This is a genomic window from Bradyrhizobium sp. USDA 4541 (assembly GCF_024171085.1).
Taxonomy (GTDB): Bacteria; Pseudomonadota; Alphaproteobacteria; order Rhizobiales; family Xanthobacteraceae; genus Bradyrhizobium; species Bradyrhizobium australafricanum.
Genome location: NZ_JALJZF010000001.1, coordinates 9,060,270 through 9,153,973, shown reverse-complemented (window position 1 = coordinate 9,153,973; position 93,704 = coordinate 9,060,270). Strand labels below are relative to the sequence as shown.

The 93,704-nt window shown below is 65.2% G+C and carries 94 protein-coding genes and 1 pseudogene (1 of these 95 only partly in view); 40 read left to right on the top strand and 55 right to left on the bottom strand.

What is annotated here, in order from left to right; all coding sequences use genetic code 11:
• Positions 1–882, top strand: a pseudogene (locus J2R80_RS43205) (hypothetical protein); the annotation flags it as partial.
• Positions 883–961: 79 nt separating this feature from the next.
• Here J2R80_RS43205 and J2R80_RS43200 read toward each other — a convergent pair.
• Positions 962–2,125, bottom strand: a complete 1,164-nt coding sequence (locus J2R80_RS43200; protein ID WP_229193596.1) for an IS4 family transposase — start codon at positions 2,123–2,125, stop codon at positions 962–964.
• Positions 2,126–2,621: 496 nt separating this feature from the next.
• Between J2R80_RS43200 and J2R80_RS43195 the strand changes: the two genes are divergently transcribed.
• A complete protein-coding gene (locus J2R80_RS43195; RefSeq protein ID WP_168856520.1) occupies positions 2,622–3,611 on the top strand; it encodes a tripartite tricarboxylate transporter substrate binding protein in 990 nt (329 codons plus the stop codon).
• 141 nt (positions 3,612–3,752) lie between these two features.
• Positions 3,753–4,133 (top strand): hypothetical protein, encoded by a 381-nt coding sequence (locus J2R80_RS43190; RefSeq protein WP_168856521.1) that lies wholly within the window; start codon positions 3,753–3,755, stop codon positions 4,131–4,133.
• Here J2R80_RS43190 and J2R80_RS43185 read toward each other — a convergent pair.
• From J2R80_RS43185 to J2R80_RS43170, 4 genes are read right to left on the bottom strand one after another with little or no spacing between them, the layout of a single operon-like run.
• Positions 4,130–4,603: a YbaK/EbsC family protein gene (locus J2R80_RS43185; RefSeq protein ID WP_050384246.1), complete on the bottom strand. Its 474-nt coding sequence runs from the start codon at positions 4,601–4,603 to the stop codon at positions 4,130–4,132. The genes J2R80_RS43190 and J2R80_RS43185 overlap by 4 nt on opposite strands.
• A 5-nt stretch (positions 4,604–4,608) precedes the next feature.
• Positions 4,609–5,352, bottom strand: coding sequence for a haloacid dehalogenase type II (locus tag J2R80_RS43180; protein ID WP_168856522.1), 744 nt, complete (start codon positions 5,350–5,352; stop codon positions 4,609–4,611).
• Positions 5,349–6,188 (bottom strand): dienelactone hydrolase family protein, encoded by an 840-nt coding sequence (locus J2R80_RS43175; protein ID WP_253640922.1) that lies wholly within the window; start codon positions 6,186–6,188, stop codon positions 5,349–5,351. The genes J2R80_RS43180 and J2R80_RS43175 overlap by 4 nt, the downstream gene beginning before the upstream one ends.
• 36 nt (positions 6,189–6,224) lie before the next feature.
• Positions 6,225–7,109 (bottom strand): amidohydrolase family protein, encoded by an 885-nt coding sequence (locus J2R80_RS43170; RefSeq protein WP_229193054.1) that lies wholly within the window; start codon positions 7,107–7,109, stop codon positions 6,225–6,227.
• Positions 7,110–7,574: 465 nt separating this feature from the next.
• Between J2R80_RS43170 and ykgO the strand changes: the two genes are divergently transcribed.
• Positions 7,575–7,700, top strand: a complete 126-nt coding sequence (gene ykgO / locus J2R80_RS43165; protein WP_002718645.1) for a type B 50S ribosomal protein L36 — start codon at positions 7,575–7,577, stop codon at positions 7,698–7,700.
• A gap of 123 nt (positions 7,701–7,823) precedes the next feature.
• Positions 7,824–8,492, top strand: coding sequence for a tetratricopeptide repeat protein (locus J2R80_RS43160; protein ID WP_253588104.1), 669 nt, complete (start codon positions 7,824–7,826; stop codon positions 8,490–8,492).
• Between the two features lie 97 nt (positions 8,493–8,589).
• Here the strand turns inward: J2R80_RS43160 and J2R80_RS43155 are convergent, their stop codons facing one another.
• The gene (locus tag J2R80_RS43155) at positions 8,590–8,766 is read right to left on the bottom strand and encodes a hypothetical protein (protein ID WP_018269760.1); all 177 of its coding nucleotides are present in this window, start codon (positions 8,764–8,766) and stop codon (positions 8,590–8,592) included.
• A gap of 359 nt (positions 8,767–9,125) precedes the next feature.
• Here J2R80_RS43155 and J2R80_RS43150 point away from each other — a divergent pair, with 359 nt between their 5' ends.
• Both J2R80_RS43150 and poxB read left to right on the top strand, forming a co-directional pair.
• Positions 9,126–10,088, top strand: a complete 963-nt coding sequence (locus J2R80_RS43150; RefSeq protein ID WP_057018107.1) for an alpha/beta fold hydrolase — start codon at positions 9,126–9,128, stop codon at positions 10,086–10,088.
• Positions 10,089–10,199: 111 nt separating this feature from the next.
• Positions 10,200–11,936: a ubiquinone-dependent pyruvate dehydrogenase gene (gene poxB / locus J2R80_RS43145; protein ID WP_057018106.1), complete on the top strand. Its 1,737-nt coding sequence runs from the start codon at positions 10,200–10,202 to the stop codon at positions 11,934–11,936.
• A gap of 90 nt (positions 11,937–12,026) precedes the next feature.
• Here poxB and cycA read toward each other — a convergent pair whose 3' ends face one another.
• Positions 12,027–12,419: a cytochrome c-550 CycA gene (gene cycA, locus J2R80_RS43140; RefSeq protein ID WP_018269764.1), complete on the bottom strand. Its 393-nt coding sequence runs from the start codon at positions 12,417–12,419 to the stop codon at positions 12,027–12,029.
• Positions 12,420–12,654: 235 nt separating this feature from the next.
• Between cycA and J2R80_RS43135 the strand changes: the two genes are divergently transcribed.
• Complete coding sequence (locus J2R80_RS43135; RefSeq protein WP_057018105.1) at positions 12,655–14,148, top strand: FAD-linked oxidase C-terminal domain-containing protein; 1,494 nt, start codon at positions 12,655–12,657, stop codon at positions 14,146–14,148.
• A 285-nt stretch (positions 14,149–14,433) separates the two neighbouring features.
• On the opposite strand, the gene J2R80_RS43130 is transcribed toward J2R80_RS43135, so the two are convergent.
• Positions 14,434–14,847 (bottom strand): hypothetical protein, encoded by a 414-nt coding sequence (locus tag J2R80_RS43130; RefSeq protein ID WP_229193424.1) that lies wholly within the window; start codon positions 14,845–14,847, stop codon positions 14,434–14,436.
• 320 nt (positions 14,848–15,167) lie between these two features.
• On the opposite strand from J2R80_RS43130, the gene J2R80_RS43125 reads away from it, so the two are divergent.
• Positions 15,168–16,313 carry an acyltransferase gene (locus J2R80_RS43125; RefSeq protein WP_233475491.1) on the top strand — a complete coding sequence of 382 codons (1,146 nt, stop codon included), beginning with the start codon at positions 15,168–15,170 and terminating at the stop codon, positions 16,311–16,313.
• 143 nt (positions 16,314–16,456) lie between these two features.
• Here J2R80_RS43125 and J2R80_RS43120 read toward each other — a convergent pair whose 3' ends face one another.
• Positions 16,457–16,939 (bottom strand): putative quinol monooxygenase, encoded by a 483-nt coding sequence (locus tag J2R80_RS43120; RefSeq protein ID WP_225162242.1) that lies wholly within the window; start codon positions 16,937–16,939, stop codon positions 16,457–16,459.
• 196 nt (positions 16,940–17,135) lie between these two features.
• Between J2R80_RS43120 and J2R80_RS43115 the strand changes: the two genes are divergently transcribed.
• The 5 genes from J2R80_RS43115 to J2R80_RS43095 all read left to right on the top strand — a co-directional run bounded on the left by J2R80_RS43115 (position 17,136) and on the right by J2R80_RS43095 (position 22,528).
• Positions 17,136–17,825, top strand: coding sequence for a helix-turn-helix transcriptional regulator (locus tag J2R80_RS43115; protein WP_253588103.1), 690 nt, complete (start codon positions 17,136–17,138; stop codon positions 17,823–17,825).
• A gap of 32 nt (positions 17,826–17,857) precedes the next feature.
• The gene (locus J2R80_RS43110) at positions 17,858–19,096 is read left to right on the top strand and encodes an FAD-binding protein (RefSeq protein ID WP_253590512.1); all 1,239 of its coding nucleotides are present in this window, start codon (positions 17,858–17,860) and stop codon (positions 19,094–19,096) included.
• Positions 19,093–20,409, top strand: coding sequence for a glycolate oxidase subunit GlcF (gene glcF / locus J2R80_RS43105; RefSeq protein ID WP_253640921.1), 1,317 nt, complete (start codon positions 19,093–19,095; stop codon positions 20,407–20,409). Before J2R80_RS43110 ends, glcF begins: the two co-directional genes overlap by 4 nt.
• A 214-nt stretch (positions 20,410–20,623) precedes the next feature.
• A complete protein-coding gene (locus tag J2R80_RS43100; RefSeq protein WP_076827546.1) occupies positions 20,624–21,034 on the top strand; it encodes a histone in 411 nt (136 codons plus the stop codon).
• Positions 21,035–21,532: 498 nt separating this feature from the next.
• Positions 21,533–22,528: a TorF family putative porin gene (locus tag J2R80_RS43095; protein ID WP_057018099.1), complete on the top strand. Its 996-nt coding sequence runs from the start codon at positions 21,533–21,535 to the stop codon at positions 22,526–22,528.
• 172 nt (positions 22,529–22,700) lie between these two features.
• Here J2R80_RS43095 and J2R80_RS43090 read toward each other — a convergent pair whose 3' ends face one another.
• Positions 22,701–24,446, bottom strand: coding sequence for an ABC transporter ATP-binding protein/permease (locus J2R80_RS43090; protein ID WP_057018098.1), 1,746 nt, complete (start codon positions 24,444–24,446; stop codon positions 22,701–22,703).
• 310 nt (positions 24,447–24,756) lie between these two features.
• On the opposite strand from J2R80_RS43090, the gene J2R80_RS43085 reads away from it, so the two are divergent.
• Positions 24,757–26,427 carry an L-lactate permease gene (locus J2R80_RS43085; RefSeq protein ID WP_038380167.1) on the top strand — a complete coding sequence of 557 codons (1,671 nt, stop codon included), beginning with the start codon at positions 24,757–24,759 and terminating at the stop codon, positions 26,425–26,427.
• 156 nt (positions 26,428–26,583) lie between these two features.
• Positions 26,584–27,000, top strand: coding sequence for an META domain-containing protein (locus J2R80_RS43080; RefSeq protein ID WP_076827544.1), 417 nt, complete (start codon positions 26,584–26,586; stop codon positions 26,998–27,000).
• Positions 27,001–27,060: 60 nt separating this feature from the next.
• Here J2R80_RS43080 and J2R80_RS43075 read toward each other — a convergent pair whose 3' ends face one another.
• Complete coding sequence (locus tag J2R80_RS43075) at positions 27,061–27,735, bottom strand: hypothetical protein (RefSeq protein ID WP_076827542.1); 675 nt, start codon at positions 27,733–27,735, stop codon at positions 27,061–27,063.
• Positions 27,736–27,941: 206 nt separating this feature from the next.
• Here J2R80_RS43075 and J2R80_RS43070 point away from each other — a divergent pair, with 206 nt between their 5' ends.
• Together J2R80_RS43070 and J2R80_RS43065 are read left to right on the top strand one after the other, a co-directional pair.
• Positions 27,942–28,517, top strand: a complete 576-nt coding sequence (locus J2R80_RS43070; RefSeq protein ID WP_076827540.1) for a bifunctional transcriptional activator/DNA repair enzyme AdaA — start codon at positions 27,942–27,944, stop codon at positions 28,515–28,517.
• A 19-nt stretch (positions 28,518–28,536) separates the two neighbouring features.
• On the top strand, positions 28,537–29,004 hold the full coding sequence (locus J2R80_RS43065) for a PaaI family thioesterase (protein ID WP_076827538.1): 468 nt from the start codon (positions 28,537–28,539) through the stop codon (positions 29,002–29,004).
• A gap of 193 nt (positions 29,005–29,197) precedes the next feature.
• Here the strand turns inward: J2R80_RS43065 and J2R80_RS43060 are convergent, their stop codons facing one another.
• Complete coding sequence (locus J2R80_RS43060) at positions 29,198–29,662, bottom strand: ester cyclase (RefSeq protein WP_076827536.1); 465 nt, start codon at positions 29,660–29,662, stop codon at positions 29,198–29,200.
• 248 nt (positions 29,663–29,910) lie between these two features.
• Here J2R80_RS43060 and J2R80_RS43055 point away from each other — a divergent pair, with 248 nt between their 5' ends.
• Complete coding sequence (locus J2R80_RS43055; RefSeq protein ID WP_076827533.1) at positions 29,911–30,108, top strand: hypothetical protein; 198 nt, start codon at positions 29,911–29,913, stop codon at positions 30,106–30,108.
• Between the two features lie 18 nt (positions 30,109–30,126).
• On the opposite strand, the gene J2R80_RS43050 is transcribed toward J2R80_RS43055, so the two are convergent.
• Both J2R80_RS43050 and J2R80_RS43045 read right to left on the bottom strand, forming a co-directional pair.
• A complete protein-coding gene (locus tag J2R80_RS43050; RefSeq protein WP_076827531.1) occupies positions 30,127–31,326 on the bottom strand; it encodes a hypothetical protein in 1,200 nt (399 codons plus the stop codon).
• A 108-nt stretch (positions 31,327–31,434) separates the two neighbouring features.
• Positions 31,435–31,911 carry a MarR family winged helix-turn-helix transcriptional regulator gene (locus J2R80_RS43045; protein WP_057018090.1) on the bottom strand — a complete coding sequence of 159 codons (477 nt, stop codon included), beginning with the start codon at positions 31,909–31,911 and terminating at the stop codon, positions 31,435–31,437.
• 98 nt (positions 31,912–32,009) lie between these two features.
• Here J2R80_RS43045 and J2R80_RS43040 point away from each other — a divergent pair, with 98 nt between their 5' ends.
• Complete coding sequence (locus J2R80_RS43040; protein ID WP_076827529.1) at positions 32,010–32,378, top strand: antibiotic biosynthesis monooxygenase; 369 nt, start codon at positions 32,010–32,012, stop codon at positions 32,376–32,378.
• Positions 32,379–32,409: 31 nt separating this feature from the next.
• Here J2R80_RS43040 and J2R80_RS43035 read toward each other — a convergent pair whose 3' ends face one another.
• From J2R80_RS43035 to J2R80_RS43025, 3 genes are all read right to left on the bottom strand, one after another.
• Complete coding sequence (locus tag J2R80_RS43035; protein WP_076827527.1) at positions 32,410–32,700, bottom strand: hypothetical protein; 291 nt, start codon at positions 32,698–32,700, stop codon at positions 32,410–32,412.
• A 90-nt stretch (positions 32,701–32,790) separates the two neighbouring features.
• Positions 32,791–34,437: a chaperonin GroEL gene (groL, locus tag J2R80_RS43030; RefSeq protein ID WP_038388056.1), complete on the bottom strand. Its 1,647-nt coding sequence runs from the start codon at positions 34,435–34,437 to the stop codon at positions 32,791–32,793.
• Between the two features lie 175 nt (positions 34,438–34,612).
• The gene (locus J2R80_RS43025; protein WP_018269780.1) at positions 34,613–34,909 is read right to left on the bottom strand and encodes a co-chaperone GroES; all 297 of its coding nucleotides are present in this window, start codon (positions 34,907–34,909) and stop codon (positions 34,613–34,615) included.
• A 318-nt stretch (positions 34,910–35,227) separates the two neighbouring features.
• On the opposite strand from J2R80_RS43025, the gene J2R80_RS43020 reads away from it, so the two are divergent.
• Positions 35,228–35,746, top strand: a complete 519-nt coding sequence (locus J2R80_RS43020) for a hypothetical protein (protein ID WP_026192247.1) — start codon at positions 35,228–35,230, stop codon at positions 35,744–35,746.
• Positions 35,747–35,976: 230 nt separating this feature from the next.
• On the opposite strand, the gene J2R80_RS43015 is transcribed toward J2R80_RS43020, so the two are convergent.
• From J2R80_RS43015 to J2R80_RS43005, 3 genes are all read right to left on the bottom strand, one after another.
• Positions 35,977–36,255, bottom strand: coding sequence for a hypothetical protein (locus J2R80_RS43015; protein WP_141339615.1), 279 nt, complete (start codon positions 36,253–36,255; stop codon positions 35,977–35,979).
• Positions 36,256–36,444: 189 nt separating this feature from the next.
• Positions 36,445–36,924 carry a hypothetical protein gene (locus J2R80_RS43010; RefSeq protein ID WP_244558799.1) on the bottom strand — a complete coding sequence of 160 codons (480 nt, stop codon included), beginning with the start codon at positions 36,922–36,924 and terminating at the stop codon, positions 36,445–36,447.
• Between the two features lie 215 nt (positions 36,925–37,139).
• A complete protein-coding gene (locus J2R80_RS43005; protein ID WP_141339601.1) occupies positions 37,140–37,325 on the bottom strand; it encodes a hypothetical protein in 186 nt (61 codons plus the stop codon).
• A 313-nt stretch (positions 37,326–37,638) separates the two neighbouring features.
• Between J2R80_RS43005 and J2R80_RS43000 the strand changes: the two genes are divergently transcribed.
• Positions 37,639–38,082, top strand: a complete 444-nt coding sequence (locus J2R80_RS43000) for a hypothetical protein (protein WP_083715002.1) — start codon at positions 37,639–37,641, stop codon at positions 38,080–38,082.
• A 901-nt stretch (positions 38,083–38,983) separates the two neighbouring features.
• On the opposite strand, the gene J2R80_RS42995 is transcribed toward J2R80_RS43000, so the two are convergent.
• Both J2R80_RS42995 and J2R80_RS42990 read right to left on the bottom strand, forming a co-directional pair.
• The gene (locus tag J2R80_RS42995; protein WP_244558798.1) at positions 38,984–39,514 is read right to left on the bottom strand and encodes a potassium channel family protein; all 531 of its coding nucleotides are present in this window, start codon (positions 39,512–39,514) and stop codon (positions 38,984–38,986) included.
• 50 nt (positions 39,515–39,564) lie between these two features.
• Entirely contained in the window at positions 39,565–40,341 is a 777-nt protein-coding gene (locus J2R80_RS42990; protein ID WP_076827745.1) for a protein phosphatase CheZ, read from the bottom strand.
• A gap of 310 nt (positions 40,342–40,651) precedes the next feature.
• On the opposite strand from J2R80_RS42990, the gene J2R80_RS42985 reads away from it, so the two are divergent.
• Positions 40,652–41,455: a L,D-transpeptidase gene (locus tag J2R80_RS42985; RefSeq protein ID WP_076827521.1), complete on the top strand. Its 804-nt coding sequence runs from the start codon at positions 40,652–40,654 to the stop codon at positions 41,453–41,455.
• A gap of 196 nt (positions 41,456–41,651) precedes the next feature.
• Here the strand turns inward: J2R80_RS42985 and J2R80_RS42980 are convergent, their stop codons facing one another.
• The 7 genes from J2R80_RS42980 to J2R80_RS42950 form a co-directional block, all read right to left on the bottom strand.
• A complete protein-coding gene (locus J2R80_RS42980; protein WP_057015126.1) occupies positions 41,652–42,815 on the bottom strand; it encodes an IS4 family transposase in 1,164 nt (387 codons plus the stop codon).
• A 198-nt stretch (positions 42,816–43,013) separates the two neighbouring features.
• Positions 43,014–43,865, bottom strand: coding sequence for a DUF2076 domain-containing protein (locus tag J2R80_RS42975; protein WP_076825594.1), 852 nt, complete (start codon positions 43,863–43,865; stop codon positions 43,014–43,016).
• Between the two features lie 129 nt (positions 43,866–43,994).
• Positions 43,995–44,837, bottom strand: coding sequence for a ChbG/HpnK family deacetylase (locus J2R80_RS42970; protein WP_076825586.1), 843 nt, complete (start codon positions 44,835–44,837; stop codon positions 43,995–43,997).
• A complete protein-coding gene (locus tag J2R80_RS42965; protein WP_057016655.1) occupies positions 44,834–45,880 on the bottom strand; it encodes a glycosyltransferase family 2 protein in 1,047 nt (348 codons plus the stop codon). Before J2R80_RS42965 ends, J2R80_RS42970 begins: the two co-directional genes overlap by 4 nt.
• Positions 45,881–46,021: 141 nt before the next feature.
• Positions 46,022–46,999 (bottom strand): ATP phosphoribosyltransferase, encoded by a 978-nt coding sequence (gene hisG, locus J2R80_RS42960; protein ID WP_076825584.1) that lies wholly within the window; start codon positions 46,997–46,999, stop codon positions 46,022–46,024.
• Positions 46,996–48,162 (bottom strand): ATP phosphoribosyltransferase regulatory subunit, encoded by a 1,167-nt coding sequence (locus J2R80_RS42955; protein ID WP_076825593.1) that lies wholly within the window; start codon positions 48,160–48,162, stop codon positions 46,996–46,998. The genes hisG and J2R80_RS42955 overlap by 4 nt, the downstream gene beginning before the upstream one ends.
• A gap of 323 nt (positions 48,163–48,485) precedes the next feature.
• Positions 48,486–49,262: a 16S rRNA (uracil(1498)-N(3))-methyltransferase gene (locus tag J2R80_RS42950; RefSeq protein ID WP_076825582.1), complete on the bottom strand. Its 777-nt coding sequence runs from the start codon at positions 49,260–49,262 to the stop codon at positions 48,486–48,488.
• 449 nt (positions 49,263–49,711) lie between these two features.
• Here J2R80_RS42950 and J2R80_RS42945 point away from each other — a divergent pair, with 449 nt between their 5' ends.
• Together J2R80_RS42945 and ubiA are read left to right on the top strand one after the other, a co-directional pair.
• A complete protein-coding gene (locus J2R80_RS42945) occupies positions 49,712–50,446 on the top strand; it encodes a hypothetical protein (protein WP_057016652.1) in 735 nt (244 codons plus the stop codon).
• A 10-nt stretch (positions 50,447–50,456) separates the two neighbouring features.
• Positions 50,457–51,389 carry a 4-hydroxybenzoate octaprenyltransferase gene (gene ubiA, locus J2R80_RS42940; protein WP_057016651.1) on the top strand — a complete coding sequence of 311 codons (933 nt, stop codon included), beginning with the start codon at positions 50,457–50,459 and terminating at the stop codon, positions 51,387–51,389.
• Between the two features lie 225 nt (positions 51,390–51,614).
• Here the strand turns inward: ubiA and J2R80_RS42935 are convergent, their stop codons facing one another.
• Entirely contained in the window at positions 51,615–52,139 is a 525-nt protein-coding gene (locus J2R80_RS42935; RefSeq protein ID WP_057016649.1) for a DUF6101 family protein, read from the bottom strand.
• 274 nt (positions 52,140–52,413) lie between these two features.
• Between J2R80_RS42935 and J2R80_RS42930 the strand changes: the two genes are divergently transcribed.
• The 6 genes from J2R80_RS42930 (at position 52,414) to lpxK (ending at position 58,013) form a co-directional block, all read left to right on the top strand.
• Positions 52,414–53,802, top strand: coding sequence for a TldD/PmbA family protein (locus J2R80_RS42930; protein ID WP_076825581.1), 1,389 nt, complete (start codon positions 52,414–52,416; stop codon positions 53,800–53,802).
• The gene (locus J2R80_RS42925) at positions 53,789–54,598 is read left to right on the top strand and encodes a 3'(2'),5'-bisphosphate nucleotidase CysQ (RefSeq protein WP_076825579.1); all 810 of its coding nucleotides are present in this window, start codon (positions 53,789–53,791) and stop codon (positions 54,596–54,598) included. The genes J2R80_RS42930 and J2R80_RS42925 overlap by 14 nt, the downstream gene beginning before the upstream one ends.
• Before the next feature lie 144 nt (positions 54,599–54,742).
• A complete protein-coding gene (locus J2R80_RS42920) occupies positions 54,743–54,991 on the top strand; it encodes a DUF4170 domain-containing protein (RefSeq protein WP_016848023.1) in 249 nt (82 codons plus the stop codon).
• Positions 54,988–55,701 (top strand): lysophospholipid acyltransferase family protein, encoded by a 714-nt coding sequence (locus J2R80_RS42915; protein ID WP_050384219.1) that lies wholly within the window; start codon positions 54,988–54,990, stop codon positions 55,699–55,701. Before J2R80_RS42920 ends, J2R80_RS42915 begins: the two co-directional genes overlap by 4 nt.
• Positions 55,664–56,998 (top strand): 3-deoxy-D-manno-octulosonic acid transferase, encoded by a 1,335-nt coding sequence (locus J2R80_RS42910; protein WP_253588101.1) that lies wholly within the window; start codon positions 55,664–55,666, stop codon positions 56,996–56,998. The genes J2R80_RS42915 and J2R80_RS42910 overlap by 38 nt, the downstream gene beginning before the upstream one ends.
• Positions 56,991–58,013 (top strand): tetraacyldisaccharide 4'-kinase, encoded by a 1,023-nt coding sequence (lpxK, locus tag J2R80_RS42905; protein ID WP_076825575.1) that lies wholly within the window; start codon positions 56,991–56,993, stop codon positions 58,011–58,013. Before J2R80_RS42910 ends, lpxK begins: the two co-directional genes overlap by 8 nt.
• 14 nt (positions 58,014–58,027) lie before the next feature.
• On the opposite strand, the gene J2R80_RS42900 is transcribed toward lpxK, so the two are convergent.
• Complete coding sequence (locus J2R80_RS42900) at positions 58,028–58,255, bottom strand: DUF2093 domain-containing protein (RefSeq protein ID WP_016848019.1); 228 nt, start codon at positions 58,253–58,255, stop codon at positions 58,028–58,030.
• Positions 58,256–58,474: 219 nt separating this feature from the next.
• Between J2R80_RS42900 and J2R80_RS42895 the strand changes: the two genes are divergently transcribed.
• Positions 58,475–59,272, top strand: coding sequence for a dienelactone hydrolase family protein (locus J2R80_RS42895; RefSeq protein ID WP_371852100.1), 798 nt, complete (start codon positions 58,475–58,477; stop codon positions 59,270–59,272).
• Positions 59,273–59,288: 16 nt separating this feature from the next.
• Here J2R80_RS42895 and xseA read toward each other — a convergent pair whose 3' ends face one another.
• Positions 59,289–60,911: an exodeoxyribonuclease VII large subunit gene (gene xseA / locus J2R80_RS42890; RefSeq protein ID WP_076825572.1), complete on the bottom strand. Its 1,623-nt coding sequence runs from the start codon at positions 60,909–60,911 to the stop codon at positions 59,289–59,291.
• Positions 60,912–61,076: 165 nt separating this feature from the next.
• Between xseA and purD the strand changes: the two genes are divergently transcribed.
• The gene (gene purD, locus J2R80_RS42885) at positions 61,077–62,354 is read left to right on the top strand and encodes a phosphoribosylamine--glycine ligase (protein WP_057016645.1); all 1,278 of its coding nucleotides are present in this window, start codon (positions 61,077–61,079) and stop codon (positions 62,352–62,354) included.
• Between the two features lie 46 nt (positions 62,355–62,400).
• A complete protein-coding gene (locus tag J2R80_RS42880) occupies positions 62,401–63,726 on the top strand; it encodes an adenylate/guanylate cyclase domain-containing protein (protein WP_076825570.1) in 1,326 nt (441 codons plus the stop codon).
• 135 nt (positions 63,727–63,861) lie between these two features.
• On the opposite strand, the gene J2R80_RS42875 is transcribed toward J2R80_RS42880, so the two are convergent.
• Positions 63,862–65,094 (bottom strand): acyl-CoA dehydrogenase family protein, encoded by a 1,233-nt coding sequence (locus J2R80_RS42875; RefSeq protein WP_038388024.1) that lies wholly within the window; start codon positions 65,092–65,094, stop codon positions 63,862–63,864.
• A 122-nt stretch (positions 65,095–65,216) separates the two neighbouring features.
• Here J2R80_RS42875 and J2R80_RS42870 point away from each other — a divergent pair, with 122 nt between their 5' ends.
• Entirely contained in the window at positions 65,217–66,122 is a 906-nt protein-coding gene (locus J2R80_RS42870; RefSeq protein WP_076825569.1) for an alpha/beta fold hydrolase, read from the top strand.
• A 205-nt stretch (positions 66,123–66,327) separates the two neighbouring features.
• On the opposite strand, the gene J2R80_RS42865 is transcribed toward J2R80_RS42870, so the two are convergent.
• On the bottom strand, positions 66,328–66,774 hold the full coding sequence (locus J2R80_RS42865; RefSeq protein WP_225163883.1) for a nucleoside deaminase: 447 nt from the start codon (positions 66,772–66,774) through the stop codon (positions 66,328–66,330).
• A 140-nt stretch (positions 66,775–66,914) separates the two neighbouring features.
• On the opposite strand from J2R80_RS42865, the gene J2R80_RS42860 reads away from it, so the two are divergent.
• Positions 66,915–68,957, top strand: a complete 2,043-nt coding sequence (locus J2R80_RS42860; protein ID WP_076825567.1) for a pseudouridine synthase — start codon at positions 66,915–66,917, stop codon at positions 68,955–68,957.
• A 6-nt stretch (positions 68,958–68,963) separates the two neighbouring features.
• Positions 68,964–69,518, top strand: coding sequence for a 16S rRNA (guanine(966)-N(2))-methyltransferase RsmD (gene rsmD, locus J2R80_RS42855; protein WP_076825565.1), 555 nt, complete (start codon positions 68,964–68,966; stop codon positions 69,516–69,518).
• Positions 69,519–69,556: 38 nt separating this feature from the next.
• Here the strand turns inward: rsmD and J2R80_RS42850 are convergent, their stop codons facing one another.
• Both J2R80_RS42850 and mutL read right to left on the bottom strand, forming a co-directional pair.
• Positions 69,557–70,732, bottom strand: coding sequence for an IS481 family transposase (locus J2R80_RS42850; protein WP_057015551.1), 1,176 nt, complete (start codon positions 70,730–70,732; stop codon positions 69,557–69,559).
• A gap of 123 nt (positions 70,733–70,855) precedes the next feature.
• Positions 70,856–72,673, bottom strand: a complete 1,818-nt coding sequence (gene mutL, locus J2R80_RS42845; RefSeq protein ID WP_076825563.1) for a DNA mismatch repair endonuclease MutL — start codon at positions 72,671–72,673, stop codon at positions 70,856–70,858.
• Positions 72,674–72,906: 233 nt separating this feature from the next.
• Here mutL and J2R80_RS42840 point away from each other — a divergent pair, with 233 nt between their 5' ends.
• A complete protein-coding gene (locus tag J2R80_RS42840) occupies positions 72,907–73,227 on the top strand; it encodes a ribbon-helix-helix domain-containing protein (protein WP_016848007.1) in 321 nt (106 codons plus the stop codon).
• A 307-nt stretch (positions 73,228–73,534) separates the two neighbouring features.
• Here J2R80_RS42840 and J2R80_RS42835 read toward each other — a convergent pair whose 3' ends face one another.
• From J2R80_RS42835 to J2R80_RS42820, 4 genes are read right to left on the bottom strand one after another with little or no spacing between them, the layout of a single operon-like run.
• Complete coding sequence (locus J2R80_RS42835) at positions 73,535–75,103, bottom strand: GMC family oxidoreductase (protein ID WP_253640920.1); 1,569 nt, start codon at positions 75,101–75,103, stop codon at positions 73,535–73,537.
• A gap of 17 nt (positions 75,104–75,120) precedes the next feature.
• On the bottom strand, positions 75,121–75,669 hold the full coding sequence (locus J2R80_RS42830; protein WP_076825559.1) for a Twin-arginine translocation pathway signal: 549 nt from the start codon (positions 75,667–75,669) through the stop codon (positions 75,121–75,123).
• A gap of 53 nt (positions 75,670–75,722) precedes the next feature.
• On the bottom strand, positions 75,723–76,118 hold the full coding sequence (locus J2R80_RS42825; protein ID WP_057016635.1) for a VOC family protein: 396 nt from the start codon (positions 76,116–76,118) through the stop codon (positions 75,723–75,725).
• Entirely contained in the window at positions 76,119–76,439 is a 321-nt protein-coding gene (locus J2R80_RS42820; protein WP_076825591.1) for a cytochrome c family protein, read from the bottom strand.
• Positions 76,440–76,829: 390 nt separating this feature from the next.
• On the opposite strand from J2R80_RS42820, the gene J2R80_RS42815 reads away from it, so the two are divergent.
• A complete protein-coding gene (locus J2R80_RS42815; RefSeq protein WP_057016634.1) occupies positions 76,830–77,129 on the top strand; it encodes a hypothetical protein in 300 nt (99 codons plus the stop codon).
• A gap of 264 nt (positions 77,130–77,393) precedes the next feature.
• Here the strand turns inward: J2R80_RS42815 and arfB are convergent, their stop codons facing one another.
• From arfB to J2R80_RS42775, 8 genes are all read right to left on the bottom strand, one after another.
• Positions 77,394–77,813: an alternative ribosome rescue aminoacyl-tRNA hydrolase ArfB gene (arfB, locus tag J2R80_RS42810; RefSeq protein ID WP_076825557.1), complete on the bottom strand. Its 420-nt coding sequence runs from the start codon at positions 77,811–77,813 to the stop codon at positions 77,394–77,396.
• Positions 77,814–78,004: 191 nt separating this feature from the next.
• Positions 78,005–79,369: a pitrilysin family protein gene (locus J2R80_RS42805; protein ID WP_194295319.1), complete on the bottom strand. Its 1,365-nt coding sequence runs from the start codon at positions 79,367–79,369 to the stop codon at positions 78,005–78,007.
• Positions 79,366–80,757: a pitrilysin family protein gene (locus tag J2R80_RS42800; protein WP_194295318.1), complete on the bottom strand. Its 1,392-nt coding sequence runs from the start codon at positions 80,755–80,757 to the stop codon at positions 79,366–79,368. Before J2R80_RS42800 ends, J2R80_RS42805 begins: the two co-directional genes overlap by 4 nt.
• A 151-nt stretch (positions 80,758–80,908) precedes the next feature.
• Positions 80,909–81,640, bottom strand: a complete 732-nt coding sequence (locus J2R80_RS42795) for a hypothetical protein (protein ID WP_076825555.1) — start codon at positions 81,638–81,640, stop codon at positions 80,909–80,911.
• 102 nt (positions 81,641–81,742) lie between these two features.
• Complete coding sequence (gene lspA / locus J2R80_RS42790; RefSeq protein ID WP_057016631.1) at positions 81,743–82,240, bottom strand: signal peptidase II; 498 nt, start codon at positions 82,238–82,240, stop codon at positions 81,743–81,745.
• 340 nt (positions 82,241–82,580) lie between these two features.
• Positions 82,581–85,595 carry an isoleucine--tRNA ligase gene (gene ileS, locus J2R80_RS42785; RefSeq protein ID WP_076825553.1) on the bottom strand — a complete coding sequence of 1,005 codons (3,015 nt, stop codon included), beginning with the start codon at positions 85,593–85,595 and terminating at the stop codon, positions 82,581–82,583.
• 210 nt (positions 85,596–85,805) lie between these two features.
• Positions 85,806–86,357, bottom strand: a complete 552-nt coding sequence (locus tag J2R80_RS42780; RefSeq protein ID WP_200844658.1) for a sugar O-acetyltransferase — start codon at positions 86,355–86,357, stop codon at positions 85,806–85,808.
• Positions 86,354–87,325, bottom strand: a complete 972-nt coding sequence (locus J2R80_RS42775) for a bifunctional riboflavin kinase/FAD synthetase (RefSeq protein ID WP_076825550.1) — start codon at positions 87,323–87,325, stop codon at positions 86,354–86,356. Before J2R80_RS42775 ends, J2R80_RS42780 begins: the two co-directional genes overlap by 4 nt.
• A 214-nt stretch (positions 87,326–87,539) precedes the next feature.
• Between J2R80_RS42775 and J2R80_RS42770 the strand changes: the two genes are divergently transcribed.
• Positions 87,540–87,935, top strand: a complete 396-nt coding sequence (locus tag J2R80_RS42770; RefSeq protein WP_016844467.1) for a response regulator — start codon at positions 87,540–87,542, stop codon at positions 87,933–87,935.
• A 448-nt stretch (positions 87,936–88,383) separates the two neighbouring features.
• On the opposite strand, the gene J2R80_RS42765 is transcribed toward J2R80_RS42770, so the two are convergent.
• The 7 genes from J2R80_RS42765 to uvrC form a co-directional block, all read right to left on the bottom strand.
• A complete protein-coding gene (locus J2R80_RS42765) occupies positions 88,384–89,238 on the bottom strand; it encodes a TIGR01459 family HAD-type hydrolase (RefSeq protein WP_076825548.1) in 855 nt (284 codons plus the stop codon).
• Positions 89,239–89,253: 15 nt separating this feature from the next.
• The gene (locus tag J2R80_RS42760; protein WP_141342025.1) at positions 89,254–90,666 is read right to left on the bottom strand and encodes an EAL domain-containing protein; all 1,413 of its coding nucleotides are present in this window, start codon (positions 90,664–90,666) and stop codon (positions 89,254–89,256) included.
• A gap of 164 nt (positions 90,667–90,830) precedes the next feature.
• Complete coding sequence (prmB, locus tag J2R80_RS42755; protein ID WP_076825545.1) at positions 90,831–91,790, bottom strand: 50S ribosomal protein L3 N(5)-glutamine methyltransferase; 960 nt, start codon at positions 91,788–91,790, stop codon at positions 90,831–90,833.
• The gene (locus J2R80_RS42750; protein WP_076825543.1) at positions 91,790–92,257 is read right to left on the bottom strand and encodes a molybdenum cofactor biosynthesis protein MoaE; all 468 of its coding nucleotides are present in this window, start codon (positions 92,255–92,257) and stop codon (positions 91,790–91,792) included. Before J2R80_RS42750 ends, prmB begins: the two co-directional genes overlap by 1 nt.
• Positions 92,258–92,324: 67 nt before the next feature.
• The gene (gene moaD, locus J2R80_RS42745) at positions 92,325–92,576 is read right to left on the bottom strand and encodes a molybdopterin converting factor subunit 1 (protein WP_028333074.1); all 252 of its coding nucleotides are present in this window, start codon (positions 92,574–92,576) and stop codon (positions 92,325–92,327) included.
• Positions 92,573–93,187 carry a CDP-diacylglycerol--glycerol-3-phosphate 3-phosphatidyltransferase gene (gene pgsA / locus J2R80_RS42740; RefSeq protein ID WP_057016624.1) on the bottom strand — a complete coding sequence of 205 codons (615 nt, stop codon included), beginning with the start codon at positions 93,185–93,187 and terminating at the stop codon, positions 92,573–92,575. The genes moaD and pgsA overlap by 4 nt, the downstream gene beginning before the upstream one ends.
• Before the next feature lie 194 nt (positions 93,188–93,381).
• Positions 93,382–93,704, bottom strand: the 3' end of a protein-coding gene (gene uvrC / locus J2R80_RS42735; protein WP_076825541.1) for an excinuclease ABC subunit UvrC. 1,789 nt of this gene lie beyond the right edge of the window; only the last 323 of its 2,112 coding nucleotides appear in the window; its start codon lies off the right edge, out of view; its stop codon occupies positions 93,382–93,384.

Sequence of the window (93,704 nt, the reverse complement as noted above, 5' to 3'; positions counted from 1 at the left end):
GTCTGGCAGATTTTCGACGAGATGGTCGAGTACGCCGCCGCCAACAGGAAGCTGGAATTCGTCTGCGCCGCGGGCATCGTCGCGCATTACATCGGCGACGCCTGCCAGCCGCTGCACATCTCGCAATTCCACCATGGCCTCGATCCGAGCGACAAGGCGCATGCCAAGGTGCACAGCGTGTACGAGACCACGATGATCGGCCGCCACGGCAAGGATCTCATCAAGATGATTCCTGACGCCCGGACCAGCGACGTCGCGGAGATTGCTCCGGGCGGCACCCCGACCGGTCGGGATGCTGCGGTCGCCGTGGTCGCGCTGATGCAGCGGACCGTGAAGCGACTGCCGCCGATGACCATCGTCAACCTGTTCAACTCCCACATGGGCAGCGGCCAGGTCGAGGCGCTGTGGTCGAAGTTGAAGGATGCCACCGCGGCCTGCATGCAGGATGGTGCCAAGACCCTGGCCCGGGTCTGGGAAGCGGCCTGGCGCGCCGGCGCGGGCGAGGACCGCGGGCAGGGCGGCAAGTTCGATCAGGACAGTTTGAGCAAGCTCTACAACGACCCGAGCTTCCTGCCGGCGTTTCCGCTCCAGCAACTCACACTGGACGCCGACGACCACCTCGTTCCGATCGGAGGCAGCAGCACGCGGCGCCGCGGCGCGACAACCGCGCGACGCGCGCGTCCGCAAGCAGCGAAGAAGGCCGCCAAGAAAGCTGCGAGGGAAACGGCCAGGAAGGCGCCGAAGAAGGCGGTGGCGCGCAAGCGGCCGGCCGCGGCTGCTCCGGTCCGACGCGCGGCCGCCAGCAAGAAGACCGCGACCAAGCGCGGCGCGGCCAGCAAGCGGTCGGTCGGAAAGACCCGCAGGGCGGCGCGCAAGCGTTAGAGCAAGATGACTTGCATCACATCGCGCAGCGGATTCAGCTTTACCTCGCCCCGCGTGCGGCAGGGGTGTCCGGGGAAATTCAGGCATAGCGGAGCTCCATCTGGTCAGGTGAGATGGTTGATTTCCGACGGCTGGGGTTGATGGGCGGAGGTTTGTCGATGGCAGCGAGGGATCGACGCGTGAGCAGGAGCTGGCCGACGAGTTCGGCGAACCTGAGCGGGAGCATTTTGATGCAGTTGGTGTGAGCGGCGATGCGCAGCAGCAGGTAGGCAATCATCGCAGCGAGCACCTGAAGGCGGATCGCGTTGTCGTTGGCGCCGAGGAACTTGCGAATATCGAGATGCTGCTTGATCCAGCGGAACAGCAGCTCGATTTGCCATCGGCTCTTGTAGAGGGCGGCGATCTCGACGGCGCTACGGGCAAGGTCGTTGGTCAGGAGTGTGATCTTGCCGCCTTTCTCGCGTCTGATCTTGATGCGGCGGAGCGGGATTGGAAGGCGCGAATCGCCCTTGCTGGTGAGCTTCACCTCGTCATCGGCAAGGATTTCGAAGCCATCCCCGTTACGCTTGCGGATGGCGCGATGCCTGAGCGAGCGAAGACGGATGCTCGTCTTCGCCCGGGTAACGAACAAAGCCTTGCTATCATTGATCTTCTGCCACCAGTCGAAACGGCAATAGCCCTTGTCAAACACATAGGTGGTGGCGGGCTGGATTGGGGTCTGTCGGCCGATCTCGATGTCATTGACGTTCGCGGCCGTCATCTCGACGCAGGTCGGGACATCGCTCCTTGGGTCGTAGACGACATGCAGCTTCATGCCGCGGATGCGGCCGTTCCACGTCGCCCAACTGCAGACCTTGCCGAGCGGGATCGGACTGGCGTCGATCAGACGCACCATCTCCATGCCTTCACTCCGCAGCTGGCGACGCGCCATCGCCGACAGCGCCGCAAAGGTTTGCGCGAAAATGCCGATCGGACGGCGGGCATTGGCATCGGACAACGTCGAGCGCGACAGCTTGCCGGTTCCCAAGTGATAGTGATGCTGCGAATTGGCGTTGAAGCCAGTCACCACCCCGCGCAGACTGCTGTTGCCGCTAAGCTGGGCATAGATCAGCGCCACCAGATGATCCCAGCTCCTGAACGACTTGTCGTAGGCATCCCCGTCCAGACGATCCACAACCGTCTGAAACTGCCGTCGATTGATCGGTTCAAGCAGCCTTCCAAAAATGCTACCGCGATATCGCATGCTCGGCCCTCTGTGTCTCGACAACCAGAAAAGACCGATTTGCCTCGGTCCTGCCGAGCATGCACCGCGACACAGTGAATCATTCCCCGGACACCCCTGCGCGTGCGGGGAGAGGTATAGGCCGCCTTTGGCGGCCGTTCTCAAGAACGCCGAAGCGGAGCTTCGGCTATGACGCATCGTTAGATGCGTTCCGGGTGAGGGGGAGCCTCCACAAGTCCAACTGTCGCCGTTTACGCGGAGGCAGCCCCTCACCCCGACCCTCTCCCCGTAAGAACGGGGAGAGGGAGCACAGCGCCGTCGTTATTCGATCGAATCTCAACATGCACTCGGCCGACCAGGCTCGATCTTCCCCATCGGTCAGTCGGCGTCAGGTGCGACGCGCGGGACGCTTGAGATCAGCGCTCCGGTCCTGCACGATGCGACCAAGCCGCGGCTCTGACTGCGGCATCGCGATCGGTTGCGATCGCCAAAAAAGATGATTGGGGAGAAACTCTCGATGAACCGCCGCGAACTCCTGCGCGCCGCTGCCGCATTGCCGCTTGCGCAGGCTGCGCTCGCCAACTCCGCGTTTGCGCAAGCCGCCTATCCCAACCGCAATATCACGATGATCGTGCCGTTTCCGGCCGGCGGCCAGGCCGACCTTGCGGCGCGACCGGTGGCGCTCGCGCTGGAGCGTATCCTCGGCAAGCCCGTGATCGTCGACAATCGCGCCGGCGGAGCGGGCGGATCGATCGGCAATGCGCAGGCCGCGCGCGCCGAGCCCGATGGCTATACGCTGTTGATGACGCTGTCCTCGCTCGCGGTGCTGCCGGAGGCCGACCGGCTGTTCGATCGTCCGGTTGCCTACGAGGTGTCGCAGTTCGCGCCGATCGCGCGTGTGCTTGCCGACCCGACGCTGCTGGCGGTGCCGGCCTCGGCGCCGTGGAAGACGCTGCAGGAATTCGTCGACGATGCGAAGAAACGCCCGGGACAGATTCCCTACGGCTCGTCCGGTCCGTACGGCACGCTGCATGTCGCGATGGAGATGTTCGCGGCGAGCGCAGGAATCAAGCTGCTGCATGTGCCGTTCCGCGGCGCAGGCCCGGCGCTCACCGCACTGCTTTCCGGCACCGTGCAGGCATTGGCGTCGGCGCCGGGCACGCTCAAGCAGCAGGTCGAGGACGGCAAGATGCGCGTGCTCGCCAATTGGGGCGCCGAGCGGATCGCGAGCTTCCCCGATCTGCCGACCTTCAAGGAACTCGGCTACAAGGACGTCGAGTTCTACATCTGGGCGGGACTGTTCGCGCAGTCAGCGCTGCCGGCGCCGATCATGGAGCGGCTGCGCGCGGCGATGGCTGATGCCGTGAAGGCGCCGGAGGTGATCAAGACTTTCGAGACTGCGGGCAGTCCGGTCGCCTATATGGACGCGCCGACGTTCTCAAAATTTGTTGCAGACGACAGCGCGCGGTTGATCGCGGCGGTGAAGAAGATCGGCAAGGTCGAATAGGGAACTCCCGGGACAAACTCTCTTCACTTTTAGTTGTCCGCGCGAACGATCCTTGGCCGCATTCATTGGGCAGCTTTGGAGCAAATCGCGGCGCGGGAACATGCGCGCGCGGGCCAGTATCTGGAACAACGGGAGCCCGACATGCGATCGCAGCGGATCGTCCTGAGCCTTGCCATAGCGATCGGCGGAGCTGTCACGGCAACGGCCGCCGTCGCCGAGGAGTATCGGGGAACCTGGGAACAGCAGATGGCGTGCACACCGGACGTGTGGCGGCTCTGCAGCGACCAGGTGCCCGACGTGCAGCGCATCGTGGCTTGCCTGCGGCAGAACACGCCGCAACTTTCCAACAGTTGTCGCGCCGTGTTCGAATCAAACGCGCAACAGTCGCAGACCCAGGGGCGGGCCCAACAGCCGCAAGCGCAGGGCCGTGCGCCGCAGCAGCCGCAGATGCAGCAGCGGCCGCGCGCACCACAGCCGATGCAGCCGGCGCCATCGCGGCCGCCGTTCGACGATGAGGACTAGTCCCCAGGTCTGACTTCGCAGACGTCGACCCATTCGGCCGCAGTCAGCTCCGCCATCCTGTCGGGCGTGATGCGGACCGCGCTGTGGGTCGAGCCTGCCGCCGGCACCACGACATCGAATGCCTTCAGCGATACGTCGCAATAAACTGGCAGCGGCGTCTTCAGCCCGAACGGGCAGACGCCACCGACCTCGTGGCCTGTGATGTCGGCGACCTCGTCGAGGCCGAGCATCTTCGGCTTGCCGCCGAACGCCGCCTTCACCTTCTTGTTGTCCATTCGCGACGTCCCGGCGGCGACGATGAGCACCACGCGGTCGCCGACCCGCAGGCTCAGCGTCTTGGCGATCCGCGCCGGCTCGACGCCATAGGCCTCCGCCGCCAGCACGACGGTCGCGGAGCTCGTGGTAGATTCGATCACGGAAATTTCGGGCGCCTTCTCGGCGAAGAAGGCGCGGACGGACTCGAGGCTCATGTTGTTCAGGACCTTGCAGACACCAGTGCGGGAAGTTCGGAGAGACCGTGGATCCGGTGATCGGGTGCGACGCCGAGCTCGTCCATCTGGGTACGCAGAGCCTTGAACATCGTCAATGGGGCGACCGTCTCGCTTTCGACGCAGGCCAGCGCCATCGCTTGCGGCGTCACCCGCTCGATCCATGCGACGTTGAGGCCGAACGACTTGGCACCGCAGGCGTCCCACGGATTGGAGGAGATGAACAGCACCTCCGCCGGCGGTACTTTCAGCACCTCCTCGATCAGCGTGTAGGCCTCGGGCGCCGGCTTGAACACCTTGTGGGCGTCGACGCTGATGGTGGCATCGAGCACGCGGTCGAGGCCTGAATTGCGCACCAGCGCATTCAGCATGTCAGGGCTGCCGTTGGACAGGATCGCGAGCTTCTTGTCCTTCATCGCCTCGAGCGCGGCGAGCGCATCCGGATACAGCGCCAGATGCTGATATTTGTCGATGATGCGGGCGAAGGTCGCGGCGTCATATTGCAGGCCGAGGCAGCGCAGCGTGTAGGCGAGGGAGTCGCGGGTTACGACGGCGAAATCCTGGTAGCGCCGCATCAGCGAACGCAGCCAGGAGTATTCGAGCTGCTTGATGCGCCAGATCTGCGTGATGATGTCGCCGTAGCCGGGGAACGCATCCTCGGTGACGTCGGCCACCGATTGGACGTCGTAGAGCGTGCCGTAGGCGTCGAAGACGATTGCCTTGATGGTCATTGTGATCTCTCTTGCCCGCCGATTGTCGCATACAGGAATTTCCTGAGTGCGTCGATGGATTGATCCCTGGCCACCTCGTTGAATTCGAGGTGATGACCGAGCAGCTGCACCGGCGTGCTGTAATGCGGCACGTCGAAACCGTGATAGGCGCCGGGATAGACAATCAGCTCGATCGGATGTCCCGCATGATTCTGCCGGGAGATGCCGTAGTCGTCGCGGCCTTCGGCCAAGGTCCGGCACTCCTTGGCCGGCGTCCAGTCGTCGAGCTCGCCGACCATGATCAGCGTCGGCACCGTCATGTCGCCCTTGATGCTGAGGCAGGGCGGGTAGAATGCAACGGCTGCGCGGAATTTCTCTGCCGCGTTATGTTCGATCGCGCCACGCTCGACCGAGAGCAGGGCGAGCCGGGCGCCTTGCGAGAACCCCACCACCGCGACGCGACCGGGATCGACCGCCGATTGCCGCGCGAGATAGCTCAGCGCACGATAGGCGTCATGGACGGTTGCGGCCGGCGCTCCGCCCGTGCAGGCGCTGCTGATGCCGCGCGGCCCGAACCGGTCGACCGTGAGCGTGACATAGCCCCAGGCCGCCAGCCGCTTGCCCCAGCGCTCGTCGAGTTGCTTGAAGAAGCCGCCGCAGCCGTGCAGCAGCACCACGGCGGGCGAGGGGCCCGGTCCATCGGGTGTTCGCAGATAGCCTTGCAGCGGCTGCGCACTTACAAGCGGGCTCTCGAATTCGACGAACGCGGGCGGCTGCCCGCCGCGTTCCGCGCAGCAGAGCCCTGCGCTTCCGATCAGGAGTGCGAAGAGGGTGGCAAGTCCGGTGAAGTTCGTCATGAACCACCTCCGAAGCTTGCCGCCGACAATACTCCCTTAGATTCCCAAAATCTTCCGCGCGTTGGCCTTCAGGACCTTCGGCCGGATCTCCTCGCGGATGTCGAGCTTGGCGAAGTCGGCGAGCCAGCGGTCCGGCGTGATCACCGGCCAGTCGGAGCCGAACAGCATCTTGTCCTGCAGGATCGAGTTGATGTAGCGGACCAGGACCGGCGGGAAGTATTTCGGCGACCAGCCGGACAGGTCGATATAGACGTTCGGCTTGTGGGTCGCGACCGACAGCGCCTCTTCCTGCCAGGGGAAGGAGGGATGCGCGAGGATGATCTTGAGGTCGGGGAAATCGGCCGCGACGTCGTCCATGTACATCGGGTTGGAATATTTCAGCCGCATCCCCATGCCGCCCGGCATGCCGGAGCCGACGCCGGTCTGGCCGGTGTGGAACAGCGCGATCGCGCCGCCGTCATTGATGGCTTCATAGAGCGGATAGGCCATGCGGTCGTTGGCGTAGAAGCCCTGCATGGTCGGGTGGAATTTGAAGCCGCGGACGCCGTATTCCTCGATCAGCTTGCGGGCCTCGCGGACGCCGAGCTTGCCCTTGTGCGGGTCGATCGAGACGAACGGGATCAGCACGTCGAGATGGTCGGAGGCGACCTCGAGCATTTCGTAATTGTTGTAGCGGCGGAAGCCGGTCTCGCGCTCGGCGTCGACCGGGAAGATCACCGCGGCGATGTTCTTGGCGCGGTAGTAGGCCGCGGTCTCCGGCACGGTCGGCGGATGTTTGTGCGGCGACTTGAAGTAGTCGGCCATCTGCGCCTGGAAGTCGTCATAGCCGTCGTCGCCATGCATGCCGCACGGCTCCTCGGCATGGGTGTGGATGTCGATCGCGGTGACCTTTTCGATGTCGGGCAGTTTGAGTTTGGGCATTCGGTTTCCCCGGCGGCGTGTTCATTGGTGATGGAAAATAATTATATAATATAACGATTTTCGCAAGCGCTGTGGCGTTGAAGGCTTATGGCCCCGCGCCGAGCTCGGCCCGGCGCGAGGTCCGGTTCGGCCGGGGGCGGGAGCGAGGAGGACGAAAACTCGATTCGGCGGCTGTGGCGCCATCGTCAAAAGGCGACGGCGGGTCCGTCATTGGTCCGGATAATTGGTGGTCGTCGCCGTTTCCGAAGCGATCTCAATGGCGTGGCGCGGTGCCTGGCGCGGGTTCCCGGCCGGGACAGGCCCGAAAATCGGCCCATCTCGGTTGACATTTAACGGTCCGATGGCTTAGAACCCGGCCGTCCCGGGCGGCAGGCCGCTTGTCGGGATAAATCCCATTTTGCCAATTATTGGCATTGATCAGGTACGGCCTCCAACACGGGCCTTTCGAAGTAACAGGATTGTCCCATGAAGGTCCGTAACTCGCTCAAGTCGCTGCGCGGCCGCCATCGCAACAACCGTCTGGTTCGCCGCAAGGGCCGCGTCTATGTGATCAACAAGGTCCAGCGCCGCTTCAAGGCGCGCCAGGGTTGATACGCCAAATCTGATCGACAAGGCTGATCCCGCCCGGATCGCCGGCCGATTCCGATCCTTCCTTCACAGGTCTTTGACGCCGCGCTGCTTTGCAGCGCGGCGTTGTGCGTCTAGACTTCGGCGATGGGATTAAAGCTCGGATTGAAGTTCCTGGGGCCCACCAACCGCCGGCTGGCGATCCTGATTGCCGCGCTTCTGGCCATGCCCGTTGCGGCCGTCGCGCAGGACGATCCGCGGGTGGTCCCGCCGCCCAGGGCCCAGAAAAAACTACCTGAAGCTCCGACCAAGCTGCCGAAGGTGCCGGCCGACCGGGCCCGCGGGCTGGATTTCCTGTTCGGCGCGCTGAAGGCCGCGCCCGACGAGGACAGTGCCCGCCATGTCGAGGCGCGGATCTGGGCGCTGTGGCTGCAAACCCCGAGCGATACCGCGGCGCTGTTGATGGTGCGTGCCAAGGCGGCAATCGACGCCCAGAATGTCGATGTCGCGCTGAAGCTGCTGGACGCGGTGATCAAGCTCCGGCCCGACTATGTCGAGGCCTGGAACCGGCGTGCGACGATCTACTACTTGAAGAACGATTACGTTCGTTCGCTTGGAGACCTGCAGCAGGTGCTGACCCGCGAACCCCGCCATTTCGGCGCGCTGGCGGGCGTCGGCATGATCATGCAGGACATGGGCGACGACAAGCGTGCGCTCGACGCCTTCCGCAAGGCGCTGGCTGTCGATCCCTACCTCGAGAAGGTGCCGCAGATCGTCAAGCAGCTGACCGAAAAGGTCGAAGGCCGCGATATCTGATTGCGTGCGATTGATCGCGATCGTGGGGCGTTGGCCGCGAATGGGCACGTTGCTCGCGAGCTTGATGCTTGCTCGCGGTCCGGTCCGGCGCAGGAGGCTAGTGCAAGAACTTGCCGCGGGACGCGGTATCCTGGGCTACGGCAGCATAGAATTGCTGAAGCTCCGCCTCCAAGTGCTCATTCACCAGCAACAGTGCCTTCAGGGCGCCGCGCAGGTCGCCATTGCAGCTCGCCACGATCTGATCGATGGCCGCATCGCTAGGGTCGGAAATCATGGTACTCCTCCGATTACTTCCCGTTGAACTCGTCATGCGGACGCCGGTTCCTGTGGATACCGTGTACAAACCAGGAAGCGTTCCAATGGCGTCCCGGTTTCGATGAAGCCTCGCGTCTGATGGCGAAATTGCCACCGCCAATCTATGAAATGACTAATGACGCAGGTATGAACCCGCTATCCACAGGCTGGGCGCATTGTGGACAACTCCGCGCCGGGGCGCGAGCCGGATAATCGACAATTGGCTTTCCGAACAAGAGCATGCCCTGGCAGGGGGCACATCCGCGCGAAACCTGATTTCGGCTTCGTCGTAATTGTCAGGTGCCCAATCAGGTGCCTAAGACCTTTCGGATCCCCTCGATGTTGACCGCAATCATTGCGCTGGCGGCCGCAGGGCTGGCCCTGGCGCTGGTGACACAGCTCGGCGCCCTGCTGATCCAGCGGGCCTTCCCGCCGCAGGGGCGAATGATCGATGTGGCCGGGGCGCGGCTGCATGTGGTCGAACTCGGCCCGCGCGATGCGGTCGGGCCGCCGGTCGTGATGCTGCATGGTGCAAGCTCCAATCTCCGCGCGATGCAGCCGCTCGGCGATCGCGTTGCCAAAGCGCGCCGGGTGATCCTGATCGATCGGCCGGGTCACGGCTGGAGCACCCGCGCGCGCGTCGCGGATTCGACGCCCGCGATCCAGGCCCGGATGATCGTGGAGGCGCTGACCAGGCTCGGCGTCGAGCGGGCGATCGTGGTGGCGCATTCCTGGGCCGGCGCACTCGCCTTGCGCATTGCGCTGGATCATCCGGACCGCGTCGCCGGCCTCGTGCTGCTCGCCCCTGTCGCCTATCCGTGGCGCGGCGGCGCCGGACGCTACAATGATGCGATCTCGACACCTTTGATCGGACCATTGCTTGCGCACACGATCACGCTGCCGCTCGGTTTCCTCGTCGCCAATTCGGCTACGCGCGGCGTGTTCGCGCCGCAGCCGGTGCCGGCTGATTTCGTCCGCGACAGCCAGTCGTTGCTCCTGCTGCGTCCGCGCGAGTTCATCGCCAATGCGCGCGACCTCGTCACGCTGAAGGCGGCCGTTGTCGAACAGGCCCCGCGCTATGCCGAGATCAGGGCGCCGCTGTCAATCATTTCGGGCGACGTCGACAAGACGGTCTCGACCGGCATCCACTCGCGGCCGCTCGCCGCATCGGCGCCGAACGCGAAGCTGACCGTGCTGCCGGACACAGGCCACATGGTGCAGTACGTCGTGCCCGATCTCGTGGCGTCCGAGATCGAGACGATGGCCGGCCTGATGGTGCGGGACGCGGTGACGGCGCAATAGCTGCCGCGCCTTTGCGCCGCGCGAATGTGATCCGGCAAGGCTTGCGCCGCCGCGTGGCGCCGAACATCATGCAGCCCACGCGGTTTCGGATTGCAGCAAAGGACACCTCTCATGCGGATCGACAACATTGCCGACCTCATCGCTGAAACCCTTGCCCAGGCCGGCGTCAAACGCATCTACGGTGTCGTCGGCGACAGCCTCAACGGCCTGACCGAGGCGTTGCGCAAGCGCGGCACGATCGATTGGCTGCATGTGCGTCACGAGGAGGTGGCCGCGTTCGCCGCCGCCGCCGAATCCCAGATCACGGGCGCGCTCGCGGTGTGCGCGGGCTCTTGCGGTCCGGGCAATCTGCATCTCATCAACGGCCTGTTCGACGCGCATCGCAGCCGCACGCCGGTGCTGGCGATCGCGGCGCAGATCCCGTCGGCCGAGATCGGCGGCGGATATTTCCAGGAGACGCATCCGCAGGACCTGTTTCGCGAATGCAGCCATTATTGCGAACTGGTGTCGGATCCGGCGCAACTGCCCTACATGCTGGAGAACGCGATCCGCGCCGCGGTCGGCAAGCGCGGCGTCGCCGTATTGGTGCTGCCGGGCGACGTCGCGATGCGGACGGCGCCGAAGCGCGACATCGCGCCGAATGCCGGCTTGCTGCCGCCGGCGCCGGTGGTGCGTCCGGCCGACACCGAGTTGAACGCGCTGGCGGCACTGCTCAACGGCGCGCGACGTGTCACGCTGTTCTGCGGCCGCGGCTGCGCCGGCGCGCATGACGGCTTGATCAAGCTTGCCGAGACGCTGAAGAGCCCGATCGTGCACGCGCTCGGCGGCAAGGAATATGTCGAATACGACAACCCCTACGACGTCGGCATGACCGGCTTCATCGGCTTTTCCTCCGGCTATGCCGCCATGCACGGCTGCGACGTGCTGCTGATGCTGGGCACCGATTTTCCCTACAAGCAGTTCTTCCCGACCGGCATCAACATCGCGCAGGTCGATATCCGCCCCGAAAATCTCGGCCGCCGCTGCAAGCTCGATCTCGGCATCGTCGGCGAGGTCGGCGAGACCATCGCCGCGCTGCTGCCGAAGCTCCATGTGAAGACCGACCGCAAGCATCTCGATGCCAGCCTCGCGCATTACAAGGACGCCCGCGCCGGGCTCGACGATCTCGCCCGCGGCAAGCCGGGCCAGAAGCCGATCCATCCGCAATATCTGGCGCGCCTGCTCAGCGAGCAGGCGAGCGAGGATGCGGTGTTCACCGCCGACGTCGGCACGCCGACGATCTGGGCCGCGCGTTATCTGAAAATGAACGGCCGCCGCCGTCTGGTGGGCTCCTGGGTCCATGGCTCGATGGCCAATGCGATGGCGCATGCGATCGGCGCGCAGGCGGCGCAGCCCGGACGGCAGGTGGTGTCGATGTCCGGCGATGGCGGCTTCGCCATGCTGATGGGCGATTTGATCACGCTGACCCAGGCCAAGCTGCCGGTGAAGGTCGTGATCTTCAACAACAGCGTGCTCGGCTTCGTCGCGCTGGAGATGAAGGCCGCCGGCTTCATCGAGACCGGGGTCGATCTGAAGAATCCGGATTTTGCGGCGATGGCCCGCGCCATGGGCATTCACGGCGTCAGGGTGGAGGATCCCGGCGAGCTCGAGGGCGCGATCCGCGACGTGCTCGCGCATGACGGCCCGGCGGTGCTCGACGTCGTGACCGCGACGCAGGAGCTGTCGATGCCGCCGACCATTACGCTGGAGCAGGTGAAGGGATTCAGCCTGTGGGTGCTGCGCGCGGTGATGAGCGGCCGCGGCGACGAGGTGGTCGATCTCGCCAAGACCAATCTGTTGCCGCGCTGAAAGGGGATAGCGTTTCGAAGAAAGGCCATCCCCGTTCTAACGTCCGCCCCGGCATAGGCGCCGGGCGGGCGGCGCGACCGATACCGCCGATTACTTCTGCTTGCCGTCCTTGTCGAACGAGGAGACGTAGGCCCAGAGGTTGTTGGCCTCGTTCTCGTTCTTGATGCCGGCGAATGCCATCTTGGTGCCGGGGATCTTGGCCTTCGGGTCCTTGATGTATTCGAGGAAGGTTTCCTTGTTCCAGGTGATGCCGGAATTCTTGTTGGCATCGGAATAATTGTAGTCGGGCGCGGAGCCGGAATGGCGGCCGTCGAGGCCGTTGAGCTCGGGGCCGACCTTGTTCTTGGCGCCTTCGCCGATTGCGTGGCAGGCGAGGCATTTATTGAACGAGGTCTTGCCGGCGGCGGCATCCTGCGCCAGCGCGGAGGATGCGGAAGCCAGCGATGTGACGACCGCCAGCGCGCTCAAGGTCTTTAGGTTCATGGGGTTCTCTTCGTTTCGTCCCGGGAGGTAGTGATCGTTTGTGGCATGTCCGGCTTGGACAGGACAAGCCACGAAACTTTGACAGGTTTCGCGGCCGCCCGCTTGTCCGAGAGAGAACTCGCCATTGCGGGGTGGGGCAATCCGACCTTCGGCCGGTGCACTGAAACAGGTGCAGACGTGATTGATTTGTCGTAACAAATCGGCGAAGGGCAAAAGCCCAGCCGAGGGAACAACGATGTCCATCATGATGCCGGCGGCCGACCAGGCCGTCCTCGCTCGCCGCGCCGAAATCGTGGCCGCCTTGCGCGCAATCGTCCCGGGCGAGGGCGTGATCGACAGCGCCGCCGAGATGCTGGCCTATGAATCCGACGGCCTGACCGCCTATCGGCAGCCGCCGATGGTCGTGGTGCTGCCCGATACCACCGAGCAGGTGTCGAAGGTGCTCAAATATTGCCAGGGCCAGGGCATCAAGGTGGTGCCGCGCGGCTCCGGCACCTCGCTGTCCGGCGGCGCGCTGCCGCTTGCCGATGGCGTGCTGCTCGGGCTCGGCAAGTTCAAGCGGATTCGCGAGATCGACTTCGACAACCGCGTCGTGGTCACCGAGCCCGGCGTCACCAACCTCGCGATCAGCCAGGCGGTCGCGCATGCCGGCTTTTATTACGCGCCCGATCCGTCGTCGCAGATCGCCTGCTCGATCGGCGGCAATGTCGCGGAAAATTCCGGCGGCGTGCACTGCCTGAAATACGGCATGACCACCAACAACGTGCTCGGCTGCGAGATCGTGCTGATGAGTGGCGAGATCCTGCGCATCGGCGGCAAGTCGGCCGAGAATGCCGGCTATGATTTGATGGGAATTATCACCGGCTCGGAAGGGTTGCTCGGCGTCATCACCGAGATCACCGTGCGCATCCTGCAGAAGCCGGAGACGGCGCGTGCGCTGATGGTCGGCTTCGCCGAGGTCGAGGCGGCCGGCGAATGCGTCGCGCGGATCATCGGCGCCGGCATCATCCCGGGCGGCATGGAGATGATGGACAAGCCCGCGATCCACGCCGCGGAGGCATTCGTTCACGCCGGCTATCCGCTGGACGTCGAGGCGCTGTTGATCATCGAGCTCGACGGCCCTCAGGTCGAGGTCGACGAGCTGATCGAGCGGGTCGAGGCGATCGCGCAAGGCTGCGGCTCGACCTCCTGCCAGATCTCGACCTCGGAGGCCGAGCGCAATCTGTTCTGGGCCGGCCGCAAGGCGGCGTTCCCCGCGGTCGGGCGCATCTCGCCGGACTACCTCTGCATGGACGGCACCATCCCGCGCGGCGCCTTGCCGAAGGCCCTGGCGCGGATCCGCGACCTCTCGGAGAAATACGGCCTCGGCGTCGCCAATGTGTTCCACGCCGGCGACGGCAATCTGCACCCCTTGATCCTCTACGATGCCAACAAGCCGGGCGAGATCGAGAAGGCGGAGGCGTTCGGCGCCGACATCCTGCGCTGCTGCGTCGAGCTCGGCGGCGTGCTCACCGGCGAGCACGGCGTCGGCATCGAGAAGCGCGACCTGATGCCGGACATGTTCACCGAGATCGACCTCAACCAGCAGCAGCGGCTGAAATGCGCCTTCGATGCCGAGGGTCTGCTCAACCCCGGCAAGGTGTTTCCGACCCTGCACCGCTGCGCCGAGCTCGGCCGTGTCCATGTCCACGCCGGCAAGCTGGCCTTCCCGGATATCCCGCGGTTCTAGTGTCCCGAATCCGAAGTTCGCATCATTTGCCGCACCTTCGGAGCGAACTTCGGATTCGATAAGGACACTAGCAAACTTCTGATTCTAGTGTGCTTTATGAATGCGAAGTTCGTGAAAGTGGCTGCCGCGAAATCGCACGAACTTCGCCTTCAGCACACTAGAGCATGATCCGGAAAAGTGCGAAGCGGTTTTCCCTCGCGACAAACGCGGAACGCGTTTGCGCGGAGATCATGGTCAAACAAAGAGCTAAAGCGCGATGACGATTCAACCCAATCTCATCGCGCTTTAGTACCGTCTGAGTAGCCCCGACGCCGCGCCGCTATCGCCATAGGCGGCGCAGGCCCCTTCCGGGTCTGTGATCAACGCCGCCCGGACTCGCTTGAAAGTCTTGCCGGCCGCTTCGGACACCTCGGGGCGGAATTTGCGCGGATCGTAGTCATTGCCGTCGTGAGCCTTGATCGCCGCGTCGAACGCATTGATCATGGCCATCGCGGCGTCGGGGCTGCCGAGAAGTCTGGCGCCCGTCTGAACGCCGCCGGCACCATTGGCCTCATAGCCGGTGCATCGTTGTTCGAGCACCGCGGCTGCGGTCGCGAGCTGGTCGAGGAACGTCGCCTCGGCGTCCGTGAGCATGGCAGCACCCGCCTGTCCCGGCGCGATGATCGCGAGCAGCGCGATGGCTGTCAGTTTGATGTGCATCGTGGTGGTTTCTCCCGGCGGAGCCGCGATCAAATCAATGGTTGCCGAATGACGATAACAAGTCTGCTTCCAGGGCATCAGGAGCCACGTCAGCTATTGGCCCCGAGGCCAACATGCGTGAGCGTGCGCCCAGAGCCACCAACGCGCGAGGGCCGGTCGATACAATTCGACAGATCGCCCTAGCCGGCCGATAACCTTAACCGATCCTTGCGCGGTGGCCGGCGCCCGTGCGTCGCTGCAATTACAGCGCGGACCCATTTACACGGCCTTAGACTGTTGCTCGGTATTTTCCGCAGATGCACGTCTTCGGGAGCACATCGATGCCCAGCCTGGCCGATCAGCTGGCGCTTTCGCGCAATCGGCCCGCGGGTTTCGACTACATGCGGATCGCGCTGGCGGCGTCGATCATTGGCCTGCACAGCACGAACGTGACGCTCGGGCTCGGCCGCGCGCTGGAAATCCAGAGCACGCTGCGCATCGGCGTCGCAATGATCCTTGCGCTGTTCTTTGCGTTGAGCGGCTTCCTGGTGACCGCAAGCCTGCTCCGGTGCAAGAGCCTGATTTCCTTCCTCGGCCTGCGCGTGCTGCGGATCGGACCGGCGCTCGCGGTCGAAACCACGCTATCGGCAATCATCATCGGTTCGGTCTTCACCGCGCTGCCGTTGGCGCAATATGTCGCCGATCCGAAATTCCACGCCTATTTTCTCAATATCGTCGGCGACATCCATTACGAGCTGCCGGGCGTATTCCTGCACAATCCGCTGCCCGATCTGGTGAACGCCCAGCTCTGGACCGTGCCGTACGAGCTGTGGTGCTACGTCATCCTGGCGCTGCTCGCCGTGCTCACGATTTGCTTCAACCGGGTGGCGTTCCTCGGGTTCATGGTGATCGCCCAGATCGGGCTCATCGTCTACGACATCTGGCGCTGGGACGAGGTGCCGATCCAGCTTCGCCCGCACCTTCTGGTGTTCTGCTTCCTTGCCGGCGTCGGCTTCTACCTCTGGCGCGATAAGGTGCCGTTCAACCGCACGCTGTGCCTGCTGGCGCTGGTGCTGTGCGCCGCCGGCATGGCGACCGGGCGCGGTGACGCGCTGGCTCCCGTGCCGGCCGCCTATGTCGCATGCTATCTCGGCCTGATGAATCCGCGGCGGAGCTGGATCGTGTCGTCAGGCGATTACTCCTACGGGCTTTATCTCTACGGTTTCGTCATCCAGCAATGCGTCGCCACCTTCGGCCCGCCGGTCCAGCACTGGTATCTGAACCTCCTGATCAGCCTGCCGCTCGCCTTCGGAGTCGCCGTCGTGTCCTGGCATCTCGTCGAGAAACGCGCGCTTCGGCTCCGAACCCAGGTCGAGAGCCTCGAGGCGGCGGTGCTGTCGCGGATCTCGATCGTCGGCTTCTGGCGCAGGCCGCCCGAGCGGGCCGGCTTGCGCGCAACGCTCGGCAACAGCGGCGCGTCGATCTGACCCGCGCCGGCGGGAAGGACGAGCTTCGGTTCTGATTGAATCAGAACCGAAGCTCTCGCTTCTTGTTTTGACGCGTTTTCTTCACGCGAACCGGGTCCACTTCGCTCGAAAACGCTCTAGCATCCTCCCCGCCGCGCTTTTCTTCACAGCAGCGCGTATTGCGACCGCTCGCGCTTGGCGAGCAGCGGCAGCGCCTGCTCCGCGATGTAGGTCTTGAAAGCCGCGCTGTCCTGGTGTGCCTTGAACGCGGCTTCGTCCTGGAACAATTCGTAGAACAGGAATTGCGCCGGATTATCCTTGCCGCGGCCGATCAGGAACAGCTTGGTGCCGGGGTCCTTCTGCGCCTCGGGCAGGAAGCCGTCGAGGATTTCCGCGACCTTATCGGCCTGTCCCTCCTTGGCTTCCCATTGCGCCACAACCAGAAGGCCTGACGTGTTGATCGCGTCGCTGATGGTTCTCGTGCTCATCGCATAGTGCTTCATTGGCATTCCTCCGTTGCTGTGCTCCGATCGAGCTTGCGATCCGGCCCAGGGCGAGACGCCGGCGATCGCCATGATCGCGAACGAGCCGATGGCCGATCGTCGGGTGAGGATCATCGTCGTGGTCGAAACTTCCGAACGTTTCATGTTCGCCTCCAGATGATTCGCGCCAAGCGTCCTGCCGGCCGAACCGCAACGCGAGAGATAGTCGATCGTTCGGCGTCCCAGTTCGGTGATGGTCGAATTGTCGATGTCGTGAACATTTCGATCATGATCGAAGCGTTGCAGCGGCATGACGTGCGACAAGCGCAAGAGGCATATTTCGATCGATGCGGAGCCGGCCATGCAGACCATCGCACCGGAGCTTGCCGAACTCGCCGGGCTGATCGCCGATCCCGGCCGTGCCAGCATCCTGTCGCGGCTGATGGACGGACGCCCGCAGACTGCGAGCGAACTGGCGCTGGTCGCGGGCGTGACGCCCCAGACCGCGAGCTGGCACCTTTCGCGCATGGTCGAGCGGGCGCTGCTCAAGGTCGAGCGGCGTGGTCCGCGCCGCTTCTACCGGCTGGCTACGCCGCTGGTTGCGCAGATGCTCGAGGGCATGATGACGGTTGCCGCGATCGATCCGCAGCCGTCCCGGCCGCCGCCGCGCATCGATCCCGAGATGCACCGGGCTCGGACCTGCTACGACCACCTTGCCGGCGAGCTCGGCGTCGCCGTCACCGACGCGATGCGGGATCGCGGCCATCTCAATCTCGACCATGAGGCCGGCGAGCTGACTGCTTGCGGCCGTGCTTTTCTCGGCGATCTCGGCATCGACCTGCGTTCGCCGGCGCGGAGCCGGCGGATCTTGTGCCGGCCCTGTCTCGACTGGAGCGAGCGGCGTCCGCATCTGGCCGGGCGGGCGGGGGCTGCGGTTGCCGACCTTGCATTGCAACGGGACTGGATCCGGCGCCGGCCGCAGGGCCGCTCCGTCGAAATCACCGACGCCGGACTCCTCGCATTCAGAAATTTGTTCGGCGCGCGCATTTGATTTCGGAGCCGAATTTGGCTACCGGCTATGGCGTGGATACGCTCAAGGTCAGAGACGCAAAAGACGTCGAGGAAGTGGTGCGCGCGGCGGTCGCCAGCGAGCAGCCGCTTGAGGTCATTGGACATGGATCGAAGCGCGCCATCGGCCATCCGATGGCGACCAATGCGCTGCTCGACGTCTCGGCGCTGAATGCGGTCACCTCCTATGAGCCGAACGAGCTGATCATCACCGTGCAGGCCGGCGCGCCGCTCGCCGACGTGCAATCCCTGATCGACGCCAAGAACCAGCAATTCGCCTTCGAGCCGATGGACATTTCGGTGCTGCTCTGCACCGCGGGCGCCGGCACGATCGGAGGCATGATCGGCGCCGGACTGGCTGGTCCCCGCCGCATCAAGGCCGGCGGTATCAGGGATCATCTGCTTGGGGCGCACGCGGTGTCCGGGTTCGGTGACAGCTTCAAGACCGGCGGGCGGGTGGTGAAGAACGTCACCGGCTACGATCTCTGCAAGCTGCTGACCGGCTCCTGGGGCACGCTCGCGGTCATGACCGAGGTCACGCTTAAGGTCATGCCGAAGCCGGAAGCCGAGCGGACGCTGCTGCTGCGCGGGCTCGACGACATCACCGCCAACAAGGCGATGACGGCGGCGCTGGGTTCGCCCTTCGACGTCTCCGGCGCCGCGCATCTGCCGGGTTCGGCGTTGCGGACCGGGGGCGGCGCGCTGGCCGGCCTTGCAGCCTCAGGCCAGCCGGTCACGCTGGTGCGGCTCGAGGGGATTTCGGCGTCGGCGGCACATCGGGCGGCCTCGCTGAGCCAGACGCTCTCGTCCTATGGAACGGTCGACAGCCTCGCCGACGACGGGTCGGCCGCAATCTGGAGTGCGCTGCGCGACGTGGTGCCGTTCGCGGCGAACGGCGCGCTCGGGGCCTGGCCGGTGTGGCGTATCGTTTGCCCGCCGGCCTCTGGCGGCGCGCTGGGCCAGGCGTTGTCGCGCGCCACCGGCGGCGACGTGATCTACGACTGGGGCGGGGGGCTGATCTGGGCCGCGGTGCCGCCGGGCGCCGACGCCCAGGCCACGCTGGTCCGCGGCCAGGTCGAGGCGATTGGCGGACACGCCACCCTGATCCGCGCCACCGAGGATGTGCGCCGGGCGGTCGATGTGTTCCAGCCGCAGGCGGCCGGGCTTGCCGCGCTCGGTGAACGGGTCCGGGCGAGCTTCGATCCGAGGTCCGTCCTCAACCGCGGCCGGATGATGCGAGGCGGGGCTGCATGAAGACCGAGTTTTCCCTGGCGCAGCTTGCCGATCCCGACATCAAGGAAGCCGACAAGATCCTGCGCGCCTGCGTGCATTGCGGCTTCTGCACCGCGACCTGCCCGACCTATGTGCTGCTCGGCGACGAGCTCGATAGCCCGCGCGGCCGCATCTACCTGATCAAGGAGATGCTGGAGAAAGACAAGCCGCCGACGGCCGACGTGGTCAAGCATATCGACCGCTGCCTGTCGTGCCTCGCCTGCATGACCACCTGTCCGTCGGGCGTGAACTACATGCACCTCGTCGACCAGGCCCGGGTCCGGATCGAGCGGGATTACCAGAGACCGCTGACCGAGCGGCTGCTGCGGTGGGTACTCGCCCTCGTGCTGCCGCGGCCGGGCCTATTCCGGATCAGCATGATCCTGGCCGGGCTCGCCCGTCCGTTCGCCGCATTGCTGCCGACGCCATCGGTCGGTGCGTCGAGCCCGGGTCTGCTGCGGCGGATCAAGGCGATGCTGGCGCTCGCGCCGCGCGGCCTGCCGCAACCGGGGCCGGCTGCGGGAACCGTGTTTGCGCCGATCGGCCGGCGGCGCGGCCGGGTCGCGCTGCTGCAGGGCTGCGCCCAGCAGGTGCTGGCGCCACGCATCAATCAGGCCGCGATCAATGTCCTGACCAGGCACGGCGTCGAGGTGGTGCTGGTCAAGGACGAGCAATGCTGCGGCGCGTTGACCCATCACATGGGACAGGAAGGCGACGCGCTGGCGCGCGCGCGGGCCAACATCACGGTGTGGCAAAGGGAAGCGGACCAGAACGGGCTCGACGCCATCCTGGTGACGACCTCGGGCTGTGGGACAGTTGTCAAAGACTACGGCTACCTGCTGCGCGAGGACAAAACATTCGCGGAGCCGGCCAAGCGAATCTCGGCGCTGGCAAAGGATATCACCGAGTATCTCGCTGGCCTCGAGCTCGCGCCTTCAACACAGATAGGCGACGTCACCGTCGCCTATCACTCCGCTTGTTCGTTGCAGCATGGACAGAAAATCACTCAACTTCCGAAAGAATTGCTTTCCAAGAATGGATTCGTGGTGAAAGATGTGCCCGAGAGCCATTTGTGTTGCGGTTCGGCGGGGACCTACAACATTCTCCAGCCCGACATTGCGAGCAGATTGCGCGATCGCAAGGTCGCCAATATTGCGCTTGTCAAACCGGACATGATCGCTGCGGGCAATATTGGCTGCATGGTTCAGATTGCCGGCGGTACGTCAGTTCCTGTGGTGCACACGATTGAGCTTCTCGATTGGGCGACAGGAGGTCCCCGGCCAGGATTGAATTGATCGACTGCCACTCGAGCATGATCCGGACCTCAGCCTTGCCCTGACGCAACGTGAAGGACCGGCGCTTCCTTGCCACAGACGCGAAGCGATCGCGCGGCCATCATGCCCGACAAGCGAAGTGGAGGGTGCCTCTCTTCGAGGTGCAGCCAACGTCCGGCAAGCGATCACTTCAATACGCCCGGTGGACTCAGATAGCGGCAACAGGAGGACCACGATGGCGAAGTCGAAGAAGGCGAAGAAAAGCAAGAAGGCCAAAAAGGCCAAGAAGGTGGTAGCGGCGAAGAAGAGGTCCGCGAAGAAGTCGGCCAAGAAGGCTGCGAAGAAATCCGCCAAGAAGGCTGCAAAGAAATCGGCGAAGAAGTCGGCCAAGAAAGCTGCAAAGAAAACGGCAAAGAAAGCCGCCAAGAAGGCTGCGCCGAAGAAGGCTGCGAAGAAAGCCGCTGCCAAGAAGAGCGCGCCGAAGAAGGCCGCTGCTCCGAAGAAGGCTGCCGCGCCGAAGCCGGCCGCTCCGGTCGCAGCACCTCCGGCGCCCGAGCCGCAGCCGGCGCCGAGCTGGGCCACACCGAGCCACGAACCGGCGCCGGGCTGGATTGCCGGGTCGGCCGACGGGGGCGAGCACCACTAGAGCGTTTTCGAGCGAAGTGGGCACCGGTTCGCGTGAAGAAAACGCGTCAAAACAAGAATCTAGAGCTTCGGTTCTGATTCAATCAGAACCAAAAATGCTCTAGGCCGCTGCCACATTGCCGAGGTTCAACTGATCGAAGCCGCAGCGCGCCACGCTGCGGCTTCTTCCGTAGGTGCGACGACAATCCGTGCTTTTACGGGCACGGCGATTCGCGCCGATGCTCTCCCGCCGAGCCGGCTGTTGCCGTTTCCCGGTCCGGATGGACACGTTCAACCGGTGCGAGAGCAGCGGTATTGTGGTGCAAATGCAACACCCGCAAGTCAACATGCGGCAAGATGGCTAGAACGCCTAAAAAGGCGGCACATGCATGTCTTTTTGGCTTCACGGTACCGTGCATGAGCCTCAGATTGGCCACACGCGATTTAGTTGCAGTCCGTTATCGCGCGCCCTGGGGCGCCACCGGAGCTGGGCTGTCTGAACAGGTAGATGGGGATCGTCATGAAGAAACTGGCTTTGTTAGCAACGGCGCTAGCAATGATTTCGAGCTCGGCAATGGCAGCTGACATGGCGGTGAAGGCCGTCAAGGCGCCGCCGCCGGCTCCCTTCGATCCTTGGGACATCGCCTTTGGCGCCGGCATCATGAGCGACTACATCTTCCGCGGCGTCACCCAGTCCAACCACAATCCGTCGGTCACCGCCTATTTCGAGCCGCGCTACAACGTCAGCAAGGACCTGCAGCTCTACGTCGGTACGTCGACCGAAAGCATCTCCTTCGCCAACCGCGCCGCGGCTGAAGTCGACGTCTACGGCGGTATCCGCCCGACCTTCGGCGCCTTCGCCTTCGACATCGGTGTCTGGGGTTACCTGTATCCGGGCGGGACCTGCTACTACGGCGGCGGTGCGGTGGCCGACTTCGCCGGCAATCCGCTGAGCGCCGACTGCCAGGCCAACACCCTCACCAACCTCGCCGTCATGAAGAAGGACGTCTCGTTCTTCGAAGTCTATGGCAAGGCGACCTGGACCATCAACGACAACTGGGCGTTCACCATCAACGAATACTACTCGCCGAACTTCCTCAACACCGGCGCCTGGGGCAACTACTCCTCGATCATCGGCAAGTACACTGCGCCGAGCACCGTGTTCGGCAGCAGCGGCGTCGGCATGTACGTGTCGGGTGAGTTCGGCCGGCAGTGGCTCGGCACCTCCGACAGCTTCTACGGCGTCCCGGCGTTTCCGAACGGCATCAAGTATGCCGACTACAACACCTGGAACATCGGCATCGGCTTCACCTACAAGGTGTTCACGCTCGATCTGCGCTACTCCGACACCGACATGTCGAAGGGTGATTGCAGCGCCTTCACCAGCGACTTCACCGCGGGCGGAACCACTGCCGTCACCCCGATCAATCCGGGTGGCACGAGCTCCAACTGGTGCGGCGCGGCCGGCATCGCCAAGCTCTCGGTCGACCTGACCGCGATGTCCAACCTGAAGTAATCTCTCCTCCGGGGATCGAGGGGCGGCAGAGCAATCTGCCGCCCTTTTGTTTTTGGCCGGCCAGGTCTGATCGGCACAAGGCGGACAATAGCTAAAGGCGCTCGCGAGACCTGTGGGCTGCCCCCGCCGGGGTCAGCGGCAAGCCGTGGCCGCGGCTGACCCCTAATGCCGTTTACGACGCGGCGACCTTGACCGCGTCGCGCAGGATGAAGCGGTCGCCGTCGCGGACCAGCGTGACATTGCGCTGATGGAAGGTGTCGAGCGTCGAGCGGTGGCCGATCGAAACCACCGTGGTGCCGGGCAACCTTTCGGCAATCAGCCTGTACAGCGCAGCTTCCGCCGGCTCGTCGAGCGAGGCCGTCGCCTCGTCCAGGAACAGGAATTGCGGCGCATGCAGCAGCGCCCGTGCGATGCCGAGCCGCTGCTGCTCGCCGAGCGACAGCATCCGGTTCCAGTGCGCCTGTTCCTCGAGCCGCGACGCAAGCTGCGGCAGCCCGACGGCGGTGAGAACCTCGCGGACCCGTCCCGCATCGAATTGCCTGGCCTCGCCCGGATAGACGACGGCGTCATGCAGCGAGCCGATCGGCAGATAGGGACGTTGCGGCAGCATCATCAGGCTGGCATTGGCCGGGATCTCGACCGCGCCGTCGCCGAACGGCCAGATGCCGGCGATCGCGCGGAATAGCGTCGACTTGCCGGCGCCGGAGGGGCCGGTCATCAGCGTGCGCTCGCCCTTGCGGAAGCCGAACCGGTCCGCGTTCAGCAGCGGCGTGCCGTCCGGCAGCCGCAGCACTAGGTTTTCTAGGCTGACGGCGCCGTCGCCCGGCGTCGCCGTGACATGAATTCGGTCGTCGCGCTTGGCGAGGTTTGATGCCGCCGCGATCCCTGCCTCGAATCCATCGAGCCGGTTCACCACGGCCTGCCATTCGGCCAGTTGACGATAGATGCTGACGAAGTACGAGAACGCGCCCTGGACGTTCGAAAACGCCGATGCGGTCTGCATCATGCCGCCGAGCTGGATCTTTTGCGCAAAGTAGGCCGGCGCCACCAGCACATAAGGGAAGATCACCGAGGCCTGATTATAGCTCGCCGTGAACGCGGTGATCTTCTTGGTCCGGTTCATGAGGGCGATCCAGTTCTCCACCACGCGTCCGAAGCGAACGCGCAGGCGCTCGCGCTCGGCCGGTTCGCCCTGCAGCAGCGCGATCTGCTCGGAGTTTTCCCGCACGCGCACCAGGTTGAAGCGGAAATCGGCTTCATATTGCTGCTGCTTGAAATCGATGCCGACCAGCGGCCAGCCGATCAGATGGGTCAGCACGGTGCCGAGCACCGAGTAGATCAGCGCGCACCAGACAAGGTAGCCGGGAATTGAATATTCCGTGCCGAACAGGTGCAGCGGCGCCTCATTGGAAAGGCCCCACAGCAGGGTGAGAAAGGACGCCAGCGTGACGACCGAGCTCAACAGGCCGAGGCCGAGCGTGAGCGTGCGATCGACGAACAGCTTGACGTCGTCGGTCATGCGCTGGTCGGGGTTGTCGGCAGCGTCGCCCTGGAGCTGCATCCTGTAGTGATTGGCCTGATGCAGCCAGTCCCCAAGATAGTGTGTGGTCATCCATTGCCGCCAGCGGATCTGCAGCCATTGATTGAGGTAGAGCTGGTAGACCGCCAGCAGGATGAAGAACGCGACGACGACGCAGAAATAGATGATCTCGCTGACGAAGGAATCCCAATTGCGTTCCTGCAGCGCGTTGTAGAAGCGGTTGTTCCACTGCGTGATCAGAACGTTGATGCCCACGATCGCCAGTTCGATCGCGATGACCGCCGCAAGCAGCCCCCGGCCGGCCCATTTGTCCTCGGAGTTGAAATAAGGCGAGGCGATGCGCCACACCGTCGCGAGCGTCGAGCGAATGTTGTTCACAGATTATCGTCTCCGGGGAAGGGGCCGCAAAGGCCTGAAGAATCGGGACAATCGGGGTAGTCCTCGACTAAAGTCGTAGTTCTGGCATGCAAGCGTTGGCTTGTCCCGGCAATCGAGTCAATCCTAGCATGAGGACAACGGCGAGGGGCGGGGGACCTTCGATTTTTCGCGAGGATGTGAGCGATCCTTACCGATCGTTCATTCGCGAGCCGGGGCTGCAGATTTTCCGACGGACTCCCGCAATCGCACCAGTCGCGCCTGCCCACATGCAGGCCGGCGCGCTGCATAATAATGTGGGAAGGATCCCGAGATGAACACCTGGAATCAAATCTACAACCCGCTGGGCAATGCGGCGCTGTCGACGGTCGCGGCCGCCATTCCCGTGGTCACGCTGCTGGTGCTGATCGCCAGCGGCAAGGTGAAGGCGCACATTGCGGCCATCATCGCCGTGATCGTGACCAACCTGATCACGATCTTCGTCTTCACCATGCCGGCCAACATGTCGATCCGCGCCACCCTGCTCGGCGTGATCACCGGGTTCTTCCCGATCGGCTGGATCGTGCTCAACGTCATCTTCCTCTACCAGGTCACGGTGAGGTGCGGGAAGTTCGAGCTGCTCAAGCGCGCGGTCGGCGGCGTCACCGAGGACCGGCGGTTGCAGCTGCTGTTGATCGCGTTCTCGTTCGGCGCCTTCTTCGAGGGCGCCTCCGGGTTCGGCACGCCGGTCGCGATCACCGGCGCGGTGCTGATCGGGCTCGGCTTCTCGCCGCTCGCTGCGTCCGGCCTGTCGCTGATCGCCAACACGGCACCCGTTGCCTACGGTGCGCTCGGCACGCCGATCCAGGGCCTCGCCTCGGTCACCGGGCTCGACCCCTACATCCTCGGCGCGATGGTCGGCCGGCAGCTGCCGCTGTTCTCGCTGATCGTGCCGTTCTGGGTGGTGTGGGCGTTTGCCGGCTGGCGCGGCATGAAGGAGGTATGGCCAGCGATCCTGGTCACCGGCGTGTCGTTTGCGGTCCCGCAATTCGTGATCTCGAACTACATCAATCCCTGGATTGTCGACATCGGCGCCTCGCTGATTTCGATGGGCGCCCTGATCTTGTTCCTGAAGGTCTGGCAGCCGCGGCAGCTCTGGCTGTCGCCGGCGCTGCGCGGCCGCGATGAATCGGCGGCGACGATGGCCGCCGCACCTCCGCTCGACAAGACGCCGCTGACCCAGGGCGAAATGTGGAGCGCGCTGCTGCCGTGGATCATCGTCTGCATCCTGATGCTGATCTGGGGCAACGGTGCCTTCAAGGCCTGGGCGAACGCCAACTTCGTCTGGAACTATCCGGTCCCCGAGCTCGACAAGCTGATCTTCAAGGTGCCGCCGGTGGCCGCCAAGCCGACGCCGGAAGGCGCCGTGTTCGGCTTCACCTACCTGTCGTTCACCGGCACCGGCATGCTGATCGCCGCGATCATCTCGGGTCTGTTGATGGGCTTCTCGCCGCTCAAGCTGATCGCCGAGTATGGCCGCACCATCCGCATCTGCGCGATCTCGCTGATCACGATCTCGGCGATGCTGGCGATCGGCACGCTGACCCGGCTGTCCGGCGTCGACGCCACGCTCGGCCTCGCCTTCGCGGCGACCGGCGTGCTCTATCCCTTCTTCGGCACCTTGCTCGGCTGGCTGGGCGTGGCGCTGACCGGATCGGATACCGCGTCGAACGTGCTGTTCGGCAATCTGCAGAAGATCACCTCCGAGCAGCTCGGCCTGTCGCCGATCCTGATGGCGGCGGCGAACTCCTCGGGCGGCGTGATGGGCAAGATGATCGACGCGCAATCGATCGTGGTCGCCTCGACCGCGACCAACTGGTACGGCCACGAGGGCTCGATCCTGCGCTACGTGTTCCTGCACTCGATCGTGCTGGCGTGTCTGGTCGGTCTGTTCGTGACCCTGCAGGCCTATGTCTATCCGTTCACGATGCTGGTGCTGAAATAGCGCCACGACGCATTTGGCGAACCAGGAATCCCCGCGAGCGGACAGCTCGCGGGGATTTGCTTTTCAAGCACATTTTCCGGCGTTGCCAATCTGGCCAATCGCGTTCTGCTCCCATAGAAGGGGCCCGCAGTTGCGCGTCGCATTTCGAGGATTGGCATGGTTTCGATGAGGCGAGGTTTGAACGGCGGCATCGCCGCGTTGGCGCTGGTTGCCGCGGCTCTCGGCGCGGGGCCGGCGCGGGCCGAGGAGGAGTTCCCGTTCGGCTTCGTGATGACGCTCGACGCCGCGCGCATGCCGGGCTCCAAGCGGATTCCCTCGATCGAGGTCGGCGACAATGGCGAGGTGATCCTCGAGCTGTGGTGCGACGGCGGCAAGGGCCAGTTCTCGGTGGCCGGCAATACCATCGTCTTCGTTCCCGGCGCGATGGAGAACCGCACCTGCACGCCGGAGCGGGCGCAGGCCGACAAGGATCTGCTGGCGGCGCTCGGCGACATGACGGGCTGGCGGCGGCACGGTGACGAGGTGACCTTCACCGGCAGCAAGTCGCTACGTTTCGTGATCAACAGCAACTAAAGCGTTATCGAGCGAAGCGGGCGGCAGTTCGCGTCAAGGAAACGCGTCAAGACAAAACGCTCAAGGCGTTGCGATCAGTCCGCTTGCGGTGGCGACGATCCAGCGGTTGCCCCAGCGCACGATGGAATCGACCCGTCCGAGGCCGGGCACGACATCGCCGCGCGCGGCCATCTTGACGCCCTCGGGCCCCTCGAGCACGGCGGTGCCGTCGCGGACTTCGACCACCGACCATCCGGGAATGGTGCTCGGCCGCGTCTCCGGCGCCGCCGCCGGCTGCTTCGGCCCCAATGCGGCGGCCTGTGCATTCAAGGTCGTCGGCGCGGCGCCCAAGGCGAGCGGGCGCGGGCTGGCCGGTGTGGTTTTGGGAATGCTGCCGGTGACGACGGGGTCGGCGTTGGACGCGGCCCGGCGCGGGCCCTCGTTCTTTCGGCTCGGCGCCACCTCCGCAATGTGCGGGGCCGGCGCTTCCTTCTGGGCCACCGGCACCGGGGCGGGAGCTGCAAGGTCGTGCCAGTTGGCTCCGCCGGTCCATCCCAGCACGAAGCTTGCGGCGAGTGCGGTCGCTGCCAAGAGCGCGGTGCCGATGCGGTCGGCAAACGGCTCCCGCAGCAGCAGGGCGGCGTCGTGGTTCTCGCCGGTGACATCCCAGAGGTCCGCCGTCTGTGCCGGCGAATGACCCTCCGTCACATCTGTCGGCCAGATGCTCGCAGCGTTGATCGGCTCGCGGTCTTGCATGGCGTGACCTGTGTTCGATGGCGCGAAGCATGATCCTCGAAACTAAATCGAGCCTTAATTTTCGGTGACCGAACTGCGGCGGCACGAAGTCTTTTGGTCGCAGGCCCCGTAGATGCCCGGGTATCTTCCGCATACAGCGGTCGTTTCCGGACGTCGTCTCCGCAAAGCGGGTCGTCGCGGCGCGCCGGCGGGGCTATAGCGGTCGCATGCTCGATTTCGCCGCACAATATGCAGCCTTTCAGCGCCGCGACCCGGCCTGGGACGGCGTCGTGTTCGTCGCGGTCAAGACCACCGGCGTGTATTGCCGCCCGGTCTGCCGGGCGCGCACGCCGCTCGCGCGCAATGTGCGGTTCTATGGCAGCGCGCCGTCAGCCGAGCGTGCTGGCTTCCGGCCCTGCCTGCGCTGCCGTCCCGAGGCGGCACCGTTCTGTCCGGCCTGGAAAGGCACCAGGACCACCGTCGAGCGCGCCTTGGCGCTGATCGAGGAGGGCGCGCTCGACCGCGGCAATGTCGAGGCGTTGGCAGGGCGGCTCGGCGTCGGCGCGCGGCATCTGTCGCGTCTGTTCGCCGAGCATCTCGACGCCTCGCCGCTCCAGGTCGCGCTGTCGCTGCGCGTGCAGCGCGCCAAGCGCCTGATCGACGGCAGCGCGCTGCCGCTTGCGTTGGTGGCGCAGCGCGCCGGCTTCTCCAGCGCGCGGCGCATGAATGCCGCATTCGCAAAACTCTACGGCCGCTCCGCCGCATCGCTGCGGCGCAAGCGGCCAACCGTCGCGATCCAATAAACCCCGATGGAGATCGGCAATGGCCAAGAGCTACGGTACCGTTAGCGCGGAACAGAAGCTTAAGATGAGCGGCCTCGCATTCGTGCAGGGCCTCGCCAGCGGCGCATTGCCGCTCAACACCATCGCGCGGACACTCGGTTATGACGTCGCCGAGGCCGAGCGCGGCCGCGTTGTCGTCACGCTGGTGCCGACCGACGCGCATCTCAATCCGGCGGGCACCGTGCATGGCGGCCTCACCGCGACGCTGCTCGACAGCTGCATGGGGCTTGCGGTGCAGTCGATGCTCGATGCCGGCACCAGCCAGACCACGCTGGAGTTCAAGATCTCGCTGGTGCGTCCGATCACGCCCGACACCGGTCCGATCAGGGCCGAGGGCCGGGTGCTCAATTGCGGCCGTCGCATCGGCACCGCCGAAGGCAGGGTCACCGACGGGAAGGGAAGATTGCTCGCGCACGGCACGACGACGTGCCTGATTTTTCCGCCTTGATGCTGAGTTGCTGTGGAGAGAATGCGCCGGCACCGCCTCGCGAGATGCCGTGCGGGCGCGGCTACATTGGAATCTGTCCAGCGAGCCTGCGCGTTAGAGAGCTTCGATTTCAATGAGCTGTTCGATTGCGTTACCCGAACGCACGAAACGTGCGTTCGGGTAGCCGTGATGCGATCGTCGATGAAGCCGCCGGTCAACCGGCGTAGCCGCTCTGTTCAGGCAAGCGAATGAGGCCAAGCTGGAACATGGCGGTCAGCGCATCTTCCTGGCCGAGCTCCTCGGCGATCCGTCCGTCCTGCACGCGCAGCACGGTGGTGCCGGCGAACGTCATCTTGCGGCCGGAGGCCGCGGGCAACGAGCCGAGCCGGAAGTCGCTGAACGCAGGCCCGGTGTGGGTGCCGCCGCCTTCCCAGCGGCCGACCACGAGGTCGCCTTCCGCGACGAGATCGCCGACGCCCCAGAAATTCAGATCCGGAAACGCCTCACGAAACTCGGTGATGAATTGCGTGACCGCGGCGCGGCCCTTCTTCGGCTCATGCATCGGGTAGTGCACGATAATGTCTGGCGTCGCGAGCTCTTCGATGATGCGCGGATTCCACGGGTTTCCCCAAAAGCCCTCGAACCAGCGGCCTACAACCTTCTTGTTTTCCTCCGACATCTCTTCGTCTCCATTTGCGTGTTGCCGGCATCGCGACCGGCGCGGTGTCGATGCGCGCATTAGGCATTTTGAGATGCGTGTCGGACCACCCGATTTCAGATCGGGCGAGCGATCGAGTTTCAAACGAGATTCCGCTGTGTCGATATGGCGCTTAGCACGGCTTCTCGAGCGTCGTCGCGGAATCGGGAAGCGGGTGGCTCGCGAAAGACGAATGCGAGAATCTGATTGCGATCACGCAGGAGAACATCATGCGCAACTTCGATGCGATCGCCGCGCTGCGCGGCGACGGACTTCGTCCCGAGCTGCGGGCGCTGCTCGATCGCGCTGCGATCGAGCCTCGTTCCGAATTGTTCGTCAGAAGCGACGGGATGCTTCAGTCCGGTCCGGACGCCACCCCGAAGGCGGTGCGCGACAACGTCGTGCCGCTGAAGACGAAGGCGGCTTAACTCACGACAGCGGCGGCCTTACCGCCACACCGACTTGTCGGCGTCCCAGCGCTGGCCCTTGAACTCCTTGAGCAGCGCGTCGATCGCGCCGTTGTCGTCCCTGGTCTCGCTGCCTTCCTCGTCGCTGCTGGAATCGTCGGACAGATTGAGCTTGGCGCCGGCGCTGTCGTCCGATGTCGAAACGGTGGGGCTCGAGACCCACAGCATCAGCCGGTCAGAGCTTCCGGGCTTGTCGGGTGAGACCAGGGCAGTGATCTCGTAATTCTGGGTGAGGCCGAGTGCCGGGTAAATCGCGCTGGGCCGCTTCAGCACCAGCTTGAGCTTGCCGGTGTTCGCGTTCCACGTCGCCGAGGCGGGCTTTGCGGCAAGCGTCTTCGCCAGCACGCCCGCGATCGCGGTTGCCAGCTTGTCATGGTTGAGTTTGTCGCCCTCGCGCCAATCGGCGGCAGCAAAGCGGATGGTGCGGTCCATCTCGACCACCCCGCTGGTCCAGCCGGCCGCGGTCACGCCGGGCGCGGATTTCGCCTTGGCGAGCAGCGCGCCGGCGTGCTCGGGATCGACGGTGAGGTTGATGGTCTGCTCGCCGGAGCGCATCGCATCGCAGGTCACCGCAAGGCTGGAGGTGCCGATCTCGACGGCCTCGCCTTTCAGGCTCTTGAGGAAATCCGCCGCCGCATCGAGCTTCACCCGCACACCGATCGATTCCGGCGAAACGTCGGTGAAATCCTTCGGCTGCGGCGTGATGCCGTCCTCGGTGGCCTGGTTGTCCTGGAATTCCTTCTCGCTGAGATCGGAATTGTCCGTCGAGGCGACCTCGGTCACGGTCTGGCCGATCGTGATCTGGCCGCGGAACTCAAAACCGTCGCCGGTTTGCTTGCGGTTCAGCTTGATGGTGACCGGCTGCTTGTCGGCGACGCTCTGGGCGGTGCCGGAAAGCGTCTGGCCGCTGACGGTCAGGTTGGCGACGAAGCGGTCCTTGCGGTCGGAGCTCTTGTCGGCGGGATAGCAGACGTCGAGCACGGCCGCGGTCACGGTCTTGCCCTGGCGGGTTTCCTTCAGCACGACGTCGGCATTGCCGTCCATCAGGCCGTCGATCGAGGTGAAATAGCGCGTCTCGGGGCCATTGGCGGGAGCCGCCTTCGATTGCAGCTTCATCTGGGCGAGGGCAGGCGCCGAGGTGACGGCAAGACCGAGCAGCAGGAGCGGGAGCGCGCGCATACGATAAGTCCTCGAAGGGCAGAATCGGTTCCGTCGTAACTAGCAAACCTCCATGTCATTGGCCAAAAAAGAAGGCCGCCTAACGGCGGCCGCGCGCCGCGATCGCGGTCATGTGCGTTCGTCAGGTTCCTCGCCGCCCTCCAGTCGGCCGCGCAGCACCGTCACGACCCGGCTCACGGTTTCGAGGTCCTTCATCGACAGCCCGTCGGCGAGGCCGTTCACCCAAGGCAGCTGCAGGCGCATGGCCGCGTCGAAGCTTTGCCGCCCCTTGGCGGTCAGCACGACGAGCTGGGCGCGGCGGTGATGCGGGTTGGTTTCGAAGGCGACGAGCCCGTCCCGTTCGAGGTCGTTGACGATCCGCTGCACGTTCTGTCGGGCAGCGCCGAGGTCGCGCGCCAGCCATGCGACCGGTTGCGGGCGCTCTGTGGCGACGATGGCGCCGAGGATCTGCCAGCGCGCGCTGGTCAGCCCGAGCCCGGCCACCAGCCGGTCGCCTGATGTGAACAGCAGGCTGTTGAGCCTGAACAGGTCGGGAATCAGGGTGCTCAGGGCTTCACCCGCCGGCGTTCGTTTTGCATTCGGCATTTGTCACCATATAAACGTATTGACACCATGATGTCAATTTCTGTATGTATCCATCAGTCCGGAATGACATCATAACACCATATCGAACGGAGCCAACCATGCCGCAGATGCGCCCCCTGGACCCCGCTTTCCCGATCGACCGCCAGCTCGCGGTCGATGCCAGCAACGTCGTGCTCGTCAACCTCTTCACGCTCGATGCGGCCGACGAGGACACGTTTCTCAAGGCCTGGCAGGACGACGCCGCCATCATGAAGCGGCAGCCGGGCTTCATCTCGACCCAGCTGCACCGCGCGCTCGGCGAGAGCCCGGCCTATCTGAACTACGCGGTCTGGGAATCGACCGCCGCCTTCCGCGCCGCCTTCATGAACCCCGAGTTCAGGGCCAAGCTCTCGGCCTATCCGGCCTCGGCGGTAGCCTCGCCGCACCTGTTCCAGAAGGTGGCGGTGCCGGACATCTGCGTGGCGTAACGGACTGTCAGGCCGTCGCGTCAAGGATCGCTCAGCTGTGCACGAGGATGCCAACCCCAAGCGTGGAAGCAGCGGCCAGAAACGAGATGTCCAGAAATCGCAACGGCGCTTTTGGACGATGACCGGCAGAACCCGAAATGACGTAATAGACGCCATAACCCACGCCGAGGACGACAAACGTCAGCGTTTGCCTGAGCCAGAACGTCAAGACGACCGCAAGATCATCGAGGCTGTCCAGGGCATAGGCGCCGAGCGCAAGCAGTGCGCCGATCGCGTAGAACAGCACGAGCGTTGACGTCAGTGATTTGGCGTCGCGGGACATCAGATGATCCTTGCATCCCGATCGTAATCAAACTGCAAAAAAGAAGGCCGCCCGGAGGCGGCCTTCGATCTCGATAGGGATGGGGGAGGCTTAGAAGCCGCCCATGCCGCCCATTCCACCCATGCCGCCGCCGCCCGGCATTGCCGGCGCCGCGTCCTTTGGCAGTTCGGCGACCATGGCTTCGGTGGTCACGAGCAGACCGGCCACGGAGGAGGCGTCCTGCAAGGCGGTGCGCACCACCTTGGCGGGGTCGATGATGCCCTTGTCGACCATGTCGACATAGTCCTCGGTCTGGGCGTCGAAGCCGAAGGTCTCCGACTTGTTCTCGAGGATCTTGCCGACCACGATCGAGCCCTCGACACCGGCGTTCTCCGAGATCTGGCGGACCGGAGCTTCGAGCGCCTTGAGCACGATGTTGATGCCGGCCTGGACGTCGGCATTCGGGTTGGTGAGCCGGCCGACCGCCTTCTTGGCGCGCAGCAGCGCGACGCCGCCGCCCGGCACGATGCCTTCCTGCACCGCGGCGCGGGTCGCGTTCAGCGCGTCCTCGACACGGTCCTTCTTCTCCTTGACCTCGACCTCGGTCGCACCGCCGACCTTGATCACCGCAACGCCGCCGGCGAGCTTGGCGAGGCGCTCCTGCAGCTTCTCACGGTCGTAGTCCGAGGTGGTCTCCTCGATCTGCGCCTTGATCTGGCCAACGCGGGCGTCGATGTCCTTCTTCTTGCCGGCGCCCTTGACGATCGTGGTGTTCTCCTTGTCGATCACGATCTTGCCGGCGCGGCCGAGCATGTTGATCGTGACGCTCTCGAGCTTCATGCCGAGGTCGTCGGAGATCAGCTGACCGCCGGTCAGGATCGCGATGTCCTCCAGCATCGCCTTGCGGCGATCGCCGAAGCCCGGCGCCTTGACGGCGGCGACCTTGAGCCCGCCGCGCAGGCGGTTGACGACCAGGGTCGCCAGCGCCTCGCCCTCGACGTCCTCGGCGAGGATCAAGAGCGGACGGCCCGACTGCACCACGGCTTCCAGCACCGGCAGCATGGACTGCAGGCCGGACAGCTTCTTCTCGTGCAGCAGGATGTAGGCATCCTCGAGCTCGGCGGTCATCTTCTCGGCGTTGGTGATGAAGTAGGGGCTGAGGTAGCCGCGGTCGAACTTCATGCCCTCGACGATATCGACCTCGGTCTCGAGCGACTTGTTCTCCTCGACGGTGATCACGCCCTCGTTGCCGACCTTCTGCATCGCCTGCGCGATCATCTTGCCGATCGCGGCATCGCCATTGGCCGAGATGGTGCCGACCTGGGCGACTTCGGACGAGGAGGCGACCGGCTTGGCGCGCTTCTCGATGTCCTTGATCACGGCCGCGACCGCGGTGTCGATACCGCGCTTGAGGTCCATCGGGTTCATGCCGGCGGCGACCGACTTGGCGCCCTCGCGGACGATGGCCTGCGCCAGCACGGTCGCGGTGGTGGTGCCGTCACCGGCGGTATCGTTGGTCTTGGAAGCGACCTCGCGCAGCATCTGCGCGCCCATGTTCTCGAACTTGTCGTCGAGCTCGATCTCCTTGGCGACGGTGACGCCGTCCTTGGTGATGCGGGGAGCGCCGAAGCTCTTCTCGATGACGACGTTGCGGCCCTTCGGGCCGAGCGTCACCTTCACAGCGTTGGCGAGCACGTCGACACCGCGCAGCATGCGGTCGCGGGCCTCTCCGGCGAATTTTACGTCCTTGGCAGCCATTGGTTTGAACTCCTGTCAGTTTTGAGAGACGCGCTTGCCGTTTCCGCGCTCGTCATCGCCGGGCTTGACCCGGCGATCCATCGCCTTGGTAAGAACTCTTCGGAAGCGTGATGGATGCCCGGATCAAGTCCGGGCATGACGATGCGAGTGGTGCGGTCGCGCGGTTGAATGGCGATCAGGCCAGCACGCCCATGATGTCGGACTCCTTCATGATCAGGAGCTCCTGGTTGTCGAGCTTGACCTCGGTGCCCGACCATTTGCCGAACAGCACGCGGTCGCCGACCTTGAGGTCGATCGGGATCAGCTTGCCGGCCTCGTCGCGGCCACCCGGGCCGACGGCGACGATCTCGCCCTGGGACGGCTTCTCCTTCGCCGAGTCCGGAATGATGATGCCGCCCTTGGATTTCTCCTCGGCATCGATACGCTTGACCACGACGCGGTCGTGCAGGGGGCGGAAGGTGGATTTAGCCATGACGTTCCCTCTTGGAGGCTCGGTTTCAGGTCCGGTTCATCGGGACCGGCGTTGGATGCCGGCCCGGTCGGCGCTGGGCAGGACGCCCGACGCTCTTAGCAATCGTGGTGCGAGAGTGCTAATTGTGGGCCGGGAAATATGGCCTGGCGCAGTTTCTGTCAAGCAAACGGGTTAAGGCCTTGGTGAGGCCAATATAGGATGGTGGACCAGAAACCAAATCGTAGCGATGACGTAATTTTGTCAGACGTCATTGCTCCGTCTTAAGTTTTACGCTTGGCTGCAGGACGGGTGCGGCCGGGACATAGTCGGGGGATGCATATGATCAGGTCATTCAACGCGCGATTGGTCGCACGGTTCGCGGCTGTTTCGGCGCTGACGACACTCTTGGGGGCGTGCGGCAGCATGAGCCTGCCGTCGTTGTCGTCGAACCCTGAGCCGGCGCCAGCCGAGCCGGGGGTCGCCCCCGAAATGCCCGCGAGCATCCGCGCCGACGAGATCGTCGGCCGCTGGGGTCTCGCCTCGTTCCAGAATCCCGCCGATCGCGCCCGCACCGAGGCCGCCGCGCGCGGCCAGTGCAAGCAGCCTTACGTGATCGGCGCCGGCCAGAACGGCGGCGTCATCATGCATCTGGCCGACCAGGCCACCCCGCAGGAACTGCGGCTGAAGGGTTCCCCGAGTGGCAAGAACTATATCGGCCCGCCTGGACCGACGCCCGGCGAGCAGGACCGCGAGATCGTCTCGTTCGACGGCCGCGTCATGATCACCCGCTTCGTCGACAAGGACGCCGGGGTCCGCTACGGCAACATGGTCTATGTCCGCTGCGCGCCAAGGGCGTAACGGCGGGACTTCGAGCGATCTGCCGACATAGCGCCGCATAGTCGGCGCACCTCTCCCCCTGTGGGAGAGGTCGGATTGCATCGTCAGATGCAATCCGGGTGAGGGGTCTCCCTCCGCGAGTGACCCTTTCGAGATTTGAGTAGGCGGCGACAACCCTCATCCGGCGCGGATTGCATCCGCGCCACCTTCTCCCACAAGGGGAGAAGGGAAGGAGACCCGCAAACACGGCCTTATCGCCGCACGCCAACCCGATTGACGCCGCCATTCAAATTGCCGCCCGCATTGTGGCGGACCGCAGCGCGCGCCACCGGACGAGGCCTGAGCACAACGCCTGCCCGTGCCACGCAGCCTGCCGGATAACCGACATACGTGCAGTAAATCACGGCGTTGGCCGGTGCTGGACTGAGAGCGGCGCCTGCAAACCCCAACATCAGGCTCGCCGCTATTCCCGCAACCGTCACTGACTTGGTTGGAAAAATGTTCGTCCGACGCATGGTGATCCTCCTCATCGCACGTGAACTGAAGGTGATGGAGCCCGCTTCAGATGCGGCCCAAGGTATCGTCAGTGGCAAAAGGGGGAGGCGATGTTGACGTAGATCAACGCCGCGCGCGACCCGTCGCCGCGTGGGATTGATCTGCTTCATCGTGAAAGAGGGCGGCTCAGGGAGCCGCCCTCTTGCGCTGCCGTTGCGCCGGCTTCACTGACAGACGTACATGCGGCCGTCAGCCATCTTGGTCATCGTGCCGGGCTCGCAGCCGATACCATTGGCTGCCTTGTACTCCGTCCATCCGGCATATCCGTAATACGGACTGATCCTCTGGTAGGCTCGTGCCGGATAGTAGGGCTGGCCAAAGTAGGGATCCGTCTGGGCGGCATACGAATTGGTCCAATCGTTTGTGCCCCAGCCGGAATAGGCCGGCGCGGTAGCGGCGGCCGCAGCGACCGCTGCCGTAGCGGCGACACCCGCGCCCACCCCGTACCCGTACGCGGCGCGCCGGGTCTGACGACGCGCGACGCCGGCGACGCTCACGGGCGTCAGCGGCCGGCCCACACGCGCCTGGGCACTTTCGACCGACGCCGAAAGACCGCCCCGCTCGGACCAGGTGATGGAGAACAGTGTCGCACAAGCGATAGTCGAAAGCGCAATTGCAGTATTTCGGACAATTCTTTGCGTCATGTTCAATCTCCAGTGTTGAGTACTCCAGTGGCTCCGCCCCAATCAGTGATCCGGTAGCAAGGCGCACGCCATCAGCGCGATTGAAAGAAGCCCGGCGCTCATCGTCGCACCTTCAAAGACGACCTCGCGCTGTGCTTACCGGCGGTTGGCTGTCCTCACCACAAGCTCAAACGCTCGCTTCCACCACGCGCCGCTTGTTGCACTTGCGGCGATTGCTATTGCGATACGAACTGCTTGCCAATTTTTAATAGGAGGCTCTGCACGTTGGTCACACGCAGCGAGCCGGCCGCGAATGTATGATCCGGCGCTGGACCAAAATGCGAATCCTCGCGCTGGGCGACCGGAATGATTCCGGAAGTCCCATGCAACCGGCACCCAATGTTGGCTCCCGGCATACGCATGACAATTTCCCTCACGCAGTAATATGCACCCGCGACAACAAACCTGCCAGCGGATTTGCAACCGTCGACGCTGGCACAAGATGCATGTTGTCGAGACGGAGGATCGGACTGATTCATCCTTGTCGCGATACTGTTGATCTATGTCAAAGGTCCTGAAGTTCTTGAATGGGACGCTGGTGTCGACCACGCGCACGTCAATGCGGTCTCGTCGGCCGGTAGCCGCCTGACGCGGTGCTGAGCCATGCTTCAGCGCAGATGCGTGCCCTTGGGCAAAGAAGCCTGGCGATGTGCACAATGGCGGATGGAGCGATCCATGCCAGTGGCGCGGTATTTCCTGTATATCGGCGGAGTGCTGCTCGCGCTGCTATTCCTTCTGGATGCCACCATCCCCAATTCTCCACTGGCAAAGCAGCCTGACTCGAGTCGTCCGACCATTCGCATCCGTTCGATGGAAAAGCTGCCCGACCTTGTCGTTTACGACACCAGTCTCCCGACTATCGTTCCTGAACAGGTCGCGGAAATTCCTGCTCCAGCCGCGGCCGAAACTGTCGGGCCTTCCCCGATCGTTCGCGAGCGGGAAGCGTTTGCCCAGATGCAGAAATCCGAAATCGAGCGGCCAAAATCGTCGGGCCGCAAGGCGAGGGAAGCCAAGCCGCCTCGGAAGTATGCCCATGCCAGGAGATACGCGCCGTCACCTTATGCGCATTTTGCGGAGCGACGTCCGCGATATGGGTGGTTCGGCAACTTCATCTGGTGATCAGGTAGCATATGCCTGCGGTGAGGGGACGCATGCCTGCGAGCCTTGACGCAAGTCAAGGCCGGGCCTTTCCATCGCTATGGAGTGGAGCTGTGGTGCCTCAAAGGATTAAATGGAGGAACACAATGATCCGCTTGTTTGCTGTCTTTATCTTCGCTTTGTGTGTTGGAGCACCTGCGCAAGCCATGACACCCGCGCCGCTCCCCCAGACGGAAACAATGGCAATACCGGTGGCCGTCGGCTGCGGTCCGGGCCGGACGCGTATCAATGGTGTATGCGTAGCAAGGACGACCGTCCGTCAAACTCGCCGAGCCGTTCGCAGATGCGTGCGCTGGCAGGGAGGGGTCTGCGCCTTGTATGAATGAACGACTCTACTGGCGTTCAGGTCGCGACTGGGCGCCAGTACTGTAGTGCATCCGGTCGAATGCCGCTTCTAAATCATCCATGACAATCAGCGGCGACAATCCGTCGGGCCTGCCGTGCCTTACTGAGCTTCGAGCAACAGGACGGTCAACAGCAGGATCGGCCAGAGCGCGCTCGCAGCCAGAGTGATGCGGAGCACCACGTCACCGCTCGACGGTTCGACCCATCGACGCCTGAGCTGACGAGGCAATTTGCTCGATTGAAATGCGCGTTGTGGTTGGCGAGCCGATCCGACTTTTGCAGCGCCGATGGGAGGTGCCGCGGCTCGATGTCGCAGCAAGCTCTTCTCGTCATAGAGGACGTGATTTGACGGGTTCGGTTTTAAGCACCCGGGTGCCATGAACGATCCCTTCCATCGGGCACCTAATCTACGTCGGAAAACTTGAAGGCGATAGGGCGGTTTGTGCCAAGGGAGCGAGGCTCGGTCGCCCGAAGCCCGAAGTAGCGCGAGCCGGGTTCGCAGCGTGAAATACAAGCCTTATGAGCCCTGGCCTCTCAGTTCGAGCGTAACGAGCCTCGCCAGCAGCGTGGCCGGGTAAAGCTGGCCGATCACGCTCTCGACATTGCACAGGCTGCGCGCTAGCGGGTGCACAGGGATGATGTCCCCGTAGCCGGTAGAAGTGAGCGTGACGAAGCTGAGATAATAGACCGAGTTCGCAGGGGCTGAGTCATCCTCGAAATTCATTCCCTTGAATGCGTCCGGAAACCACAACCCGAGGAAGACGAATAGCGTCCCGAAGCCGAGCCCGATCAGCAGATACAGCAGGGCCGCGCCGATGATCCGATGATAGGTGACGCGACCGCGCCGGAATACGGCGTGCGCAACCACCGCTCCGAGCGCGAGCGAGATGGCGAGCCAGCCGGCAGCCAGTATGGCGATGTTGTATGGCGACGGAGGATAAAGAATGCTGCGATTGGTAAGTCGCCTTGACCGATCCGACGCGTTGCGACCATCGGCTTGCGCGGAGGGCGAGGCGGCGATCCTCGCGGGAGTTGCACGATCGCTCAAACAAAACGCCGGCCCGAGGGCCGGCGTTTTTCGTGTTGATCTGACGAACCTCAGTTGAACATCGCGTCGATGTCGTCCTGCGAGGCGTGGCCGGCGTCGCCGTCGAGCTTCGGACCGTTGAGCAGGCGGGCATCGCCCTCGCGGGTGTCGACGATCGCCGGGACGTGCGACTTGATGGCGTCGACGCCGCCCCAGATGTTCATCATCTCGTTGATGTGCTGTTCGATGAACTTCATCGTCTGCATCACCTTGCTGATGCGCTGGCCGGTGAGGTCCTGGAAGTTGCAGGCCTCGAAGATCGAGACCACACGCTCCTGAATATCTTCGCTGAGCCGCTTCTGCTGGTCGGGCGTGACGTTGTTGGCGAGCGCGGACGCGGCCTGGTCGATCGCCTCCACCGCCTCGAGGATCTGCTGGGTGGCCTGTTCGGTGCCGCCGACCACGGCGCCGAGCTCGCCATTGACCTTGGCCATCTCCTCGCCGTTGAAGCTCTTGCCGTGCAGCACGGCGATCTCGCGCTTGGTGCGGCTGATCGCGTCGTGAATCAGGTCGAGCTCGACCTTGAGCTTCTCGCACTGTTCGACCTGCGCACGGTAGGTCTCGAGCAGCGCGTGGGTCTCGGCGACTTCGCGGGCGACCGCCGCATCGACGCTGTCGCCGGTGCGCTGTGCCGGGGCTGCGGCCATCTGGGCGCGGATCGAGCGAAGCTCGGCCATGATCTCGCGATGCATCGGACCGAGATCGGCGCCGCCCGTAACATCCGGCTCCGGCATCACAACCTCGCCCATCGCCTGCTCGACACGAAAACGCTTGCGCTTCACTGACATGATTTTCATTCCCGCCCCTTCACTGAAGTCCGTTCTAGACAGAGCGGATTTAACGTCAGGTTCACGCCGGAACTGTTTGCGCGGATAGCGCGCAAGCGCGGCGATACCGGCGATTAACCATGCTGCCGCGCCGTTCACGCAAAATAAACGCTGTCGGGGAAAACCGCGCTCCATTGCCGATGTGGTGAATCGAAACGGCCGATCCGTTTACCAAACCGATGCGGTTTTCATTGCTTATTGACCACGTGCAACGGCGCAAAGTCGGCGCCGCGCGCATCACGTCACGACGAAACCAGTACAGAGTACGTCGATGTTCAGGAAAACCACGCTTGCGCTGCTCGCCGGCGCTTCTTCTCTTATTGCCGTTCCCCATCACGCCATGGCGATCGACGCGGCAGCGCCCGCCGGGCCCGCCGTCATCTATGCCAATCAGGGCGCTCCGCAGCCGCCGATGCGCACCGCCTATGTGCAGCCGCAGCGCTCCAACATGGGCGGCGGCTTCATCGAATTCCTGTTCGGCGATGCGCCGTCGTCGCAGGGTTATTCGCCACAGCCGTATCAGCAGCAGCCTGGCTATTATGGCAACCGTCAGCTGCCGCCGATGGATCCGCAGCAGCAGATGCTCCGGCAGCAGGAAGAGGCCGCGGGCGATCCGGCGCAGCGTCCGTTCGATCCGAGATACGAGAAGCAACTGGTCGACTATAGCGGCAAGGAAAGCGCCGGCACCATCGTCGTCGATACGCCGAACAAGTTTCTCTATCTGGTGCAGGGCGACGGCCGCGCGCTGCGCTACGGCATCGGCGTCGGCCGGCCCGGCTTCACCTGGGCCGGCGTCAAGACGATCTCGGCGAAGAAGGAGTGGCCGGCCTGGACGCCGCCGCCGGAAATGCTGGCGCGCCGTCCCGATCTGCCGCGGCACATGGAGGGCGGCCCGGAAAATCCGCTCGGCGCCCGCGCGATGTATCTCGGCTCCTCGCTCTACCGCATCCACGGCTCCAACGAGCCCTGGACGATCGGCACCAACGTCTCGTCCGGCTGCATCCGGATGCGCAACGAGGACGTCATCGACCTCTACGGCCGCGTCAATGTCGGGGCCAGGGTCGTTGTGATGTGAAGTTGTAGCCCGGATGGAGCGAAGCGAAATCCGGGACAGCGAGCCGCACGATGCGTCAACCTCCCCTTGAAAAGGGGAGGTCGCTTTGCTCAACAGAGCAAAGCGGGTGGGGATCATCTCTCTCCACGAGCAGCGGCGTTTGTGGCTGACCCCCATCCCGACCTTCCCCCTTTCAGGCAGGGGTGTCCGGGGAAATTCAGGCATAGCGGAGCTCCATCTGGTCAGGTGAGATGGTTGATTTCCGACGGCTGGGGTTGATGGGCGGAGGTTTGTCGATGGCAGCGAGGGATCGACGCGTGAGCAGGAGCTGGCCGACGAGTTCGGCGAACCTGAGCGGGAGCATTTTGATGCAGTTGGTGTGAGCGGCGATGCGCAGCAGCAGGTAGGCAATCATCGCAGCGAGCACCTGAAGGCGGATCGCGTTGTCGTTGGCGCCGAGGAACTTGCGAATATCGAGATGCTGCTTGATCCAGCGGAACAGCAGCTCGATTTGCCATCGGCTCTTGTAGAGGGCGGCGATCTCGACGGCGCTACGGGCAAGGTCGTTGGTCAGGAGTGTGATCTTGCCGCCTTTCTCGCGTCTGATCTTGATGCGGCGGAGCGGGATTGGAAGGCGCGAATCGCCCTTGCTGGTGAGCTTCACCTCGTCATCGGCAAGGATTTCGAAGCCATCCCCGTTACGCTTGCGGATGGCGCGATGCCTGAGCGAGCGAAGACGGATGCTCGTCTTCGCCCGGGTAACGAAGAAAGCCTTGCTATCATTGATCTTCTGCCACCAGTCGAAACGGCAATAGCCCTTGTCAAACACATAGGTGGTGGCGGGCTGGATTGGGGTCTGTCGGCCGATCTCGATGTCATTGACGTTCGCGGCCGTCATCTCGACGCAGGTCGGGACATCGCTCCTTGGGTCGTAGACGACATGCAGCTTCATGCCGCGGATGCGGCCGTTCCACGTCGCCCAACTGCAGACCTTGCCGAGCGGGATCGGACTGGCGTCGATCAGACGCACCATCTCCATGCCTTCACTCCGCAGCTGGCGACGCGCCATCGCCGACAGCGCCGCAAAGGTTTGCGCGAAAATGCCGATCGGACGGCGGGCATTGGCATCGGACAACGTCGAGCGCGACAGCTTGCCGGTTCCCAAGTGATAGTGATGCTGCGAATTGGCGTTGAAGCCAGTCACCACCCCGCGCAGACTGCTGTTGCCGCTAAGCTGGGCATAGATCAGCGCCACCAGATGATCCCAGCTCCTGAACGACTTGTCGTAGGCATCCCCGTCCAGACGATCCACAACCGTCTGAAACTGCCGTCGATTGATCGGTTCAAGCAGCCTTCCAAAAATGCTACCGCGATATCGCATGCTCGGCCCTCTGTGTCTCGACAACCAGAAAAGACCGATTTGCCTCGGTCCTGCCGAGCATGCACCGCGACACAGTGAATCATTCCCCGGACACCCCTGCCTTTCAGGGGGAAGGAGAACAGCTTCCGCCCAGGCTACGACTGATCAAATGAAAACGGCCGCTCGATGGAGCGGCCGTTTGTGTTTCAGGTGAGACGCTTACGCGTAATTGCTGTCGTCGCCGTCGCCGCCGCCGTCGAAGCCGTCGTCATCATTGTCGAAGTCGTCGGCGTCTTGATCATCGTCACTGTCCCGGTCGGCCTGCGCTTGGTCGAACGCGCCGGCGCGCGAGCCGCTGTCGCGGTTGGAGCCGATGTCGTTGACCCCGGCGTCGCGCGCGAGGTCGCTCGACGACTGGTCGCCGCCCCAGGGACGCGAACCGCCGCCGAGGCCGGCGGCATCGGCCATCGACTGGTGGCTGCCGCCACCCATCATGCCGCGGATGCTGGAGAGCAACAGTCCGCCGCCGACCACGCCGGCCGCGGCCGCCGCCGCCGTGCCGAGGAACGAGCCGCCACCGCCACCCGGCGCGCCGCCGAGTGCCGGCGGCTGCGGGCCGCCATAGCCCTGGCCGTAGGGTTGCGCGGGCTGGCCGTAAGGCTGGCCATAGCCGCCGCCGGCCTGCTGCATCGCCTGGCCCGAGTTCCAGACCGGGCGGCTGCCCGGATCGCGGCCGCCCATGTCGGGTGCCCGCACCGGCGGCACCGAACCATGCTGCTGGCCCTGTCCGCCGAAGATCGCATCGCGCATCGAATCGAGGAAACCGCCGCCCTGCTGCTGGGCTGTCTGCTGCTGGCCGACCGCGGCCTCGAGTTCCTGAATCCGGTCATGGGCGCGCTTCAGCGCCTCGTCCTGCACCAGCGCGGTCTGCACCAGCGCGTAGACCGCATTCGGCGCGCTGCGCAGGCCCTGCATGATCGCGGACATGGCCTCGCCGTCGCGCGGGGCATTCTCCAGCTTGGCGAGCCGGTCGAAGAGATCGTCGATCAGTTGGCGTTCTTGCGGTGTCATGGCGTTCTCCATCGCGTCGATCGAATCGGCGCGTCCGAGATGTAGGACGGGGTTTGTGGCGCAAGGAGTGGGGGCCAGAATTAAATTTATGTATGCGACAATACGACCGGCGGATTCCTATGAGCCTTGTCAGGCCAGTGTAACTTTATTCAGGGCCAGCAGCGCGGGGAAATCGTCGCCTGCGAGATAGGCACGCTCGATCTCGCGCTGCGTCGTCAGCGGGTCGAGGCTCTTCAGCGTTTCGTCGACGAAACCGGGATGGCACATCACGAGTCCGTCCTCGGGCATGCCGTCGAGGAAGCCCTGCATCAGCGCCGCGAAATCATTGCCGCGCGTAAAATCATAGGCGCCGGCGAAGGCCGGATTGAACCGCAGGCCTGCTCGCTGCGCCTTGATCCGGAACTGCGTGCTGAGCACGTTCAGCACCAGCGCTTTCGGCGCCGCCAGCTGGCGCGCCAGCGGGCCTTCGCGGCCGCACTGCCGCACCCAGGCGCCCGGCGCGCGCTCCTTCACGGCGCGCAGGAAGCCGTCGCGCACCTGCGGGAACAGCTGCGCGTGCTGGTGACCGTCGACGAAGTCGGGTGCGCGGCCGAACAGATCATGGAAGGCGTCGAGCTGCGCCAGCACCTCGGCATGGACCAGTTCGGCGTCGAGCCGATGCATCAGCCCGGCGCGCAGCAGCCGCGGGAAGGGCAGGAACATGTCGCTGTCGAGCGGGCGGAAATGCATCGTCAGCGGCCGGAACGGCGCGGTCAGCGTCACATGCAGCCCGATCGCGCAGCGCGGGCTGTTCGCCACCGACGCCGTGAGTGCGCTGGCCGCATCGCGGCCGATCGCCGGCGTCACCGTCATCACCGACGTCGCATTGAGGCGGCCGCGCTCGATCAGGTCGCGGATCGCGCGGTTGACGCCGTCGCTCAAGCCATAATCGTCAGCACACAGCCAGATCCGGCGCGGCGTATCGGTGTTCATTCCGCGGCGGTCCGCTCGGAGGCATTTTGCGCCGCGCCGCCGTCGGCGTGCTTCTCGGTGTGCTCGGCGACGAAGTAGATCGGCCGCGCCTTCAACTCGGAGAGGATCTTGCCGATATATTCGCCGACGATGCCGATCATGATCAGCTGCACGCCGCCGATCGTCATCATGCCGATCATCAGCGACGGATAGCCGGGGACCTGCTTGCCGGTGGTCAGCACTTCCCACAGGATCGAGAGGCCGAACAGGAACGCTACGCCGGCGAGCAGCGCGCCGAGCAGGCTGGCGAAGCGCAGCGGCGCCACCGAGAACGAGGTCAGGCCCTCGATCGACAGGCCGATCAGCCGGCCGGCATTGAAGGTGGTGACGCCATGCGCGCGCGGCGCCGGCTCGTAGTCGACGCGGATCTGCCGGAAGCCGATCCAGCTGGCGAGGCCCTTGAAGAAGCGGTTGCGCTCCGGCAATTGCCGCAGCGCCGCGGCCGCGCGCGGCGACAGCAGACGGAAGTCGCCGGCATCCTCCGGGATCTGCTGCCGGGCGCCCCAGTTGATCAGCGCGTAGAAGCCGCGCACGGCCAGCCGCCGCGCGGCCGATTCATTGTCGCGATGCGCCTTCGCCGTATAGACCACGTCGTAGCCGTCATCGATCCAGTGCGCGACCAGTTGCTCCACCAGCGTCGGCGGATGCTGGCCGTCGCCATCCATGAACAGCACCGCGCCGCGGCGGGCGTGGTCGAGGCCGGCCATCAGCGCCGCCTCCTTGCCGAAATTGCGCGACAGCGACACCACCTGCAGGTCGAGCCCGTCGGCGGGCAGGCCGCGCGCGATCATCAGCGTGTTGTCCGCGCTGCCGTCATCGACATAGATCACCTCGCAGGCGAGGCCATAGCGGGCGCGCAGCGTCCTGGCGAGGTTGATCAGCCGCTCATGCAACGCAGCAAGCCCGGCCGCCTCGTTGTAGACGGGCACGACGATCGACAGACCCTGCCCGGCGGCGGTCTTGGCGGTCGTGGTCAGGCTGGAAACGTCAGAGCCCAGCATCATCGGTCAGGTTCCAGAACTAGAGCGTTTTCGAGCGAAATGACCTTCCGCCTCGCACGAAGAAACCGCGTCAAAACGAGAGATCCCTCGAACACAATATGGTACCGCAGGGTAGCTGTCGCCAACATGAACGGCGTGGCCGCCTCATTGTCGCAGGAACGCCTCGAGCCTGGCGAACAGCGGGTTCTCGCGGTCGAACACATAGTCCAGCGACACCACCGACACGGTTTCGGCGCCGTGCTCGCGCAGGAAGCTGCCGAGCGCGTAGAGCTTGCCCGGTGGGCAGTGCAGCGTAAGCATGCCCGACGAGGTCGGGCCGCCGAACGGGGCGACCACGCCGAAACGGTTATGCGCCTCGGAGAGCAGCGCATCGTTGCAGCCGGCGAAGCGGGTGCGGACCTCGCGATACTTGCTGGCGCGGGCGCGCGCAGCGATATGGTCGAGGATCACGCGCGCGGTCTCGCGGGCGCCCTTCGACCAGTCGGCATCCTTGGACGCCACCAGATTGGCCTGGCTGCGCAGCATGACGCCGTCGTCGAGCACCTTGAGCCCGTTGGCGGCAAGCGTCGCCCCGGTTGTCGTGATATCGACGATCAGTTCGGCGGTTCCGGCGGCGGGCGCGCCCTCGGTGGCGCCGGCGCTTTCGACGATGCGGTAGTCGCCGACGCCGTGTTTGGCAAAGAAGCCGCGCGTCAGATTGATGTATTTGGTCGCCACCCGCATGCGGTGATTGTGCTGCTCGCGGAAGCCGCTTGCGACGTCGTCGAGATCGGCCATGGTGCGGACGTCGATCCAGGCCTGCGGCACCGCGACCACGACATTGGCAAAGCCGAAGCCGAGGCCTTCGATCATCAGCACGCGCTTGTCGGCATCGGGAATGCTCTCGCGCACCAGGTCCTCGCCGGTGACACCGAGATGCACTGAGCCGCGAGCCAGATTGGCCGCGATCTCGCTCGCCGAGAGATAGGCGATCTCGACATTGTCGACGCCGGAGATGGTGCCGCGATAGTCGCGGGCGCCGCCGGCCTTCGACAAGGTCAGCCCGGCGCGGGCGAAGAAGCTTTCGGCGTTTTCCTGCAGCCGCCCCTTGGAGGGCACGGCGACGACGAAGGGCGTGCTCATTGGGCGGCTCCGAAGGAGGTGGCCTGGCCATGCCGGGTCATCGCCTCGATCCAGACCGAGAAGCCGACCGCGGGGATCGGAGCCGCCGAGCCGAGCTGCGTCATCAGCCCGTCATAGCGCCCGCCGGCGACCAGCGGTTCGGCGCCGTTGCCCTTGGCGTGCAGCTCGAACTCGAAGCCGGTGTAATAGTCGAGGCCGCGGCCGAACGCGGTGGAGAACCGGGTCTTTCGGATGTCGATGCCGCGCGCGGCCATGAAGCCGATCCGGCTCTCGAGCTGGTCGATCGCGACTGCAAGGTTCAGCTTGGCGTCGCCAGCCAGCGCGCGCAATTGCGCGACCGCGTCGTCGGGATCGCCCGCAATCGCCAGGAAGCGCTTGATGGTCGCGACCGCATCGCGCGGCAGTGCGCCGCCCTTCAGCGTCGATTGCTCGAGGAAACGGTCGGCGATCTCGGCCACCGTGCGGCCGCCGACATTGGTGGTGCCGGCGATCGACATCAGATCGGTGACCAGCGCCAGCGCCGCCTTGCGGTCGGAGCCGGCCAGCGCGGCGAGCACGCCCTCATATTCGTTGCGGCCCGGCGCGGTCTTGAGCGTCAGCTGCTCGATGTCGTCGGTCAGCGAGACCTTGCGGTTGAAGTCCTTGATCAGCCGGCGCCGCCACACCGGATAGAGGTCGAGCGCATCGATCAGCGCGTTGAACAGCGCGACGTCGCCGGTGCGGATCTCGACGTCCTTCAACCCGAACGCCGTGGTCGCCTCCAGCGCCAGCGCCAGCATCTCGGCGTCGGCCGCGGCGCGGTCCTGCCGCCCGAACGATTCGATGCCGGCCTGCAGGAACTGGCTCGGCGCACCGCCGCGATAGCGGAACACGGGGCCGAGATAGCTGAAGCCGGCCGGCTGGCCGGCGCGGGCGGAGGCGAGGTAGTCGCGCGCCACCGGGATCGTGAGGTCCGGGCGCAGGCAGAGCTCCTCGCCGCTCGGGTCCGTCGTCAGGTACAGGCTCTTGCGGATGTCCTCGCCGGAGAGATCGAGGAACGGCTCGGCCGGCTGCAGGATCGCGGGCTCGGACCTCTGATAGCCGGCCTGCGCGAACGAGGCCAGCAGCGCATCCGCCCAGACGGCGGATCCGGCGGCGGATCGTGGTGCGGCAGCTTCGGTCATCTCGACGTCCAATAGGTCCGGACCAGGTTCCGGCGCGGGTTCCAAGGGTGGTTCGGGGCAGCCCTTACCATGGCCGGATCGGGGTTTCGACAGCGATCGGCCAAGTGGCTTAATGATTGCGTGCGTTAACGATTTTGCGACGGCTTGGCTAGGGGCAGATGTTTGTCCTCGGCTTTCATCGGGTAAGCGAGCTGCAGGTTCCGTCATCCCGGCGCAAAGGCTTCGCCTTTGTCGCTGGAGGCGCGAGCGCAGCGAGCCTCGAAGGATCGACGGCCACCAGCCGGGCCGTGCATCCTTCGAGGCTCGCCGAAGAGGCTCGCACCTCAGGTTGACGGGGAGGGAGTGTGTGGCCCATTTCCTCGCCAGTCCCCCAGTGCCGCCTGTACCAGCGCCAGCGCGGCGACCGCGGCGGTGTCGGCGCGCAGGATGCGCGGGCCGAGGGCGAGGCGGAGGATGGCGGGCTGGCGCAGCAGCAGCGCGCGCTCCTCCTCGGCAAAGCCGCCTTCCGGACCGATCAGGACATCGATCCCGGCATTCGCAGCCGTTGCCGCCGCCAGCGCCTGCACCGGGCTTTCGACCTCGGCCGCCTCGTCGCAGAACACCAGCAGCCGCGCCGGATCGCGGCCCGCCAGGAAACGTTCGAGGGGCAGGGGATCGGCGACTTCGGCGAGCGAGATGATCCCGCATTGCTCGGCGGCCTCGACCGCATTGGCGCGCATCCGCTCGCCGTTGACCCGCGACACCTGGGTGAAGCGTGTCAGCACCGGCACCAGCCGCGCGGCGCCCATCTCGACCGCCTTCTGCACCATGTAGTCGAGCCGCGCATGCTTCAGCGGCGCGAACACATAGGTGACGTCGGGCAGCCGGTCCTGCGCGCGGGTCTGTGCCGCGACCGTCAGCATGTCGGCCCGCTTGCGGCCGGAAATCTCGGCGCGCCATTCGCCGTCACGCCCGTTGAACACCAGCACGCTGTCGCCGGCGCCGAGCCGTAGCACGTTGCCGAGATAGTTGCTCTGATCGCGTTCGAGCGGAACGGTTGCGCCGGCGCCGAGCGGGGCGTCGACAAACAGGCGGGGGCTGCGGAAATCGAGTTCAGGCATATCCGAGGCGGCTTCAGTGCGGTGTGGCCAGTTTACCAAACTGCGCGACACCGTAATCCCGCGGACTCCTCAGGAACTCGCCAGCCAGGCAATATTGAGCGTCGATATATTGCTTCTGTCACCAAGTCATTTCTTTAGTCCAAGGGGCCGCTTGCACGCGGTCCCTTTTGCTGTTCGGTCGCCCGCGGCGTCGGCCCATGAATCCAAACCGGGGCCTTACCGAAAATCCTGTTCAGGCAAATTTGATGGTCCATTTTACCGCCGTTCGTAGCCTAAAGGCTTAGAATCGGGGAACAATTTAATATGGCCGGTGTGGCCCTACGCCGCGCTGTCGCCCAAATCCACGGGTTGTTAAGGCCTCACAGGAATCGTAAAACGCCCCCAAAATTCGTTGCTTCGTTTTTGTTGCGCTGGGGTTGCCTGGACCTTTTGCCGGAGAAACACCCTCGATGATCCGCCGTCTGATCGTGCTGACCGTTGCTGCGACCGCCCTGTCCGCGGGGCAAGCTGCTGCCCAGAGCGCTTTTCCGGCCCCGTTGCCCAATCAGGCCGGTAAGGCCGGCACCGCGTCCGACCCCGCGTTTCCGCCGGTCAATGGCATGCGTCCAAGCCAGGCCGGAACCGCCTCGGATTCCGCATTCCCGCCGGTCAACGGCGCGCCGGCGGCCAGGGTCGGTGCCACGCCGTCGGCATTTCCGAGCAGTGGCGCGGCCCCCATCGCCGGCGGCGGGCTGTCGTCGCCGCCCCCGCCGGGTGCGGGTGGTGGTGGTGCCGCCGACGCCTGCATGAAGAATTTCACGCCGCTGCGCGAGGATGCGGAGAAGCGCGGCAAGGCGATCAAGGCGGCGAGCGATCGCCACGCCAGCCCCCAGGAGGCCTGCAAGCTGATCGGCAATTACAGCCAGGCCGAGATCAAGATGATTAAATATGTCGACACCAACGCACAGAAGTGCGGAATTCCGCCGCAGATCGCCGACCAGCTCAAGGCCGGACACAAGAATACCGAAGCGCTGCTGAAGAAGGTCTGCAATGTCGCGGAGCAGGCGGCGGCGCAGCCGCGTGGGCCAGCGGGGCCGAGCTTGAGCGACGTACTCGGTTCGTCCGCCTCGCTGCCGGAAGCGACGCCGACCAAGAAGGGCGGCAGCACCTTCGATACGCTGAACGGCAACGTCCTCACCCGTTGAGGGATCACCCATGAGCGATGTCTCCACCCGCGTTGCCGACTCCACAGGCAACTGGGTGGATACCCATGCGCCGGTCTGGACGCGGCCCTATCTGCGGCTTGCGCGCTACGACCGGCCGATCGGCTCCTGGCTGCTGTTGATGCCGTGTTGGTGGTCGGCGGCGCTCGCCGCCGGCGTCGCGCATGATGTGCGTTCGCTGCCGCTCGTGGTCCTGCTGTTCTTCATCGGCGCCTTTGTGATGCGCGGTGCCGGCTGCACCTGGAACGACATCACCGATCGCGATCTCGACGCCAAGGTCGAACGCACGCGGTCGCGGCCGATCCCGGCCGGGCAGGTCACGGTGACGCAGGCGGTGGTCTTCATGGTCCTGCAGGCGCTGATCGGGCTTCTCGTGCTGCTGCAGTTCAACCGCTTCGCGGTGATGACCGGCATCGCCTCGCTTCTGATCGTCGCGATCTACCCGTTCATGAAGCGGATCACCTGGTGGCCGCAGGTCGTGCTCGGCCTTGCCTTCTCCTATGGCGCGCTGATGGGATTTGCGGTGACGCTCGAGCGCATCGATCTGGCCGCGATTGCGCTCTACGCCGGATCGATCGCCTGGGTGATCGCCTACGACACCATCTACGCCCATCAGGACGCCGAGGATGATGCGCTGATCGGCGTCAAATCCACCGCGCGCCTGTTCGGTGCACGCACCCATCGTGCGCTCGTGATCTTCTATGGTCTCGCCGTGCTCTTGATCGGCGTGGCGTTCGCACTCGCAGGGGCGCGCTGGCCGGCCTGGATCGGGCTGGCGGCGTTTGCGTTGCATCTCGCCTGGCAGGTCCGGCGGCTCGACATCAGCGATGGCGCGCTCTGCCTGCGCATCTTCAAGTCCAACCGCGACGCCGGCTTGATCCTGTTCGCGAGCCTCGTCGTCGACGCGGTGCTGCGCGCGGCGTGATGACTTCGCAGGATGGGCGGAGCGAAGCGTACAAACCCATGATTCGGCGGCCGCGCCACAAACTCGCCGTCGTCCCGGCGAAGGCCGGGACCCATAACCACCAATGCTTCTTGTTGTGCGACGCTGGAACGACGAGTCCCGTCAACGACATCTGCTGCGGCGTATGGGTCCCGGCCTTCGCCGGGACGACACCGATTGTGAGGCAAATGGAGCGAGACGGTCAGATTAATCCCGCGCGATGATCTCGCGTTCGCCGCGATGTATGCTGGTGCCGTTGAGGCTGACACCGGCGCGGCGGCGGACCAGGAATTTGGGTCTCCGCGCGCGGATCGCGTTGCGGCGACGGCGGCGCGGCGAGGGCGTCCGCGGCGCCGGCTCGGTCAGTTGCGGGAGACGGAAGATGTCGCTCCACATCTGCCAGGCGGAGCTGATCTCCTCGGCGTCAGAACTGGAGCCGAGCGGAACGCTGAGCGCGGGATCGCGGTGAACCAGCACCAGCATCTGCGCGTCGTCGATGCCGCGCACCGCGACGCCGAGAAAGTCGCTGACGCGAACATTGACCGCCATCCGCATGCCGAGAACGGCACGGCGCAGCACGACGTGTTCGCGATGAAGCTCGACCTGCCGCATGCCGCCATCCGCGCGCGCGTCCTGCGCGTGGAAGCTGAGCGGAAGGGAAAGTGGGTCGAGCCGCAACGCGCAGCTCGACCCGGCGGAATTGATTCCGCTTGTTGGTGTTTGACGCCTCAAAGCTCTGTCTCCCCGCCGGGATTTTGTTCCCGGTCGTTGGGTGAGAGCCTAGCCGAGCGATGTCCGTTCCCCCTTAAAAAGCCTGGTTAACCCCTCCTCACCTCGTGCCATGATTGACAAGAGGTTGGCCCGCATGATTGACGAAGCCTTGCCCCGATCACTCAAATCTTTGTTGCCTGCCGGCGCAAAGTGCTTGAAATCCCTGTGAAACCGGCACATCTGGTGGGTCTGTCGACCTCGTTCCGGGCCCCCCTCAATCCGCAGGAATTCGTTCGTGAACTCTTCACCATCTGCATCGCGACACGGCGATAGCTCCGATCTGTTCGACCAATCGGGCCTGAGCGACCTTGCGCAGCGCCTGGTCGATGCCGCCAGGCGCGCGGGCGCCGATGCGGCCGATGCCATCGCGGTGCGCGGCGTCTCGCAGGGCGTCGAGGTGCGCGACGGCCGCGTCGAGGAAACCGAGCGCTCCGAAGGCGATGACGTCGGCCTGCGGGTGTTCGTCGGCCACCGCCAGGCGGTGGTGTCGACCAATGACGTCAGCGGCGACGGGGTCGCCAAGCTTGCCGAGCGTGCCGTCGCGATGGCGCGCGTGGCGCCGGACGACAAATATGTCGGTCTCGCCGATCCGGCGCTCCACGCCCACGATTTCCCCGACCTCGATCTGCTCGATCGCAAGGTTCCGAGCACGGCCGAACTCGAGCAGCGCGCGATCGAAGCGGAGGCCGCGGCGCTCGCGGTCAAGGGTGTCACCAAGTCCGGCGGCGCGTCGGTCTCGACCGGGATCGGCGGCATGGTGCTGGTGACGTCGACCGGCTTCCACGGTTCTTATCTGCGCTCCAGCCACGGCATCTCGACGACGGCGATTTCCGGTGAGGGCACCGGCATGGAGCGCGACTACGATTTCACCAGCGCGCCGCATGCCTCCGATCTCGATTCACCTGCTTCCGTTGGCCGCAAGGCCGGCGAGCGCGCGGTGGCGCGGGGCAATCCGCGCAAGGTCGAGACCTGCAAGGTGCCGGTGGTGTTCGATCCGCGGGTCGCCGGCTCGATCGTCGGCCATCTCGTCGGCGCCATCAACGGCGCCTCGATCGCGCGCAAGACCAGCTTCCTGAAGGACAAGCTCGGCGAGCAACTGTTCTCGAAAGATATCCGCATCATCGACGATCCGTTGCGGGTGCGCGGCCTGCGCTCGCAGACCTTCGACGCCGAGGGCGTCAGGGTGAAGAAGACCGCGCTGATCGATGCGGGCGTGCTCACCACCTGGGTGATGGATTCGGCGACCGCGCGAGAGCTCGGGCTTGTTACGACCGGTCATGCGCATCGCGGCGTGTCGTCCTCGCCGTCTCCCGGAACGTATAATCTGCATCTCGAGCCGGGTGCGGTGACGCCGAAGGAGCTGATCTCCGACATCAAGCAGGGCTTCTATGTCACCGACCTGATCGGCTCCGGCGTCAACGGCGTGACCGGCGATTACAGCCGCGGCGCGTCCGGCTTCTGGATCGAGAACGGCGAGATCACCTATCCGGTCAGCGAAGTGACCATCGCCGGCCATCTGCTGCCGATGTTCAAGTCGCTGGTCGCCGCCAACGATCTGGAATTCCGCTACGGCGTCAATTCGCCGACGCTGCGCATCGAGGGCCTGACGCTTGGCGGACGCTGATACGGACGACTGGACCAAGGCGCGCGATGCCGCCTTGCTGACCAGATCGGTGCAGGAAGCGGGCCGGCTCGCATCGTCACTGTTCCGCACCGAATTGAAGAACTGGATCAAGGGCGCGTCCTCGCCGGTCTCCGAGGCCGACATCGCGGTCAACGACCTGTTGGAGCAGCAGCTGCGTTCGGCAACGCCCGGCTATGGCTGGCTGTCGGAAGAGAGCGCCGACAACGACACCCGCCTCGGCAGGCGCTTCACCTGGATCGTCGATCCGATCGACGGCACCCGCGCCTATCTCGCCGGCCGCGAGGACTGGTGCGTCAGTGTGGCGCTGGTTGAAAATGCATCTCCGGTGCTCGCGGCGGTGTATGCGCCGGTCAGCGAGGAATTCTTCTTCGCCGCCCGTGGACAGGGCGCCACCCTGAACGACGGCGCGGTGCATGCAACCGCAGGCACCGATTTCAACTTTCCGCGGATGGCGGGACCGAAGCCGCTGGTGCAGCGGCTCAGCCCGACGCCGGACGAGATCACGCTCTATCCGCGCATCGGATCGCTGGCGCTGCGGTTGTGCCGTGTAGCACAAGGTCGACTTGACGCGGCCTTTGCGGGCGGGCAAAGCCGCGACTGGGATCTTGTCGCCGCGAATTTGATCGTGCAGGAAGCGGGTGGTAAGATGACCGCGCTCTCGGGGGACGCGATTGAGTACAATCGCCGGGAGGTGACGCATGGGGTGCTGGTGGCAGCAGGACGCGAACGTCATGCACGCATTGTCGAGCATTTTCGCAGCCGTCCTTTGCCGTGAGGCCTCGCCGATCCACGCCGCTTTCCGATTGTGACGACCAGACCTGTTGCGACAGCCTTGTGACGACTAGCCTTGTGACGACCAGACCTGTGACGACCACGACTTCATTTGTTTGCCGGGCATCTCGTTAGGAAAAGCACCATCATGTCAGACAATGCCCAGCCCCAGCTGCTTCACCTCGTGATCGGCGGCGAGTTGACCGATCTCGAGCACAACACCTTCAAGAATCTGGACGAAGTCGAGATCGTCGGCGTCTACCCGAACTATGCGACCGCCTATGCGGCCTGGAAGGCGAAGGCGCAGCAGACCGTGGACAACGCCCAGATGCGCTACTTCGTCGTTCACCTCCACCGGTTGCTCGATCCTGAGCAGGACACAAAGCATTCCCATTGAAACGACTTTTTCGCGATCTGCTGCGCAGCGGCTTCGTGCAGCGCGCGCTGGGTGTGCTTGCGGCCGAGTATCTGCGGCTGGTGTGGTACACCAACCGCTTCAGCTACCAGCCGCATGACGTGTACGGGATCGTCGAGCCCCTGATGCCGGCGATCTTCGTGTTCTGGCACGGCCAGCACTTCATGACGCCGTTCATCAAGACCAAGGAGAGCTACCGTGCCAAGGTCCTGATCTCCCGCCACCGCGACGGCGAGTTCAACGCCCTCGCGGTGGAGCGGCTCGGCATCGGCACCATCAGAGGTTCCGGCGATCATTCCGGCGCGTTCCATCGCAAGGGCGGCGTCGGCGCCTTCCTGGAGATGGTTCGGGCGCTGGAAGACGGCTGCAACATGGCCACCACCGCCGACGTGCCGAAGCGGGCGCGGGTGGCGGGCCTCGGGGCCATTATGCTGGCGCGGGAGACCGGCCGGCCGATCATCCCCTTTGCGATGGTCACCAGCCGATTCATCCGGTTGAAAAACTGGGATTCGACCACCATCAATTTGCCATTCGGGCGCGGCGCAGTGGTAGGTATTGAGCCGGTCTATGTGCCGCCGGATGCCGACGCCGCGACGATGGAAAAGCTTCGGCAGCACGTGGAGGAACTTCTCAACGAAGCGACCCGACGTGCCTATGCAGCGGTCGGGCGGCCGGAGGCAGCGCTTGGCTAGCTCGCTACCGATGACGTTGCGTGTGTACCGCAAGCTGTCGTCCGCGATGGTGCCGCTCGCGCCTGCCCTGATCAAGCGGCGGCTCAAGCTCGGCAAGGAAGATCCCGAACGTGTCGGCGAGCGGCGCGGCGTGAGCGCCGATACCAGGCCGCAGGGCCCGCTGGTATGGATTCACGGCGCCAGCGTCGGCGAGGTGCTGGCAGCGGCCGGCCTGATCGAGCGGCTGCGCGCGCTCAATTTGCGCATCCTGCTCACCTCGGGCACGGTGACCTCGGCCGCGATCGTCGCCAAGCGCTTCCCGCCCGACGTCATCCATCAATACGTGCCGTACGACTCGCCGCGTTATGTGACGCGCTTCCTCGATCACTGGCATCCGTCGCTGGCGCTGTTCATCGAATCCGATTTGTGGCCGAATCTGATCCTGTCGAGCGCCGCGCGGCGGCTGCCGATGGTGCTGATCAATGGGCGAATGTCGCAGCGCTCTTTCCCGCGCTGGCGCCGGGTCTCCAACACCATCGGCGCGTTGCTCGGCCGGTTCGACATCTGCCTCGCGCAGTCGAACACCGACGCCGAACGCTTTGTCGCGCTCGGCAGCCACAACGTCGTCGTCACCGGCAACCTCAAGCTCGACGTCGCGGCGCCGCCGGCCGATCCGGCCAAGCTGGAGCGGTTGATGTCGGTGACCCGCGGCCGCGCCATCGTGGTTGCGGCGTCGACCCATCCCGGCGAGGAAGAGATCCTGATCGAGGCGCACAAGTCGCTCGCGGGATTCTTCCCCGGCCTGCTCACAGTCATCGTGCCGCGGCATGCCGCGCGCGGCGAGGCGGTGGCGCGGCTGGTGACGGAGGCCGGCCTGCGCCCCGGCCTGCGCTCGCATGAGGATCTGCCGGTCGCGACAACAGATATCTACGTCGCCGATACGATGGGCGAGCTCGGCCTGTTCTATCGCCTCGCGCCGATCGTGTTCATGGGCGGCTCGCTGGTTGCGCATGGCGGCCAGAATCCGATCGAGGCGATCAAGCTTGGCGCGGCGATCGTGCACGGCCCGCACGTGTTCAACTTCACCGATGTCTATGAGGCGCTCGATCGCGCCGGCGGCGCGCGCCGCGCCGATGATCGGGAAGCGCTGGTCAAGCAGCTCGGCCAGTTCCTTGCGGATTCCACAGCCCGCGACACTTCGCTGGCGGCCTCCGAGCGCGTCGTCGAACAGCTCGGTGGCGCGCTGGAGCGCACGGTGACCGCTCTCGAGCCCTATCTGTTGCAGTTGCGGCTCGAGATGGGAGCCGCCAATGCGTGAGCCGGCCTTCTGGCACCGGCCGTCGTCTTGCCTATCGCAACTGCTCCAACCGCTCGCCGCGCTTTACGGCGCGGTCGCCGCACGGCGGATGCGGCAATCCGGCGTCGATGCCGGCATTCCCGTGGTGTGCGTCGGCAATTACCATGTCGGCGGCGCCGGCAAGACGCCGACGGTGCTGGCGCTGGCAAGATTGCTGCGTGAGCTCGACGAGCGGCCGGTGGTGCTCAGCCGCGGCTATGGCGGCAGGCTCGCTGGCCCGGTCAAGGTCGATCGCGACAGCCACACGGCGGCCGATGTCGGCGACGAGCCGCTGATGATGGCGACGAGCTTGCCGGTCGTGGTGTCGCGCGACCGTGCCGCGGGCCTGGCGCTGGCGCGCGCGCAGGATGCCAGCGTGATCCTGATGGATGACGGCTTCCAGAATCCGAGCGTGCTCAAGGATGTCTGCCTGATCGTGATCGACGGCACGCGCGGCGTCGGCAACGGCCGTGTGATTCCTGCGGGACCGCTGCGCGCGCCGCTGGTGCCGCAGCTGCAACGGACCGACGCGCTGATCGTGGTCGGCGAGGGGAGCGCGGCGCAAAGGATTGCGGCCGATCTCGCGTCCCGCGGCAAGCCGGTGCTGTCGGCGCATCTGAAGCCGGAGCAGGCTTCGCTGGCGGCGCTGAACGGAACACGTGCGCTCGCCTTTGCCGGCATCGGCGATCCCGCGCGCTTCTTCAACACGTTGCGCTCAAGCGGCGTCGACGTCGTGCGCAGCAAGGCTTTCGCCGATCATCACGCCTTCACGAAGGAGGAGATCGAAGCGCTCGTTGCCGACGCGCGTCGCGAGGGACTGACGCTGGTGACGACGGAAAAGGATCTCGCGCGGTTGCGTGGTCCGGACGGGATGCCGGCATGGGCACAGGCGATCGTGCCGTTTGCGGTGACGCTGCAATTCGATGATGGCGACGCGCTGCGGCGCCTGGTGGCCGATCAGCTGTTCAGGGCGCGGGACAGGAGACGCTCCAAATGAACCCGGCCTTGAGCCTAGGCCTGCGGCTTGAGGACGCCAGGATGGTGGCGCTGCAGCACGGCGGTCGGGGTGGCGTAGGCTTCTTGCAGATCGACGCTCCAGTACTTCAGCTCGTCGAGCGGAATCCGGACGTCGGTGATGGCACAACGCACAAAGGTGCCGGGCGAGATCACGCGGAAATCGCCGTCGAGATATTGCACCTGCGCTTCGCCATGGCCCGAGGGACCGAACTTGTTCAGCACGATTGAGCTCTCCGCCTTGCCTCCAATGAGGCCATCTGGATGTCGATGAAACCGTCTATCACAGATAGGGTGTCATGTCCGCCCGTTAAACCACCGACTTGTGATGATTTGGCGGCGGAGGCGCATGGTAGCCTTGTAGGTGTGGTCCGCTGTGTTTGCAGCGCCATAACGAGCCGGCCGGATCGGATGCGCCTCACGTCAGTTTTCATGTGCCTCGCCATGCTTGCCGTGCCGGCCGCGGCCGCGGCGCCGCTCCCGGACCCGCATCAGGTCGAGATCCCCGAAGGCAACGTCACGCTGCACGCGCAGCTCTACCGGCCCGATGGCGACGGCCCGTTCCCGACCGTCATCGCGCTGCATGGCTGCGGCGGTCTCGCCGGCCGGTCCGAGCCGGTGCTGCCGCGCTATCGCGACTGGGCCGAGCAATTGCTGACGACCGGCCATGCGGTGCTGCTGCCGGACAGCTACGGCTCGCGCGAGCTTGGTCCGCAGTGTCGCATCAAAGAGCATCAGGTCCAGACCCGCCGTGCGCGGGTCGCCGACATCAACGCGGCGCGGCAGTGGCTGGTGCAGCAGAAATGGGTGGCGAAGCGCCGCATCAGCCTGATCGGCTGGGGCAACGGCGCCGCCGCCCTGCTGTGGGCGGTGCGGCCGCAGGTGTGGTCGCGCAACGTCGAGCCGGATTTTCGCTCGGCGGTCGCGTTCTATCCGGATTGCCGCGCCTCGTTCGGCCTCGGCTGGAGCGCGCGGGTGCCGACGCTGGTGCTGATCGGCGCGCGCGACGACGTGACATCGTCATCGGCCTGCCACCAGATGGTCGACGGCGCCCGCGGCCGCAGCGCGCTGGCGCGGATCGTGGTCTATCCCGAGGCCTATCACGACTTCGACCGGCCCAACCTGCCGCTGCACGCGGTCGCGGCCTCCGATGCCGAGATCGCCGAGCGCGGTCACGTCGGCACCGATACCGGCGCGCGCAAGGATGCGCAAAAGCAAGTCGCCGAGTGGCTGTCGCGCTAAGACAGCTGTTGCCGGGCTAGAACAGACTACCCTGATCGACCGGCTTGGTGACGCGCTTCGGCGCTGCCGGTTTCGCCTCGCGCGGCTGAGGCTTCGGCTGGCTCTCGGGCGCCACCGTCGCCGGGGGCTGATCGGCGTTCGCGGTGGCGGCGACGCGGCCATCGGCGAATTCGATCGACAGGCCGGCGTTCGGGCCGACCGCCGCGGCGGAGTGCAGGGCGTGGCCGTGCGCGTCGCGCACCAGCGCGAAGCCGCGCGCCAGCACGCCGCGATAGGACAGCGCCGACAACAGCTGGCCGCTATGGGCGACGCGCGCCTCGAGCCGCTGCATCGTCGTCACCAATGCGCGGCGGGCGCGCTCGGCCAGGCGGTGGGTGCGCTCGAGGTCGCGGGCGATGGCGTTGCGCTGGGCCTTGGCGTTGGCGAGCTTCGAGGCCTTGAGCCGGATCTCGAGCCCGCTGAAGCGCTCGCGGCGGCGATGCAGCAGCGCGCGCGCCGATAGCGTGATGCGCTCGCCGGATGCGGTGAGCCGCTGCCGCGCATGCGCGATCTGGCCGCGCAGCACGCCGATGGTGAGGCGCGAACTGCTGGCGGCAAAGCGGCGGAAATGCGCGTGCGTATTGGCCTTCAGCCCGCGCGGCAAACCTGCTGCGAGATGATCGAGCCGTTGCCGCGGGATCGCCAGCAGTTCGTGCGCCGCCGGCAGCGCCCGCGCCGCGGCGCGCAGCTCGTTGCGGCGCGCCTCCTGGGCACGCTGCCAGCACACCATGGTGCGGCGGGCGAGCGCCGCGACCTCGACGAACAGCTCGCTGCGCACCGGCACCGCCATCTCGGCGGCGGCGGTCGGCGTCGGCGCGCGCTTGTCGGCGACGAAGTCGATCAGCGTGATGTCGGTCTCATGGCCCACCGCCGAGATCAGCGGGATATGGCTCTCCGCCGCGGCGCGGACCACGATCTCCTCGTTGAACGACCAGAGGTCCTCCAGCGAGCCGCCGCCGCGCGCGACGATCAAGAGATCGGGCCGTGGAATCTTGCCGCCCTCCGGCAGCGCGTTGAAACCGCGGATCGCGGCCGCCACCTGTTCGGCCGAGCCGTCGCCCTGCACCTTGACCGGCCAGACCAGCACGCGGCGGGGAAAGCGGTCCTCCAGCCGGTGCAGGATGTCGCGGATCACAGCGCCGGTCGGCGAGGTGACGACGCCGATCACCTCGGGCAGCCAGGGCAAAAGCTGCTTGCGGGCCTCGTCGAACAGGCCCTCGGCCGCGAGCTTCTTCTTGCGCTCCTCCATCAGCGCCATCAGCGCGCCGACGCCGGCAGGCTCCAGCGAATCGATGACGATCTGGTACTTCGAGGAGTTCGGATAGGTGGTCAGCTTGCCGGTGGCGATGACCTCGAGGCCCTCCTGCGGCTTGAAGCGCATCCGGGCATGGGCGAACTTCCAGATCACCGCCTCGATCTTGGCGCTCTCGTCCTTCAGGGCGAAATAGCAGTGGCCGGAGGAATGCGGGCCGCGAAAGCCCGAAATCTCGCCGCGGACACGGACATGGCCGAAGCGGTCCTCCACCGTCCGCTTCAGGGCCGAAGAGAGTTCCGAGACGGTGAATTCGGGCGCGTTGACGAGATTCGGAGCAGCGGTCATCTGATCTATAGAATCGGGGTTTTCGACCCCGTGTGCAAGGTCCGGACGCCGCGTTTCAGGCGTCGAATCACATATCCACATCTGATCGAACCGCGTGTTGCCGCGGTTCGGGAGCGTGCTAAACCGGACGAAATGGCGTTACAACCCCTCTGATCGGCGACACAGATGAACATCCTCCTGCTCGGTTCCGGTGGCCGCGAACATGCGCTGGCGTGGAAGATCGCCGCATCCCCGCTGGTCACGAAACTCTGGTGCGCGCCGGGCAATGCCGGGATCGCGCGCGAGGCCGAATGCGTTGCGCTCGATGTCACCGACCATGCCGCGGTGATCGAGTTCTGCCGGGGCAATGCGGTCGATCTGGTGGTGGTCGGACCGGAGACGCCGCTCGCCGCCGGGATCGTCGACGACCTCGCCGCTGAAGGCATCAAGGCGTTCGGACCGAGCCGGCAGGCCGCCCAGCTCGAGGGCTCCAAGGGCTTCACCAAGGACCTGTGCAGCGAGTTCGACATTCCGACCGGTGCCTATCGCCGCTTCGACAATGCGAAGGACGCGGTGGCCTATGTCCGTGCCCAGGGCGCGCCGATCGTGGTCAAGGCCGACGGGCTTGCGGCCGGCAAGGGCGTCGTGGTGGCGCAGACGCTGCCCGAGGCCGAGGCCGCGATTGCGATGATGTTCGAGGGCGCGTTCGGCTCGGCCGGCGCCGAGGTCGTGATCGAGGAGTTCTTGTCGGGCCGCGAGATCAGCTTCTTCGCGCTGTGCGACGGCGAGACCGCAATTCCGCTGGCGTCGGCGCAGGACCACAAGCGGGTGTTCGATCACGACAAGGGGCCGAACACCGGCGGCATGGGCGCCTATTCGCCGACGCCGTTCGTGACGCCTGAGGTGCACGACCAGATCATGGCGCGGATCATCCTGCCGACGGTTGCCGGGATGAAGAGCCGCGGCACGCCGTTCAAGGGAGTGCTCTATGCCGGCGTGATGCTGACCGCGCAGGGCCCAAAACTGTTCGAGTACAATGTCCGCTTCGGCGATCCCGAGTGCCAGGTGCTGATGCTGCGGATGATGTCGGACATCGTGCCGGCGCTGCTCGCCTCGATCGACGGGCAATTGAAGAACTTCGATCTGCGCTGGTATCCGGACCCGGCGCTGACGGTGGTGATGGCGGCGAAGGGCTATCCCGGCGACTACATCAAGGGCACGCGGATCGATGGCCTCGACGCCGCCGCCAAGGTCGAGGGCGTCGAGATCTTCCACGCCGGCACGGTGGCGAAGGATGGCGCAATCATCGCCAATGGCGGCCGGGTGCTGAACGTCTGCGCGATGGGCAAGACGGTCACCGAGGCGCGCGACCGCGCCTATCAGGCGATCGATCGCATCAAATGGCCGGACGGCTTCTGCCGCCGCGACATCGCCTGGCAGGCGGTCGAGGCGGAGAAGGGTTGATCGATCCGGCCTCAGCGGCGACAATGGCGCGCCCCGGGGCCTTCGAATGACCGATTTCAGACCGCCCGAGACGCACTACGCGCAAAGCGCCGACGCGAGCATCGCCTATCAGGTGATGGGCGATGGTCCTGTCGACATCATCCTTGTCCCCGGCCTGTTCTCGCACATCGAGTTCATGCACGAGATGCCCGGCTACACCGCCGTGCTGCGCCGCCTGTCGCGCTTCGCCCGGGTCGTGACCTTCGACAAGCGCGGACAGGGATTGTCGGATCGGATGACCGGCGCGCCCTCCCTCGAGCAGCGCATGGACGACGTCCGGGCCATCATGGATGCCATCGGCTCCGCGAAGGCGGTGTTGTTCGGCTTCTCCGAGGGCTGTCCGATGAGTGTGCTGTTTGCAGCGACCTATCCGGACCGCGTTTCGCATCTCGTTCTGCTCGGCAGTTTTGCCCGCTCGAAGGATCGCCTGCCGGATGACGTGTGGCAGCTGCGCTGCGATGAGATCGTGCAGAGCTGGGGTTCTGGCGATACGGTCAAGACTGTCGCGCCGAGCCAGGCAACGAATGCGGAAGTGATCGCGCAGATCGCGAAATTCGAGCGGCTGTCGAGCAGTCCGGGAGCGTTGCGGACGCTGCTCGTTCTCAATCGCGCGATCGACGTCACGGCGATCCTGCCGATGCTCCAGACTCCGACGCTTGTCCTGCATCGGACCGGCGATGCCCGCGTTCCTGTGGCGCTCGGCCGTGCCGTCGCGCGCTCGATCCCCGGCGCGAAATACGTGGAATATCCGGGCGGCGATCACTACTATTGGGTCGGCGAGACCGACGCGATGCTCGGCGATATCGAGGAATTCGTTACCGGCCATCGCGATGGTGGTGATGCCGAGCTCGACCGTGTGCTTGCGACCGTGCTGTTTACCGATATCGTCGATTCGACCCGCAGCGCCGCCGCGATGGGTGATCATCGTTGGCGACGTCTGCTCGACGATCACGATCAACTCGCGCAGCAGGTGGTCGGCCGCCATCGCGGCCATCTGGTGAAGAGCACCGGCGACGGCATTCTGGCGACCTTCGACGGTCCCGGCCGCGCCGTACGCTGTGCGCTGGCGTTCGGCTCGGCCGCGCGGCAGATCGGCCTGCCGGTACGAGCGGGCCTGCACACCGGCGAGATCGAGGTGAGGGGGGCGGATATCGGCGGCATAACGGTCCACGCCGCGGCGCGCGTGATGTCGCAGTGCGGCTCGAACGAGGTGCTGGTGTCACGCGTGGTGACCGATCTGGTCGCGGGCGCCGGGTTGAAATTCGCCGAGCGCGGCGCGTTCGAGCTGAAGGGACTGCCCGGGACATGGGAGCTGTTTGTGGCGAGCGGCTAGGTTCGGCCCCACGCCGTCATTCCGGACGACGCGCATCGCGCGTCGATCCGGAATCTCGATGTTGTGGACACCTTCTCACCTCATCTCGAGATTCCGGGTTCGGCGCGTTGCGCCGCCCCGGAATGACGAAGTGGGCTAAAGCAAATCCCCGCCCGCCGCTGACGCTGTGGTGCCGTGCTCGCGGAACGCCTTGATGACGTTCTTGCCGATCTTCCACTTGTGCACCTCGTCGGGGCCGTCGACCAGCCGCTGCGAGCGCACCTGGGTGTACCACTTCGCCAGCGGCGTATCCTGGCTGAAGCCGAGCGCGCCGTGCAGCTGGATCGCGGTATCGATCACCTTGTGCACCATGTGGGCGTGGAAGATCTTGGCGATCGAGTTCTCCTGGCGGATGTCGAGGCCCTTCTCGGCCTTGTAGGCGATGTGCAGCAGCATCAGCCGGCCGATATAGAGCTCGCTCGCGCAGTCGGCGAGCATGAACTGCACCGCCTGGCGGTCGGCCAGCAACTGGCCGAAGGTCGAGCGTTTGGTGACATGGGCGGCCGCCATGTCGAGCGCGCGCTGCGCCTTGGCGACGTTGTGCATGCCGTGGCGCAGCCGGCCGTAGGCGAGGCGGTGCTGGCCCATGTTGAAGCCGTTGCCCTCGCCGCCGAGCAGGTTGTCGGCCGGCACCTTCAGATCCTTGATCTCGATCTCGGAGTGGCCGCCGTGGATCACGTCGTCATGCGGACCCTCGATCGCCATGTTGGCGACGTTGCGCTTGATGCGGTAGCCGGGGTTGGGCAGCTCGACGATGAAGGTCGAATATTGCTTGTGGCGCGGCGCGTTCGGATCGGTCTTCGCCATGACCAGCGCGAGGTCGGCGACGCTCGCCGACGAGGAGAACCATTTCTCGCCGTTGAGGATGTAGTTCTCGTTGCCGTCCTTCACCGCCGTGGTCTGCATGCCGGTGGCATCGGCGCCGGCGGCCTTCTCGGTCATCGAGAAGCAGATGCGCTTCTCGCCGTTCAGCAGGGGCTTGAGGAATTTTTCCTTCTGGTACTCGGTGCCATGCGCCAGGATCGTCATCATCGAGGCGTCGTCCGGCCCCTGCGTGTTCATCGAGAGCGCGCCGAGCATGCTCTCGCCGAGCTCCATCTGCACCAGGGCGTTGGCGAGCGGGCCGAGGCCCATACCGCCATACTCCTTCGGCACGAAGGGGCACCACAGGCCCTGCGCGCGGGCCTTCTTCCGCAGCGGTCCCAGCACCTCGGCAAGCGGCTTGGTGTCGAGTTCCTTTTCCGCCGGAATGCATTCGTCGTGGACGAATTTGCGAACCTTCTCGCGGATCGCCTTGGCTTCGGCGGGAATTTCGAAGTCGATCGACATGGCACTTCCTCGTTTCATGTTGTTGTTGGCAGGACTTGAGGATGGCATAAACCTCGCCAAAGCGAGCGGCAACGCCGAACAAAGTTTGAAGCAGCGCGGCCGCCCCAGGGAAGGAGCTACCGATGCCTGATCTCGCTGATCTTTTTCCCGGCTATGCGTCCGAGTGGATCAACACCTCGCAGGGCCGCATCTTCGCCCGCGTCGGCGGCAAGGGCCCGCCATTGCTGCTGCTGCACGGCTTCTCCTCGACGCATGTGATGTGGCACACGGTGGCGCCGAAACTCGACGACAGGTTCACGCTGATCATCGCCGACCTGCCGGGCTACGGCTGGTCCGACATGCCCGACAGCGACAAGGACCATACGCCCTACACCAAGCGGGCCTGGGCGAAGACCATGGTCGAGGTGATGGAGCAACTCGGGCACGTGCATTTCGCGCTCGCCGGCCACGACCGCGGCGGCCGGGTGTCGTACCGGCTCGCGCTCGATCATCCCGGCCGGCTGTCGAAGCTTGCGGTGCTCGATATCGCGCCGACCTATGATTACTGGCAGAAGCTCAATCGCCTGTCGGCGCTGAAGATCTACCACTGGGCGTTCCTGGCGCAGCCCTATCCGCTGCCGGAGACGCTGATCTCCAACAATGGCGAATTCTTCCTCAAGGAGAAGATGGCGAGCCAGACCAGGAGCAAGACGCTGGAGGCGATCGATCCGCGCGCGCTCGAGCACTACCTCGCGCCATTCCGTGATCCCGCGCGCATCCACGCGATGTGCGAGGACTATCGCGCTGGCGCCTATGCCGACTACGAGATCGACAAGGCCGATGTCGACGCCGGCAAGAAGATCACGATCCCGATGCTGGCGCTGTGGGGCGATGCCGGGGTTGCCAGCGCGGCAACAACGCCGCTCGACACCTGGAAGACCTGGGCCACCAATGTCAGCGGCGCGCCGGTGGCGTCGGGGCATTTCCTGCCCGAGGAAGCTCCGGACGCGACCGCGAAGCTGCTGCGGGAGTTTTTCGTGGCGGGATGACTCCGTTCGCGCGCCGTCATCCCCGCGCAAAGGCTTCGCCTTTGTCGCTGGAGGTGGGAGCCTCGCTCCGCTCGCACCTCAGGATGACGGGATCAACAGCTGAGAGCTTCGTAGCCCGGATGGAGCGGAGCGAAATCCGGGATCGTCTCCGCGGAGATATCCCCCGGATTCATCCGGGCTGCAGGTCGCCCGCGCTACGAATTCCTCAGCGACGCTCCCTGAAGAACTCGCGCAGCAGGCGCGCGGACTCGGTCTCGCCGACCGCGCCATAGACCTCCGGCACATGGTGGCAGGTCGGCTGCGCGAAGAACCGGACGCCTGACTCGACCGCGCCGCCCTTGGGGTCGGCGGCGCCGTAATAGAGCCGGCGGATGCGGGCAAAGGAGATCGCGCCGGCGCACATCGTGCAGGGCTCCAGCGTCACGTAGAGGTCGCAATCGACCAGCCGCTCGGTGCCGATGGCCTCGGCGGCCTGCCGGATCGCCAGGATCTCCGCATGGGCCGTCGGATCGTGGTCGGTCAGGGTGCGGTTGCCGGCGGTGGCGATCACCTCGTAGCCCCGCACGATCACGCATCCGATCGGAACCTCGCCAGCTTTTCCGGCACTTTCGGCGGTTTTTAGCGCCAAATCCATGAAAGAAGGGGCAGACATGCCTCGTATCATCGGAAGAAACCTGCTAGTAGCGTCGCCTTCAGCAGAAGTGGATGCCGGTTTTGCGCCAGTCGCGCCCAGATGGCGCGCGTATCGCCGGTTGCCCTGCGCCCCAATTGAACCTCCAGGCGAGAACATTCATGCCCCGCGACAGCGACAAAAACAACGATTCCCCGCGCGGCCGGCGGGACCGGGGGGCGCCCGGGAAGGGGCGGCCCAGTGGTTCCCGCGGATCGGACAAGCCGTTCGGCAAGCGCAGCTTCGGCGGCAAAGGTGGTGATCGCGACAAGCGCTCTTTCGGCGACAAGGGCGAGGGCCGCTCGTTCCGCCGCCGTGAGGACGGCGATGCGCCGCGCCGCGATTACGGCGACCGGCCGCGCTTCAAGCGCGACGACCGTGGCGGCGAGGGGGGCGGAAAGCGCCCGTTCAAGCCGCGCGGCGAGCGCCGCGACTTTGATGCGGGCGATCGTCCGCAGCGCGGTGGCGCGCGCTCGGAGGGCCGCTCATCCGACCGCAAGTTCGGTGAAAAGCGGTCCTATGGCGATCGCGAGAAGCGCCCCTACACGCCGCGTGGCGACCGCGACGGCGAGAAGCGGAGCTTTGCGCCGCGCGGCGATCGCGCCGAGCGCAAATTCGACGACAGGAAGTTTTCGCGCGGCGATCGTGACAAGCGCTCGTTCGGGGACAAGGGCGAAGGCCGCCCGTTCCGCCGCCGCGAGGATGGCGACGCACCGCGCCGCGATTTCGGCGATCGGCCGCGCTTCAAGCGCGACCGCGACTTCGAGGGCCGCGACCGCGGCGACGAGAAGCCCTGGCAAAAGCGGGATCGCAAACCGCGCGACGACCGCGGCGGCGACGAGCGCCCGCGCTTTTCGCGGTCGCGCGACGATCGCGGTGGCGGCGAACGTCCGCGGTTCTCGAAGTCACGCGACGACCGCGAGCAGGGTGATCGTCCGAAGTTCGGCCGGCCGCGCTGGGATCGTCATGATGAAGATGGTGGCCGCGACAATCGCCGGCGTGAGCGGCCCGAAGGCCGCACCGACTGGCAGGAGCACCCGCGCAGCGAAGGCCGCTTCTCCGACCGGCCGCGCCGCGACAATGAGGACGACAGCAAGGTCTTTGCGAAGCGCCCGGCCTTCGGCGGCCGCGGTGCCTATCGCGAACGCGCCACCGACGACCGGCGCGAGCGTCCCGAGCCGAAGCCGAAGAAGACAGGCGAACGCATCGCCAAGGTATTGGCGCGCGCCGGTCTTGCCTCGCGCCGCGATGCCGAGGAGATCGTCACGCAAGGGCGCGTCACCGTCAACGGACGCGTGATCAACTCGCCGGCGCTCGATATCACCGACAACGATGTCGTGGCCGTCGACGGCAAGCCGTTGCCGCCGCGCGAGCGGACGCGGCTGTTCATGTATCACAAGCCGCGCGGGCTGATGACGACGCATGCCGATCCCGAGGGGCGGCCGACCGTGTTCGACAATCTGCCCGAGGGCCTGCCGCGGCTGATCTCGATCGGCCGGCTGGATTTCAACACCGAGGGCCTGTTGCTGCTGACCAATGACGGCGGCCTGGCGCGGACGCTGGAGCATCCCGACACCGGATGGCTGCGCCGTTACCGCGTGCGCGCGCATGGCGAGGTGACGCAGGGCCAGCTCGACCAGCTCAAGGGCGGCGTCGAGGTCGACGGCGTCAAATACGGGCCGATCGACGCGACATTGGAACGCGACCAGAGCGCCAATGTGTGGGTGGTGTTCGCGATCCGCGAAGGCAAGAACCGCGAGGTGCGCAACGTGATGGCGCATCTCGGGCTCGAGGTGAACCGCCTGATCCGGATCTCCTACGGCCCGTTCCAGCTCGGCGAGCTCGAGGAGGGCAAGGTCGAGGAGGTCAAGACGCGGGTGCTGCGCGAGCAGCTCGGCGAGAAGATCGCCAAGATCGCGGGTGCCGACTTCACGCGGCCGGAGCAGCGTGACGCAGCCGACGGCGACGATGCGCCGGCCAGAAAGCCGAAGCCCAGCAAGCGCGAAACCATCAACGATCGCAAGGGCCGCCGCGTGCTGGTGCAGCGCACCGGCAGCGAGGAAGCGCGTGCCCGCAATGAAGACGAGGCCAACGGCTACGGCCCGCCGCGCCGTCCCAAGCGCGGCTATCACGGCAAGCGCGATCTCAAGCCGCGGGACGAGTAACGGTCGATGCGCGTCGTCGGGGGCAGGCTGAAGGGCCGCAATCTCGCTTCGCCTGCGGGCCGCGAGATTCGTCCGACCGCGGACCGCCTGCGCGAGTCCGTGTTCAACATTCTGATCCACGCCTACGACAATCCGGTTGAGGACGCGCGCGTGCTCGATCTGTTTGCCGGCACCGGCGCGCTCGGCATCGAGGCCGTCTCGCGCGGCGCCAGGTTCACGCTGTTCGTCGACAATGGCGCCGAGGCGCGCGCGCTGCTGCGCAACAATGTCGAGTCGCTCGGCCTCGGCGGCACGACCAAGGTCTATCGCCGCGATGCCACCGATCTTGGACCGGCGCATCCGGTCGAGCCGTTCTCGCTGGTGTTTCTCGATCCGCCCTATGGCAAGGGGCTGGCCGACAAGGCGCTCGCCTCGCTGCGCGACGGCGGCTGGCTGACGCCGGGCGCGCTGCTCGTGGTGGAGGAGGCCAAGGCCGCGGCGTTCGCGGCGCCCGAGGGCTTCGAGGAGCTCGAGCGGCGCGCGTATGACGACACGGAGTTCGTGTTTCTTCGCAAGGCGTAATATTGCCGCTTGTTGTGCTGTCATCACCCGCGCATTGTTTAGTCCGGGGACATGGCTGACACCTGTTCGGACACATCACTGACAGGTTGGCGGTTGGTCAAGTCGATTGATGCGACCTGCCAGCTGGCGAAGAAGACGCCGTAATGGCCGTCGCGATCCAGCGGCCTGATGGCAAGCCGTTCGCGCGCGAAGGCCTGTGGAACCTTCCAGAAGCGTCCCTTGAAGGAGATGTAGGGCCTCGTCGATGAGACCCTGCGCACGGTCTCGCCGCTGTCGTACTCGATTTTCGGGACGCGGGCCGGCATAGCGCGGGCACTGGGTCGGAAGCGATCGGCGGGAACGTGCATATCAAGGCCTTGGTGAGGGCGCTGCAGATTGTAGATCGGCCGCCAGGCATCCAAGGCACGCTGGACTTCCGGTAGGGTGCGGAAGCGGCGCATCGCAAAGACCTCGGCCTTCAGGGTGCGATGGAAGCGTTCGTTCTTGCCGCGGGCCTGCGGGTGGCAAGGCCTGGCATGCACCACCCTGACGCCAAGCTTGAGCAGCCAGACCTTCAATCCGGTCCAGCGAATGCCGGACGTATCGCCCCATGGTGAGCCGTTGTCGGTGTAGAAGGCCTCCGGCAAACCATAGCAGCGGAACGTCGTCGTCAAGTGATCCTGCACGGTGAAACGCTGCTCGTCGGCGCAGGCCTTCAGGCACAGGACATAGCGCGAGTGATCGTCGACGATCGTTAGCGGATGACACCGCGTTCCGTCGGCGAGCGGCAGGTGGCCCTTGAAGTCCATCTGCCACAGTAGATTGGGAGCTTCCTTCTCGAAGCGGTGCCCTGGATTTGGCGGCGCGTTCTCGCTCGGCTTGACGCGGCCGTTCCGGCACAGGATCCGGTGCACCGTCGAGGGCACAGGCACCGTCTTGCCGTCCCGCTTCAGGCAGTGGGCGATCTTGCGCGCGCCCCAGACCGGATGCTTGTCGCGCACCGCAAGCACCTGCTCCTCGATGGCAGCCTCACTGCGCTTGGGCATCGCATGCGGACGCCGGGAGCGGTCAGCCAGTTCCCGATCACCAGCCTGCCAGCGCCGCAGCCATTTGTAGCCAACGTCAGGGCTGATGTTGAACCGTTGACACAGCTCGCGCCGGTTGGCGCCTTCCTGCAATGCCAGCCGCACGAACTCGTGGCGCTGATCCATTACTGACACCTCACTCCACGGCATGGACGGCCTCCCGAATCGGACCAATCCAGCCAATGTTGATGTGTCAGCTATGTCTCCGAACACCCGTCAGTGATCTGTCCGGGCTAAACATCAAGCCGGGCGATGACACCGGAGTATGCGGTCTTATCTTCGCCCGAACAGCTTCTCGATATCGCTCAGCTTCAATTCGACATAGGTCGGGCGGCCGTGGTTGCACTGGCCGGAGTTCGGCGTGTCTTCCATCTCGCGGAGCAGTGCGTTCATCTCTTCCGGCTTGAGGCGGCGGCCGGCGCGGACCGAGCCGTGGCAGGCCATCGTGGCGGCGACGTGCATCAGCCGGCGCTCCAGCGGCAGCGCCTCGTCCCACTCGGCCATGTGCTCGGCAAGGTCGCGCAAGAGACCGGCCGCATTGGCCTTGCCGAGCAGCGAGGGCGTTTCGCGCACCGCGACCGCGCCGGGGCCGAAGGATTCGATCGCGAGCCCGAACGACGCCAGCTCCTCGGCGCGGTCGAGCAGCTTCTCGACGGTCGCCTCATCGAGCTCGACGATCTCGGGGATCAAGAGGATCTGCCGCTGCACGCCGTTCTTCGCCAGCGAGGCCTTCAGCTTCTCATAGACGATGCGCTCATGCGCCGCGTGCTGGTCGACCACGATGAGGCCGTCGCGGGTCTGCGAGACGATGTAGGTCTCGTGGATCTGGGTGCGCGCGGCGCCGAGCGGCCGGTCGAGCAGGTCTGGCGCGGGCGCGGCTTCGAAGCGCACATCGGCGGTCGGCGCGCCGACGTCGAAGGCGGCCTGTCCGGGCTCGGCGAAGGCGGGCGCCGCCGCACCGTCGAACGCGCGCAGCGGACCAGCCGGATAGGACGGCGAGCCGCGCCAGTCCCAATTGCTCGGGCGCGGCGGCGTGAAGGCGGGGCGGAAGGCCGAGAGCGCGGCGCTGTCGGCGGTATTGGCCGCGGTGCGCCTGCCTTCGCGCGCGAGGCCTTCCTTCAGGGCGTGCACGATGAGCGCGCGGACCAGGCCGGCGTTGCGGAAGCGCACCTCGGTCTTGGCCGGATGCACATTGGCGTCGACCTCTTGCGGGTCGCAGGTCACGAACAGCGCCACGACGGGATGGCGGTCGCGCGGCAGGTAGTCGGAATAGGCCGCGCGCACGGCGCCGAGGATCAGCTTGTCGCGCACCGGGCGGCCGTTGACGAACAGATATTGCCCGAGCGCATTGGCGCGGGTCAGCGACGGCGCGGCGGCAAAGCCTTCGACCACGACGCCCTCGCGCCCGGCGCGCACCTCGATCGCACTGGCACGAAAATCCGCACCCAGGATGTCGCCGAGCCGGGTCAGCCGGCCGGCCGCGCCGGGCAGCGCTGCGGCCCAGGTGACCGGCGCGCGCTCTTCGCCGGCCAGCGTGAAGGCGATGTCCGGGCGCGCCATGCCGAGGCGGCGCACCACCTCGCGGATCGCCTCCGCCTCGGTGCGGTCGGTCTTGAGGAATTTCAGCCGCGCCGGCGTTGCGTAGAAGAGTTCGTTGACCTCGACGCGGGTGCCCTGGCCGAGCGCGGCCGGCATGACCTCCGACTTCTCGCCGCCTTCGACCGACAGCGACCAGGCATGCGGCTCGCTGGCATGACGCGTCGTGATGCCGAGCTTTGCGACCGCCCCGATCGAGGGCAGCGCCTCGCCGCGGAAGCCGAGCGTGCGGATGCGCAGCAGGTCTTCGTCGTCGAGCTTGGAGGTGGCGTGACGGTCGACCGCAAGCGCGAGGTCGGCGCGGGTCATGCCGCCGCCATCGTCGGTGATACCGATCCGGCGCCGCCCGCCGCCATCGGTGAAAACGTCGATCCGGCTGGCTCCGGCGTCGATCGCGTTCTCGACCAGTTCCTTGACCACGCTCGCGGGGCGTTCGACCACTTCGCCGGCGGCGATGCGGTTGACGAGCTGTTCGGGAAGCTGGCGGACAGGCATGGATTGGACGTTCGGAGGAGCGATTCGAGGCTGGCCGTTACTATAAGTCGCCGCGCCGGCAAATGCATGGGACCGATCTGGCGGCCGCAAGCAGGTTGGGGATGATTCCGGCCTATCGCCTTGAAGACGCTTGGCTTCGGCGGCCGGCGCGTCACGCCCTACGTCCCGATTGTGGGGCCGCGCGCACAGGTATATCGTTTAGAAAAATTATAAGTTCTCGCCGGAGGAACGCCATGTGCCATCTTTTCGCGCATCAGCCGCAACGCGACTATGAATCGCAGACCCGATCGTTGCGGATCGACGGCCATTGCACCTCGATCCGGCTGGAAATGTCGTTCTGGGACACGCTGGAGGAGATCGCGGCCAAGGAAGGCATGACGCTGGCCAAGTTCCTCACCACCCTGCACAACGAGGTGCTCGATCATCACGGCGAGGTGAACAATTTCGCGTCGCTGCTGCGCTGCTCCTGCCTGATCTACCGCGCCAAGGCCAATGCTCCGGCGGTGGTCCCGGACTATCGCGGGGCGGCGGCGATCATGGATGCGGCGGAATAGATTTCGCACCGGTCCATCACGCAAAGAAGAAAGCGGCCTTGTCCAGTTGGGCAAGGCCGCTTCAGTGAGAGGGGAATTGTATTTTCTTGCTAAAGCGCAGTGGCGACCACGACGGCGCTGCGCTCCCTCGCCCCGTTCTTACGGGGAGAGGGTTGGGGTGAGGGGCCGTCTCCGCGTATCCGGTGACAGCTGCGTTTGCGGAGACTCCCCCTCACCCGGAACGCATCTAACGATGCGCTCCGACCTCTCCCCGCGCGCGGGGCGAGGTGAGGCGGAATCCGCGACTCGGTTCGAATGGTCGTCTGGTCTAGATCTCCTTGCGCTGCATCGCGCCGGCGATGTGGTCGGCCTGGCGGATCGCCAGCGACACGATCGTCAGCGTCGGGTTGCACGCTGCGCCTGACGTGAACTGGCTGCCGTCGGAAACGAACAGGTTCTTGATGTCGTGGGTCTGGCCGAACTTGTTGACCACGCCGTCGCGCGGCTTCTCGCTCATCCGGTTGGTGCCCATGTTGTGGGTCGAGGGATAGGGCGGCGTCGGATAGGTGACGATGGCACCGACCGCCTCATAGACCGCGGAGCCCTGCTTGTAGGCATGGTCGCGCATCGCGACGTCGTTCGGATGATCGTCGAAATGCACGCTGGCGACCGGCATGCCGAACTTGTCCTTGATCTTCGGATCCAGCGTGATGCGGTTGGTCTCCTGCGGCATGTCCTCGCCGACCAGCCACATGCCGGCCATCCGCGGATAGCCCTCGATCGCGCTGGTGAAGCTGCGTCCCCAGGCGCCGGGATTGAGGAACGCGGCCATGAAGGGCAGGCCGAGCGACAGCGTCTCCATCTCGTAGCCGCCGACGAAGCCGCGCTTCGGATCGTTCTTGGCCTCGTCGCGGATAATGCCGGCCATCGTGGTGCCGCGATACATGTGCACCGATTTCTCGAAGCCCGCATACACGCTGCCGGTCATGTGCCGCATGTAGTTGCGGCCGACCTGGCCGGATGAATTGGCGAGCCCGTCCGGGAACATGCTGGAGGCGCTGTTGAGCAGCAGCCGCGGGCTCTCGATCGAGTTGCCGGCGACGGCGACGACGCGGGCCTTCTGGCGCTGCATCGCGCCCGTCGCATCGGCGTAGACCACGCCGGTGACCTTGCCGGACTGGTCGTGCTCGATCTTGATCACCATGCTGCCGGGGCGCACTTCGAGATTGCCGGTGGCTTCGCCCTTCGGGATCTCGGTGTAGAGCGTCGACCATTTGGCGCCCGACTTGCAGCCCTGGAAGCAGAAGCCGATCTGCTGGCAGGAGCCGCGGCCGTCGCGCGGCTCGCTGTTGATCGCCATCCGCCCGGTGTGCACCTCCTTGTAGCCGAGCTTCCTCGCGCCGGCTTCCATCACCTTGAAGTTATTGTTGCCGGGCAGCCCTGGGATGCCGTTGGTGCGGGTGACGCCCATCTTGTCCTCGGCCTTGGCGTACCACGGCTCCATCTCGGCGAGCGTGATCGGCCAGTCGATCAGGTTGGCGCCGGGAATGGTGCCATAGGCCGACTTGATCTTGAACTCGTGCTCGTCGAAGCGCAGCGAGGCGCCCGCCCAGTGCGTGGTCGAGCCGCCGACCGCCTTCACGATCCAGGCCGGCAGGCCCGGAAAGTCCTGGTGGACGCGCCAGCTGCCCGAGGTCGAGCGCGCGTCGGACCAGGCGAGCTGGGTAAAACTGTCCCATTCATCGCTGATGAAGTCCTGGTTCTCGATGCGCGGGCCGGCCTCGAGGATCACGACCTTGACGCCCTTCTGCGCCAGTTCATTGCCGAGCGTTCCGCCGCCGGCACCGGAGCCGACGATCACCACAACGCCACTGTCATTCAGATCGAATTTTGCCATTGTTTCCTCCCGACCCGTTAGACCTTCGGCAGCCAGTCGATATCGGCGAAGCCGCGCTTGATGTAGCCGCCATGCTCGGCTGAGGAGCCCTCGTAGCCGAACCGCGGCCACACCTCCTTGTTGTTGTAGATGGAGACGATGAGATCGCCGCGGATCTTCTGGAAGAACGCGCTTTGCTCGATCTGTTGCAGCAGCGCGACGCGATCGTTTTCCCAGGCGACCTGGACATAAGGCATCTTGTGGCGGTCGTTGGCCGCCTGATCGAGCCTCGTGACGCCGTCATTGATCAGCGACTTGACCGCCGGATCCTTCGCGGCCTTCTCGTCATACGGCTTGACCGCTGCTATGTAGTAGCTGTCGCCGAGGAAATCGTGCGGATAGATGTCGCGCGCCATCTTGAGCAGCGTCTTCATCGTGGCCGGCGTCAGCGTCGTGGCGCCTTCGGCCCACGCATCGGTGATGCCGAGCCCCGTCGAGGTCGCAATCGCGACTGCGGGTGCGGTCACGGCCGCGCCTTTGAGAAAGACACGCCGGTCATATTTGCTGCGTCGATCGATTTCTCTCATGGGTTCCTCCGTCAATTTTTATTTGTGCAATTGCCTTGTTGTCTGAGCATGCTCTAGCCGAAGCGCCCGCCGCGCTGGATCACCTCGATCTTGTAGCCGTCGGGATCGGAGACGAAGAAGAAGCGCGCCAGCGTCTTGCCGTCGTGCTTGAAGTCGCGCAGCGGCCCGGGCGACAGTTTCTCCTTCTCGAAGCGCGCGTGCTCGGCATCGACGTCATCGACGATGACGGCGAGATGGCCGTAGCCGTCGCCGAGCGTGTAGGGCTCCTTGCGATCGAAGTTGACCGTGAGCTCGACCTCGAAGGGCGAGGAGGGATGGCGCAGATAGATCAGCGCGAAATCGGGAAATCTCAGATTGTCCGCGATCTCCAGGCCAAACGCGCGCTGGTAGAAGTCGAGCGCTTTTCCTTCGTCAAACACTCGGATCATCGAATGCACGGGTTTCGCCATTCAGTTCAGCTCCTTCAGATAGGCGATGATCATGGCGCGGGTTTCCGGCTTGGCCTGCCGATAGGCCATTACGGAGCCCGGGATCACCTCCTGCGGATTGGTCAGCCAGGCATCGAGCCTGGCGTCGTCCCAGACGAAATCGGCCTTGCCGAAGCCCGCGGAATATTTGAAGCCGTCGGCCTTGCCGGCGTGACGGCCGACGACCTTGTAGAGCGACGGTCCCTGCCGGACGGCATCCGACATGTTGGTGGTGTGGCAGGTCGCGCATTGCTGCTTGAACAGCGTCGCCCCATCGGGCGGCTTGGCGGCGGGCAAGGGCATCTGCGCGCCGGCCATTTGCACTGCAAGCATTGCGCTGCAAAATCCCAGCCCCAACGTCCACCTTGCGCGCAGCTTTGTCATCTACATCACCGCCTCTGTGCGGTGACTGTAGGAGGCTGAAATCCGCCGTTGGTAGTAGCGGGCTGTTTCACAGCAGAACAAAGCTGGGCGGTGATCTGGCGCGGAACCGGTGGTTGCCGCATATGCGGACGACAATTTCGCAAAATGACCGCGAAATCCCTGCACGATCACCACACGACGCAGCTTGCATCTCGCGTGCGCCGTTTGCGGAAAATGCAGTCTTGCGCGATGGGGTTCAGGGTCGGCGCTGCAAACGGCGCACCACCTGCGCCGCTCCTCCATCGTCAATTAAAGTCCCAGGAGAAATGGATGACGTTTGCAAAAACCAGCGTGCTCGCCCTTGCCATCTCGGCCGCGATGGCCGGCCCCGTCCTGGCACAGGGAACGACTGCACCGGATACCCGCGGCGGTGCACAGGGCAGAGGTACCATGCAGCAGGGCGGCGGCATGTCCGGCAGCGGCGATGAGGAAATGACGGCGCAACCTGGCGCGACGACGCAGAAGAGCGGCGCCGCCGCCAAGTCGGGCAGCAAGGGAACGGTCGGCAGCGGACGCACGGCACCGAAGTCGGGCGGTTCCGAGATGGCGCCCGCAACCAAGAAGTACTGAAGCACGAGGGCCTTCGCGGTTCTGATCAATCGGAACCAAGGCTCAGGCTTCTTGTTCTGACGCGTTCCTTCGCGCGAACCGACATCCGCTTCGCGCGAAAACGCTTCTGGTTACGCTGACCGGATCCCGGATGCAGTGCCGCGTGCGCTGCGTCCGGCGTTCCCTGGAGCATGATCCGGAAAAGTGGAAACCGGTTTTCCGAAAAGATCATGCTCAAACAAGGAGATGAGATCATGATGCGATTCCGTGGAAACGCATTATGATCTAATCGTCGAAACGGCGGGCGCCGCGCCCCGCCTTGATGTCGCTGCGGCGCTTCTTGCCCTCGAGCCGGCGCTGCTTGGAGCCGAGCGTCGGCTTGGTCGGCCGCCGCGGTGTCGGCCGCATCATCGCCTCCCTCAACATCTCGAGCAGCCGCTCGATCGCATCGGCGCGATTGCGTTCCTGGGTGCGAAAGCGGAAGGCGTGGATCACGATCACGCCATCCTTGGTCATGCGGCTGCCGGCGAGCCGCGCCAGCCGCTGCGCGGCGTCCGCCGGCAACGCAATCTTGTTGGTATCGAAGCGAAGCTGCGCTGCGGTCGAGACCTTGTTGACATTCTGTCCGCCCGGGCCGGAGGCGCGGACAAAGACGATCTCAATGTCGTTCTCATCGATCGCAAGGTCGCGGGACACCCGCAGCATGACATCACCCGTGGAGGGAAGAATCGGCAGGCCGCAGGATAGCGGGTTTGGGTCTGCTTGGGTGGTGTTGATGCAGTGGTTGTTACGTCGGCGTCCGAGTGCGCGGCTCCCCCTTCTCCCCCCTTGCGGGGGCCGAGGCGAGCGAAGCTCGCTCTCGGGGTTGGAGAGGGAAGGTGGCCCGCCGAAACGCGTCAGTTCGCCTTCGGCGGCGCCGACACCGGCTGCGCCGCGGCTTGCGGGGCGCGGCCGACGATTGCGGTGAGTAGGCCGTTGCCCCAGAGCTTTTTGGCGACCCGCTTGGCATCGTCGAGCGTCACCGCGTCGACGATGGCGTTGCGCTTCTCGATGTAATCGATCGGCAGCTTGTCGAGCTGGTATTGCAGCATCGCCTGCGCGAGCTTGGAGGAGGTGTCGAGCGCCAGCATCTGCGAGCCCTTCAGGTAGGACTTCGCCTCGTCAAGCTCCTTCTGCGTCGGACCTTCCTCGGCGATGCGGCGCACTTCCGCTTCGATCGCATCGACGGTCTCGCCGGCGCGATCGGCGCGGGTGCCGGTGTTGCCGATGAACAGCGAGGAGTGATCCATCCAGACCAGCGCTTCATAGATCGAGTAGGCCAGCCCGCGCTTCTCGCGCACTTCCTTGTAGAGCCGCGACGACAATCCGCCGCCGCCGAGAATGTGGTTCACCACATAGGCCGCCATGAAGTCCGGGTCATGCCTGGCAATGCCGGGGCCGCCGAAGGTGACGACGGTCTGCGGCACGTCGAGCGGGACGAAGGCGCGCTGCGGCGGCCTGGTCGCCACGACGTCGGGGACGGGCGTCAATTCGGCTTTCGCCGGCAGGCCACCAAAGGTCTTGTCCAGCAGCTTGCCGAGCGTATCGGGATCGACGTCGCCGACCACGGCAACGCGCAGCGTATCCTTGGCGATGATGCGGCGGGTATAGTCCTTGAGATCCGGGATCTGGATGGTCGGCACGCTGTCGAGCGTGCCGGTGGCCGTCCTGGCATAGGGATGATCGCCGAATGCGAGCTCGAGGAACTTGCGGCCGGCGAGCGAGGACGGATTGGTCGATTCGCGGCGCAGATTGGCGATCACCTGGGCGCGGATCCGTTCGACGTCCTTCGGCTCGAAGTGCGGCGAGGTCAGCGCCATCCGCAACAGGTCGTAGGCTTCGTCCTTGTTGTCCTTGAGCATGCGCAGCGAGCCGCGGAATTGATCGCGGTTCGACTGGAAGCTGAGCTCGATGGCGCGGCGCTCGAGCCGCTCATGATAGGTCTTGGAATCGAGATCGCCGGAACCCTCGTCGAGCAGGTCGGCGACCAGATTGCCGACGCCGGGCTTGCCGGGCGGATCCTGGCTGGCGCCGCCGCTGAAGGCATATTCCATTGCGATCAGCGGCACGGTCGCGTCCTGCACGAACCACGCCTCGATGCCGCCGGGCGATACCAGCCGCTGGATCTTGGCCGCAGCCTGCGAGGGCGCCGACGTCAGCGTCAGCAGCGCGGTGCAGGCGCCGCCGATCAGCGCCGCACGGCGGGTGAGGGAATAGATCACGAGCGCTTCTCCTCGCGTTTCGGCGCAGTATCCTTGATCAGATAGCCGGTCACCGACCGCTTCTTGTCGAGCCAGCTGGCGGCAGCAGTGCGCACCTGCTCGGCAGTGACGGCGCGGATGCGATCCGGCCAGCTGCGGATATCCTCGATGCTGAGCCCGGTGGTCAGCGCGCCGCCATACCAGCGTGCCAGTGTCGCCTGGTTATCCTGGGCGTAGATCGCCTCCGCGATGAGCTGGGTCTTGACCCGTTCGAGATCCTCGGCGCGCGCCGGGTTCTGCGCGAGGTCGGCGATCACCTTGTCGATCGCGTCCTCGATCTGCGCGAACTCGACGCCGGGTTTCGGCGTCACCGAGATCGAGAATTGCGACGGATCGAGCGAGGTGCCCTGGTAGCCGGCGCCGGCCGAGATCGCGAGGCCCTTGTCGATCACCAGCGAGCGATAGAGATAGGAATTGGCGCCGCCGCCCATCAACTGCGCGAGCACATCGAGCGCCTGGCTCTCGCCCGCTGCCGCCGTCGTCGCCGACGGCACCAGGTAATAGCGGCGCAGGCTCGGCTGCTCGACGCGCGGATCCGACAGCGTCACGGTGCGCGGCGCGGCCGGTGTCGGCTCCTGCGGCCTGACCCGCTTCTCGGGGATCGCATGCTGCGCCGGGATCGGGCCGAAGTTCTTCTCGACCAGCGGGCGGATATCCTTGACGTCGACGTCGCCGGCAATGACCAGGATGGCGTTGTTCGGCGCGTAGAAGCGCCGGTAGAAGGCGAGCGCATCCTCGCGGTCGAGCTTCTCGATCTCCTGATGCCAGCCGATCACCGGCCGGCCATAGGGATGGTTGAGATAAAGCGCGGCCATGATCTGCTCGGTCAGCCTTGCATCCGGGTTGTTGGCAACCCGCATGTTGAACTCCTCCAGCACGACATCGCGCTCCGGCAGCACGTTCTCGTCCTTGAGGATCAGGCCGGTCATGCGGTCGGCCTCGAACTCCATCATGGTGGGCAGCTGCTCGCGCGGCACGCGCTGGAAGTAGCCGGTGTAGTCGACCGAGGTGAAGGCGTTCTCATTGCCGCCGACGCGCAGCACGGTCTGCGAGAACTCGCCCGCCGGATGCTTGGCGGTGCCCTTGAACATCAGATGCTCGAGGAAATGCGCGAGGCCCGATTTGCCGGGCGTCTCGTCGGCCGAGCCGACCTTGTACCAGATCATCTGCGTGACCACGGGCGTGCGGTGGTCGGGGATCACCACGACCTGCAGGCCGTTGTCGAGCGTGAAACTGGCGGGGCGTTCCGAGGTGACGGTGGTCTGGGCGCGGAGGCTGGCACCCGGCAGCGGGATGGTGGAAACGAATGCGGCAGCGAACAGGGCGATCGATCGGCGAGAGCGCATCATGGTCCTTATGAAAGCCCGGACACCGGCCGGGGCGCGAAAGCAAGCCATCGTACGCGGTCGTTCCCGTGCCGATGGTCACGAAGCGGAGAGACACCCGCCGCCCCGCATTAAGCTTTGCTCATGTCAGCCTTCGCCCGCGGAGGCCAGGCGATCACTGCACCGGTTTTCCGGTCATGACGTCGTACTGGCCTTCTTTCGCCTTCGGCGCCTGCGGGCCGGTGCCGTAGGCATAGCCCCCGGACGGCGTCTGGTAGCCCGGCGGCGGCTCGGTCAGGGATTCGCGCGTCGGCTCACCCTTGAACGGTTTGGACTCGCTGCTGTTCCCCTTGAACATGCCAAGCAGGCCGCCGTTGTAACCGAGCTGGCTCGGCATCAGCGATGGATTGGTGCTCACGCCGGGCTCCAGCGGCTCCTTGCGCCCGTCGGTGGCGGTCTGCTGCTTGCGGCCCGCCTCGATCTCGGCCGGCGTCAACGCCACCGCCGACTGCCAGGGCTCCTTCTTGACTTCCTTCTTGCGCGCCGCGATCGCAGCCTTGCGCGCCGCAATATCAGGGTCCTTCGGCCAGTTCGGCGCGTTGACCTGGGCGGTCGACGCCGGCGGGGGCAAATCCAGCTTCGGCGGCACCACCAGCGGCGAGCGCTCGCGGTAGTCGATGCCCTTGCTGGCCGCGCTCTTGGCGCCGAGCCCGGTCATCAGATTGTCGACGATCCGCTCTTCGAAGGTCAGGCCGTCGTCGCCGTCATCTTCATCGTCGCCGGCGCGCACCGGGCCGGCCGTCATGACAAGGCCGATCCCGGCTGCGACGAACGCCAGGCGCAGGCCGCGCATCAGCGACAGCCGGGACGTCTCGATCAGGTAACCGCGGGCTTTGGTGTTGCGCATTGCGCCATTCCCATCTCAAAATTCGCCAAAGCGATCACTGGCTTAGGCCACAGTTCCGCTTGATACAGGTGTGGGCCGCTGACCGGCTCGTATCGGCCGGGATCAGGGCGCTTTTACGGCGGGGGTCCCCACCACGGAATCATACAATAGGGCTGCCACGCCAGCAACGATGGCTACATCGGCAAGGTTGAAGATGTACCAATTGAAGGTTTTTCCCCCGATCTCGGCATGAAGCAGGGCAAAATCGACCACCGCGCCATAGGCAAAGCGGTCGATGCCGTTCCCGATGGCACCGCCGATGATCAGGCCGAGCGACACCGTCGCGAGCCAGGTCCGCGACCGCGCCATCCAGATCGCCAGCGCGATCACGGCCGCGGCCTTGATCACCATCAGCAGGATCTGGGCCGCCGGGGTCTCGCTCTGGAACCAGCCGAAACTGATCCCCGGATTCCAGGCGAGCACCAGGTCGAAGAACGGCGTCACCCGCACCGGGGCGTGATGCACGATGTCGAGGACGTGGAGCAGCCAGAGCTTGGAGGCCTGGTCGGCGATCAGGGTGATGATCGCCGTGATCACGCCGGTGCGGAGGGGAGGGCTCATTGCCAGCCCACCAAAGGTGTCGTCCCTGCGAAAGCAGGGACCCATACCCCGTGTCGGGTGTTGCTTGAATGACTCGGAGTCATCAACCTCAGTCCATTCCAGGCAGTGGTGGTTATGGGTCCCTGCTTTCGCACTAGCGTATATACATATCCTCCGCAGTCTTTCCGGAGTCTTCTCAAAGAGTTGGCCGAAAACCGCAGAGAGCTTACTCATCGCACTAGGGTTGCGCCCGCCGATTTCGGCTCTCGCCTAGTAGCTAACCCCTTGATGATGAGTCGGTTTTCTAGCCTCGAAGAGATGTGTAAATGCCCTAGTGCTTTCGCAGGGACGACAGCGGACGTTAGACGCTGCCCCCCAGCGCCTTCCATTCGCGCAGCGCTTGCGCGTCGCGCGGCGAGACGTCGGGATATTCGCCGTCCTCGCCCACCGTCGGCAGGATCTTCCACGAACGGGCGCATTTGGTGCCGACCGCCTTCTCGACCACGACGGCAACGCCAGGCACGGCGTCGAGGCGGAAGGCGTTCGCCGGCGCCTCGCCCTCGCGCACCTCGTAGTTCGAGGTGATGCAGACTTCGGCAAGATCGATATCGAACAGCGTGGCCAGCATCTCCCTGTCAGCGACGTAGATCACCGGCGATGCCTCGAGCGAGGAGCCGATCCGCTTGGCGGCGCGTTCGAGTTCGAGCGCGCCGGTGACGACGCGGCGGACGTTGCGGACCGTCTCCCACTTCGCGGCAAGCGCGTCGTCTTGGAACTGCTCGAGACCTTCGGGAAACAGAGTCAGATGCACCGAAGGCTCGGCGTTCGGCCGATACATCCGCCAGGCTTCGTCGGTGGTGAAGCTGAGGATCGGCGCCAGCCATTTCAGGATCGCGTCGCAGAGCAGATCGATCGTGGTCAGCGCCGCCTTGCGCGCCACCGAGGACGGCGGATCGCAATACAGCGTGTCCTTGCGGATGTCGAAGTAGAACGCCGACAGCTCGGAGTTCATGAAGGCCGCGAGGCTTGCGACCACGGTCTTGTAGTCGAAGTCGGCATAGGCCTTGCGGATGGTCTCGGTGTGGCCGGCGAGCTCGTGCAGCATCAGCCGCTCGAGTTCGGGCATCTCGGCAAAGGCGACCTTCTCGCTCGGCTTGAAATGATGCAGCGTGCCGAGCATCCAGCGGATCGAGTTGCGCAGCTTGCGGTAGGTCTCGATGGTGTTCTTGAGGATCTCCGGGCCGATGCGCTGGTCGTCGGCATAGTCGGTGGCGCAGACCCACAGGCGCAGGATGTCCGCGCCGGAATCCTTGATCACCTTCTGCGGCTCGACGGTGTTGCCGAGCGACTTCGACATCTTGCGGCCGTTCTCGTCGAGCGTGAAGCCGTGGGTCAGCACGATGTCATAAGGCGCGCGGCCGCGCGTGCCGGCGCTTTCCAGCAGCGACGAGTGGAACCAGCCGCGATGCTGGTCGCTGCCTTCGAGATACATCACGGTGTCGTTGCCGCCATCGACCTTGCGGACGATGTTGCCGAGCTGCGGGAAGTTCTGGCGGTCTTCCAGCACGAAGGCGTGCGTGGAGCCGGAATCGAACCAGACGTCGCAGATGTCGTCGACCTTCTTCCAGTTCTCGGACGCGCGGCTGCCAAGGAAGCGCTCGCGGGCGCCGTCCATGTACCAGGCGTCGGCGCCTTCCTCCATGAACGCCTCGGTGATGCGCTGGTTGACGACCTCGTCCTGCAGGATCTCGGCCGAGCCGTCGCTGTTCTCCCTCACGAACACGGCGATCGGCACGCCCCAGGCGCGCTGCCGCGAGATCACCCAGTCGGGACGGTTGGCGATCATGCCGTTGATGCGGTTCTCGCCGGCCGGCGGCACCCATTGCGTGACCGAGATCGCGTGCAGCGCGCGGGCGCGCAGCGTGTCGCCCTTCCTGGCATGGCCGTTCTCGGCGATGGGCTTGTCCATCGCGATGAACCATTGCGGCGTGTTGCGGAAGATCACCGGCTTCTTGGAGCGCCAGGAGTGCGGATACTGGTGCTTGAGGCGGCCGCGCGCGAGCAGCCTGCCGGCCTCGATCAGCGCCTTGATCACGGCCTCGTTGGCATCGCCCTTCTCGCCCTTGTCGTTGAGCACGCGTTTGCCGGTGAAGCCCGGAGCCTGCGCGGTGTAGGCGCCGTTCTCGTCGACCGTATACGGGATCGCCGTCGGGATGCCGCGCGCATCGAGCTCGCGGGTGTTGGCCGTCCAGACGTCGAAGTCCTCGCGGCCGTGGCTCGGCGCGGTGTGCACGAAGCCGGTGCCGGTGTCGTCGGTGACATGCTCGCCGGCCAGCAGCGGCACGATGAATTCGTAGCCGCCACCGAAGCCGCGCAGCGGATGGGCGCATTCCACGGCGTCCAGCGTGTCGCCGGGAATATCGCGGACCTTCTCATAGGACGTGACGCGGGCCTGCTTGAACACCTCGGCGGCAAGCGCGTCGGCCAGGATCAGGAGATCGCCGGTCTTGGCCCAATTGTCCGCCGGCGCATCCGTCACCTTGTAGAGGCCATAGGCGATCTTCGGCGAAAACGAGATGGCGCGGTTGCCGGGCAGCGTCCACGGCGTGGTGGTCCAGATCACGACCGAGGCATTGGCCAGCGCGCCATGCGCCGGCGAGGTGACCGGGAATTTCACCCACACCATGTCGGAGGTGTAGTCCTCGTATTCGACCTCTGCTTCGGCCAGCGCGGTCTTCTCGACCACGCTCCACATCACCGGCTTGGAGCCGCGATAGAGCGTCCCGTTGGCGGCGAACTTCATCAGCTCGCGGGCGATCTGGGCCTCCGCCGGATAGCTCATCGTCTGGTAGGGATGATCCCAGTCGCCGATGATGCCGAGCCGCTTGAACTCCTCGCGCTGCACGTTGATCCAGTGCGTCGCATAGGCACGGCACTCCTTGCGGAACGCGACCATCGCCGCCGAGTCGCGGAAGTCGGGCTTCTGCTTGCCCTTGGAGCGGTAGTTCTCCTCCTCGATCTTCCATTCGATCGGCAGGCCGTGGCAGTCCCAGCCCGGCACGTAGTTGGAGTCGAAGCCGAGCATCTGCTGGCTCTTGGTCACGACGTCCTTGAGGATCTTGTTCAGCGCGTGCCCGATATGGATGTTGCCGTTGGCGTAGGGCGGGCCGTCATGCAGCACGAATTTGGCGCGGCCCTCGGCTTCCCGGCGGAGCTTGTCGTAGAGGCCGATGTCGTTCCAGTATTTCAGGATTTCCGGCTCGCGCTGGGGCAGGCCGGCGCGCATCGGGAAATCCGTCTGCGGCAGGTAAAGGGTCTTGGAATAGTCCCTAACGTCAGTCTTTTGGGCGTCGGTCTTTTGCGGCTTGTCGGACATGAAAGCTCTGATTTGGCAGGTGCGGGCGCGGATACGCGATCAATCGCGGGTGAAACGACGAAGTCCCGGTCTTGCGCCGAGCCTTCAGGCTCAGGCGGAAGCCGGGCCGCTAATCCGTATGATGCGCCGCGAAAACATGGGGTTTCCATAGCAGCCGGACGGGGAAATCGCAAAGCCCCCGGTGGCTCGCAGGGCCGCGCATGGCGCGGTTCAGGCCGGCCGTGCCCGGGCCGGATTTCCCGCCACGATCGCGCCGGGGGCGACGTTCCGTGTGACCACGCTGCCGGCCCCGACCAGGGCGCCGTCGCCGATCGTGATGCCGGGCAGAATGATGGCACCCCCGCCGATCCAGACGTCGCTGCCGATCCGGATCGGGCGGCCGAATTCCAGCCCGGCGCGGCGGGTTTCGGCATCGCGCGGGTGGTCGGCGGTATAGACCTGCACCGCGGGTCCGATCTGGGTCCGATCGCCGATCGCGACCTCGACGACGTCGAGGATGACGCAATTGAAGTTGAGGAACACGCCGTCGCCGAGGCTGATATTGCTGCCGTAATCGCAGAAGAACGGCGGGCGTATCACGGCATCCCTGCCGACCTTGCGGAAGCGCTCGCCGAGCAGCGCGTGCAACTCGGCCGCGGACGACGCGCCCGACGCATTGTAGCGTGCCATCCATTGTTCCGCCGCTGTATGCTCAGCGGCGAGCTCCGCATCCGGGCGATACAGCTCGCCCGCCAGCATCTTTTGCTTTTCAGTCCGGTTCAACCAATCACTCCGAGCTGCGGGAACGCGTCGGGCGCCGCGGCCAGCACCGCGCGCGCCTTGGCGCTGTCGTCATCCATCTGGCGTATCAACGCCTCGATGGTGTCGAATTTCAGCTCTTCGCGAATGAAACCGATGAATGCGACATCAAGGACCGCGTCGTACAGATCGCCCTTGAAGTCGAACAGGAACACCTCGAGCAGCGGCGCGCCGTTGTCGAAGGTCGGCCGGCGCCCGAAGCTTGCGACACCGTCGAACCGTTGCGAGCCCTTGCCGACCCGCACCGCGTAGATGCCGTGCTTCAAGCCGCAATGCTTGTCGAGGCGGATATTGGCGGTGGGGTAACCGAGATCTCGGCCGCGCTTCTCGCCGTGGACCACCTTGCCGGTGACGAACCACGGTCCGCCCAGCATCGTGGTCGCATCCGCGATCTCGCCTTCGGCGAGCGCCATGCGGATGGCACTGGAGGAAACCGGACGCTCCTCGATGTCGACATGGGCCTGCACATCGACCTCGATGCCGAGCCGCGGTGCTTCGCTGACCAGGAGGCTCGGCGAGCCGACCCGGCCCTTGCCGAAATGGAAGTCGTAGCCGACCGCGATCCCGCTGATGCCGAGCCGGCCGATCAGGTCATGGTGAATGAAATCCTGTGCCGTGGTCCCGGCGCGCGCCTTGTCGAACGTCATGACGACGGCGCCCGCGAGGCCGGTGGCCGCGAGCAGCCGCAGCTTGTTGGTCTCGTCCGTGAGACGGAATTGCGGAGTGTTCGGGCTGAAGAAGCTGCGCGGATGCGGCTCGAAGGTCACGGCGAGCGCGGGCACGCCGCGCGCTCTGCCCATCGCAAGCGCCGCGCCGATCACGGCGCGGTGACCGAGATGGACGCCATCGAAATTCCCCATCGCGACCACGGCGCCTTTCGGAATGGCGCTTGCGGGGGTGTTGTCGCGGATAACGGTAAAGCCGGTGCTCATGAGCGGTATTCTTCAAGGATTCTTAAGCATGATTGGTGCGGGCCGGACCGTGACGCGGCGGCGGCGTGGAAGTCAAGGCTAACGAAAATCGCGTCAAATCCGTAACAATCCGGATTCAGCCGGTTAACGCGCTGTTTAACGGCTGCTGTTAGTCGTTGGCGGAAAGCTGCGTTCGTGCAGAAGCCAAGTTGCGTTTGTGTTTTTGGGGGGAAAGATGGCGGTTGATTTGTCCATGCCGGTTCTGGTGGTTGATGATTACAGCACCATGATCCGCATCATCCGGAATCTTCTCAAGCAGCTTGGATTTGAAAATATCGACGATGCCTCCGACGGCTCCGCAGCGCTGAACAAGATGCGCGGCAAGAAGTATGGCCTGGTGATTTCCGACTGGAACATGGAGCCGATGACCGGCTACGACCTGCTCAAGGAAGTCCGCGCCGATCCCAACCTCGCGACCACGCCCTTCATCATGATCACGGCGGAATCCAAGACCGAGAACGTGATCGCGGCCAAGAAGGCCGGCGTGAACAACTACATCGTCAAGCCGTTCAATGCGGCCACGCTGAAGACCAAGATCGAGGCGGTGTTCCCGGACATGGCGACGGCATAACCGCCCGACATCGATCGCATCGGCTGAAATTCACGCATGCCCGGGCAGAAGCGCGTCTTCGCGCTAGGTGTCCCGGGCATTTGCATTTGATCACGCTTCCCTTTACCCGCCCCGCTTGTGCAACACGAGGGGGAGGGCGGCTGCACGATTTCGGAATATTAGAAGAGTATCGCTGAGTTGCCCGACGTGTCAAGGCGACTGGCGAACCCCGCGCGCCACGGGCTACTTTGCATGGGGTTGTTTTCGATATTTTGGCGGCGCGCCCCTTCACCTCGCCCCGCTTGCGGGGAGAGGTCGGATTGCATCGAGAGATGCAATCCGGGTGAGGGGGTACAGGTCTCTCGGCATCCGGCGCCTGGGGAGGCAGCCGCTCACCGAACCCTCCAAGAGCGAGCTTCGCTCGTCTCGACCCGGTGAAGAACGGGGCGAGGGACAGCGTCGCTTGCCGCTACCACTTCAGCTCGCGCATCAGCGCGCGGGGCGGATGGCCGAACAATTCCTTGATCGAGGCCGCATCGAGCTGCTCGATGCCCTCGAACTGTTCGGAATGGATGCCGCGCGTAACGAACAACAGATCGATGCCGAAGCCAAGGGCGCCGGTGAGATCGGTGCGCACGGAATCGCCGATCGCGAGCACCCGGCTGAGCTCGGTCGGACGCCCGCGGCGTTCGGTGGCGAGAGCCATGGCGCGCTCATAGATCGGCCGGTGCGGCTTGCCGTAGAAGATCACCTCGCCGCCGAGCTCGCGATAGAGTTCGGCGACCGCCCCGGCGCAATAGATCAGCCGGTCGCCGCGCTCGACCACGATATCGGGATTGGCGCACACCAGTGTGAGCTTGCGCTCGAGCGCCTTCAGCAGCGTGTCGCGATAGTCTTCGGCCGACTCGGTCTCGTCGTCGAACAGGCCGGTGCAGATGATGTAGTCGGCCTGCTCCAGCGGTACCAGCGTGGCGTCGAGGCCGCGGTGGATCGAGCTGTCGCGCTCCGGGCCGATCCAGAAGATTTTCTGGCCGGGATGATCGGCCACGAAGTGGCGCGTCAGGTCGCCCGAGGAGACGATCGCATCATAGGTCTCGTCGGCGACGCCGAGCTTGCGCAGTTGTCGCTGCACGGAATCGGCCGGCCGCGGCGCGTTGGTGATCAGGATGACCGTGCCGCCCTGCTGGCGGAAGGTGTGCAGGGCCTCGCAGGCCTCGGGAAAGGACTCGAGCCCGTTGTGCACGACGCCCCAGATGTCCGACAGCACCACATCGACGCCGCCGACGAGGTCGCGCAGCTGCTCCACGAAACGCAGTGAGGTCATGATGCAAATTGCCGGCTAATTTGGACCGAGGGCGCGGCGCGCCAGCGCGGCGCTGCCGGTTGCGCGCGGCGGAGCTGCGGGGCTGGAGGCGGGGGCTGAAGTGCTGGCGCCATTAAGATCCTGGGGGTTGGTCTGCGGAGCCTCGGCGGTAGCAGATGCCCCCTCCGGCCGCAACGGCCGCGGCGGCGCGAACAGGAACCCCTGGCCGAACCGGACATCGTAGTCGAGCAGATCGACCACCGAGCGTTCGCCCTCGATCCGTTCGGCGATCAGGTCGATGCCGTAGCGGCCGAGCAGGTCGGACAGATCGGACGGATGGATATCGGTGCTCGCGATCTGCCTGGCGTCGAGCAGCAGCGCCGCCGGCACCTTGATGAAGCGGACGCTGCGATCGGCGAGCTCGCGCGGCTCGAGGCGAAGGTCGCTGACATGGTCGATCGAGAACCGGTAGCCGCGCTGTGCCAGCGCCGCGAGGTTTTCGCTCTCGGTCCCGCCGAGATTGCGGAAGGTCGCCTGCTTGAACTCGAGCACGAAGGACGGCGCCAGCGCGCGGTTGGCCTCGAGGAAGTCGAGACACTGGGTGAAATGCGCCTGGTTGGACAGCGTCGCCGCCGAGACGTTGCAGAACACGCCGACATCCTTGCTGCGGATCATCAGGCGGCGCAGCACCTGGACGCAGCGAAGCATCACCATGTGATCGATGCGGCCGATCAGGCCGCCGGCCTCGGCCGCCTCGATGAAATCCTCGGCGGCCAGCACCTGGTCGCGCTCGTCGCGCAGCCGCGTCACCGCCTCGTAGTAGCGCACCTTGCGCTGCGGCAGCGTCACCATCGGCTGCAGGTAGATGTCGAGGCGGTTCTCGTCGATGGCCTGCTTGATCGCGCCGATCAGCTGGGTCTGGCTGCGCGAGACCTCCGGCGGAGCCGCAGGTGGCGGCGGAGGCGCAACCACGACGGTCGGCGCCGGCGCAACCCGTTGCAACACATCGTCACGCGGGGACGCGACCGGCTGCATCGCCGGAGCCGCCGCCAGCAGATCCTCATGATGCGCGACGGATGCCGCGAGCTGCCGCACCAGTCCGCCGAGTTCGCTGATCTCGCCGGCCATGCCCTGCATCCGGTCGGCGCCGGTGGAGTTGGCCGAGGCGACGCGGCCTTCGACCGCGGCCAGCCGGCGGCCGAATTCGGCGACCTGGCGGGCAAGGTCGGCGGTGCCGCGCGACAGATCCGCGATCTGGCCGCCGACGTCGCTGCGGTCACGCAGCCGCATCGAGACCGCGTTGTAGAGGATCAGGCAGGTGAGGGCGGTGAGCGCCACGATCGCCGATTCCGATCCGCTGATGCCCGCCACCGAATACAGCACGAAGCCGAGCGAGGCTGCGACCAGCACCATGCAGATGGCGATGAAGATCGTCGAAATGCGAATCATGTCGCGCGCCCGCGCCCTCTGTCCGAACGTCCCCGGACCGCGACCTTAGCACCATTGTTGATTCGACGGGCCAGCGATCTTCGGAACCGGCTGGAACTGCACACGATTTTCGTTTCGCCGGGGTCGGGCTCCGTAAAGCGCCGGAGCCGGCGGCGGCACGCCGGTCAGAGGTCCGCGGCAGCGATCCAGAACACCTCGCCCTCGGAGTCCTCGGTGTCGAGCCAGAGCAGCGGCAGGTTCGGATAGGCGGCCTCGAGATTGTCGCGGCCGCGGCCGATCTCGCAGAGCAGCCCGCCCTGCGGGGTCAGATGTTGCCTCGCCTCATCGAGCAGGCGGCGGACGATGTCGAGCCCGTCGGCGCCGCCATCGAACGCGATCTTCGGCTCGGCACGGCACTCGCGCGGCAACGCCGCCATGCCTTCGGCGTCGACATAGGGCGGGTTCGAGATGATGAGATCGTATCTGCTGCCGCCGAGCGGCTTGAACAGGTCGCCGCGATGCAGCGTCAGGCGACCGTCGAGGCCGTGGTCGGCGACGTTGCGCGCGGCGACCTCGAGCGCGTCCTTTGAAATATCGACGGCATCGACCGCGGCGTTGGGGAAATGCCGGGCGGCCAGGATCGCGAGGCAGCCGGAGCCGGTGCAGAGGTCGAGCACGCGTTCGACCTCCTCGGGATCGCCGATCAGCGAGGTGCCGTCCTCGTCGCCGCCGAAATGCGAATCCAGCAATTCGCCGACGAAGGAGCGCGGCACGATGGTGCGCTCGTCGACATAGAACGGCAGGCCGCGCATATAGACCTTGTTGACGAGATAGGCGGCCGGCTTCCGCGTCGCGATCCGGCGCTCGATCAGGTCGAGGATCTGCTTGCCTTCGGCCACGGTGACGCGCGCGGTGGCGAAGGTCTCGAACTGGTCGGGATGCAGGTGCAGCGTTTCGCAGATCAGGAACGCGGCCTCGGCCACCGGATCGGTGGTGCCGTGCGCGAACACGAGCTTCGCCGCGTTGAAGCGGCTCGTCGCATAGCGCAGGAAATCAAACAGGGTCTGCAGCTCGCCGGCGCCGACTTTCGGCGCTTTCGGCACGGCGGGGCTGCGCCTGGCCGGCACTTTGCTGCGCTTGGCCATCAGGATTTGGTCCAGCGCGCGGCGGCCGCGTCGTCATGACCCTGCGCCTCGATCCAGCTCGCGCCGCGCGCGCTTTCCTCGCGCTTCCAGAACGGTGCGCTGGTCTTCAGATAGTCCATCAGGAACTCGGCGGCCTCGAACGCGGCCTGCCGGTGCGCCGAGGCGGTCACGACCAGCACGATGTTCTCGCCCGGCGCGATGCGGCCGAAGCGATGGATGATGGTGAGGCCCTGCAACGGCCAGCGCGCCAGCGCCTCGTCGGCGTGGCGTCCAATCTCGGCTTCCGCCATGCCCGGATAATGTTCGAGCGTCAGCGCCGCGATCGGCTCGCCCTGCTCGCTGCCGCGGCAGATGCCGCTGAAGCTGACGACCGCGCCGACATCGGTGCGGCCCCTGCTCAAGGCCGCGATCTCCTGCGCGACGTCGAAGTCGGCTTGCTGGATACGGATGGTCGCTGCGACGGTCATGTGGACTTCTTTGCTTGACGCGTTTTCTTCACGCGAACCGGTACCCACTTCGCTCGAAAACGCTATCCTAGCCGCCGGTCATTGGCGGAAAGAACGCGATCTCGCGGGCGCCGGAGATCGCCGCGTCCGATTTGACATGGGCGTGGTCGATCGCGGCGCGGATCACCGTCGGCTTCTCGAAGGCATAGGCGTAGGCATCGTCGCGCGCCGCAAGCCAGCCGATCAGGTCGCCGACGGTGCGCACCTCAGCCGGCGGCTCGACGATCTCTTCAGCCTTGCCGACGCGTTCACGCACCCATGCGAAATATTTCAGCTTCATCCCTCATCCTCCTTGATGAGGTGATGGATGCCAGCACGGAAGTAATCCCAGCCGGTGTAGATCGTGAAGATAGCCGACATCCAGAGCAGCACGATGCCGATCAGGGTGGTGGCCGGGAAGACCTGCTCGCCCGCTTCGCCGGCAATCAGAAAGCCGATCGCCACCAGCTGGATCGTCGTCTTCCATTTCGCCAGCTTGGTGACGGGAACGCTGACCCTGAGCCCTGCGAGATATTCGCGCAGGCCCGAGACCAGGATCTCGCGGCACAGGATCACGATCGCCGCCCACAGCGTCCAGCCATGGATCGAATTGTCGGCGGCCAGCATCAGAAGGCTGGAGGCGACCAGGAGCTTGTCGGCGATCGGATCGAGCATCCGGCCGAAGGCGGACTGCTGGTCCCAGATCCGGGCATAATAGCCGTCGAGATAGTCGGTGATTCCCGCCGCAATGAACACGGCCAGCGCCACCCAGCGCAGCCACAACGGGCCGTCCAGGATCGATTGCCAGTAGACGCAGCCGATCACCACCGGGATCGCGGCGATCCGGGCGTAGGTCAGGATATTCGGGAGGGACATGGTCTTGGTCTGTCCCCGGGTCGTGGCGATGTTCATCCGTTCTACCAATACCGCTGAAGCGAGAAGGTCAACCGTGCGGACGCGTCAAGCGCGACCAGATTGCGCTGCATCGTCATAGCGCCTTAGCTCGTTGTTTAAGCATGATCTTTTCGGATAACTGCCTCACACTTTTCCGCATCATGCCCTAGATGCCCCTGTCGCAGGCGACGCCCTGATGACTCGCCTTTGGTTTAACCCGGCTGGGCGTGGAAAAACTCGAAAATCTTGCGGGCGCTCTCGGCGCTGACGCCGGGAACCTTGCCGAGGTCGGCGATCGAGGCCCGCTCGATCTCCTTGAGCGTTCCGAAGTGGTGCAGCAGGGCACGCTTGCGGGACGGGCCGATGCCCGGGATCTCCTGCAGTCCGGCCTCGCGGATGTCCTTCTTGCGCAGCTTGCGGTGCGAGCCGATCACGAAGCGGTGGGCCTCGTCGCGCAGCCGCTGGATGAAATAGAGCACCGGGTCCCGCGGCTCCAGCTTGATGGCCTCGCGGTCGGGCATGAACAGGGTTTCGC

What these genes read in the sequence shown, in the direction of transcription:
- J2R80_RS43200 (WP_229193596.1), bottom strand. Translation starts at nt 2,125, where the DNA reads ATGCGATATCGCGGTAGCATTTTTGGAAGGCTGCTTGAACCGATCAAT.
- J2R80_RS43195 (WP_168856520.1), top strand. Translation starts at nt 2,622, where the DNA reads ATGAACCGCCGCGAACTCCTGCGCGCCGCTGCCGCATTGCCGCTTGCG.
- J2R80_RS43190 (WP_168856521.1), top strand. Translation starts at nt 3,753, where the DNA reads ATGCGATCGCAGCGGATCGTCCTGAGCCTTGCCATAGCGATCGGCGGA.
- J2R80_RS43185 (WP_050384246.1), bottom strand. Translation starts at nt 4,603, where the DNA reads ATGAGCCTCGAGTCCGTCCGCGCCTTCTTCGCCGAGAAGGCGCCCGAA.
- J2R80_RS43180 (WP_168856522.1), bottom strand. Translation starts at nt 5,352, where the DNA reads ATGACCATCAAGGCAATCGTCTTCGACGCCTACGGCACGCTCTACGAC.
- J2R80_RS43175 (WP_253640922.1), bottom strand. Translation starts at nt 6,188, where the DNA reads ATGACGAACTTCACCGGACTTGCCACCCTCTTCGCACTCCTGATCGGA.
- J2R80_RS43170 (WP_229193054.1), bottom strand. Translation starts at nt 7,109, where the DNA reads ATGCCCAAACTCAAACTGCCCGACATCGAAAAGGTCACCGCGATCGAC.
- ykgO (WP_002718645.1), top strand. Translation starts at nt 7,575, where the DNA reads ATGAAGGTCCGTAACTCGCTCAAGTCGCTGCGCGGCCGCCATCGCAAC.
- J2R80_RS43160 (WP_253588104.1), top strand. Translation starts at nt 7,824, where the DNA reads ATGGGATTAAAGCTCGGATTGAAGTTCCTGGGGCCCACCAACCGCCGG.
- J2R80_RS43155 (WP_018269760.1), bottom strand. Translation starts at nt 8,766, where the DNA reads ATGATTTCCGACCCTAGCGATGCGGCCATCGATCAGATCGTGGCGAGC.
- J2R80_RS43150 (WP_057018107.1), top strand. Translation starts at nt 9,126, where the DNA reads ATGTTGACCGCAATCATTGCGCTGGCGGCCGCAGGGCTGGCCCTGGCG.
- poxB (WP_057018106.1), top strand. Translation starts at nt 10,200, where the DNA reads ATGCGGATCGACAACATTGCCGACCTCATCGCTGAAACCCTTGCCCAG.
- cycA (WP_018269764.1), bottom strand. Translation starts at nt 12,419, where the DNA reads ATGAACCTAAAGACCTTGAGCGCGCTGGCGGTCGTCACATCGCTGGCT.
- J2R80_RS43135 (WP_057018105.1), top strand. Translation starts at nt 12,655, where the DNA reads ATGTCCATCATGATGCCGGCGGCCGACCAGGCCGTCCTCGCTCGCCGC.
- J2R80_RS43130 (WP_229193424.1), bottom strand. Translation starts at nt 14,847, where the DNA reads ATGCACATCAAACTGACAGCCATCGCGCTGCTCGCGATCATCGCGCCG.
- J2R80_RS43125 (WP_233475491.1), top strand. Translation starts at nt 15,168, where the DNA reads ATGCCCAGCCTGGCCGATCAGCTGGCGCTTTCGCGCAATCGGCCCGCG.
- J2R80_RS43120 (WP_225162242.1), bottom strand. Translation starts at nt 16,939, where the DNA reads ATGAAACGTTCGGAAGTTTCGACCACGACGATGATCCTCACCCGACGA.
- J2R80_RS43115 (WP_253588103.1), top strand. Translation starts at nt 17,136, where the DNA reads ATGCAGACCATCGCACCGGAGCTTGCCGAACTCGCCGGGCTGATCGCC.
- glcF (WP_253640921.1), top strand. Translation starts at nt 19,093, where the DNA reads ATGAAGACCGAGTTTTCCCTGGCGCAGCTTGCCGATCCCGACATCAAG.
- J2R80_RS43100 (WP_076827546.1), top strand. Translation starts at nt 20,624, where the DNA reads ATGGCGAAGTCGAAGAAGGCGAAGAAAAGCAAGAAGGCCAAAAAGGCC.
- J2R80_RS43095 (WP_057018099.1), top strand. Translation starts at nt 21,533, where the DNA reads ATGAAGAAACTGGCTTTGTTAGCAACGGCGCTAGCAATGATTTCGAGC.
- J2R80_RS43085 (WP_038380167.1), top strand. Translation starts at nt 24,757, where the DNA reads ATGAACACCTGGAATCAAATCTACAACCCGCTGGGCAATGCGGCGCTG.
- J2R80_RS43080 (WP_076827544.1), top strand. Translation starts at nt 26,584, where the DNA reads ATGGTTTCGATGAGGCGAGGTTTGAACGGCGGCATCGCCGCGTTGGCG.
- J2R80_RS43075 (WP_076827542.1), bottom strand. Translation starts at nt 27,735, where the DNA reads ATGCAAGACCGCGAGCCGATCAACGCTGCGAGCATCTGGCCGACAGAT.
- J2R80_RS43070 (WP_076827540.1), top strand. Translation starts at nt 27,942, where the DNA reads ATGCTCGATTTCGCCGCACAATATGCAGCCTTTCAGCGCCGCGACCCG.
- J2R80_RS43065 (WP_076827538.1), top strand. Translation starts at nt 28,537, where the DNA reads ATGGCCAAGAGCTACGGTACCGTTAGCGCGGAACAGAAGCTTAAGATG.
- J2R80_RS43060 (WP_076827536.1), bottom strand. Translation starts at nt 29,662, where the DNA reads ATGTCGGAGGAAAACAAGAAGGTTGTAGGCCGCTGGTTCGAGGGCTTT.
- J2R80_RS43055 (WP_076827533.1), top strand. Translation starts at nt 29,911, where the DNA reads ATGCGCAACTTCGATGCGATCGCCGCGCTGCGCGGCGACGGACTTCGT.
- J2R80_RS43050 (WP_076827531.1), bottom strand. Translation starts at nt 31,326, where the DNA reads ATGCGCGCGCTCCCGCTCCTGCTGCTCGGTCTTGCCGTCACCTCGGCG.
- J2R80_RS43045 (WP_057018090.1), bottom strand. Translation starts at nt 31,911, where the DNA reads ATGCCGAATGCAAAACGAACGCCGGCGGGTGAAGCCCTGAGCACCCTG.
- J2R80_RS43040 (WP_076827529.1), top strand. Translation starts at nt 32,010, where the DNA reads ATGCCGCAGATGCGCCCCCTGGACCCCGCTTTCCCGATCGACCGCCAG.
- J2R80_RS43035 (WP_076827527.1), bottom strand. Translation starts at nt 32,700, where the DNA reads ATGTCCCGCGACGCCAAATCACTGACGTCAACGCTCGTGCTGTTCTAC.
- groL (WP_038388056.1), bottom strand. Translation starts at nt 34,437, where the DNA reads ATGGCTGCCAAGGACGTAAAATTCGCCGGAGAGGCCCGCGACCGCATG.
- J2R80_RS43025 (WP_018269780.1), bottom strand. Translation starts at nt 34,909, where the DNA reads ATGGCTAAATCCACCTTCCGCCCCCTGCACGACCGCGTCGTGGTCAAG.
- J2R80_RS43020 (WP_026192247.1), top strand. Translation starts at nt 35,228, where the DNA reads ATGATCAGGTCATTCAACGCGCGATTGGTCGCACGGTTCGCGGCTGTT.
- J2R80_RS43015 (WP_141339615.1), bottom strand. Translation starts at nt 36,255, where the DNA reads ATGAGGAGGATCACCATGCGTCGGACGAACATTTTTCCAACCAAGTCA.
- J2R80_RS43010 (WP_244558799.1), bottom strand. Translation starts at nt 36,924, where the DNA reads ATGACGCAAAGAATTGTCCGAAATACTGCAATTGCGCTTTCGACTATC.
- J2R80_RS43005 (WP_141339601.1), bottom strand. Translation starts at nt 37,325, where the DNA reads ATGCGTATGCCGGGAGCCAACATTGGGTGCCGGTTGCATGGGACTTCC.
- J2R80_RS43000 (WP_083715002.1), top strand. Translation starts at nt 37,639, where the DNA reads ATGCCAGTGGCGCGGTATTTCCTGTATATCGGCGGAGTGCTGCTCGCG.
- J2R80_RS42990 (WP_076827745.1), bottom strand. Translation starts at nt 40,341, where the DNA reads ATGTCAGTGAAGCGCAAGCGTTTTCGTGTCGAGCAGGCGATGGGCGAG.
- J2R80_RS42985 (WP_076827521.1), top strand. Translation starts at nt 40,652, where the DNA reads ATGTTCAGGAAAACCACGCTTGCGCTGCTCGCCGGCGCTTCTTCTCTT.
- J2R80_RS42980 (WP_057015126.1), bottom strand. Translation starts at nt 42,815, where the DNA reads ATGCGATATCGCGGTAGCATTTTTGGAAGGCTGCTTGAACCGATCAAT.
- J2R80_RS42975 (WP_076825594.1), bottom strand. Translation starts at nt 43,865, where the DNA reads ATGACACCGCAAGAACGCCAACTGATCGACGATCTCTTCGACCGGCTC.
- J2R80_RS42970 (WP_076825586.1), bottom strand. Translation starts at nt 44,837, where the DNA reads ATGAACACCGATACGCCGCGCCGGATCTGGCTGTGTGCTGACGATTAT.
- J2R80_RS42965 (WP_057016655.1), bottom strand. Translation starts at nt 45,880, where the DNA reads ATGATGCTGGGCTCTGACGTTTCCAGCCTGACCACGACCGCCAAGACC.
- hisG (WP_076825584.1), bottom strand. Translation starts at nt 46,999, where the DNA reads ATGAGCACGCCCTTCGTCGTCGCCGTGCCCTCCAAGGGGCGGCTGCAG.
- J2R80_RS42955 (WP_076825593.1), bottom strand. Translation starts at nt 48,162, where the DNA reads ATGACCGAAGCTGCCGCACCACGATCCGCCGCCGGATCCGCCGTCTGG.
- J2R80_RS42950 (WP_076825582.1), bottom strand. Translation starts at nt 49,262, where the DNA reads ATGCCTGAACTCGATTTCCGCAGCCCCCGCCTGTTTGTCGACGCCCCG.
- J2R80_RS42945 (WP_057016652.1), top strand. Translation starts at nt 49,712, where the DNA reads ATGATCCGCCGTCTGATCGTGCTGACCGTTGCTGCGACCGCCCTGTCC.
- ubiA (WP_057016651.1), top strand. Translation starts at nt 50,457, where the DNA reads ATGAGCGATGTCTCCACCCGCGTTGCCGACTCCACAGGCAACTGGGTG.
- J2R80_RS42920 (WP_016848023.1), top strand. Translation starts at nt 54,743, where the DNA reads ATGTCAGACAATGCCCAGCCCCAGCTGCTTCACCTCGTGATCGGCGGC.
- J2R80_RS42910 (WP_253588101.1), top strand. Translation starts at nt 55,664, where the DNA reads ATGCAGCGGTCGGGCGGCCGGAGGCAGCGCTTGGCTAGCTCGCTACCG.
- lpxK (WP_076825575.1), top strand. Translation starts at nt 56,991, where the DNA reads ATGCGTGAGCCGGCCTTCTGGCACCGGCCGTCGTCTTGCCTATCGCAA.
- J2R80_RS42895 (WP_371852100.1), top strand. Translation starts at nt 58,475, where the DNA reads ATGCTTGCCGTGCCGGCCGCGGCCGCGGCGCCGCTCCCGGACCCGCAT.
- xseA (WP_076825572.1), bottom strand. Translation starts at nt 60,911, where the DNA reads ATGACCGCTGCTCCGAATCTCGTCAACGCGCCCGAATTCACCGTCTCG.
- purD (WP_057016645.1), top strand. Translation starts at nt 61,077, where the DNA reads ATGAACATCCTCCTGCTCGGTTCCGGTGGCCGCGAACATGCGCTGGCG.
- J2R80_RS42880 (WP_076825570.1), top strand. Translation starts at nt 62,401, where the DNA reads ATGACCGATTTCAGACCGCCCGAGACGCACTACGCGCAAAGCGCCGAC.
- J2R80_RS42875 (WP_038388024.1), bottom strand. Translation starts at nt 65,094, where the DNA reads ATGTCGATCGACTTCGAAATTCCCGCCGAAGCCAAGGCGATCCGCGAG.
- J2R80_RS42870 (WP_076825569.1), top strand. Translation starts at nt 65,217, where the DNA reads ATGCCTGATCTCGCTGATCTTTTTCCCGGCTATGCGTCCGAGTGGATC.
- J2R80_RS42865 (WP_225163883.1), bottom strand. Translation starts at nt 66,774, where the DNA reads ATGTCTGCCCCTTCTTTCATGGATTTGGCGCTAAAAACCGCCGAAAGT.
- J2R80_RS42860 (WP_076825567.1), top strand. Translation starts at nt 66,915, where the DNA reads ATGCCCCGCGACAGCGACAAAAACAACGATTCCCCGCGCGGCCGGCGG.
- rsmD (WP_076825565.1), top strand. Translation starts at nt 68,964, where the DNA reads ATGCGCGTCGTCGGGGGCAGGCTGAAGGGCCGCAATCTCGCTTCGCCT.
- J2R80_RS42850 (WP_057015551.1), bottom strand. Translation starts at nt 70,732, where the DNA reads ATGCCGTGGAGTGAGGTGTCAGTAATGGATCAGCGCCACGAGTTCGTG.
- mutL (WP_076825563.1), bottom strand. Translation starts at nt 72,673, where the DNA reads ATGCCTGTCCGCCAGCTTCCCGAACAGCTCGTCAACCGCATCGCCGCC.
- J2R80_RS42840 (WP_016848007.1), top strand. Translation starts at nt 72,907, where the DNA reads ATGTGCCATCTTTTCGCGCATCAGCCGCAACGCGACTATGAATCGCAG.
- J2R80_RS42835 (WP_253640920.1), bottom strand. Translation starts at nt 75,103, where the DNA reads ATGGCAAAATTCGATCTGAATGACAGTGGCGTTGTGGTGATCGTCGGC.
- J2R80_RS42830 (WP_076825559.1), bottom strand. Translation starts at nt 75,669, where the DNA reads ATGAGAGAAATCGATCGACGCAGCAAATATGACCGGCGTGTCTTTCTC.
- J2R80_RS42825 (WP_057016635.1), bottom strand. Translation starts at nt 76,118, where the DNA reads ATGGCGAAACCCGTGCATTCGATGATCCGAGTGTTTGACGAAGGAAAA.
- J2R80_RS42820 (WP_076825591.1), bottom strand. Translation starts at nt 76,439, where the DNA reads ATGCCCTTGCCCGCCGCCAAGCCGCCCGATGGGGCGACGCTGTTCAAG.
- J2R80_RS42815 (WP_057016634.1), top strand. Translation starts at nt 76,830, where the DNA reads ATGACGTTTGCAAAAACCAGCGTGCTCGCCCTTGCCATCTCGGCCGCG.
- arfB (WP_076825557.1), bottom strand. Translation starts at nt 77,813, where the DNA reads ATGCTGCGGGTGTCCCGCGACCTTGCGATCGATGAGAACGACATTGAG.
- J2R80_RS42800 (WP_194295318.1), bottom strand. Translation starts at nt 80,757, where the DNA reads ATGATGCGCTCTCGCCGATCGATCGCCCTGTTCGCTGCCGCATTCGTT.
- J2R80_RS42795 (WP_076825555.1), bottom strand. Translation starts at nt 81,640, where the DNA reads ATGCGCAACACCAAAGCCCGCGGTTACCTGATCGAGACGTCCCGGCTG.
- lspA (WP_057016631.1), bottom strand. Translation starts at nt 82,240, where the DNA reads ATGAGCCCTCCCCTCCGCACCGGCGTGATCACGGCGATCATCACCCTG.
- ileS (WP_076825553.1), bottom strand. Translation starts at nt 85,595, where the DNA reads ATGTCCGACAAGCCGCAAAAGACCGACGCCCAAAAGACTGACGTTAGG.
- J2R80_RS42775 (WP_076825550.1), bottom strand. Translation starts at nt 87,325, where the DNA reads ATGAGCACCGGCTTTACCGTTATCCGCGACAACACCCCCGCAAGCGCC.
- J2R80_RS42770 (WP_016844467.1), top strand. Translation starts at nt 87,540, where the DNA reads ATGGCGGTTGATTTGTCCATGCCGGTTCTGGTGGTTGATGATTACAGC.
- J2R80_RS42765 (WP_076825548.1), bottom strand. Translation starts at nt 89,238, where the DNA reads ATGACCTCACTGCGTTTCGTGGAGCAGCTGCGCGACCTCGTCGGCGGC.
- J2R80_RS42760 (WP_141342025.1), bottom strand. Translation starts at nt 90,666, where the DNA reads ATGATTCGCATTTCGACGATCTTCATCGCCATCTGCATGGTGCTGGTC.
- prmB (WP_076825545.1), bottom strand. Translation starts at nt 91,790, where the DNA reads ATGGCCAAGCGCAGCAAAGTGCCGGCCAGGCGCAGCCCCGCCGTGCCG.
- J2R80_RS42750 (WP_076825543.1), bottom strand. Translation starts at nt 92,257, where the DNA reads ATGACCGTCGCAGCGACCATCCGTATCCAGCAAGCCGACTTCGACGTC.
- moaD (WP_028333074.1), bottom strand. Translation starts at nt 92,576, where the DNA reads ATGAAGCTGAAATATTTCGCATGGGTGCGTGAACGCGTCGGCAAGGCT.
- pgsA (WP_057016624.1), bottom strand. Translation starts at nt 93,187, where the DNA reads ATGAACATCGCCACGACCCGGGGACAGACCAAGACCATGTCCCTCCCG.